General features: G+C 69.3%; 109 protein-coding genes and 1 tRNA gene. 48 read left to right on the plus strand and 62 right to left on the minus strand.

Annotated features, from left to right (window positions below):
• Nucleotides 1-666: 666 nt before the first annotated feature.
• Entirely contained in the window at nucleotides 667-1476 is an 810-nt protein-coding gene (locus tag ACX80U_RS10505; protein ID WP_459268353.1) for a GAF and ANTAR domain-containing protein, read from the minus strand.
• A 359-nt stretch (nucleotides 1477-1835) separates the two neighbouring features.
• Entirely contained in the window at nucleotides 1836-2672 is an 837-nt protein-coding gene (locus tag ACX80U_RS10510) for an alpha/beta fold hydrolase (RefSeq protein ID WP_459268354.1), read from the minus strand.
• 449 nt (nucleotides 2673-3121) lie between these two features.
• On the opposite strand from ACX80U_RS10510, the gene ACX80U_RS10515 reads away from it, so the two are divergent.
• The gene (locus tag ACX80U_RS10515) at nucleotides 3122-4255 is read left to right on the plus strand and encodes a glutathione-independent formaldehyde dehydrogenase (protein ID WP_459268355.1); all 1134 of its coding nucleotides are present in this window, start codon (nucleotides 3122-3124) and stop codon (nucleotides 4253-4255) included.
• A 775-nt stretch (nucleotides 4256-5030) separates the two neighbouring features.
• Here ACX80U_RS10515 and ACX80U_RS10520 read toward each other — a convergent pair.
• The 3 genes from ACX80U_RS10520 to ACX80U_RS10530 form a co-directional block, all read right to left on the minus strand.
• Nucleotides 5031-5342 carry a DUF3040 domain-containing protein gene (locus tag ACX80U_RS10520; protein WP_459268356.1) on the minus strand — a complete coding sequence of 104 codons (312 nt, stop codon included), beginning with the start codon at nucleotides 5340-5342 and terminating at the stop codon, nucleotides 5031-5033.
• Nucleotides 5343-5630: 288 nt separating this feature from the next.
• Complete coding sequence (locus tag ACX80U_RS10525; RefSeq protein WP_459268357.1) at nucleotides 5631-6407, minus strand: hypothetical protein; 777 nt, start codon at nucleotides 6405-6407, stop codon at nucleotides 5631-5633.
• A gap of 155 nt (nucleotides 6408-6562) precedes the next feature.
• Nucleotides 6563-6985, minus strand: a complete 423-nt coding sequence (locus ACX80U_RS10530; RefSeq protein WP_459268358.1) for a DNA/RNA non-specific endonuclease — start codon at nucleotides 6983-6985, stop codon at nucleotides 6563-6565.
• Between the two features lie 307 nt (nucleotides 6986-7292).
• Here ACX80U_RS10530 and ACX80U_RS10535 point away from each other — a divergent pair, with 307 nt between their 5' ends.
• Together ACX80U_RS10535 and ACX80U_RS10540 are read left to right on the plus strand one after the other, a co-directional pair.
• Nucleotides 7293-7643, plus strand: a complete 351-nt coding sequence (locus ACX80U_RS10535; protein ID WP_459268359.1) for a histone-like nucleoid-structuring protein Lsr2 — start codon at nucleotides 7293-7295, stop codon at nucleotides 7641-7643.
• Between the two features lie 42 nt (nucleotides 7644-7685).
• Nucleotides 7686-8315 carry a hypothetical protein gene (locus tag ACX80U_RS10540; protein WP_459268360.1) on the plus strand — a complete coding sequence of 210 codons (630 nt, stop codon included), beginning with the start codon at nucleotides 7686-7688 and terminating at the stop codon, nucleotides 8313-8315.
• 81 nt (nucleotides 8316-8396) lie between these two features.
• Here the strand turns inward: ACX80U_RS10540 and ACX80U_RS10545 are convergent, their stop codons facing one another.
• Nucleotides 8397-8978: a dihydrofolate reductase family protein gene (locus ACX80U_RS10545; protein WP_459268361.1), complete on the minus strand. Its 582-nt coding sequence runs from the start codon at nucleotides 8976-8978 to the stop codon at nucleotides 8397-8399.
• Nucleotides 8979-9775: 797 nt separating this feature from the next.
• Here ACX80U_RS10545 and ACX80U_RS10550 point away from each other — a divergent pair.
• A complete protein-coding gene (locus ACX80U_RS10550; RefSeq protein ID WP_459268362.1) occupies nucleotides 9776-10864 on the plus strand; it encodes a hypothetical protein in 1089 nt (362 codons plus the stop codon).
• A gap of 247 nt (nucleotides 10865-11111) precedes the next feature.
• Entirely contained in the window at nucleotides 11112-11876 is a 765-nt protein-coding gene (locus ACX80U_RS10555) for a GAF and ANTAR domain-containing protein (protein ID WP_459268363.1), read from the plus strand.
• A 478-nt stretch (nucleotides 11877-12354) separates the two neighbouring features.
• On the opposite strand, the gene ACX80U_RS10560 is transcribed toward ACX80U_RS10555, so the two are convergent.
• Complete coding sequence (locus tag ACX80U_RS10560) at nucleotides 12355-13389, minus strand: LacI family DNA-binding transcriptional regulator (RefSeq protein WP_459268364.1); 1035 nt, start codon at nucleotides 13387-13389, stop codon at nucleotides 12355-12357.
• Nucleotides 13390-13484: 95 nt separating this feature from the next.
• Between ACX80U_RS10560 and ACX80U_RS10565 the strand changes: the two genes are divergently transcribed.
• The 9 genes from ACX80U_RS10565 to ACX80U_RS10605 all read left to right on the plus strand — a co-directional run bounded on the left by ACX80U_RS10565 (nucleotide 13485) and on the right by ACX80U_RS10605 (nucleotide 25329).
• On the plus strand, nucleotides 13485-14423 hold the full coding sequence (locus ACX80U_RS10565; RefSeq protein WP_459268365.1) for a carbohydrate ABC transporter permease: 939 nt from the start codon (nucleotides 13485-13487) through the stop codon (nucleotides 14421-14423).
• Nucleotides 14424-14494: 71 nt separating this feature from the next.
• Nucleotides 14495-15364, plus strand: coding sequence for a carbohydrate ABC transporter permease (locus tag ACX80U_RS10570; protein WP_459268452.1), 870 nt, complete (start codon nucleotides 14495-14497; stop codon nucleotides 15362-15364).
• 50 nt (nucleotides 15365-15414) lie between these two features.
• A complete protein-coding gene (locus ACX80U_RS10575; RefSeq protein WP_459268366.1) occupies nucleotides 15415-16764 on the plus strand; it encodes an ABC transporter substrate-binding protein in 1350 nt (449 codons plus the stop codon).
• A gap of 171 nt (nucleotides 16765-16935) precedes the next feature.
• Complete coding sequence (locus ACX80U_RS10580; RefSeq protein ID WP_459268367.1) at nucleotides 16936-18975, plus strand: beta-galactosidase; 2040 nt, start codon at nucleotides 16936-16938, stop codon at nucleotides 18973-18975.
• Between the two features lie 41 nt (nucleotides 18976-19016).
• Entirely contained in the window at nucleotides 19017-22202 is a 3186-nt protein-coding gene (locus ACX80U_RS10585) for an Ig-like domain-containing protein (RefSeq protein WP_459268368.1), read from the plus strand.
• 292 nt (nucleotides 22203-22494) lie between these two features.
• A complete protein-coding gene (locus ACX80U_RS10590) occupies nucleotides 22495-22953 on the plus strand; it encodes a DUF4383 domain-containing protein (RefSeq protein WP_459268369.1) in 459 nt (152 codons plus the stop codon).
• 110 nt (nucleotides 22954-23063) lie between these two features.
• Nucleotides 23064-23954, plus strand: a complete 891-nt coding sequence (locus tag ACX80U_RS10595) for a diacylglycerol/lipid kinase family protein (protein ID WP_459268370.1) — start codon at nucleotides 23064-23066, stop codon at nucleotides 23952-23954.
• 189 nt (nucleotides 23955-24143) lie between these two features.
• A complete protein-coding gene (locus tag ACX80U_RS10600) occupies nucleotides 24144-24983 on the plus strand; it encodes a sigma-70 family RNA polymerase sigma factor (RefSeq protein WP_459268371.1) in 840 nt (279 codons plus the stop codon).
• Nucleotides 24984-25092: 109 nt separating this feature from the next.
• Nucleotides 25093-25329, plus strand: a complete 237-nt coding sequence (locus tag ACX80U_RS10605) for a hypothetical protein (protein WP_133080152.1) — start codon at nucleotides 25093-25095, stop codon at nucleotides 25327-25329.
• A gap of 110 nt (nucleotides 25330-25439) precedes the next feature.
• On the opposite strand, the gene ACX80U_RS10610 is transcribed toward ACX80U_RS10605, so the two are convergent.
• From ACX80U_RS10610 to ACX80U_RS10625, 4 genes are read right to left on the minus strand one after another with little or no spacing between them, the layout of a single operon-like run.
• Nucleotides 25440-26534 carry a heme-dependent oxidative N-demethylase family protein gene (locus ACX80U_RS10610; RefSeq protein WP_459268372.1) on the minus strand — a complete coding sequence of 365 codons (1095 nt, stop codon included), beginning with the start codon at nucleotides 26532-26534 and terminating at the stop codon, nucleotides 25440-25442.
• 10 nt (nucleotides 26535-26544) lie between these two features.
• Nucleotides 26545-27516, minus strand: coding sequence for a PDR/VanB family oxidoreductase (locus ACX80U_RS10615; RefSeq protein WP_459268373.1), 972 nt, complete (start codon nucleotides 27514-27516; stop codon nucleotides 26545-26547).
• A complete protein-coding gene (locus tag ACX80U_RS10620) occupies nucleotides 27513-28118 on the minus strand; it encodes a dimethylamine monooxygenase subunit DmmA family protein (RefSeq protein ID WP_459268374.1) in 606 nt (201 codons plus the stop codon). The genes ACX80U_RS10615 and ACX80U_RS10620 overlap by 4 nt, the downstream gene beginning before the upstream one ends.
• Before the next feature lie 7 nt (nucleotides 28119-28125).
• Nucleotides 28126-29670, minus strand: coding sequence for an amino acid permease (locus tag ACX80U_RS10625; RefSeq protein ID WP_133080148.1), 1545 nt, complete (start codon nucleotides 29668-29670; stop codon nucleotides 28126-28128).
• Between the two features lie 245 nt (nucleotides 29671-29915).
• Here ACX80U_RS10625 and ACX80U_RS10630 point away from each other — a divergent pair, with 245 nt between their 5' ends.
• The 8 genes from ACX80U_RS10630 to ACX80U_RS10665 all read left to right on the plus strand — a co-directional run bounded on the left by ACX80U_RS10630 (nucleotide 29916) and on the right by ACX80U_RS10665 (nucleotide 37288).
• The gene (locus tag ACX80U_RS10630) at nucleotides 29916-30677 is read left to right on the plus strand and encodes a FadR/GntR family transcriptional regulator (RefSeq protein WP_133080147.1); all 762 of its coding nucleotides are present in this window, start codon (nucleotides 29916-29918) and stop codon (nucleotides 30675-30677) included.
• Nucleotides 30674-31456 carry a cache domain-containing protein gene (locus tag ACX80U_RS10635; RefSeq protein WP_459268375.1) on the plus strand — a complete coding sequence of 261 codons (783 nt, stop codon included), beginning with the start codon at nucleotides 30674-30676 and terminating at the stop codon, nucleotides 31454-31456. The genes ACX80U_RS10630 and ACX80U_RS10635 overlap by 4 nt, the downstream gene beginning before the upstream one ends.
• On the plus strand, nucleotides 31453-32337 hold the full coding sequence (locus tag ACX80U_RS10640) for an NAD-dependent epimerase/dehydratase family protein (protein ID WP_459268376.1): 885 nt from the start codon (nucleotides 31453-31455) through the stop codon (nucleotides 32335-32337). Before ACX80U_RS10635 ends, ACX80U_RS10640 begins: the two co-directional genes overlap by 4 nt.
• Before the next feature lie 179 nt (nucleotides 32338-32516).
• Nucleotides 32517-32741, plus strand: coding sequence for a hypothetical protein (locus ACX80U_RS10645; protein WP_133080144.1), 225 nt, complete (start codon nucleotides 32517-32519; stop codon nucleotides 32739-32741).
• 98 nt (nucleotides 32742-32839) lie between these two features.
• The gene (locus tag ACX80U_RS10650; RefSeq protein WP_459268377.1) at nucleotides 32840-33676 is read left to right on the plus strand and encodes an ABC transporter ATP-binding protein; all 837 of its coding nucleotides are present in this window, start codon (nucleotides 32840-32842) and stop codon (nucleotides 33674-33676) included.
• 42 nt (nucleotides 33677-33718) lie between these two features.
• The gene (locus ACX80U_RS10655; RefSeq protein WP_133080143.1) at nucleotides 33719-34717 is read left to right on the plus strand and encodes an ABC transporter substrate-binding protein; all 999 of its coding nucleotides are present in this window, start codon (nucleotides 33719-33721) and stop codon (nucleotides 34715-34717) included.
• A 4-nt stretch (nucleotides 34718-34721) separates the two neighbouring features.
• Complete coding sequence (locus ACX80U_RS10660) at nucleotides 34722-36815, plus strand: iron ABC transporter permease (protein ID WP_459268378.1); 2094 nt, start codon at nucleotides 34722-34724, stop codon at nucleotides 36813-36815.
• A gap of 74 nt (nucleotides 36816-36889) precedes the next feature.
• Nucleotides 36890-37288, plus strand: coding sequence for a VOC family protein (locus ACX80U_RS10665; protein ID WP_459268379.1), 399 nt, complete (start codon nucleotides 36890-36892; stop codon nucleotides 37286-37288).
• A gap of 2 nt (nucleotides 37289-37290) precedes the next feature.
• Here ACX80U_RS10665 and ACX80U_RS10670 read toward each other — a convergent pair whose 3' ends face one another.
• Nucleotides 37291-38124: a YsnF/AvaK domain-containing protein gene (locus ACX80U_RS10670; RefSeq protein WP_459268380.1), complete on the minus strand. Its 834-nt coding sequence runs from the start codon at nucleotides 38122-38124 to the stop codon at nucleotides 37291-37293.
• Between the two features lie 140 nt (nucleotides 38125-38264).
• On the opposite strand from ACX80U_RS10670, the gene ACX80U_RS10675 reads away from it, so the two are divergent.
• Nucleotides 38265-39458, plus strand: coding sequence for a low temperature requirement protein A (locus ACX80U_RS10675; protein WP_459268381.1), 1194 nt, complete (start codon nucleotides 38265-38267; stop codon nucleotides 39456-39458).
• A gap of 33 nt (nucleotides 39459-39491) precedes the next feature.
• Here the strand turns inward: ACX80U_RS10675 and ACX80U_RS10680 are convergent, their stop codons facing one another.
• Complete coding sequence (locus ACX80U_RS10680) at nucleotides 39492-39659, minus strand: hypothetical protein (protein ID WP_459268382.1); 168 nt, start codon at nucleotides 39657-39659, stop codon at nucleotides 39492-39494.
• A gap of 81 nt (nucleotides 39660-39740) precedes the next feature.
• On the opposite strand from ACX80U_RS10680, the gene ACX80U_RS10685 reads away from it, so the two are divergent.
• A complete protein-coding gene (locus ACX80U_RS10685) occupies nucleotides 39741-40760 on the plus strand; it encodes a GlxA family transcriptional regulator (protein WP_459268383.1) in 1020 nt (339 codons plus the stop codon).
• Here the strand turns inward: ACX80U_RS10685 and ACX80U_RS10690 are convergent.
• The 3 genes from ACX80U_RS10690 to ACX80U_RS10700 all read right to left on the minus strand — a co-directional run bounded on the left by ACX80U_RS10690 (nucleotide 40750) and on the right by ACX80U_RS10700 (nucleotide 42758).
• Nucleotides 40750-41676, minus strand: a complete 927-nt coding sequence (locus tag ACX80U_RS10690; protein WP_459268384.1) for an AEC family transporter — start codon at nucleotides 41674-41676, stop codon at nucleotides 40750-40752. The genes ACX80U_RS10685 and ACX80U_RS10690 overlap by 11 nt on opposite strands.
• Nucleotides 41677-41707: 31 nt before the next feature.
• The gene (locus ACX80U_RS10695) at nucleotides 41708-42346 is read right to left on the minus strand and encodes an alpha/beta hydrolase (RefSeq protein ID WP_459268385.1); all 639 of its coding nucleotides are present in this window, start codon (nucleotides 42344-42346) and stop codon (nucleotides 41708-41710) included.
• A 106-nt stretch (nucleotides 42347-42452) separates the two neighbouring features.
• A complete protein-coding gene (locus ACX80U_RS10700) occupies nucleotides 42453-42758 on the minus strand; it encodes a DUF4193 domain-containing protein (protein ID WP_087072246.1) in 306 nt (101 codons plus the stop codon).
• Nucleotides 42759-43036: 278 nt separating this feature from the next.
• On the opposite strand from ACX80U_RS10700, the gene ACX80U_RS10705 reads away from it, so the two are divergent.
• Together ACX80U_RS10705 and ACX80U_RS10710 are read left to right on the plus strand one after the other, a co-directional pair.
• The gene (locus ACX80U_RS10705) at nucleotides 43037-43831 is read left to right on the plus strand and encodes an SDR family NAD(P)-dependent oxidoreductase (RefSeq protein ID WP_459268453.1); all 795 of its coding nucleotides are present in this window, start codon (nucleotides 43037-43039) and stop codon (nucleotides 43829-43831) included.
• Nucleotides 43828-44691 carry a DNA-3-methyladenine glycosylase family protein gene (locus ACX80U_RS10710; protein WP_459268386.1) on the plus strand — a complete coding sequence of 288 codons (864 nt, stop codon included), beginning with the start codon at nucleotides 43828-43830 and terminating at the stop codon, nucleotides 44689-44691. The genes ACX80U_RS10705 and ACX80U_RS10710 overlap by 4 nt, the downstream gene beginning before the upstream one ends.
• On the opposite strand, the gene ACX80U_RS10715 is transcribed toward ACX80U_RS10710, so the two are convergent.
• Nucleotides 44688-45887, minus strand: a complete 1200-nt coding sequence (locus ACX80U_RS10715) for a PucR family transcriptional regulator (RefSeq protein WP_459268387.1) — start codon at nucleotides 45885-45887, stop codon at nucleotides 44688-44690. The two genes, ACX80U_RS10710 and ACX80U_RS10715, sit on opposite strands and share 4 nt — an antisense overlap.
• 98 nt (nucleotides 45888-45985) lie before the next feature.
• On the opposite strand from ACX80U_RS10715, the gene ACX80U_RS10720 reads away from it, so the two are divergent.
• Nucleotides 45986-47098, plus strand: coding sequence for a ferredoxin reductase (locus ACX80U_RS10720; RefSeq protein ID WP_459268388.1), 1113 nt, complete (start codon nucleotides 45986-45988; stop codon nucleotides 47096-47098).
• A 21-nt stretch (nucleotides 47099-47119) separates the two neighbouring features.
• A complete protein-coding gene (locus ACX80U_RS10725) occupies nucleotides 47120-48265 on the plus strand; it encodes a fatty acid desaturase family protein (protein WP_459268389.1) in 1146 nt (381 codons plus the stop codon).
• Nucleotides 48266-48370: 105 nt separating this feature from the next.
• Here the strand turns inward: ACX80U_RS10725 and ACX80U_RS10730 are convergent, their stop codons facing one another.
• A complete protein-coding gene (locus ACX80U_RS10730) occupies nucleotides 48371-48868 on the minus strand; it encodes an SRPBCC family protein (protein ID WP_459268390.1) in 498 nt (165 codons plus the stop codon).
• Nucleotides 48869-48880: 12 nt separating this feature from the next.
• A complete protein-coding gene (locus ACX80U_RS10735; protein WP_459268391.1) occupies nucleotides 48881-49228 on the minus strand; it encodes an ArsR/SmtB family transcription factor in 348 nt (115 codons plus the stop codon).
• Between the two features lie 181 nt (nucleotides 49229-49409).
• Between ACX80U_RS10735 and pta the strand changes: the two genes are divergently transcribed.
• From pta to ACX80U_RS10750, 3 genes are all read left to right on the plus strand, one after another.
• Nucleotides 49410-51491 carry a phosphate acetyltransferase gene (gene pta / locus ACX80U_RS10740; RefSeq protein WP_208739158.1) on the plus strand — a complete coding sequence of 694 codons (2082 nt, stop codon included), beginning with the start codon at nucleotides 49410-49412 and terminating at the stop codon, nucleotides 51489-51491.
• Between the two features lie 61 nt (nucleotides 51492-51552).
• A complete protein-coding gene (locus ACX80U_RS10745; protein ID WP_459268392.1) occupies nucleotides 51553-52668 on the plus strand; it encodes an acetate/propionate family kinase in 1116 nt (371 codons plus the stop codon).
• Between the two features lie 155 nt (nucleotides 52669-52823).
• Entirely contained in the window at nucleotides 52824-53162 is a 339-nt protein-coding gene (locus ACX80U_RS10750) for a YnfA family protein (protein WP_133080128.1), read from the plus strand.
• A 141-nt stretch (nucleotides 53163-53303) separates the two neighbouring features.
• On the opposite strand, the gene ACX80U_RS10755 is transcribed toward ACX80U_RS10750, so the two are convergent.
• Nucleotides 53304-53615 (minus strand): AzlD domain-containing protein, encoded by a 312-nt coding sequence (locus ACX80U_RS10755; RefSeq protein WP_459268393.1) that lies wholly within the window; start codon nucleotides 53613-53615, stop codon nucleotides 53304-53306.
• Nucleotides 53612-54397, minus strand: a complete 786-nt coding sequence (locus ACX80U_RS10760; protein WP_459268394.1) for an AzlC family ABC transporter permease — start codon at nucleotides 54395-54397, stop codon at nucleotides 53612-53614. Before ACX80U_RS10760 ends, ACX80U_RS10755 begins: the two co-directional genes overlap by 4 nt.
• Before the next feature lie 98 nt (nucleotides 54398-54495).
• Here ACX80U_RS10760 and ACX80U_RS10765 point away from each other — a divergent pair, with 98 nt between their 5' ends.
• Nucleotides 54496-55686 carry a zinc-dependent alcohol dehydrogenase gene (locus ACX80U_RS10765; protein WP_459268395.1) on the plus strand — a complete coding sequence of 397 codons (1191 nt, stop codon included), beginning with the start codon at nucleotides 54496-54498 and terminating at the stop codon, nucleotides 55684-55686.
• Nucleotides 55687-55723: 37 nt separating this feature from the next.
• On the opposite strand, the gene ACX80U_RS10770 is transcribed toward ACX80U_RS10765, so the two are convergent.
• On the minus strand, nucleotides 55724-57556 hold the full coding sequence (locus ACX80U_RS10770; RefSeq protein ID WP_459268454.1) for a glycoside hydrolase family 15 protein: 1833 nt from the start codon (nucleotides 57554-57556) through the stop codon (nucleotides 55724-55726).
• A gap of 18 nt (nucleotides 57557-57574) precedes the next feature.
• Nucleotides 57575-58441 (minus strand): glycerophosphodiester phosphodiesterase, encoded by an 867-nt coding sequence (locus ACX80U_RS10775; RefSeq protein ID WP_459268396.1) that lies wholly within the window; start codon nucleotides 58439-58441, stop codon nucleotides 57575-57577.
• Between the two features lie 130 nt (nucleotides 58442-58571).
• Between ACX80U_RS10775 and ACX80U_RS10780 the strand changes: the two genes are divergently transcribed.
• Nucleotides 58572-59819 carry a DUF445 domain-containing protein gene (locus ACX80U_RS10780; protein ID WP_459268455.1) on the plus strand — a complete coding sequence of 416 codons (1248 nt, stop codon included), beginning with the start codon at nucleotides 58572-58574 and terminating at the stop codon, nucleotides 59817-59819.
• A 47-nt stretch (nucleotides 59820-59866) separates the two neighbouring features.
• On the opposite strand, the gene ACX80U_RS10785 is transcribed toward ACX80U_RS10780, so the two are convergent.
• A complete protein-coding gene (locus ACX80U_RS10785) occupies nucleotides 59867-60652 on the minus strand; it encodes a hypothetical protein (protein ID WP_459268397.1) in 786 nt (261 codons plus the stop codon).
• Nucleotides 60653-60857: 205 nt separating this feature from the next.
• The gene (locus tag ACX80U_RS10790; RefSeq protein WP_208739152.1) at nucleotides 60858-61127 is read right to left on the minus strand and encodes a GlsB/YeaQ/YmgE family stress response membrane protein; all 270 of its coding nucleotides are present in this window, start codon (nucleotides 61125-61127) and stop codon (nucleotides 60858-60860) included.
• Nucleotides 61128-61470: 343 nt separating this feature from the next.
• On the opposite strand from ACX80U_RS10790, the gene ACX80U_RS10795 reads away from it, so the two are divergent.
• The 5 genes from ACX80U_RS10795 to ACX80U_RS10815 all read left to right on the plus strand — a co-directional run bounded on the left by ACX80U_RS10795 (nucleotide 61471) and on the right by ACX80U_RS10815 (nucleotide 66145).
• Nucleotides 61471-61725 carry a DUF6458 family protein gene (locus ACX80U_RS10795; RefSeq protein ID WP_133080119.1) on the plus strand — a complete coding sequence of 85 codons (255 nt, stop codon included), beginning with the start codon at nucleotides 61471-61473 and terminating at the stop codon, nucleotides 61723-61725.
• A 187-nt stretch (nucleotides 61726-61912) separates the two neighbouring features.
• Nucleotides 61913-62680, plus strand: a complete 768-nt coding sequence (locus ACX80U_RS10800) for a DeoR/GlpR family DNA-binding transcription regulator (protein ID WP_459268398.1) — start codon at nucleotides 61913-61915, stop codon at nucleotides 62678-62680.
• Nucleotides 62677-63699 (plus strand): hexose kinase, encoded by a 1023-nt coding sequence (locus ACX80U_RS10805; RefSeq protein ID WP_133080117.1) that lies wholly within the window; start codon nucleotides 62677-62679, stop codon nucleotides 63697-63699. Before ACX80U_RS10800 ends, ACX80U_RS10805 begins: the two co-directional genes overlap by 4 nt.
• On the plus strand, nucleotides 63699-65813 hold the full coding sequence (locus tag ACX80U_RS10810; RefSeq protein WP_459268399.1) for a PTS fructose transporter subunit IIABC: 2115 nt from the start codon (nucleotides 63699-63701) through the stop codon (nucleotides 65811-65813). The genes ACX80U_RS10805 and ACX80U_RS10810 overlap by 1 nt, the downstream gene beginning before the upstream one ends.
• Nucleotides 65814-65866: 53 nt before the next feature.
• Nucleotides 65867-66145 carry an HPr family phosphocarrier protein gene (locus ACX80U_RS10815; protein WP_055765843.1) on the plus strand — a complete coding sequence of 93 codons (279 nt, stop codon included), beginning with the start codon at nucleotides 65867-65869 and terminating at the stop codon, nucleotides 66143-66145.
• A 276-nt stretch (nucleotides 66146-66421) separates the two neighbouring features.
• Here the strand turns inward: ACX80U_RS10815 and ACX80U_RS10820 are convergent, their stop codons facing one another.
• The 5 genes from ACX80U_RS10820 to ACX80U_RS10840 form a co-directional block, all read right to left on the minus strand.
• Entirely contained in the window at nucleotides 66422-67141 is a 720-nt protein-coding gene (locus ACX80U_RS10820; RefSeq protein WP_459268400.1) for a hypothetical protein, read from the minus strand.
• Nucleotides 67138-67893, minus strand: coding sequence for a hypothetical protein (locus tag ACX80U_RS10825; RefSeq protein WP_459268401.1), 756 nt, complete (start codon nucleotides 67891-67893; stop codon nucleotides 67138-67140). The genes ACX80U_RS10820 and ACX80U_RS10825 overlap by 4 nt, the downstream gene beginning before the upstream one ends.
• A 126-nt stretch (nucleotides 67894-68019) precedes the next feature.
• Entirely contained in the window at nucleotides 68020-68259 is a 240-nt protein-coding gene (locus ACX80U_RS10830; RefSeq protein ID WP_208740432.1) for a hypothetical protein, read from the minus strand.
• Between the two features lie 256 nt (nucleotides 68260-68515).
• On the minus strand, nucleotides 68516-69778 hold the full coding sequence (locus tag ACX80U_RS10835; RefSeq protein WP_459268456.1) for an endonuclease/exonuclease/phosphatase family protein: 1263 nt from the start codon (nucleotides 69776-69778) through the stop codon (nucleotides 68516-68518).
• A gap of 127 nt (nucleotides 69779-69905) precedes the next feature.
• Nucleotides 69906-70532, minus strand: coding sequence for a hypothetical protein (locus tag ACX80U_RS10840; RefSeq protein WP_459268402.1), 627 nt, complete (start codon nucleotides 70530-70532; stop codon nucleotides 69906-69908).
• Nucleotides 70533-70734: 202 nt separating this feature from the next.
• On the opposite strand from ACX80U_RS10840, the gene ACX80U_RS10845 reads away from it, so the two are divergent.
• A complete protein-coding gene (locus ACX80U_RS10845; RefSeq protein WP_133080111.1) occupies nucleotides 70735-71490 on the plus strand; it encodes a ZIP family metal transporter in 756 nt (251 codons plus the stop codon).
• Between the two features lie 52 nt (nucleotides 71491-71542).
• Here ACX80U_RS10845 and ACX80U_RS10850 read toward each other — a convergent pair.
• A tRNA-Lys gene (locus ACX80U_RS10850) sits at nucleotides 71543-71616 on the minus strand.
• A gap of 144 nt (nucleotides 71617-71760) precedes the next feature.
• Here ACX80U_RS10850 and ACX80U_RS10855 point away from each other — a divergent pair.
• From ACX80U_RS10855 to ACX80U_RS10865, 3 genes are all read left to right on the plus strand, one after another.
• Entirely contained in the window at nucleotides 71761-72408 is a 648-nt protein-coding gene (locus ACX80U_RS10855; protein ID WP_133080110.1) for a hypothetical protein, read from the plus strand.
• 214 nt (nucleotides 72409-72622) lie between these two features.
• A complete protein-coding gene (locus ACX80U_RS10860) occupies nucleotides 72623-73240 on the plus strand; it encodes a DUF47 domain-containing protein (RefSeq protein ID WP_133080109.1) in 618 nt (205 codons plus the stop codon).
• Nucleotides 73241-74251 (plus strand): inorganic phosphate transporter, encoded by a 1011-nt coding sequence (locus tag ACX80U_RS10865; protein ID WP_459268403.1) that lies wholly within the window; start codon nucleotides 73241-73243, stop codon nucleotides 74249-74251.
• A 171-nt stretch (nucleotides 74252-74422) separates the two neighbouring features.
• Here the strand turns inward: ACX80U_RS10865 and pstB are convergent, their stop codons facing one another.
• The 4 genes from pstB to pstS all read right to left on the minus strand — a co-directional run bounded on the left by pstB (nucleotide 74423) and on the right by pstS (nucleotide 78533).
• Nucleotides 74423-75202, minus strand: coding sequence for a phosphate ABC transporter ATP-binding protein PstB (gene pstB, locus ACX80U_RS10870; protein ID WP_459268404.1), 780 nt, complete (start codon nucleotides 75200-75202; stop codon nucleotides 74423-74425).
• A 30-nt stretch (nucleotides 75203-75232) separates the two neighbouring features.
• On the minus strand, nucleotides 75233-76339 hold the full coding sequence (gene pstA / locus ACX80U_RS10875) for a phosphate ABC transporter permease PstA (protein WP_459268405.1): 1107 nt from the start codon (nucleotides 76337-76339) through the stop codon (nucleotides 75233-75235).
• Nucleotides 76340-77272, minus strand: coding sequence for a phosphate ABC transporter permease subunit PstC (gene pstC, locus ACX80U_RS10880; protein ID WP_133080105.1), 933 nt, complete (start codon nucleotides 77270-77272; stop codon nucleotides 76340-76342).
• Between the two features lie 142 nt (nucleotides 77273-77414).
• A complete protein-coding gene (gene pstS / locus ACX80U_RS10885) occupies nucleotides 77415-78533 on the minus strand; it encodes a phosphate ABC transporter substrate-binding protein PstS (protein WP_133080104.1) in 1119 nt (372 codons plus the stop codon).
• A gap of 223 nt (nucleotides 78534-78756) precedes the next feature.
• On the opposite strand from pstS, the gene ACX80U_RS10890 reads away from it, so the two are divergent.
• The 3 genes from ACX80U_RS10890 (at nucleotide 78757) to disA (ending at nucleotide 82667) form a co-directional block, all read left to right on the plus strand.
• Complete coding sequence (locus ACX80U_RS10890; protein ID WP_459268406.1) at nucleotides 78757-79884, plus strand: FUSC family protein; 1128 nt, start codon at nucleotides 78757-78759, stop codon at nucleotides 79882-79884.
• A gap of 72 nt (nucleotides 79885-79956) precedes the next feature.
• Nucleotides 79957-81342, plus strand: coding sequence for a DNA repair protein RadA (radA, locus tag ACX80U_RS10895; RefSeq protein ID WP_133080102.1), 1386 nt, complete (start codon nucleotides 79957-79959; stop codon nucleotides 81340-81342).
• Between the two features lie 248 nt (nucleotides 81343-81590).
• On the plus strand, nucleotides 81591-82667 hold the full coding sequence (gene disA, locus ACX80U_RS10900) for a DNA integrity scanning diadenylate cyclase DisA (protein WP_133080101.1): 1077 nt from the start codon (nucleotides 81591-81593) through the stop codon (nucleotides 82665-82667).
• Nucleotides 82668-82728: 61 nt separating this feature from the next.
• Here disA and ACX80U_RS10905 read toward each other — a convergent pair whose 3' ends face one another.
• Nucleotides 82729-83478: a hypothetical protein gene (locus ACX80U_RS10905; RefSeq protein WP_459268407.1), complete on the minus strand. Its 750-nt coding sequence runs from the start codon at nucleotides 83476-83478 to the stop codon at nucleotides 82729-82731.
• A gap of 86 nt (nucleotides 83479-83564) precedes the next feature.
• Here ACX80U_RS10905 and ACX80U_RS10910 point away from each other — a divergent pair, with 86 nt between their 5' ends.
• Nucleotides 83565-84584, plus strand: coding sequence for an HhH-GPD family protein (locus tag ACX80U_RS10910; RefSeq protein ID WP_459268408.1), 1020 nt, complete (start codon nucleotides 83565-83567; stop codon nucleotides 84582-84584).
• Between the two features lie 83 nt (nucleotides 84585-84667).
• On the opposite strand, the gene dhaM is transcribed toward ACX80U_RS10910, so the two are convergent.
• From dhaM to dacB, 24 genes are all read right to left on the minus strand, one after another.
• Nucleotides 84668-85411, minus strand: coding sequence for a dihydroxyacetone kinase phosphoryl donor subunit DhaM (gene dhaM, locus ACX80U_RS10915; protein ID WP_459268409.1), 744 nt, complete (start codon nucleotides 85409-85411; stop codon nucleotides 84668-84670).
• Nucleotides 85408-86058, minus strand: a complete 651-nt coding sequence (dhaL, locus tag ACX80U_RS10920) for a dihydroxyacetone kinase subunit DhaL (protein ID WP_459268410.1) — start codon at nucleotides 86056-86058, stop codon at nucleotides 85408-85410. The genes dhaM and dhaL overlap by 4 nt, the downstream gene beginning before the upstream one ends.
• Nucleotides 86059-86060: 2 nt before the next feature.
• Nucleotides 86061-87062, minus strand: a complete 1002-nt coding sequence (gene dhaK, locus ACX80U_RS10925) for a dihydroxyacetone kinase subunit DhaK (protein ID WP_459268411.1) — start codon at nucleotides 87060-87062, stop codon at nucleotides 86061-86063.
• A 229-nt stretch (nucleotides 87063-87291) separates the two neighbouring features.
• Nucleotides 87292-87468 (minus strand): CsbD family protein, encoded by a 177-nt coding sequence (locus ACX80U_RS10930; protein ID WP_133080462.1) that lies wholly within the window; start codon nucleotides 87466-87468, stop codon nucleotides 87292-87294.
• A gap of 123 nt (nucleotides 87469-87591) precedes the next feature.
• Nucleotides 87592-88101: an amino-acid N-acetyltransferase gene (locus tag ACX80U_RS10935; protein WP_133080096.1), complete on the minus strand. Its 510-nt coding sequence runs from the start codon at nucleotides 88099-88101 to the stop codon at nucleotides 87592-87594.
• Nucleotides 88102-88137: 36 nt separating this feature from the next.
• On the minus strand, nucleotides 88138-90162 hold the full coding sequence (locus tag ACX80U_RS10940) for a S9 family peptidase (protein ID WP_459268412.1): 2025 nt from the start codon (nucleotides 90160-90162) through the stop codon (nucleotides 88138-88140).
• Between the two features lie 161 nt (nucleotides 90163-90323).
• Nucleotides 90324-92831 (minus strand): AAA family ATPase, encoded by a 2508-nt coding sequence (locus tag ACX80U_RS10945; RefSeq protein WP_133080094.1) that lies wholly within the window; start codon nucleotides 92829-92831, stop codon nucleotides 90324-90326.
• A gap of 123 nt (nucleotides 92832-92954) precedes the next feature.
• Nucleotides 92955-93284: a histone-like nucleoid-structuring protein Lsr2 gene (locus ACX80U_RS10950; protein ID WP_459268413.1), complete on the minus strand. Its 330-nt coding sequence runs from the start codon at nucleotides 93282-93284 to the stop codon at nucleotides 92955-92957.
• 87 nt (nucleotides 93285-93371) lie between these two features.
• Nucleotides 93372-93527, minus strand: a complete 156-nt coding sequence (locus ACX80U_RS10955; protein ID WP_459268414.1) for a hypothetical protein — start codon at nucleotides 93525-93527, stop codon at nucleotides 93372-93374.
• A gap of 44 nt (nucleotides 93528-93571) precedes the next feature.
• A complete protein-coding gene (lysS, locus tag ACX80U_RS10960; protein WP_459268415.1) occupies nucleotides 93572-95074 on the minus strand; it encodes a lysine--tRNA ligase in 1503 nt (500 codons plus the stop codon).
• Between the two features lie 48 nt (nucleotides 95075-95122).
• Nucleotides 95123-96049 carry a pantoate--beta-alanine ligase gene (panC, locus tag ACX80U_RS10965; protein ID WP_459268416.1) on the minus strand — a complete coding sequence of 309 codons (927 nt, stop codon included), beginning with the start codon at nucleotides 96047-96049 and terminating at the stop codon, nucleotides 95123-95125.
• An 80-nt stretch (nucleotides 96050-96129) separates the two neighbouring features.
• Entirely contained in the window at nucleotides 96130-97080 is a 951-nt protein-coding gene (locus ACX80U_RS10970; RefSeq protein ID WP_459268417.1) for a Rossmann-like and DUF2520 domain-containing protein, read from the minus strand.
• A complete protein-coding gene (locus tag ACX80U_RS10975) occupies nucleotides 97070-98800 on the minus strand; it encodes a PH domain-containing protein (protein WP_459268418.1) in 1731 nt (576 codons plus the stop codon). The genes ACX80U_RS10970 and ACX80U_RS10975 overlap by 11 nt, the downstream gene beginning before the upstream one ends.
• On the minus strand, nucleotides 98797-99312 hold the full coding sequence (locus tag ACX80U_RS10980) for a PH domain-containing protein (RefSeq protein ID WP_459268419.1): 516 nt from the start codon (nucleotides 99310-99312) through the stop codon (nucleotides 98797-98799). Before ACX80U_RS10980 ends, ACX80U_RS10975 begins: the two co-directional genes overlap by 4 nt.
• Nucleotides 99305-99790, minus strand: a complete 486-nt coding sequence (locus tag ACX80U_RS10985) for a DUF3180 domain-containing protein (protein ID WP_133080089.1) — start codon at nucleotides 99788-99790, stop codon at nucleotides 99305-99307. Before ACX80U_RS10985 ends, ACX80U_RS10980 begins: the two co-directional genes overlap by 8 nt.
• A gap of 6 nt (nucleotides 99791-99796) precedes the next feature.
• Nucleotides 99797-100288 carry a 2-amino-4-hydroxy-6-hydroxymethyldihydropteridine diphosphokinase gene (gene folK / locus ACX80U_RS10990; RefSeq protein WP_133080088.1) on the minus strand — a complete coding sequence of 164 codons (492 nt, stop codon included), beginning with the start codon at nucleotides 100286-100288 and terminating at the stop codon, nucleotides 99797-99799.
• The gene (folB, locus tag ACX80U_RS10995; protein WP_459268420.1) at nucleotides 100285-100692 is read right to left on the minus strand and encodes a dihydroneopterin aldolase; all 408 of its coding nucleotides are present in this window, start codon (nucleotides 100690-100692) and stop codon (nucleotides 100285-100287) included. The genes folK and folB overlap by 4 nt, the downstream gene beginning before the upstream one ends.
• On the minus strand, nucleotides 100689-101597 hold the full coding sequence (gene folP, locus ACX80U_RS11000) for a dihydropteroate synthase (protein ID WP_208740353.1): 909 nt from the start codon (nucleotides 101595-101597) through the stop codon (nucleotides 100689-100691). Before folP ends, folB begins: the two co-directional genes overlap by 4 nt.
• 6 nt (nucleotides 101598-101603) lie before the next feature.
• A complete protein-coding gene (folE, locus tag ACX80U_RS11005; RefSeq protein ID WP_133080086.1) occupies nucleotides 101604-102221 on the minus strand; it encodes a GTP cyclohydrolase I FolE in 618 nt (205 codons plus the stop codon).
• A 69-nt stretch (nucleotides 102222-102290) separates the two neighbouring features.
• Complete coding sequence (ftsH, locus tag ACX80U_RS11010; protein WP_133080085.1) at nucleotides 102291-104348, minus strand: ATP-dependent zinc metalloprotease FtsH; 2058 nt, start codon at nucleotides 104346-104348, stop codon at nucleotides 102291-102293.
• A gap of 179 nt (nucleotides 104349-104527) precedes the next feature.
• Nucleotides 104528-105079, minus strand: a complete 552-nt coding sequence (gene hpt / locus ACX80U_RS11015) for a hypoxanthine phosphoribosyltransferase (protein WP_104116634.1) — start codon at nucleotides 105077-105079, stop codon at nucleotides 104528-104530.
• 3 nt (nucleotides 105080-105082) lie between these two features.
• A complete protein-coding gene (gene tilS / locus ACX80U_RS11020; protein ID WP_459268421.1) occupies nucleotides 105083-106216 on the minus strand; it encodes a tRNA lysidine(34) synthetase TilS in 1134 nt (377 codons plus the stop codon).
• Nucleotides 106209-107348, minus strand: coding sequence for a zinc-dependent metalloprotease (locus ACX80U_RS11025; protein WP_459268422.1), 1140 nt, complete (start codon nucleotides 107346-107348; stop codon nucleotides 106209-106211). Before ACX80U_RS11025 ends, tilS begins: the two co-directional genes overlap by 8 nt.
• A 67-nt stretch (nucleotides 107349-107415) precedes the next feature.
• Nucleotides 107416-108849 (minus strand): D-alanyl-D-alanine carboxypeptidase/D-alanyl-D-alanine endopeptidase, encoded by a 1434-nt coding sequence (gene dacB, locus ACX80U_RS11030; protein WP_459268423.1) that lies wholly within the window; start codon nucleotides 108847-108849, stop codon nucleotides 107416-107418.
• 173 nt (nucleotides 108850-109022) lie between these two features.
• On the opposite strand from dacB, the gene ACX80U_RS11035 reads away from it, so the two are divergent.
• Both ACX80U_RS11035 and ACX80U_RS11040 read left to right on the plus strand, forming a co-directional pair.
• Nucleotides 109023-109589, plus strand: coding sequence for an inorganic diphosphatase (locus ACX80U_RS11035; RefSeq protein ID WP_133080081.1), 567 nt, complete (start codon nucleotides 109023-109025; stop codon nucleotides 109587-109589).
• A gap of 141 nt (nucleotides 109590-109730) precedes the next feature.
• Nucleotides 109731-110360, plus strand: coding sequence for a hypothetical protein (locus tag ACX80U_RS11040; protein WP_459268424.1), 630 nt, complete (start codon nucleotides 109731-109733; stop codon nucleotides 110358-110360).
• A 35-nt stretch (nucleotides 110361-110395) separates the two neighbouring features.
• On the opposite strand, the gene ACX80U_RS11045 is transcribed toward ACX80U_RS11040, so the two are convergent.
• Together ACX80U_RS11045 and serS are read right to left on the minus strand one after the other, a co-directional pair.
• Entirely contained in the window at nucleotides 110396-111232 is an 837-nt protein-coding gene (locus ACX80U_RS11045) for an HAD family hydrolase (RefSeq protein WP_459268425.1), read from the minus strand.
• 44 nt (nucleotides 111233-111276) lie between these two features.
• Complete coding sequence (serS, locus tag ACX80U_RS11050) at nucleotides 111277-112557, minus strand: serine--tRNA ligase (protein ID WP_133080078.1); 1281 nt, start codon at nucleotides 112555-112557, stop codon at nucleotides 111277-111279.
• Nucleotides 112558-112583 lie beyond the last annotated feature (26 nt).

Below are 112583 nucleotides of genomic sequence, written 5' to 3' on the forward strand. Positions count from 1 at the left end.
TCGCGAACCTCAACCATCAACCCGAGGCGACAGTGAGATGAGGCCGAACCAGGGACTGCGGTAACGCACACAACCAATTATCAGCCTGCTTAGTTTTCCAAGGATAGTGCACCGTTCCGGCCGAACGAAACAACGACCTCGTGTGTCCCGCTGACGCTCTCGTCCTGTCGGGGATGAGATGAGTTGCGGCCGGTGATCGTAGCCATTGAGCAATGGGGGACGCTCGTTGATCCTCAGCCCTCGTCGCGGCTTTGGCGCATGCCCGAGCCAAACGAATCACTATGAGCCGCATCCGGCAGACGATGGCCACCCCGGGGGACACCGGCGCAGGATCATGCCGTTTTCGCCGCGATTGCCGCGAGTGCCGCCCTGCATCAATGCACGCCGACCTGCACCCGTTGCATCAACGCCTGCCTCGCGGGAGAGGGTTTGTCGCACATGACTGCCTGCATCCACAGGGGTTAGGACTGCGCAGACCCGTGCCGTCGTCTGGTGGACATTTCACCCGCCGCACCGACCCGACCGACACCCTGATCCTTCAGCTCCTGCTGACATGCCGCACTGCCGGATCTACGCTGACACCCGCAAGAGCGCCGAACTGGCTCTGCAGCACGTCCCTCAACCATCCAACACCACCCCCAGAGGGCCACCAGAGTCACAGTCCTGTCAGGTGAGAGGTGGGGTGAGAATGTCGGAATTCCCGGGGGCGGGGTTACCCACCCCATCAATGATGGTCTGAGCGAGGGCGCGGAGTTTGATGTTGCGGCTGCTTGAAGCTTTCCGGAGGATCGCGAAGGCTTCCTCCTGACTGCAGTTGTTTTGCGACATGATCACGCCGATTGCGGTATCGATGATGTGGCGTCTTTCCATAGCAGCCCGCAGATCAGCGCCGGTATCGGTCAGCTCAGCAATCCGTACGGCAATCCGCATGGACTTCGAGGCCTCCTCGGCGAAGCGGCGCGCGAGGTTTCGATCACGCGGCGCGAAGGCGTCCGTGGTCGTGGAGTAGAGGTTCAGTGCGCCGGCTGATTCTCCTGGGAGCAGGATCGGGGAGGCGAGCACGGAGCGGACACCGAAGTCTTCCATAGCCTTTCGGTACCCGGACGACGAGGGAAGGGCGTCGACGTCCTCGATGTACACCTCACGTTCCTCACGTGCCGCTGCCAGGCAGGGACCGTCGTCAAACCCGTACTGAGATTCGTCCATCCGCTGCGCGAGGTCGTTACTGCTCGAGACCGTCGCTGCCCTGCGCGGTCGAAGGAGTGTGATCCCACAGAACATCTCCCCACCATAGGAGCCGATGACCTCGACGGCGGTACAGGTGAGGAAGTCCAGGTACTCGACAATGTCACTGCTGTCTGCGACCAGGTAATGCAACCGGGCATGCAGCTCACTGTCACTGCTGGACAGATCCAAACGGCTGGCCCCCTCGCCGGCATGGGGTGGATGATCTGAAGACGAGGAATTTTGCGCCATCGTGAGCCTCACCATGTCACGGACCCGGCACCGGATGACAGGATGAATTCTTTCCGTGTCGCCCCGCCCTATGCGTGTCCTCGTTTCGTCTGCTGGATGCCGACGGATCACTCGACGCTACACCCCGTACAACCCCCTGCGGCGGGGTTCGGCATGCCAATACGGTCAGCCATAGCTGGCGCTGACCTGCTATGCCCCGGCCACGGCCCCTCCCACCGCCCGGAATCCCGTTCTATCAGACCGGTACTGGCCGGCAGTGCCGCACGAAGCAGCTTGGGACGCCAGAGGATGGGAGGGAGGGCTGCCCGGGAGGGCCCGACTCCTTCCTGCACCCCGGACACAGGAAGGAGTCCAGGGCCTTACTTGGCGAGGAAGGTGATGAGGGCCCGGTTCCATTCATCCGGGTGGCTGACGTTGCACCCGTGCGGGCCGCCGGCAATGACGTGCAGGTCGCTACCAAGCAAGGTAGCGTGGGTGCGCTGCCCGGAGCCCTCGAAGGGGACGGTCGCGTCGGCGTCGCCGTGCAGGACCAGAGCCGGGACCGTGACTTTGAGCAGGTCATCGCGGAAGTCCGTGGTCCCGAATGCTTCCATGCACGCCAGGGCCGCTTTCTTGTCGGCCTGCCGGCACAGCTCAAGGGCTTCCTGCCGCTGGGCTTCGGTGACCTTCAGCTCACCGTTGGCGGAGAAGAAATCGGTGGTGAACCCGTCGTAGAACGACTCCTCATCCTTCGTCAGATCCTTGGTCATGCCAGCGGCTGCATCCTTGGTGAGAGGCCCGTCGGGGTTGTCCTCGCCCTGCATCATGAACGGCGGGACCGCGGAGGCGAACACGACGCTACGAATGCGCTCCGGGCTGTACTTGGAGAAGTAGCGGGCCACTTCTCCCCCGCCCATGGAGAACCCGACCAGGGTCGCGTCCCGCAGGTCGAGCTCCTCGAGCAGGGCCTGAAGATCCTCGGTCAGTGTGTCGTACGTGTACCCGGTCATCGGCTTGTCACTGCGACCGAAACCGCGCCGGTCATAAGTGATCACCCGGTACCCGGCAGCCCGCAGCGCAGGCACCTGATTCTTGAACGCCTCCCCGGACAGGGGCCACCCGTGGATCAGGACCACGGGGCGACCGGTTCCACCAGTGTCATCGACGTGAAGGTTGGTGTTCCTGAACAGGCCGTGGTGAGCGACGATCTCCGTCATAGGGGTTTCTCCTTCTGATGCTTGTGCTGTCGGTGACGCGCCGTGAGCGCGTCTTTCACCCTAGATATTCGTCAGCAGGCTGTCTTTCGGATGGGTGCAGGTTGCGATACCGCAGGACGTGTGATGGTCCGCTGGGCAGGCGGAGCTGATGGTAGGACCTGGATGCGCCGGAGCTGAAGGGCGTTCTGTCAGGGTTGGTCGAACCATGCCGGAGCGTCAAGCAGCGCCGGGCAGCTGGTGCCCCTTGACCTCTCTGCGAGGTGTCGCGTTGACTCATCAGTAGGCTTAGTATTTGGTCAAGAAGCGGCTGGATGCTGAGCAGGGCCGCCGCGACGCACTGCCTCCCTGAGATTGAAGGTAGTGCGGCGCGCCGGTCAAGCGGCCCGGCAGCCTGGGCCCGCCCGGATCCTTGAGTGATCGGGCCGATCTCCAGTAGAGGGAGTTTTCCTATGAAGGCAGTAGTTTTCAAAGCACCGTACGAGCTGTCCGTCGAGACCGTCGACGACCCGACCATCCAGGGCCCTCTGGATGCGATCATCCGGATCACGACAGCGAACATCTGCGGATCCGACCTACACCCCTATGAGGGTCGCAGCGAGCTCGACGCCGGCATGGTCCTCGGGCACGAGAACATGGGCGTCGTGGAAGCCATCGGCGCAGGCGTCGACCGGATCAGCGTTGGCGACCGCGTGTCGGTCCCCTTCAACCTCGCCTGCGGTACCTGCCGGAACTGCAACAACGGATACACCTCCGCGTGCTTGCGCGCGAACCCGTCCGGGCAGCCCGGCGCCGGGTACGGGTACCCCATGATGGGCCCGTACTGGGGCGGCCAGGCCGAACTGCTCCGTGTGCCGTGGGCTGACTTCAACCTCCTGAAACTGCCGGAGGGAACGGAGAACGAGAACGACTTCACGATGCTCTCGGATATCTTCCCCACCGGATACCACGCCACCGAAATGGCGATGGTCACCCCGGGGAAGTCCGTAGCCGTGTTCGGGGCAGGACCGGTCGGACTGATGGCCGCGCACAGCGCGTTCCTGCGAGGAGCATCCCAGGTCTTCGTCGTCGACAAGGAACCGGACCGCCTTGCCCTGGCCGAGCAGATCGGCGCGACCGCCATCAACTTCGCCGACACCGACCCCGTGGATGCGATCATGGACGGCACCGACGGCTTCGGCGCCGACTGTGGTGTTGAAGCTGTCGGGTTCCAGGCCCACGACCACCACGGCGAGGAGCGCCCCGAAATGGTTCTGGATAATCTCGTGAAAGTCGTCCGGGCCACCGGGCACATCGGCGTCGTCGGTGTCTATGTGCCAGAGGACCCGAAAGCCGCGAACGAGGACGCCCGGCAGGGGCGGATCGGCTTCAACTACGGGGAAGCGTTCACCAAGGGCATCAGCATCGCCGGCGGCCAGTGCCCGGTGAAGAAGTACAACCGGGAACTCCGCGACCTCATCATTCGCGGACGGGCGAATCCGTCCTGGATCGTCTCCCACGAACTCTCCCTCGACGACGCCGTGGACGCCTACTCACGGTTCGACAAGCGCGAGGACGGCTGGACCAAAGTCCTCCTCCACCCGTGACACATCCACCTGCACCTGAACCTCAGAGGAGAGGACGATTATGAATAGCATTCCCTCGAGCGGCGGTGACGCTTCTGATTCTGGTGCGGGTCCAGGCGGATCGGCGGGCTGGGCTTTTTCCGATGAGGAGGCAGCTCGTGACGCAGGGCTGATTCCGCCCGATCCGTCCACCCATGCGGCAACTTCCGGATCCAATGCGGACGAGATCGTCACCCGGTCCTCGGACGAACCCGCCGATGATCCCGATGCCCCCGCCAACCGCGGATACGGCGGCCCGGGTAGTAACGCCAGGCAGGACCACAGGTCCAAGGACACAAACGGCGAGCAGGATGTTGAGGTCGATCGTCGGAACGAGAATCCGGGCGCGGCTGTCGAGGAATCCGGGGATCAAACGGTGGACCTGAACCAGTACCCGGCTCAGCCCGGAGTTGGTCGCGCGTCCGACGGCGCCGACAGCACCGGATACCAGAACGACGCCGACCCACCACGGACCTAGTGCTCGAAAAACTCAGGGTCGCACTCCCTGTCCCCCATCAGCGCCCTAACAGGTGCTGATGGGGGTGGTTCTTTGTATGTGAAGGGCCCGATGTAAGTCTGCTCAGCTGCCACCGAGACCGTAGCGCAGATGATGCGGGGCGGGGCGTCGTGGTCGTCGCTTTCCATCGCGCAGGCGTTGCACGCTGGTCCTGCGCCGGGGTGCTCTCACCCTGGGGCGGATGGCCATTATCTGCCGAAAACAGCTCACCGGCCCGCCCTCTCAGAGCAGGATCTGGCGTCAGGGTGTCGTCGGTTGTTCGTCGTCGGGATTCCCCGGCCTGTGGAGGCGGTCCACTGCGACGCAGATGATGATCAAGCTGCCAACCGCCATCGGAAGCAGTTGTGCCAGGGCCCCGATGATCAGAAGCCACACACCTACGGTGAGAACGGTGATCAGGATCAGGGTGCGACCGACCGCCGCCGGCAGGAAGTCTTCCGTCAGCTGTTCAACCATCGTGGTGTCCAAGTCGGTATGGGTATAGGGAAGGTCGTCGGCGAGGACCCGCTCGATCTCCTCCCAGGCCTGACGTTCATGCTTGGACAAAGACATGACGATTCCTTCTGACGGTGTATGTGTCAACACCTACTCCACCGGACCCGTCGACCAGATACATCAAGCGATTCGATGAAAATTCGATGAACAGCGGGGTGGACTGCAGAAGCGCCCACCCGAACCGCGATCGGCCTGATGGTGCAAGCCCGCATGGATGAACGTGATCGGTCGCGGAGCATCGCCGACCACGTTCAGAAGCGCCACACACCCCGTAGAGGGTGTGCGGCGCTTCTGTGGACGCACGCGCATGTGCGCCGTGAAACTGTGCCGTGAAGCCGGGACTGATTAGCCCTTGGTTGCGCTGCGGCGGACCATGTAGGTGCCGCCGGCCGCTGCGGCCAGGACGAGGCCACCACCGAGGGCGATCATGCCGGCGTTGGTGCTGCCCGATTCCTGGGCGACACCGGTGTCGGCTCCACCCTGGGGCATGGCGCCCATCTGGGTGGCGGTCAGCGTGCCACACAGTGCCGGCGAGGTGGCGCCGAGCGGGAGGTCGGGGTTCAGGTCGCTCGGGGAGGAGAAGACCTCGGTCGAGACGCCTGCGGTCGCGGGATCGAGGCCGTGGACGACGACGACAGCCGTGCCGGACTCCAGCGATGCCTTAGTGGCGGCGTCGAGGGTGATCTCGCGCTGGACACTGTAGGTGCCGCCCTGGCCGCCGAGCTCGAGGTTCAGGCCCTCGGCAGGGGTCGTGGCACCGCTGGTGGTCAGCGTGGTCTGGATGCCTCCGTACCCGCCGGCGCCTTCGGTGACGCTGATGATGCCGTCAGCGTTGGTGTCGTTGGCCGGGGTCGGGCAGACACCCTGGGCGCCGCCGTGGATGTGCTGGACGTGCGGGTACGGTCCGTCCATGAAGGTCTCGGCGAGACCGGAGACCTGCAGGTTGACCATGGCCTTATCGCCGGTGACGTCGACGGTGATCGTGCCGGTGCCCGTGGTGCCGTTGAGCTGGCCCAAGGTCGAGGAGTAGGACGCGTCCGCTGCCATGGCGGATCCGCCGGACAGAGCCAGGGCGCCGAGGGCGAGGGTGGGAACTGCGAGCAGTCGCATGGTGTTCTTCATCAGGTGAGTCCTTTGCTGTGCGAGTGAGCACACCTTCCTCAGTGTGCTCACTGTGGTTCGGACCACATTCAAATCCGGACTGGAACCCTTCGAAAAATAATCGTACCGAAGCTCGCAAGCATGTGTTCCGCGGGTTACCGTCAGCGAAGAAGGTCTCATCGCAACCCCCGGGGAAGGGTTTGCATCATCGCGGTGGCGGCTTCGGCGCGGGTGTCCCCCCATACAGCTGATGCCCGGCGGACGAGGTGTCCGCGGTCGATGTCGTTGCGCGCGTAGACCCGCTCCCCCGTCTGCTGGTCCTCAGGTAGCCGCGGATCCAACCGCCACTCAATTCCCGACCGGTCGAGGTCCATGAGCTTCGCTCCGTTGATCCCGAGCGCTGTGACAGCGGCTAGGCGTTTGTCCGGTCGCATCAGCACCGAGAAGTGCGTATACGGGAGCAGGACCGTCTCGACCTCGGCCAGTGCCGGCACGGGCACCGGAACGCCGAGGAACTGCTCGTCGAACCCCTCACGATCAGCGAGACTCGCAGCCGTGGCAGCGGGCGCGATTTCAGGTGTGGGCAGGGTGGCATCCATCCGGTGAAGCTACCAGCGGCAAGTGACACCACGATGAACAGATTTCCCTACATCTCCATCAGACCGGCCGCGACGATGACAGGCCCCCAGCCAGCAGAAAGACCGCCATTGCAGCCCACACTGTAGCCAGCCTGAACCACGAGCCGGCCGCGTCACCAACGCAAAAGCCGGGTACAACTGAGCGCTGTCACGCTGTCACTCAATAGCGAGAAGGACGAGAAGGCTGAAAATGTGCATACTTCCATTCGGTTCGAGTGAATAGGAGGGGAATCATTTATTAGTAGCGAGTATTTTCAGGAGTAGAACAATGGCGCAGCGCATACAGGTGAACCTTGTGGACGACCTAAATGGGGAGGAAGCCCAGGAAACCGTCCGATTCGGTATCGATGGCACCGACTACGAGATCGACCTCACCACGGAGAACGCGGAGAAGCTCCGGTCAGCCCTGTCCGAGTACGTCGAGAAGGGCCGGAAAGCGAAAACGGGCCGCCGCGGACAGAGCGGCCAGGGCGGGCAAAGTTCCCCCTCGGCGCCGAGCAAGTCCAAGCGGGAAGAAACCCAGAAGATCCGCCAGTGGGCCCAGGACAACGGACACAACCCCAGCTCCCGCGGACGCATCACCCAAGCTATCGTCGACGCCTACAACCAAGCCCACTAGAACTCGACCTAACGGTCACTCGGCTGGCAGGAGGGCGGGGCAGTGGCGGAACTCAACACCCGAACAGCGGGAGCGGACGCGCGGTGGGCGAAAGCCGGACGGTATGCGCAGGGCTTCGCCGACAACGGGATAGGCGAAGCACTGCGGATCTACTACACCCGCTACTTCCCCGCCGGCGTCGTCCTGTACATCGGCGCCCTCGCCCTGGTCGGCACTCTCCTCTCCGGCGACAACCCCATAGAGTGGGGTTTCATTGTGCAGGTAGGCGCACTCCTCTTCGCACTGTTCGCAGCGATCGCTGGGTTCACCTACAACGCTAAGCGGATCAAGCCCCGCGCCGAACTCGGCAAAAACCTGTCCATCACCATCGGGCTCGAAGTCGATGAACAGATGTACGTGAAGCGGGTCATCAGCGGCAAGGAGCCACCACCCCAGGATCCGGTCCGCCTCATAGTGGCCCGCTCAGTAGCTGTTCAAGTTCGGAAGACCAACGCAACCAATCTGTTGGTCGTACCCATGTACTCCTACTGCCTGGGAAGCATCCCCGGGGCGTTGTTCTTCTTCTGGATCATCATCGTCGCCGTCTTCCTCCTCGCAGCGGTCCTTCTCTTCCGAGACTTCCGACGCGCAGGGCGGTTCCTCGCTGCCACCGCACCTCCGAACATGACCTAACTCCCGATCAGCATGACAACCGAGTGACCCCGAACAGTATCGTGCTCACTCGGGAGCCAAGCGGCTAAGAAAAGATGACCATCAGGGCGTAGCAAGGTACCGGATTTTTACGAGCTCCGAGCCGGCCAGAATGCTCGCGTCGACCAAATGAAGGCCTGCCCTGGGCCCGAAGTAGAGCTTGTTTCCCTCTCCGAGGAGTGCAGCACCGACCAGCACGATAAGTTCATCCACGAGCCCCAGCTCGAGCAAAGGACTCCACGTCGTTGCACTGCCGAACATCACCAAATCACCACCGCCGCGCTTCTTTAGACTGATGAGTTCCGTAGGAGCTGCGGACCGCGGGATGATGCGGGTGGTGTGCGCCCATGGCGCGTCCCGATCCTCCACCATCGAGTCGCTGATAACGAGCTTGGGTAGCGTCATGACCAAGTGCGCGATGTCATGCTCACGCTCGTTCGCGGACGAGTCTGCTGCGACCGCCGACCAGAAGTCCCAATTCTCCGTAAACCACGTACTGCCGTACACGAGGGTGCCGGCAGTGCGCAGCAGCCCGAGATTATGGGTATTGAACGCATCCTCGAAAGGCATCACACTCAGGTCACCATCGCGGCCCTGAAAATAACCGTCCACTGAGGTGAGGACCGAAACCACGAGCCCGCTCATGCGGTGAGCGTACAACTCCCCCGCCAGCACCGAAAGACAGTTCGTCTGGAACTTAGGTCATCCATCTGAGGGCGGGTAAAGCCCGAAGGGTAGAGCTCAAAGCCGTCCACCTGTCGGTGAACCGCACCTGCACTCACTGCACTTCGATTGTGGCAAGCGCACCTATCCACGTCCCGACAGAGGCAGCACCCGCAGCTCGTCAACGGCGTCGCGAATGAGTGGTGCACAATCGGTGGTGGTTTCTGCCCACCCTCTGCACGTGATGGGTCCGGAGTGTTAGGGAGTCTTTAGTCCTTGAGGGGGGGCGTCTTCGAGGAGGGTTCTCAGTCCGAGGTTGCCGATGTTCAGGACCTCGAATTCCAGAGCAGCGCCGGTCGTGGTGTCGGTGAGCTCCACAACGCGAGCAGTACCACTATGGCTGCGCGTGACAGCGAGAACGTCACGGTCGATGTGTGCGACGAGGTCAAGGTCCTCCCACCCGCCGACGAGCCCGGTCTTAGAACGTCCCAAAACGTACAGACGCGTGGGTGAGAGCGCGAGCACGATCGACGGGTAGGTGCCCTGCTCGGCGCTGTTCGCCCGCCGGCCGAGGAATCCTCTCCAGTAACCGGTATTGCGACTACTGCTGGCGGAACTCGCCCGCGACACGACGACAGTGCCAGCGGTGCACCACGGTCGATCACCTCAACATTGACGGGCTGTGTAAACGGTGCCGGGCTACCGACGCCATCAACGCACTCTTCCATCTCGCGCTCGAGCACGAGTCGGCCCGCCGATCATCACATCAGGCAGCATTGGTGAGCCTTCGCCGTCATCTGCTGGCAGCTGACCCGCAGTACGTCCTACGGCTCATCCGAAGCAAAGCTGCCTGGACCGTCCTCGAGACCGCGTTAGCATCACCGGGCACCCTCACCCATGAGGTGCTCGACGAGCTGGGAACACCGCGCGCGGTCTCGCAGGTACGCTCCCTGCTCGTTGAACACGCGATCCTTCCCAAACGCGATGAATACGCCCACAGGCTTCGGACGTGGACCGCCACGCAGATCATTTCCCTGCCGCATTCCTCCGATCAGCTCGCCCTGCGGCAGTTCGTGCGCTGGCGTCAGCAACGCCGCACCCGACCGGGACCCCTGACAAACATCACCGCGGCCAATGACAAGCGCGAACTGCGCCTGATCCTTGACCTCATCAGCCACCTCAACGCCTCCAACCAGACCGTGTCTACCGCGGATCAGGAGCTCCTCGACCAGTGGGTGCTCCGAGCACCGAGTGAAGCATTCCGGGTCCGCCGCTTCCTGCGCTGGAGTGCCAGATCCGGCACCAGCGGGCCCCTGATACCACCGCGCTTCGGCGGTGCCACCGGCTTCAACCTCGGCGGAAGCATCGGAGCGAACAACGAGCAAGCCCTCCAACGCGCCCTCAGCGACGACACCCTGAACCCCAGGACGCGCCTAGCGATCATCCTGACCATCGTCTACGGGATCCGTGTTCACCGCATTGCCGCACTTCGCTTGGAAGACCTCAGCGTCAACAAAGGAACCGCCGGCGTGCACCTCGGAACCGTGCGGCTCGAGCTACCAGCAGCCACTACCCCGTGGATCAGAGCGCTCCTGGCCGGAGTACCAACAAAACGTCGCTTCGGCGGCTCGATTCACCACACCACCTGGATATATCCCGGCTACCAACACGGCGAGCACCAGCTACCCTCCAGTCTCGCGGCGCACCTGCGAACCTATGGCGTTTCCCCCGTCACCGCCCACCAGGCAGCCACCGCGGGCATCATCACCCAGATCCCACCCGCAGTTGCAGCGCGCATCCTCGGCGTCAGTCTCACCACCGCCGCCGGCTGGCAACGACTTACGAGCAGCCAGCCCACCTACCGCTGACCAACGCCTGTTGAACCAGCCGCACTCAAAATCACCTGATCTGAACCAGAACCCTGACAAGACGGAGCGGCACTGACCAGGGAAGGGCAGAACCTCACTAATCCACCACCCCCGGTTTGCCGGCCTCCGCGTAGACTGGGTGGACTGTTCAGCAGAGGGCAGTACAGGAAAGAGTTCTTTCTGATGGTGCCCACGCAGGCCAGGTCCGCATCCTTTGGCGGAGCCCGTGACCCCCAAGGGACCCACGATGAACGATCCGTTCACCCCACCCACAGCAACCACCCCACAAAACACCGACACCACAGGTGCTAGTGATGACGCCCTGCGCCACCGGCTGCACGCCTCCGTCGCCGCGAGCACGGACCTCCTGGCGTACCTCGACTCCCTCACCAGCACCGCCGTCGACGTCCTGAGCTCACACGAGCAGGAAGTGTTCTGCGGAGTCACCCTCATCCAAGCGAACAAAGCGACCACTGTCGCCAGCAGCAGCGACCGGGCACGCCGCATGGACGAAGTCCAATACGCGTTCGGCGACGGACCCTGCCTCACCGCCGCGCAGGAAGAACGCGAAATCTACGTTAGCGACATCGAGGACCTCCCCCAATCCTCGAAGTACCGCGCGGCCATGGAAGACCACGGTGTCCACTCCGTCCTGGCCACACCGATCCTTCTCCCCGCAACCTCCTATAGTGCCTTGAACCTGTACTCGACAGAACCGCAGGCTTTCAGCGACGCCGCACGCGGCCTGGCCCGCACCTTCGCCACCCACGCGTCGACCCCGCTGAAACTCGCGCTCACCGTCGCGGACCTCGCCGAGACCGGAACCGACCTTCAGTCCGCTATGGAAAGCCGCCGCACGATCGACACCGCGGTGGGAGTCCTCATGGCCCAGAACACCTGCTCCCGGGACCAAGCCATCACCATCCTCCGGCAGACAGCCATCACGCGGGGCCTCAAACTCCGCGACCTCGCCCACTCCATCGTCACCAACACCACCAACGTCCCCGACTAACACCCCTCCTGAACCACACCACACGCGGCCTTCACCACGGCAGACCCCCAGAACCACGAAGAATTCGGCACCCTCGAATCCCGCACCATACCGATCGACCACGAAGAGTTCGCTGCGGGAGAACTGCTGGTCTTTTCATGCGCAGGATCAACCGCCGTGCTGGTTCGCTCTCGTGTTCTCAATCCCTGGAACTGCAGGCCGTGCCGGCGTGCTACCGCCCATCCCTCAGCTTCACTGCTCTCTCATACCAACGACTTCGCAGTACCGCCGAAAGGTGTCATATGCGCTGTTATCGGCACGAGCTTCGCGCCCACCAGCACCATCACGACTTGGTCCTGGCGGAACCGAACGCCTGTATGTCGCCGCAACTACGCGGATCCTGAACGCGACTGAGTCTGAAGGGTCATCCACCTGTGGGAGGGCGGCGTCCGAACGGTAGAGCCCAAGCCGTCCATTTCGGCGATGCCCGGGGTAGCAACTAGATAGCCAGCGCCGCGGTGCTCTCCCGCACCACCAGCCGCGTCGGAACGAGTTCCCGCCCCGGCTCCGTCGAGTTCTCCCGCATCTGCTTCAGCACCTTGTCCACGCAGCGCCGGCCCACCTCCGCGAAATCCTGGTGCACCGTTGTCAGGGGCGGGCTGAAGGACGTGCTGTCCGGGATGTCATCGAAGCCCACGATCGAGACGTCCTGCGGCACCCGGATGCCCTTCTCGTGGAACGCCCGCAGCACCCCCAGCGCCATCTGGTCGTTGCCCACGAACACCGCCGTGCACTCGGAGGCTGCCAGGGTGAGTCCGGCGAGGTAGCCCGAATCCGCCGACCAGTCCCCCCGCAGCAGCGGCGGCTCGGCGCAGCCCCGAGCGGCCAGAGTGGTACGCCACGCATTGACCCGCCGCTCGGAGGCGAAGGACGCCGACGGGCCGGCAACATGCCACACCGTCGCATGCCCCAGGTCCAGCAGGTGCTCCACGGCTTTCTGGGCGCCATCGGCCTGGTCCGTGTCGATCACGCTGTAGCCGTCGCTCGCATCGGAGTCCACCACCACGGCGTGGACGCCGGGCGGCAGGGACACCGTGGCGGCGTCGAGCAGGTGGACCTCCATGATCACGATGATCGCGTCCACCGCCAGCTCGTTCAGCCGCGAGAACGCCCCCCGCACGCCGGCCTGCGTCGGCGCCGAGACGGGGATCAGCGTGATGGCGTAGTCCTCCTCCGCGGCACGGGCGGCGATGGCCTCGAGCGTGCGGACGTTCCCGGTGGTGGACAAGGTGAAGAGGATGACGCCGAGCGTCCGGAAACTCCCCCGCTTCAGGGCCCGCGCGGCACTGTTGGGCCGGTAGCCCAGCTCGTCCATCGCGGCGATGACCTGCTGCCGCGTCGACTCGATGACGCCGGGGCTGCCGTTGGACACCCTCGAGACCGTCTGCGCCGAGACGCCGGCCAGGCGGGCGACGTCGGACATCGAGACGCGCCGGTCCTCACGGACGAGGTGTTGACGCGATGGAGTGGACATGTGACCATCGTAACAACAATGTTTACGTAAACATCCTGCTCCAAGCCCTGCTATGTTTACGCAAACATCACCGACAGAGTCAGAAGGATCCACCCATGACGACGGCGTCTCCCCCACCGGCCGTGTTCGGCACGCAGCCGAAGCCCGCCAAGCGAGCGCAGAAGCGCCCCCAGAAGCGCTCCTGGTCCGGCTGGCTGTTCATCGGCCCGTTCATGGCGGTCTTCGCGCTCGTGTTCCTGGCACCGATCGCGTACTCGATCTTCCTCAGCTTCTTCCGCAACCAGCTCGTCGGCGGCAACGGCTTCGTGGGCCTCGCGAACTACAGCCAGGCCCTGCAGGACCCCCAGTTCTGGTCCTCGCTCCTCCGCGTGACCCTGTTCCTCGCGGTCCAGGTACCGGTGATGCTGCTGATCGCCCTGCTGGTGGCCCTGGCCCTGGACAGCGGCAGGCTCTACGGGAAGTCCTTCTTTCGCATCTCGATCTTCCTGCCGTACGCGGTGCCCGCCGTTGTCGCCAGCCTCATGTGGGGCTTCATGTACGGCACGCGGTTCGGCCTGGTGGGCAACATCAACAGCGCCCTCGGCATCAGCCTGCCGAATCCGCTCTCCCCGGAACTGATCCTCGCCTCGATCGGCAACATCGTCACGTGGGAGTTCATCGGCTACAACATGCTGATCTTCTACTCCGCCCTCCGCGTGATCCCGAAGTCCCTCTACGAGGCCGCGGAGATCGACGGCGCCAGCCAGTTCCGCCTCGTCACCGCCATCAAGCTCCCGGCCATCCGCGGAGCCCTCGTAGTGGCCGGCATCTTCTCCGTGATCGGCAGCTTCCAGCTCTTCAACGAGCCCGCCATCCTGCAGAGCCTCGCGCCGAACTCCATCTCCACGTTCTTCACCCCGAACCTGTACGCCTACTCGCTGAGCTTCTCCGGCCAGCAGTACAACTACTCCGCCACCGTGGCCATCATCATGGGTGTCATCACCATGGTCATCGCCTACGCCGTGCAGCTGCGCGGCATGCGGAAGGAAAGCTGACCATGAGCGTCGCCGTCGAACCCACCCGCACGGACAAGCAGAGGACCAGGCAGAAGCCCGGCTACGTGCGTATGAAGAGCACGCGCCGCGGCGTCGACAACCCTAAGCGCAGCGTCCTGCTGACCGTCCTCACCGGGATCGTCCTGGTCTACAGCCTCATCCCGCTGGTCTGGCTGTTCATCAACTCCTCCAAGACCCAGGCCGATCTCTTCACCTCGTTCGGCCTCTGGTTCTCGGGCGACTTCGCCCTCTTCGGCAACATCGGTGACACCCTCGCCTACGACGACGGCATCTTCGGCCGCTGGTTCCTCAACACGGTGCTGTACGTGGTGCTGGGCGCCGGCGGGGCCACGTTCCTGGCCGTCCTCGGCGGGTACGCCCTCGCGAAGTTCAGCTTCCCGGGCAAGAAGGCCGTGTTCGCCGTCGTCATCGGCGCCGTGGCCGTCCCCGGCACCGCCCTGGCGGTCCCCACGTTCCTGATGTTCAGCGAGATGGGCCTCACCAACACCCCGTGGTCGGTGATCATCCCGTCGCTCATCTCGCCCTTCGGCCTCTACCTGATGTGGACGTTCGCCTCCGAGGCCATCCCCACCGAGCTGCTGGAATCGGCCCGTATGGACGGCGCCGGCGAGTTCCGCACGTTCTTCCAGATCTGCCTGCCGCTGCTGGGCCCGGGCATCGTCACGGTGCTGCTGTTCACCATGGTGGCCACGTGGAACAACTACTTCCTGCCGCTGATCATGCTCAAGGACCCCGACTGGTACCCGTTGACCTTGGGCCTGAACGCCTGGAACGCGCAGGCCTCGACGGCCGGCGGCGAGGCCATCTTCAACCTCGTCATCACCGGCTCACTCCTCACCATCCTCCCGCTGATCGCGGCGTTCCTGCTGCTGCAGCGCTACTGGCAGTCCGGCCTCAGCGCCGGCGCCGTCAAAGAGTAAGACCCTTCCCGAAAACCCCTTTTGTGAACGATGAAGTGAAAAGGAACCCCATGAAGAGCAAAATCTCCCCGGCGGTGCTGCGCGGTTCGGCACTGGCCCTCGCGGCAGCCCTCGCCCTCACTGCCTGTGGTGGCGGCGGGAACGACGCCGGCGGCGCAGCACCCGCAGAGGTCAGCGCCGACGACGTCCAGGCGGCCCTCGACAAGGGCGGCGACCTCACCGTCTGGGCGTGGGAGCCCACGCTGGAGAAGGTCGTCGAGGACTTCGAGGCCGAGCACCCGAACGTGAACATCGACCTCGTGAACGCCGGCACCGGCAACGACCAGTACACGGCGCTGCAGAACGCGATCGCCGCCGGTTCGGGCGTGCCCGACGTCGCGCAGGTCGAGTACTACGCGCTCCCCCAGTTCGCCCTCGCCGAGTCCGTCCAGGACCTCAGCGGCTACGGCGCCGGCGACCTGCAGGACACCTTCAGCCCCGGCCCGTGGAGCTCCGTCCAGGCGAACGAGGGCATCTACGGCCTCCCCATGGACTCCGGCCCCATGGCCCTGTTCTACAACACCGAGGTCTTCGAGAAGTACGGCGTCGAGGTCCCCACCACGTGGGAGGAGTACGTCGAGGCGGCCCGCACGCTCCACGAGGCGGACCCGAACGTGTACATCGCCAATGACACGGGCGACGCCGGCTTCGCCACCAGCCTCATCTGGCAGGCCGGCGGCCAGCCGTACACAGTGGACGGCACCGACGTGAAGGTGAACTTCTCCGACGAGGGTTCCACCAAGTTCGCCGAGACCTGGCAGCAGCTCCTCGACGAGGACCTCCTGGCCCCCATCAGCTCCTGGAGCGACGAGTGGTACCAGGGCCTCGGCACCGGCACCATCGCCACCCTGGCCACCGGCGCCTGGATGCCCGGCAACTTCACCTCCGGCGTCCCCGCGGCCGCCGGCAAGTGGCGTGCGGCACCGCTCCCCCAATGGGAAGAGGGCGGCACCGCGAGCGCCGAGAACGGCGGCAGCTCACTCACCATCCCGGCCGCCAGCGAGCAGGGCGCCCTCGCGTACGCCTTCCTCGACTACGCCAACGTGGGCGACGGCGTCCAGACCCGCATCGACGGCGGCGCGTTCCCCGCGACGTCGGCCGCGCTCGAGTCCGAGGAGTTCCTGAACTCGGAGTTCGAGTACTTCGGCGGCCAGAAGGCCAACGAGATCTTCGCCGAGTCCGCGCAGAACGTCTCCGAGGGCTGGTCCTACCTGCCCTTCCAGGTCTACGCGAACAGCATCTTCAACGACACCGTGGGCCAGGCCTACGTCTCGGACACCCCCCTCAAGGACGGGCTGAAGAGCTGGCAGGACGCGAGCATCAAGTACGGCACCGAGCAGGGCTTCACCGTCTCGGAGTAGTACCACCGAACCCGGACCGGGCGGGAGCTCGCGCGCACCCGCCCGGTCCGTTCCACTTCACCGCTGTATCCCGCCGTCGTCGCTTCCGCCCCTGTCCCAGGAGCGCCCGATGACGGCGGGAGGCGCAACCGCGCCCGAACGCCTCGAGAATCACCGTCAAGGAGCACTACCGTGTCGACACCCACTCCCCACCGCTGGCTGCGCTGGCCGTCCGAGCCCGACCGGGCACGCATGGCCTTCGGCGCCGACTACAACCCCGAGCAGTGGCCGCGCGAGACGTGGGACGAGGACGTGCGCCTCATGCGCGAGGCCGGCGTGAACGTGGTGTCGCTCGCGATCTTCTCCTGGGCGCGCCTGCAGCCCGAGCGGGACACCTGGAACTTCGCGTGGCTCGACGAGGTCATCGACCTCCTGCACGCCAACGGCATCGCCGTCGACCTCGCCACCGCCACCGCCTCCCCGCCGCCGTGGCTCGCCACCGAGCACCCCGAGATCCTCCCCGTCACGCAGGACGGCGGCACCCTCTGGCCCGGCGCGCGCCAGCACTGGCGCCCCACCAGCCCCGTCTTCCGTGAGCACGCGCTGAAGCTCGTCACAGCGATGGCCGAACGGTACAAGGACCACCCCGCGGTCTGCGCCTGGCACATCTCCAACGAGCTCGGCTGCCACAACATCTACGACTACTCCGACGACGCCGCCCGCGCCTTCCGCACCTGGCTGACCGACCGCTACGGCAGCATCGACGCGCTGAACGACGCCTGGGGCACCGACTTCTGGTCCCAGCGCTACACGCGCTTCGAGCAGATCCTGCCCCCGCGCCAGGCCGCCTCGCACCCCAACCCCACGCAGCAGCTCGACTTCAAGCGCTTCTCCTCGGACGCCCTCAAGCAGTACCTGCGCGAGGAGCGCGACATCCTGCGCAGCATCACCCCGGACATCCCCATCACCACCAACTTCATGGTCATGGGTGAGACCAAGGGCATGGACTACGCCGACTGGGCCGCCGAGCTGGACTTCGTCGCCAACGACCACTACTTCGTCCCCTGCCCGCAGGCCGTCGACGAGCTCTCCTTCTCCGCGAACCTCACCGGCAACATCGCGGGCGGCAGGCCCTGGTTCCTCATGGAGCACTCCACGAGCGCCGTGAACTGGCAGCCCGTCAACACCCCGAAGAAGTCAGGTGCCCTGCGCCGCGACTCCCTCACGCACGTGGCCCACGGCGCGGACGCCGTCTGCTACTTCCAGTGGCGGCAGTCCAAGGCCGGCGCCGAGAAGTTCCACTCCGCGATGGTCCCCCACGCCGGCGAGGACAGCCCGATCTTCCGCGACGTCGTCGCCCTCGGCCGCGAACTCGGCGAACTGTCCCCCGTCGTCGGCTCCCGCCGCAGCACTGCCCCCGCCGCCATCCTCTTCGACTGGGACTCCTGGTGGGCCTCCGAGCAGGACTCCCACCCGTCCGACCGCCTGCGCTACAAGCAGGAGGCGCTCGACTGGTACTCCGCGTTCCTCGCCCTCGGCATCCGCGCCGACGTCGTCCCCACCGCGACCGACCTCGCCGGCTACGGCCTCGTCGTCGCGCCCATCCTGCACACCGTCCCGGCCGCGCTGAAGGCGCGCCTCGAGGAGTACGTGGGCAACGGCGGGCACCTCGTGGCGAGCTACTTCAGCGGCATCACCGACGAGAACGACCACATCTGGCTCGGCGGCTACCCGGGAGCCCTCGCGGACCTGCTCGGCGTGCGCATCGACGAATTCGGCCCCCTGCTCGACGGCGACGAGGTCTCCCTGGACAACGGCACCACCGCGACGCTCTGGGCCGACCGCGTCCTGCCGCGCGCCGATGGCGTCGAGGTCCTCACCCGCTACACGACCGGCGAGCACGCCGGGGATGCGGCTGTCACGCGCAACACCGTCGGCTCCGGCAGCGCCGCCTACGTGGGCGCGCGCCTCGGTGCCGCGGGCCTCGAGCCCGTCCTCGCGGACCTCGCCGCCCGCGCCGGGATCACGAGCGAGCTGCCCGCCGAGCTGCGCGGCGCCGTCGAGCAGGTGCTGCGCACCGGTGACGACGCCGACTACGTCTTCCTCATCAACCGCACCGACGAGCCGGTGGACATCACCGGCGTCGACGGCGACATCCTCACGGGCGAGGAGTCCAAGCTGGCTCCCCGCTCCGTCGCCGTCCTCACGAGGAAGGTCTCGCGCACCACCTAGGACCACCGCAGTATCCACCCTTGCTGGAAGGAACCCGTTCAATGACGAATCGATCCAGGCGCGCCACTCAGGCCGCAGCCACGGGGGTGGCCGCCGTCCTGGCAGCCGCCTCCCTGATCGGGGGTGCGGCGCAGGCCGCACCCCCGGCCCCGCCCGCACCGCCTGCCGTTTCGGAGGGTGCGCTCACCCTCACGCCCGACCCCTCCTACCAGGGGGAGGAGTTCGAGGGCTGGGGCACCAGCCTCGTATGGTTCGCGAACGCGACCGGCGACTACCCCGACGAGATCCGGAACCGCCTCGCGGAGCTGGTGTTCGGGCCCGAGGGCCTGAACCTCAACATCGCCCGGTACAACATCGGCGGCGGCAACGCTCCCGACGTCAAGGACTACCTGCGCCCGGGCGGCGCCGTCGAGGGCTGGTGGAACGCACCCGAGGGCACCACGCGTGAGGACACCGACTGGTTCGACCCCGAGGACCCCGCTGACTGGAACCTCGAGGCGGATGCCACGCAGCGCTGGTGGATCGACCGCATCAAACAGGACATCACCCACTGGGAGGCGTTCAGCAACTCGCCGCCCTGGTTCCAGACCGTCAGCGGCTACGTCTCCGGCGGCTTCGACGCCAACAAGGACCAGCTGAGGACCGAGAGCATCGACGACTTCAACTCCTACCTGGTCCGCGTGGTCGAGGAGCTCGAGGACGCCCACGGCATCACCGTGGACACGCTCGACCCGTTCAACGAGCCGAACACCAACTACTGGAGCACCCGCCTCGACGCGAGCGGACAGCCGGTCGGCGGACGCCAGGAGGGCGCGCACATCGGCCCGCAGCTCCAGCAGCAGGTCCTGAAGAACCTCGCCCCGAAGCTCGACGCCGCCAGCACCGACGCGACGATCTCCGCGATGGACGAGACCAACCCCGGCATCTTCGCCACCAACTGGAACAGCTACCCCGCAGACGTCCGCGACCTTGTGGACCAGCTCAACGTGCACACCTACGGCACCGGCCAGCGCACCACCGTGAGGGACATCGCCAAGGGCGAGGACAAGCCCCTGTGGATGAGCGAGGTCGAGGGCTCCTGGGGCAACGGCCAGAGCTTCACCAGCATGGAGCCGGGCCTGGGCATGGCCAAGCGCATCACCGACGACCTCCGCGAGCTCGAGCCCAGTGCCTGGGTGTTCTGGCAGCCCGTCGAGGACTACGACAATATGAAGCCCGGCGGCGAGAGCGCTGCCGGCGCCAACTGGGGCAGCATCCAGATGCCCTTCGACTGCACCGACGCGGACACGCTCGAGAGCTGCCCCATCTACACGAACACCAAGTTCGACACCGTGCGGAACTACACGCATTACATCCAGCCCGGTGACCGCCTGGTGCAGGTGAACGACGACGACACCACCGCCGCCATCACCGGGACCGGCGCCGCCGTGGTCCACATCAACGAGTCCACCGAGGCCAAGCCCGTGGTCCTTGACTTCTCGAAGTTCGGGTCCGTCGCACCCGGCGCCACCGTGACCCCCGTGGTCAGTGACGTCAACGGCGCGCTCGTCGAGGGCGCACCGGTCGCGATCGAGGGCGGCTCCGCCGTCGTCACCGCGCCCGCCGAGTCCGTCACCACCTTCGTGGTCGACGGCGTCTCCGGCGTCGCGGAGGACGCGGCCGCCCTCCAGGACGGCCACGTGTACCGGCTGCAGGGCGTGCAGAGCGGCAGGTCGATCGAACCGACCGGCGGCACCGCCGTCATCAGCGCGAGCGACCCCGCGGACGCGAACCAGCTGTTCCGCTTCACGAGCCTCGGCGAGGACAACAGCAACCGCGAGCGCTACTCGATCACCACGCTCGACGGCGCCTCGCAGCTCGCCGATGAGGGCGGCGCCGCCGTCGTCGCTCCCGCAGGGACGAACCCGCGCGCCGCATGGATCGCCTCCACCACCGGCGACGGCACCTACACGTTCGTGAACGCCGCGACCGGCCTGCTGCTCGAAGTGGGCGGCGGGAAGACCACCGAGGGCGCACCCGTGACCCTCTATCTCGCGAACTCCGGCGCCAACCAGCGCTGGACGCTGATCGACGAGACCGTGCTCTCCGTGCAGGACACCACGGTGTTCACCGTCCCCGGCACGGCACCCGTGCTGCCGGAGACCGTCACGCCGGTGTACCGCGACGGCGCACGCGGAGCGATCCCCGTCGAGTGGAAGATCCCGAACGACAACCGCTGGAGGAAGCCCGGCACCGTGAAGGTCAAGGGCACCGCGACCGACGTCACCGGCACGCAGTTCCCCGTGGAACTCACCGTCACCGTGGACACCCTCGTCTCGACGGAACCGGCCCGCGCCAAGGCCGTGGTGAACGGACTGCCCGAACTGCCCGCCACCGTGACCGCCGTCGGCAGCCAGGGCGGCACCGCAGAGCGTGCGGTCACGTGGAACACCCCGGTCGGCTACCCCGCACCCGGCGTCTACGAGCTCACCGGCACGGCCGACGCCGGCAACGGCGGCACGCTCCCGGCGACCGTCCGCATCCAGGTCACCGCGGGCACGCTGGACAACGTGGCCGACGACGGCGGCACCACCGCGAGCGCCACGTTCACCGAGCCGGGCTACGGCACGGCAGGCGTGTTCAACGGCGACACCCGCGACAAGGCGTGGTCCAACTGGCGCTCCGGCACCAAGAACACCGCCGACACCCTGACCGTGACGCTGCCCGAGGCACAGACCCTCGGGGGCGTCGTCGTGCACTTCTTCCGCGACGGGTCCTCGGACAGCTACGCGCAGACCCTGCAGCTGCAGGTCCAGGGCGCCAATGGTGCGTGGACCGACGCCGGCGGCCCGGTCAGCGTCCCGGCCGGCTCGCCCGCCCCTGCCGTGACCCTGCCGCTGGACGGCGTTACGGCGTCGAGCGTCCGCGTGGTGATGACGGCCCGCTCGCAGACCCACATGGTGGTCAGCGAGATCGAGGTCCTCGGGGCCGTTCCCGCGGAGTCGTCGGATGCGAACCTCGCCTCCATCAGCGTGGGCGGCACCCCGGTGGCCGGCTTCGATCCCGCGGTCACCGGCTACTCGGTGCCGTCGCGGGGCAAGGTCCCGTCCGTGTCCGCCGTCCCGGCAGACCCGTACGCGACGGTGTCCGTGACGCAGCCCTCGGGCGCCGGCCAGACCGCCGTGGTCACGGTGACGAGCGAGGACGGGTCGGCGACGAACACCTACCGGGTGGATCTGACGACGTAGTCCTTCCTGAACCTGAACGACCTGACCGACCGACGGGGCGTCCGCAGCAGCGGGCGCCCCGTCGTCGTTCCGCCCGCTCCCGGGACCGTCCGGCAGGCTGCCCGGAGATCCAGTTCACGCCGCCGGAGATACCAAGTAGGCTTACTGTGCCGGGATCGACCAGCGACGGCGTCCCTCCAGGACGGGACGCGCCGTCGTTCCGGCAGGTCTCACCGTCCACGACCCTCCGCCGCGCCACCCGGAACAACCGCACAGCGCAGCGGCACCACTCGCACCACCTGGGAGAACAATCATGACCACTGCAGACACGCCCCGCGCGGGCACCCGCACCAACGTCCAGAAAGCAGCACTCGCCGTCGGAGCGGTGTTCCTGCTCGTCGGACTCCTCGGGTTCATCCCGGGCATCACCAGCCAGTACGACCAGCTCAGCTTCGCCGGCCACGAGTCCGGGGCCCTGCTCCTCGGCCTGTTCCAGGTGTCGGTCCTGCACAACATCGTCCACCTGCTGTTCGGCGTGGCCGGGATCGCGATGGCCCGCACCATCAGCGGCGCCCGCTCCTACCTGCTGTACGGCGGCATCATCTACCTCGTGCTGTGGATCTACGGCCTGGTCATCGACCAGAACTCCGCCGGCAACTTCGTACCCCTCAATGGTGCGGACAACTGGCTCCACTTCTTCCTCGGGGTCGGCATGATCGCCCTGGCCCTGCTGCTCACCCGCAACACCAAGCGGACCACCGCACGCGCCTGATCCCTCCCGCCTGCATCCCGCAGGACAGGAGCGGCGTCAGCGGGCCCCGGACTCGCGCAGTCCGGGGCCCCTAGCGTCCCATCCCACTCCCGATCCCGAAAGGCAGAACCATGGAGTCGCCGCGCAGGTTCGACACGATCACCATCATCTTCAATCCGAACAGCACCGGAGACGCCCCCGCGCTCGCCGAAGAGCTGTCCGGCGAACTCGTGCCGGCGCTGCCGGAGACGAAGGTCGTCCTGCAGCCCACGGAGCACGCCGGGCACGCGATCGACCTCGCGCGGGACGCGGCGTCGGCCGGCAACGCCCTGATCGTGTCGGTCAGCGGGGACGGCGGTTACAACGAGGTGGTCAACGGAGTGATGTCCAGCGGCAGCGACGACGCCGTCTGCGCGGTCCTGGCCGCCGGCAACGCGAACGACCACAGCCGCGTCACCGGGCGGAAGCCACTGGCGGAAGCCATCATCGAGGGCCAGGTGCGCACGATCGACGTGCTGCGCATCAGCATCGGCTCATCGGACACCGACGCGATGTACGCCCACTCCTACATCGGATTCGGGCTGACCCCCGTCGTGGCGATCGACCTGGAGAAGGGCAGCAAGGGCGCCATCAAGGAGATGTTCTCCGTGGCACGCACCTTCCGCAAGTTCAGGCCCTTCGAGATCCGTCAGAGCGACGGCGAGCGCCGCCCCTTCGACAGCCTGGTGTTCGCGAACATCTCCCAGATGGCCAAGTACGCGACTTTGAGCGAGGCCGGAGACCAGCCCACCGACGGGAAGTTCGAGGTCATCACCTTCCCGCACATGGCCAAGTGGCGGATCCTGCTCACCGCCCTGCGGGCGACGACGCAGGGGCTGGGCGACCAGCCGAGCTTCAGCCGGTACCGGTTCTCGACCCTCAAGCCCCTGCCCTACCAGCTCGACGGCGAGGTGAAGTCCGTCGACGCCGCCACGGACGTCACCATCGAGAGCGTCCCCCGGGCCCTGTCCATCCTCGGCTGACAGGTCGCCGAGGGGCGCTCTACGATCGGCTCAGCGAGGAGCCGGTCCCAGGGAAGCGGGACCGCCGACGGGCTTCGGATCGGGCTCCTTCAGTTCGATGAAGAAGGCGTGCGTCTCCGTCGTCCCGGTGTTCTCGCCGCAGTGGCCAGGCTCGTGCGTCCGCCCGCAGCACCGCCTAGGGTGGACCGCATGGACCTGACCGCGCAGTTCGAGGCGGAGCGCCCGCGCCTCGTGCGGATCGCCGCCGGCCTCCTCGATGACCGGGCCGAGGGCGAGGACATGGTGCAGCAGGCGTGGCTCCGGTTCCACGGCACCGACACCGTGATCGACAGCGTGCCGGCATGGCTGACGGTCGTGACCACGCGCCTGTGCCTGGACCGCCTGCGCTCCAAGGTCCCCGAGCCGGTGGATACGGTGCCCGAGCCGGGCTCCGTGCTCGCCCCGGATCCGGCCGAGCAGGCGGTGCGGGCGGCCTCCGTCGGCGTCGCCCTGCGGATGGTCCTCGAACGCCTGTCTCCCGCGGAACGGGTGGCGTTCATCCTCCACGACACCTTCGGCGTCGACTTCCGCACCATCGCGACCGTCCTCTCGGTGTCGTCGGAGGCCGCACGCAAGCTGGCGTCGAGGGCCCGCTCGAAGATCTCGGACCTCGCCCCGGCGGAGACACCGGCCGACTGGGAGGTCGTCGACGCGTTCCTCGCCGCTTCCCGGGGCGGCAGCTTCGCCCGCCTGGTACACCTCCTCGCGCCCGACGTCGTCGTGAGCGCCGACGCCGAGGCGATCGCCGCCGGCACCCCCGTGCGGCTGGAGGGCCGCGAGCGCGTGGCCGCGATGTTCGACGGAGCGGCGAAGGCCGCCTTCCCCGTCTTCGTCCAGGACCGCCCCGGCGCCGCCTGGTACCACCTCGGCACGCCGCGGGTCGCGTTCGACTTCACGGTGGCGGACGGCGTGGTCCGGAGCATCACGTTCCGCGCCGACCGGGGCGTCCTGGCCGCGCTGATCCGCCGGGCCGCCGCCGACCGGAGATGATCCGCTCCCGCGCGTCGGCGCCGGGCGGTCACATTCGTGCCGCCCCATCCGTCATCAGTACGAGGCCCTCCCGGCCCGCCTCCCATCCACCGCACCAGAAGGAATCACCATGAAGACCATGACCTGCCAGCAGCTCGGCGGCCCCTGCGATCTCGCGCTCCACGGCGAGACGGCGGACGACGTCATCCAGGCCCAGGACCAGCACCTCAAGGACGCGGTCAAGGCCGGCGACACGCAGCACCAGGCGGCCCGCGACGCGATGAAGGGCCGCTGGAGGAACCCGATCAAGGGCCTGGGCTGGTACAACGACACGAAGAAGGCCTTCGCGGCGCTCCCCGAGGCCTGAACCGTCGGGGCACCACGGCGCTCGCACCGGACGTCCGCACGGAGCGGGAAATGACGACGGGGTGCCCGCATCAGCGGGCACCCCGTCGTCCATGGGAAGGAGGAGTCGCCTCAGCTGTCGCCGGGCTGGATGCCGCCCTCGATCCAGGGGTAGCCCGTGGCGAGGGGAGCACCGTCGTCGTGCCGGGAGAGCCACTCGACGGCGGCCGCGTGGTAGCGGTGGAAGCCCTTGTAGTCGACGAGTTCGGGGTCCAGGGAGGCGAGCGCCCGGTGCATCCGCTTCGCCCAGTCCGGAGCGTGCTCCACCAGTTCGGCCAGGCTGACGAGGTACGTACGGACCGGGAACACGATGGCGTTGGACCGGGGCAGGCGGTGCAGGGGCTGCAGTTCGATCCGCAGGTACACCATCTCCCCGGCGTTCTCGGGCGTGACCTTCGCCCGGTCCGGCGCCCAGTCCGGGAGCGTCTCCACCGAGGTCTCGAGGCGCGGGTTGACGGTCAGGGACCAGTTGACGCGTCGGACGGGGTGCCCGGGCTTCATCCGGAGCAGGAACTTCAGGGCCCGGTCCAGGATGCCCATCTTGTCCAGCTTGGGCACGGGGCCGTGGAACTCGGCGAAGCTCATGCCCATGTTGAACTGCAGGGAGTAGTCGGCCCGCTGCGTGGTCATGCCGGCGCCGATGACGAGTGTGTTGTCCTTCTCCTCGAGGACCACGAACTCGCCCTGCGCCTGCCGGGTCGCGTACTCCATGGGGTCCATGGGCAGCGTGGCAGGATCACCGAAGGTGAACGAGTCGTCGATCCCGAGGAGCCGGTTCTGCCACCGCCACTCGTTGCCGCTCTTGGTGAGCGTAAAGTGCTCCGGGAAGTCCTTGGCGTACGAGTCGAAGATGAGCTCCAGCAGATCCCACTGCGCCTCCATCATGTGCGGCAGCGCGATGTAGTGGACGCCCGGCATGTCCCGCAGCATCTGGTCGCGGTGGGCGCACTCGGACACGTAGTGCTCGTCGATGTCGAAGGCGGACCGCAGGGCGCCCGTACCTGCCGGGACGTGCGGCTCCAGGTTCATCGAGTACGCGTACTCGTCGTCGGGGAACGGGAAGGGGAGGTTGCGGACCGCCTCGCGGGAGTTCCGGAACCGGTACTCACCCTCGGGGGTGTAGGTCTCGTCCGCGGTGAAGCCGGCTGTGCTGGGAATCGCTGTCACGGAGTGCTCCTTAGGCATTGATGACGAGTTTGGTGCAGGTAGCCCGCGAGACGCAGGGCATGATGAGCTTGTTGGTGCAACGGTCCGATTCGGAGAGCCAGTCGTCCCTGTGGTCGATGGTTCCCTCGACCTCCAGGACCTCGGTCTCGCATTCGCCGCAGGCGCCGCCCCGGCAGAGGTAGGGCAGCCTGTGTCCGGCCTCCTCGACCGCCTCCAGCAGCGATTGCTCGGGGGACACGTCGATCACCGCTCCGGACCGGGCCAGCGTGACGGAGAAGGGGTCGCCGGTGGATCCGAGGTCCTCGAACCGCTCGAAGTGGATGTTCGAGTCGGTCCAGCCGTGGGCGTGGGCCGCCCCGATGACGTCGTCGACCATGCGGGAGGGCCCGCAGACGTAGGCGTGGGTGCCGAGCGGACGGCCGGCGAGGATCTCGGACGCGTTCAGCCGCGACCCCTCACCCGCGCCGTACAGCCGGACCCTGTCTCCGTAGAGTTCCTGCAATTCATGGCCGAAGGCGGCGTGCTCCGGGCCGCGCACGGCCAGATGGAGTTCGAACGAGCCGCCCTTGACGCTCAGCTCGTCGAGCTGCGAGTAGATCGGGGTGACCCCGACGCCACCGGCGATGAAGACGTGGTGCCGGGCGTGCTTGGAGAGGGGGAAGAGGTTGGCCGGGGTGGTGACGGACAGGATGTCGCCCTCGCGGACGTCCCGGTGCATGGCGATCGAACCGCGCCTGCCCTCCTCGACGCGACGGACAGCGATCTGGTACCGGCTCGTGTCGTAGGGCGAACTCATGAGCGAGTAGGCGTTGCGGCGGGTCTCGCCGTCGAACTCGATGAGCACCCTGACGTGGCTGCCGCCCGAGAAGGCCGGGAGCCACGATCCGTCCGGCGCCGAGAAGGTGTACCGGTTGATCTCCGGGGTCACCGCTTCGATGCGGTCGACCTTCAGCCGCAGGGCTCCGTGCTGTGCCTCGCTCATGTGTCCAACTCCTCGTCGTCCGGCAGCTCGCCGGGTACTTCACCGTCTGCTTTCACTCCCTGGAATGCGGCGAGTCTCCGGGAGTAGTGGTCCCGGACCACCAGGTGGCGCTCGCAGCCGGGGCACCGGAACACCCGCCGGGACACGTTCTCGGAATAGTGGCCGCAGTGCGCGCACCACACCCGCCGCACGAACGAGCCGGCGTGCTCACGCAGCACCTCGTCCTTGTTCATGCCGTACGAGGTGGCGACCTGCATGGACGTGCCGATGAACCCCTCCGAACCGGACAGGTACAGCCGGGTCCCCATGCCCGCCGCCGCGAGGAAGGCATCCAGGCCCCGCACGGCTTCCGCGTTGCTCGGGAACACCCGGAGTTCCCGCACCGGGAACGCCTCGAGCTCCGCCAGGTGGTTCTTGCCCGTGAACGACTCGGTCGAGTACAGGACGGTGGTCGCCGCCAGCTGTGCCGGATCCATCTCCCCGAGCAGGCGGACCAGCGGTCCCCCGCCGCTGCCCTGGGCGGCGGCGACGTGGTTCGAGCCCGTCGCCATCGGCGTCAGCTCGTCGTAGACGGGGCGGCTCTTGATGCCGGTGATCAGCATGGTCCGGTCACCCCCGGTCCTTCGGCGCGGTCGCCGGGACGGTGACGCGGTCGGCGGACGGTGCTGTGGGCACGGCATCGGCTGCCGGGGCGTCGCCCTTGAGGTACGGCTTCTTCCACGCCATGTAGAGGAGGCCGAGCACGACGACGGTGACGGCGGAGATCAGGACCACGTAGTTGGCGAACCAGCCGTCCTCGGGTGTGCGGGGCCAGGCCATGTTCACCATGCCGAGCACGCCCCAGACGAGGGCCGCGATGTTCACGGGGATGCCCCAGGCACCGAGCTGGAAGGCACCGTTCGGCTTCCAGCCGAGGAGTCGCGCCCGGAGCGAGGCGAGGACCACCATCTGGAACCCCATGTACATGCCCATCGCTGCGAACGAGATGATCACGGTCAGGGCGTCACTGGAGACCTTCGATCCGATGACGATGACGGCGGGTACCAGTCCGGCGAGGAGCAGTGCGTACGGGGGGACATGGCGGGTCTCGCTGAAGGTGCTCAGCAGCTTGCTGGCCGGGAGGATGCCGTCGCGGGCCATCGAGTAGGCCAGGCGCGAGGTGGCGGCCTGCAGGCTCAGCACGCAGGAGAGGAAGGAGACCAGGACGACGGCGAGGACGACCTTGAAGCCGATCGGTCCGAAGGCGGAGAGGAGGATGTTGCCGACGGGGTCCGTGTCGGCGCCGGAGATCACGGCGGCGAAGTCGGGGACGGCGAGGATCAGGGACAGGCAGACGAACATCGCGGCGAAGCCGCCGATGTAGATGGTCATCCTCATGGCCTTGGGGATGGTGCGGCCGGGGTTGGGGACTTCCTCCGCCACGTCGCCGCAGGCTTCGAAGCCGTAGTACTGGAAGATGCCGATGAGGCCCGCGGCAGCGAACGCCACGAAGTAGTTGCTGCCCTCCCCCGCGCCGAAGGACTGGAACAGGACGCCGAGGTCGTGGTGGCGGGCCGTCAGCAGCAGCCAGCTCCCCACGGCCAGTGCGCCGCCGAGTTCGGCCAGGAGGCCGATCATCGCCACGGTGTTCAGGACCCTGGTTCCGCCGAGGTTCAGGACCGTGGCCAGAGCGATGACCACGAGGCCGCAGATGATGACGGAGTCGACGGTGTTGGCCATGCCCACGAGGGTGCTGAGGAAGGGCCCCGCCCCGTAGGCGACGCTGGCGATGGTGGTCAGGAGCGCCACCAGGTAGACCCAGCCGTTCATCCAGCCCCACTTGCGGCCCCACAGCCTCCGGGACCAGGGGTAGACCCCGCCGGCCACCGGGTACGCCGCGACGACCTCCCCGAAGACCGTGGCGACGAGGAGCTGTCCGATGCCGACGATCACGAGGGACCAGAACATCGGCGGCCCGGCAACGCCCAGCGACGCCGCGAACAGGGAGTACACGGCGACGACCGGCGACAGGTAGGTGAACCCCAGCGAGACGTTCCCCCAGAACGTCATCTCCCGCTTGAACTGCCTCTCGTAGGAGTAGCCGAGGCTGGCGAGGTGCTCGGCGTCCTGGTCCGCGATCGACCCGCTGGGCGGTTCCGTACTTTCTACACGCATCGGATTCCTTCTCTTCGGGCCCCTGGCGCTCGTGTGAGCTGGACCACGTCGCAAAAACTATAGTTTCAAATGTTTTCAACCGCAATGACCGTTCCTTCACGTTTATTTGGCGGCTCTATCCGGCAGGAGCTTGGGAACCACGATGACATAACCTATGTTTCCGTCGGATTTCACGCGTCCATCGGTCGTTCCGATCCGCGCCCGGCTACAGTTAGTGCTGTCCTTCCACTGCTTGGAGTCCCTTCTTGGCCCCCACCACCGCTTTCCAGGCCCACGTCTACCGGTCTCTGCCGGAGACCGAGCGCTCCGGGGCCATCGTGGACAGGATCTCCAAGGCGATCTCCCTGGGCCTGCTGAAGGTCGGCGAGCGGCTCCCCCCGGAGACGGCCCTGTCGGAGATGTTCGGCGTGGCACCGTCCACCCTCCGGGAAGCACTGTCCGACCTCCGGCAGCAGGGCATCGTCGCCACCCGGCGGGGACGCAGCGGTGGGACGTTCATCCTTCGGCAGCCCTTCACCTCGGAGGAGGCGATGAGGTCATGGTTCCAGGAGACCTCCATCGCCGAGATCCGCGATGTCGGCGACGAGCATGCGGCGATCGCGGCCGCCACGGTGAGGCTCGCCTGCGAACGGGCCGAACCCCACGAGGTGGGCAGGCTCCTGGAACTCGCCCGGGGCCTCGCCCTGTCGGACACACCGGAAGCGCGTGCACGTGCCGACAGCCGGTTCCACATCGAGCTGGCGGTCCTGGCCCAGTCCCCGCGGCTCACGAACGCGGAGATCCGGTTGCAGGCCGAGATCGTCCAGGCCCTGTGGGCGCCCCTGCCGTCGACCCGCGATCCGGAGCGGGTCGCGGCCGAGCACCTCGCACTGGCCCGCGCCATCGCGGACGACGCCTCCGAGCACGCCCAGCGACTGGTGCTGGAGCACATCCGGCACGACATCCATCATCTGGTGGACACCAAACTGTCCCTCGGGTACCCCACGAGCCGGCAGGAGCGCCCATGACCGCCCAAGCCCCTGCCCGGACGGCAGCAGCAGAGATCGCCGCGTGGATGAACGCGCTCGGCGTCGACGTCCATGCCTTCGCCGCACGGACGGCGGCGCTGTGGACCGACCGGACACGGCCCTTCGGCCTGACACCGGGCGACGTCGCACACCTCGAGGGGCTGGCCGGAGAGTTCCTGGCGGCCCACCCCTTCGTCGTCGGAGCGGGAGTGATCTTCTCCGCGGAAGCCATCCAGGGCAACGACGGCGGCCTCGAATGGTGGATCCGACGCCAGGACACCGTCGAGAAACTGGAGTTCGACCTGACGCCGGGCGGAGAACGGTTCTACGACTACCAGAACATGCCCTTCTTCGCCTCGGCCAGCCGCACCGGGGAACAGACCTCGTGGGGCCCCTACGTCGACTACCTCGGGCTGGACGAATACATCCTCACCCACTCGGCGCCCATCCAGCTGGGCGGGACGTTCGCGGGAGTGGCCGGCTGCGACATCAGGATCCGGACCCTCGAGGAGATCTTCATGCCCGTCCTCCGAGCCATCCCCGGGGACGCCGCGCTGATCAATGCGAGCGGCCGGGTGGTCGTCGGGAACTCGGGTGCGTACCTGGTGGGCGAGAGGATCCGCTCCACGCCGGCCGGCAGCGAGATGACCCCGGTCGAGGTGCCGCATCTCGGCTTCTCACTGCTGAGCCGCCGCCAGGGCGTCCCGCCTGACCGGGCGCAGGACCGGACGTCCGCTACATTGGCTGACAGCGACCTACCCCAAGGAGAACACTCATGAAGGTCCTCATCACCGGCGCCCACGGAAAAGTGGGCCGAGCCGTGACGCAGGCGATGATCGCCGCCGGCCACGAGGTCAGGACCACCGACCTGACGCGCCCCGGGTACGAACGGAAGCCCGAGGGCACACCGAAGTACACGATGGCGGACCTCACCGACGCCGGCCAGGCCTACGCCGTCGTGCACGGGGCGGAGGCCGTGGTGCACGTCGCCGCGATCCCCGAGCCGACCGGCCACCCGCCGCACGTCGTCTTCCAGACCAACCTCATGGCCACCTTCAACGTGCTCGAGGCGGCCATCCGGTTCGGCGTGAAGCGGTTCGTCTACATCTCGAGCGAGACCGTGCCCGGATTCTTCTTCCCGGAGCGGGACTTCCTGCCGGACTATGCTCCCGTCGACGAGGAGCACCCGATCCACCCGCAGGACCCGTACGCCCTCTCCAAGCACTTCGGCGAGCAGCTGATGGACGCGGCCGTCGCACGGTCGGACATCCGCTGCATCTCCATCCGGCCCTGCTGGGTGCAGTACGAGGGCAACTACGAGACCAACCTCGGCCCCCAGGTCCGTGACGCCTCGGTGCTGAGCCCGAACCTGTGGAGCTACATCGACGCCTACGACCTCGCGGACGCCATCGTGCTCGCGACCGGGTCCGACCTGCCCGGCCACGAGGTCTTCTACATCGCGTCGCCGGACAACGTCGGCGGGCACGACTTCGCCGGGTCGCTCGCGAAGTACTACGGCGACGCCATCGAGCTGCGCGAGCTGGACCGTAAGGACGCCTCGGGCATCTCCAGTGCGAAGGCGCAGAGGATGCTCGGCTGGGTTCCGAAGCGGTCCTGGCGCGACTACCTCGACACGGACGGGAAGACGCTCGCCACCTAGGGCGCCGGCACCGCGCGCCGGAGCCGCCTCCCGGTGATGCGTCGCATGCGACGCCGTCAGCAACTTGCCGTCCGCACACACCGGTGCCTGCCCGCAAGTGCTTCCAGCTCGTGTGCTGCGATTTCCCAGGCTCGTGCACGAGGGTGAGACTGAAGTGCAACGACGCGACGGGAGACATCATGAGTGCGGACCATTTGGAACGGGTTGTCGCAGCAGTGCGATCCAGCAGTCCCGCCACCGGCGCGCATCCCGTCGTGGATCCGTTCCCGCCGGCTGAACTCCAGGTCGCCGTCGCCTCGGCGGTCAGCAGCGGGGAGTCACTGGCCGTCGTCGCCGCCGTGGCCGACCTGCCGGCGCTCGCTGTCCTGGACGCCGTCGACGCGCTCCAGCCGGGCAGCACCTGACGCCGCTATGACCCGACGGGACGGCAGCAGCCGAATTAGCACACGCCCATGTGACGTTATTTCTTGCACTCCTGGTTAGGAGAACCTAACCTGAGGTCGTGCCCCTCGATGACCGCCCCGCCACGCCACTGCTCTCCGTCTCGGAGCTGGCCATCTCCTACGGGAGCCGGCGCGTCGTCGAGGCCGTCTCCTTCGACCTGGAGCCCGGCACGGTCACCGCACTCATCGGCCCCAACGGCAGCGGCAAGTCCACCCTCCTGCGCACCATCGCACGGCTGCACGCACCCGACGCCGGGGCGGTGACCCTCGAGGACGGCGCCGACCTCCTCGCACTCTCCCCCAGGGCGTTCGCGCGCACCATCACCCTGCTCGCCCAGAGCCGCCCCGTCCCCGGTGGCCTCACCGTCCGGGAGGTCGTCACGTTCGGCCGCCACCCGCACCGCAGCCGCTGGACCGGGCAGGACCCCCGGGGCACCGCGGCCGTCGAGAAAGCCCTCGCCCTCACCCGCACCGCCGAACTCGCCGACCGCCCCGTGGCCGCGCTCTCCGGCGGTCAGATCCAGCGCGTCTGGCTGGCGAGCTGCCTCGCCCAGGACACCGGGGTGCTGCTCCTCGACGAACCCACCACCTACCTCGACCTGCGCTACCAGGTGGAGATCCTCGATGTGGTCCGCGACCTGGCGACCGACCACGGCGTGACCGTCGGCGTCGTCCTCCACGACCTCGACCAGGCCGCAGCCATCGCGGACCACGTGGTGCTGCTCGAGAACGGTGCCGTGATGGCGCAGGGCACCCCCGTGGACGTCCTCACCGCCGAGAACCTGTCCCGTGCCTACGGCGTCCGTGTGGACGTCACCGTCCGCGACGGCGCGGTGCACACGCGCGCCGTCGGACGGCACAACACACCGAGCGCCTCCGCCCTCTCCGCTTCCTGATCCCCCACGGCGCAGCCCGCGCCACCGAGAGAAATGAAACCGATGACACAACCGAAGATCCTCGCTGCCCTCGCAGCGGTGGCCCTGCTCTCCCTGACCGCCTGCGGCACCACCGAGGAGGCCGCCGGCAGCGCCCCCTCCGAGGACGCGGCGGCGGGGGAGGCCATCACGGTCACCGACGCCCGCGGCAAGGAGATCACCCTCGACGGCCCGGCCGAGCGGGTGGTCGCAACGGAGTGGAATGCCATGGAGAACCTCGTGGCCCTCGGCGTCATGCCGGTCGGCGCCGCTGACGTCGAGGGCTACGCCCAGTGGGTCAGCGCCGAGGCGCTGGACGACACCGTGACCGACGTCGGAGTGCGTGGCGAGCCCAGCATCGACACCCTCGTGTCCCTCACGCCCGACGTCGTCATCGTGACCGACCAGCTCGTCGAGGGCGCGATCGAACAGATCGAGAAGACCGTCCCCGTCGTCGTGATCCCCGGCGGCGACGCCGCCGACAACATCGGCCAGATGTTCGAGAACCTCGACCTCATCGCCACGGTCACCGGTACCGAGGACCAGGCCGCCGAGCTGAAGTCCTCGTTCGAGGCCAAGGTCGCCGAGGGCAAGGCCGCCATCGAGGACGCCGGCGCCGCAGGCACCCCCGTCGCCTTCTCCGACGCCTACACCGATGCCGGCAGCGTCTCGATCCGCCCCTTCACCGAGAGCTCGCTCGTGGGCAGCGTGTTCGGGCAGCTCGGACTGGCCGGCGCCTGGACCCTCGAGGGGGATCCCGCCTACGGACTCGCGCAGACCGACGTCGAAGGCCTCACCGCGCTGCCCGAGGACACCGACTTCTGGTACATCGCCAACGACGCCTTCGGCGACCCCTACCAGGACGAGCTCGCGGACAACGCGGTGTGGAAGTCCCTGCCGTTCGTCGAGGCCGGGAACGTGACGCGCTTCCCCGACGCCCTGTGGACCTTCGGCGGCCCCAGCTCCATGGAGCAGTTCGTGGACGCGGCGGTCGAGGCCGCCACCGCCCAGGCCGCGGAGTAGCCCCGTGCCGCCGGCGATCCTGACCAGGCCCGCTCCGCTTCCGGACCGGGCCGACGCTCCGCGTCCCGGAGTGCGCCTGGTCCTCGCCGGCGGCCTCCTCGCGGCAGCCACCGTGGTCCTCGCCCTCGTGCACCTCACGCAGGGCACCTCGAGCGTCGGCGCCGCAGACATCCTCGGTCTGCTCACGGGGCACGACGACGACACCACCGGTGCCGTCGTCGCCGCGAGCCGCATCCCCCGCCTGGCTGCGGGTCTGCTCGTCGGGGCGGCCCTCGGCGCGGCGGGAGCCGTCCTGCAGTCCGTCTCGCGCAATGCCCTCGCCTCCCCCGACACCCTGGCGGTGAACGCCGGGGCGCACCTGGCGATCGTCTCGGTCGCCGCCCTCGGCCTGCAGGTGCCGCTGCTCGGGTCCGTGGGCGTCGCGTTCCTCGGGGGCCTCGGTGCGGCCGCCCTGGTCCTGGCGCTCTCCGGCGCCGGGCAGTCCTCCAGCGTCCGCCTGGTCCTGGCCGGTTCCGCCATCGCCCTCGCATTCCATGCCCTGACCAGCACCCTCCTGCTGCTTTTCTCGCAGGAGACGCGCGGTCTCTTCGCCTGGGGCGCCGGATCACTCGGCCAGAGTGGCCTCGAGAAGTTCACGCTGCTCGCCCCGCTCGCAGGGGCCGCCCTCCTCGTCCTGCTCCTGAAGTCCCGATCCCTGGACCTGCTGACCCTCGGCGACGACCAGGCCCGCGTGCTGGGCATCAACGTGCGCGGCACGCAGGTCCTCGCGGTTATCCTCGCCGTCCTCCTCTCGGCAGCGGCCGTGACCGTCGCCGGGCCCATCGGATTCGTGGGACTCGCGGCCCCCGCCGTCGTACGGCTCGCCGCCCCGCACGTCCCCGGCCTCCACCGGCACATCGTGCTGATCCCAGCCGCCGCGGTCCTCGGTGTCTTCCTCGTCCTCGGGGCCGACGTGCTGCTGCGCGCGGCCGTGGGTCCCGAGAGCGCCGTCGAGGTACCCACGGGCGTCGTCACGACGATCTTCGGGGCCCTCTTCCTCGTCGCCCTCGCCCATCGGATGCGCTCCGACGGCCCCACGCGTGAGGCCCGCTCCGTCTCGCTGCGCACCATCGGGACGGCACGCAGCAAGGCCGTCCTCGTGGTCCTCGCGGTCCTGTTCGTCGCCGTCGCCGTCGCCGGCCTGCTGCTGGGCGACGCAAAACTGCTCCTCGGCGACATCGTGAACTGGGGAACCGGCCGGGCCGGCCCGGTGGTGTCCAGCGTGATGGACAGCAGGGCGCCCCGCGTCGGTGCCGCCCTGCTCGCCGGCGCGTCCCTGGCACTCGCCGGCACCGCCATCCAGGCCGTGACCCGGAATCCGCTCGCGGAACCCGCCATCATCGGCGTCTCCGGCGGCGCGGGCGTAGGAGCCGTCCTCGTCATCACGTTCGTGCCGCTGGCCGGATTCTGGACCGTCGGAGCGGCCGCGGGCGCCGGTGCCGCCGTCGTCTCGCTGATCGTGTTCGGGCTGTCCTTCCGCGGCGGCATGCAGGCGGACCGGCTGGTCCTCATCGGCATCGGCGTCTCCGCGGCGGCCACCGCCGTCATCACGCTGCTGATCGTCCTCACCGATCCGTGGAACGAGTCGAAGGCGCTGACCTGGCTGTCGGGGTCCACCTACGGCCGGTCGCTGCAGCACCTCGTCCCCCTGGTCGTGGCCCTGCTGATCGGCCTGCCCGTCATCGCTGCCCACCACCGCACACAGGACCTGCTGGCGCTCGACGAGGACACGCCGCGTTTGCTCGGCCTGAGGGTGCCGCGGGCCCGGGTGATCCTGCTGGCAGCGGCGGTGCTGCTCACGGCGTCGTCCGTGGCGGGGATCGGCGTGATCGGCTTCGTGGGCCTCGTCGCGCCGCATGCCGCGCGCGCCCTCGTGGGCGCCTCCCACCGGCTGATCATCCCGACGGCGATGCTCCTCGGGGCGGTCCTCGTGTGCCTCGGGGACCTCATCGGACGCACAGCGATCGCCCCCGCGCAGCTGCCGGCGGGTCTCCTCACCGCGCTGCTGGGGGCACCGTATTTCGTCCACCTGCTGTTCCGGAGCCGTTCCGGCCGGTAGGAACCGCATCCGATGCGGACGCTCCCTGTCCGGAAGTCCGTGCCGTCCGATCCCCCACGGAGCAGAATCGGCGCATGACACTGCGCTGGTACTCCACCGTCCTCGAATCGACCGACCACTGCGCCCTCGCACGCTGGTGGGCGGAAGCCCTCGGGTGGGAGGTACTGATCGAGACCGACGACGAAGCCGTGCTCGTACCGCCGTGGGCCCGCGAGCTCGGTGCGACGCTATCGTTCGAGCAGGTGCCGCCGGGCCTCGTGTTCGTACCGGTGACGCACGAGAAGCAGGGGAAGAACCGGCTTCACCTCGACTTCGCGCCGCACACCGGCCAGGACCGCGCCGCCGAGATCGAGCGGTTGCTCGCCCTCGGGGCGCGGCGCACCGACGTCGGGCAGGGTCCGGAGGTGAGCTGGGAGGTCCTCGCCGACCCCGACGGCAACGAGTTCTGCATCCTGTCGTCGCGGGAGTACTGAGGCTAGAGCTCGATGCGCTCCGTCTCGATGACCTCCTTGCGCACCTCGCCGCCGACGGTCTCGTCGTGCGTGCGCACCTCGCGGCGGACCCGGACTCGTTCGATCGGGACGACGTCCATCTCGACGCGCGGCTTCTCCTCGTAGAGGACCACCTCGGTGGTGTCACCGTTGAAGGCGGTCTCGACGGCCGAATAGAGGCGCTCGCGCTCGGCGTCGGTGAAGGAGCCCTCGCCGTCGTCGTAGAACGGCTTCCCGTCCCGGACGGGCACGCGCTCGACGACGAGTTCCTCGCGCCGGATCTGCACGGTCATGGTGACGTCCTCGGTGACCACGCGCTTGACGATGCGCACGCGCTCCGTCTCGCGGATCTCCGTACCAACGCGGAGCTGCTCCTCCGAGCGCGTCATGGCGTAGTCACCCTCGGTCCGGGAGGACCGCAGCGGCGCCGGGGTGGCGTCGGTAGCCCGGTCCGTCGTGACGCCGGTAGCCCGGTCCGTCGCGACGTCGTCGTCCTTCGCGGGCATCAGCCCGTAGTACCGGAGCAGATTCTGCTCCTCCTCGGGGCTGAGGTGGCCGTCCTGCGACATTTTCGGGGAGTCGTAGACCGTCGCGTGCGGATAGGGCAGACGGATGTCCCGGCCGGCGCGGGTGGCTCCCTGCAGCGGGGCGAAGGACTCGGGGTTGCCCATGGTGTGCGTGGCGATGGTGACCCAGCTGGGCTCTCCCGTGACGTCGTCGACATAGAGCTGACCCATGGGGCCGAGCACCGCTCCGTCCTCGCTCAGCACGTTGGCGCCCGCGTTCATGGATTCCTTCATCTGTTCAAGCGTGATCATGACGGCCCTTTCGAGGAGGTTTGCTCTCCTCACCGTAGGTCGCAGGCGGAGCGATAGCAAGCATGCTTACTACCGACGTGCCCGATGGAGCGGCGCGCCGGCCGCTCCGGAATCGGCCGATACGGTTCTATCCTTTCCCCATGCCACTCCTGCCGAGGTCCTTCCGCGCGGCGCGCGTCTCCGACGAATCGCACCGCGTCACCACCTTCGAGCTCTTCTTCGACCTCGTCTTCGTGTTCGCCTTCACGCAGGTCACCGGCTTCATGGCGCACGAGCACTCCTTCCCCGGCATCCTCCAGGGCATGATCATCCTCGGCATGCTGTGGTGGTCCTGGGTCTGCTACTCGTGGCTCGCGAACCAGACGCACGTGGACGAGGGCATCATGCGCCTCGGCCTGTCCGCCGTCATGGTGGCCATGTTCATCGCGGCCCTCGCCATCCCTGAGGCCTTCACCGACCTCGAGGGCGGCCTCAGCGGACCGCTCGTCCTGGCCCTGTCCTACGTCGTCGTGCGCGTCCTGCACCTGGTGCTGTACGCGTACGCGGCGATGGAGGACAAGCCGCTCCAGCGCCAGGTCGCCAGGACGTCGGTCGCGATGGCGTCGGGATCCACGCTCATCGTCACGGGCGCACTGATCGGCGGGCCGTCCCAGACGTGGTTCTGGCTCGCGGGGCTGGCCCTCGACGTCGCCCTGACCTATCTCACCACCGCGCGCGGCGACTGGCGGGTGCACTCCGCGGCGCACTGGACGGAACGCTACGGCCTCGTGGTGATCCTCGCCCTCGGCGAATCCATCGTGGCCATCGGCGTGGGGGCCTCCGCGGAACCCGTCAGCGTGCCCATCCTGCTCGGGGCCCTCGCCGGCGTCGGCCTGTCCATCTGCCTGTGGTGGCTCCACTTCGACGTCACCGCCATCGCGGCCGAACACCGCTTCGCGGCACTGCGCGGCGGTGCACGCGCCTCTGCCGCCGTCGATGCCTACACCTACCTGCACCTGCCGCTCGTCGCGGGCATCGTGCTGTCCGCGCTCGGCGTCGAGGACGTCCTCGCGCACGTCGAGGAGACGGAGGGCTTCGGCGCCCTCGGCGCGTTCGCCCTCTTCGGCGGCACGGCCCTCTACCTGCTGGGCAGCGCCTCCTTCTGGCGGCGCGTGGGCGGCGGCTGGAAGAAGTGGCGGCTCGGCGGCTCGGCGGCGCTGCTCCTGCTCCTCCCGGTCGCCGCGCAGCTCGCCCCCCTCACAGCGCTGGCACTCGCTGCCGGAGTGGCCGCCGTGCTCGTCGCGGTGGAGAGTTCCCTGTACGCCGAGACGCGCCATCGGGTCCGCGCGCGGTAGGAGCCCGGCGGGCCCGGACCCGCTGTCCGCGGCCTAGGCGTCATGCCGGAGCGAGTAGGCGGAGCTGGGCAGAGTACCGACGCTCCAGTCCGCGTGCGAGGACGGCGTGGCCGAGGGTGCGTCGGCGCCGACCAGTCGGAGGAGGTGCCGCACCAGCAGGACGACAAGGGCGATGGCGAGGAGAATCAGGAGGAGAGTCATGCCTCGATCCTGATCCTGTCGCAGCCGGAAAAAGAGTGGCAGGAAGGACCTCTAGCGCTCAAAAGCTGCCATACTGCTGGCATGCTCACCACGGTCGCCGTGATCGTCCTGCCGGACCTGTCCCTCTTCGAGTTCGGGGTGGTCTGCGAGGTGTTCGGCATCGACCGGTCCGACCTCGGCGTCGGCCTCCCCGCCTTCGACTTCCGCGTCTGCACACCGGCACCCGGGATGGTGCGGACGACGTCCGGCGTCGCCCTCCGCGTCGATTCCGACCTCACGGGGGTGGACGACGCCGACCTCGTCATCATGGCGCCGTTCCCGTCCCGGAACCCGGTGCCCGACGCCGTCCTCGACGCCCTCCGCGCCGCCCACCGCCGCGGCGCCCGCATCTTCTCCGTGTGCTCGGGCGCCTTCGCCCTCGCCGAGGCGGGCCTGCTGGACGGCCGCTGCGCAACGACGCACTGGCGCTACACCAGCAGCCTCGCCGAGGCCTATCCGCGCACGCGCGTCGACGAGAACGTCCTCTACGTGGAGGACGGCACCATCCTCACGAGCGCCGGCACCGCGGCGGGCATCGACGCGAGCCTGCACCTCGTCCGGCAGGAGTTCGGGCCGAAGGCGGCGACGGCGATCGCCCGCGGCATGGTGGTCCCGCCGCACCGCGAGGGGGGCCAGGCCCAGTTCATCGAACGGCCCATCCCCACCGAGTGCGGGGCCTCGATGGAGGAACTCCTCCTCTGGCTCGCGGACCACCTGGACCAGGACATCTCCGTGGGGGCGCTGGCGCAGCGCCTGCACATGAGCGAACGCACGTTCGCGCGCCGCTTCCGGGCGGAGACCGGGACCACGCCCGTCGCGTGGCTCACGGGCCAGCGGCTCCTGCGCGCGCAGTCCCTGCTCGAGAGCACCCGCCTGACCGTCGACGCCGTCGCCCGCGCGTCGGGGTTCGGTCAGGCCGTCCTGCTGCGGCACCACTTCCAGAAGGCCCTCGGGGTGAGTCCGGCGGCCTACCGCAGGACGTTCCGGGGGTCCGACAGGGACTGCGACCTCGACCTGCACGAGCTCGAGGAGCAGTTCGGCGGGCGTGCCCTCAGCCGGTGAGCACCCGGATGACCAGGAACACCACGGGCAGGTAGAGCACCCCGGCCACCGTCTGCAGCGTGATGGTGGAGGCCATCAGGCGTGCGTCACCGCCCAGGGCCCGCGCCATGACGTAGGCGGAGGACGCCGTGGGCAGGGAGAGGAAGAGGATCACCGTCGCCGCGGGCTGACCGGTGAGCCCGAGCAGCAGGCACCCGGCGATCCCGAGCCCCGGCAGCACCGTGAACTTCACCACGGTGGCGAGCGCCACGGCCCCGATGTTCCGTCCCATGCTCCGGAGTTCGAGCGCCGCTCCCACGCACAGGAGTCCCAGCGGCAGCGACGCACTGCCCAGGGTCCGCAGGAAGCCGCCGACCCCCGGCGGGAGGCCGACGCCGGTGGCGTTCAGCAGGATCCCGATGCCGCAGCCGAGGATCAGCGGGTTGGTGGCGATGCTCCTGACCGTGCCGCCCACCGTCAGCCGCTCCGCCCCGTAGCGCGCGAAGGCGAGTGTGCAGAGGACGTTGACGAGCGGGACGAGGACGGTGTTCGCGATGGCGGCGAGCGCGACGCCGTCGGACCCGAACAGGGCGAGGGCGATCGAGAGACCGAGGTAGTTGTTGAAACGGATGCTGCCCTGCAGCACGGAGGTGAAGGCCGGGCCGTCGAGGTCCAGCCGGCGCTGGGCGACGACGAGCCCCAGAGCCGTCAGGACCACCGGCCCGGCGAGGACCGGCGCCATCAGGGCGATCGGCAGGCCCGCGAGGTCCGCGGTCGCCGTGCCGCTGATGAACAGTGCCGGCAGCAGGATGAAGTAGCACAGGCGCTCCGCCGGAGGCCAGAACGCCGGCGCCAGGAAGGCGCGCGAGCGGAGCGCGTAGCCGAGGGCGATCAGGCCGATCACCGGGCCGAGCGCCACGACGGTCTGCGCGATCACCGGGTCGCGCCCGCCGGCAGGGGCCGGGCCGTCACCAGCCCCGGGCCAGGAGCCAGTCGGCCGCCAGCCGGCTCCACTGCTCCGTGGCACCGCGACCCTCGGCCAGCCCGAGGCCGTGTTCCCCCTCCGTGAACACGTGCAGGGCGTGGGGGACGGCGTGGGCGGCGAGCGCCTGGGCCAGCAGGTAGGCGTGCTGCACGGGGACGGCCTCGTCCTCGGCGGTGTGCCAGACGAAGAAGGGCGGGGCGTGGGGCGTGACGAGGCGGTCGAGGGACGTGGCCCGCCGCACCTCGACCCCCGCATCGGGCCCGAGCAGTTCGTCCTGGGAGCCCCTGTGCGTGGCGAGCTCCATGGACACCACCGGGTAGCCGAGCACGGCGGCATCGACGCGCTCGTCGGCTCCGGCGGGTGTGAGGGCGGCATGTCCCGCGAGGTGCCCGCCGGCGGAAAACCCGAGGACCGCCAACCGCTCGACGCCCGCCGCCCGCAGGCGCCGGATCTCGGCGCGGACGGCGTCGAGCGGCCCGGGATGGCGGGTCCCGACGGGATAGTCGAAGACGCCTGCGGACAGGCCGAAGGAGCGGAGCCGCTCGGCGACGACCTCGCCCTCGTTGTCGGACAGCATGGTGTAGCCGCCTCCGGGCAGGACCAGGACGTGCGTGGGATTCATGCCACCACCGTACTGTGGCCGGACGGCCGGGCCGGTACGGGACCCGCAGCAACGGAGAAAGCCCCCGGCCGGGTGGCCGGGGGCTTTCGTACGTCCGGAGGTGCTGTCAGCCCTCGCACTCCGTGCAGAACTTGTCGCCGTTCTTCTCGCGCGCAAGCTGGCTGCGGTGGTGCACCAGGAAGCAGGACATGCAGGTGAATTCGTCCTCCTGCTGCGGGATGACCTGGATGAGGAGTTCCTCGTGCGAGAGGTCGGCCCCGGGGAGGTCGATGCCTTCGGCGGTCTCGCCGTCTTCGACATCGATCAACGCCGTCTGCGTGGTCGCGCTGCGCTGTGCCTGGATCGCCTCGAGGGACTCGTTGGCGGGCTGGTCTTCCGGGCGAACGCGTGGTTCGTCGTAATCGGTTGCCATGGGGGTAGATCTCCTTCTGTGGGCGGGAAGTACGCCCAGATGCCACTCTCAACCTCGGAGGAGGCGGAAGTATTCCATATACCGGGTGCAATATACCTGCTGCGACTGGTACTTTTCTCCATCCGTCGACGGCACGTCGAATCGGATCCCGATGTGACGCGGCGGCCCGGACGTGATATGTGGACGGGACGTGGCGGAGGCTGCCGGGACGCCCACCCGCCCAGCCGTCGTAGGGTGGGACCGACCCCGTCCCGAACGCCCCAGGAGCTTCCATGGCATTGGCCCTCGACCTCAGCGGAAAGACCGCCCTCGTCACCGGATCCACGCAGGGGATCGGCCTGGCGATCGCCACCACCCTGGCCGCCGCCGGCGCCCGGGTGGGCGTCAACGGCCGCAGCGACCGCAGTGTCGCCCGCGCCATCGAGGGGATCCGCAGGGACGTGCCCGAGGCGGACCTCGTCGCCGTCGCCGCGGACGTCACCACGGACGACGGCGTCGCGACGACGCTCGGCGTCCTCCCCGCCGTGGACGTCCTGATCAACAACCTCGGCATCTTCGGCGCCCGGCCGGCGCTGGAGATCGACGACGCCGAGTGGCGCCGCTACTTCGAGGTCAACGTGCTCACCGCCGTCCGCCTCACGCGGTCCTACCTGCCCGGGATGACGGCGGCGGGCTGGGGTCGCATCCAGTACATCGCCAGCGATTCCGCCGTCGCCATCCCCGCGGAGATGATCCACTACGGCGTCTCGAAGACGGCCCTGCTGGGCGTCTCGCGCGGCTTCGCGAAGGAGGCGAGCGGGACGGGCGTCACGGTGAACTCGGTCATCGCGGGCCCCACGCACACCGGCGGAGTCGAGGACTTCGTGTACCAGCTCGTGGACAGGGACCTCGGGTGGGAGGACGCCCAGCGGCAGTTCATGAGGGACCACCGTCCGCAGTCGCTGCTGGAGCGCCTCATCGAGCCGCAGGAGATCGCCAACCTGGTCACCTACCTCGCGTCGCCGCTCGCCTCGGCCACCACGGGCGCCGCGGTCCGCGTGGACGGCGGCTACGTGGACGCCATCCTCCCGTGAGCCGCACCGCGGTCCTCACCCCGAACGGCGCCCTCGACGCCGGACCGATGGCCGCGATCCTCGCCAACCACGCCATCCCCGGCTGCGAGGTCACGGACCGGGCGGGCCGGTCGCACACCCGGTTGCTCGCCACGCGGGGCGGCCCGTGCCGCGTGACGGTCACCGTGCGGCCCGACGACGTCGAACTCATCGCGGACACGGACGACGACGTCGAGTTCACACATCTCGTGCGCGCCACCCGCAGGTGGCTGGACCTCGACACGGACACGGACGCCGTCGTCCGGGCCCTCGGCGGCGATCCGCTGATCGGCCCGCTCGTGCGCAGGCGCCCCGGTCTGCGGGCGGTCGGTTATCCGGAGACGTTCGAGGCGGCGGTCATGACGGTCCTCGGGCAGCAGGTGTCCGTCGCCGCGGGTGCGACCTTCGGTGGGAGGCTCGCGGCGGCCTACGGCACGGCGTCGTCCACGGAGCTCACGCTCTTCCCATCCCCGGAGGCGATCGCCGCGGCACCTCCCGAGGAGCTGCGGGCCGCCGTCGGAGTGACCCGCACGCGGGCCGCGACCGTGCAGAACGTGGCACGCGCCGTCGCCGACGGCCTGTCCCTCGATCCCGACGGCGACCACGCCGCCCTGCGCAGGGAGCTGCTCGCCATCCCGGGCATCGGCCCCTGGTCCGCCGACTACCTCGCCGTGCGCGTCCTCCGCGACCCGGACGCCTTCACGCCGGGCGACCTCGTGGCACGGCGCGCGATGGGCAACTCCGACATCCGGGACGCCGGACGCCGCTCCGAGGCATGGCGTCCCTACCGCGCCTACGCCCTGTTCCACCTCTGGACGTCCGCCACCTACGGCGGGGACTAGGCGGGCACCTTCCGGTCGCTGCGCAGCGCGATCTCCAGTTCGAAGCGCGCCTTCGGGTCCCTGAGGTCCTCGCCGAACAGCTCGCGCAGCTGCAGCACGCGGTAGCCGACGGTCTGGGCATGGATCCCGAGCTCGTCGGCGATCGGGGCGCGCTGCCCCCAGTGCCGCAGCCAGGCCAGCAGCGTCTCCTCCAGCTTCTCCCGCTGGTTGGCGGGCAGTCCGGCCAGTGGCGCGAGCCGCCGCCGGGCCAGTTCGCCGACCGCCGATGGCTCCGCCGCGAGCACCACCTCGGTCAGGTGCTCGTCGGCCCAGACCGGTGGTTCGTCCTCGCCCTCACGTGGCGGCAGCATGGATGCGGCGAGGACCGCGAGGCGCAGAGATTCCGCGACCTGCCGGATCCCGCCCGCCGGCCCGACGGCCGCGCTCCTGCCCGCCAGCACGCGCTCGAGATCGGCGCGGCTGGCCGGCCCCCGCTCGGGGACCAGGGCGACGGCGTCGGTCTCCCGTTCGATGACGATCGCCCCCGGACCGAGACGCTGGCGCAGTCCCTGCGCGCGCTCGAGGGGCAGGGTGACGACGGCGAGCTGCGCGGGCACCGCCCAGTCGGCGAGCGACGCCGCCTGCCGCAGCGCCGTCTCGTCCGCCTGCCCCAGCAGCAGCAGTTCCAGCAGTTCGGCACGACGGCGATCGACAGCGCCCGCGCGTTCGGACTGCTCGAAGGCGTAGGCCTCGGCACTCACGGCGGAGAGCTCGTCGATGTACGCCATGATCGATTCGCCGAGGTCGACGACGACGGCGGACCCCAGGCCCTCCTCCATGGAGCGGCGCGACATCTCCCGGAACGTCACGCGCGCCCCCATCCGGTACGCGCCCAGCAACGAATCCATACTGCGTCCCTGCCGGAATTCGCCGCGGCCGAGGCCCGCCACCAGCTGGCGGCTCTGGTCGGACAGGGCGGGCAGCCTCGTGCCGGGCAACTCGAGGAACCGCTCCAGGGCGACCGCCACACCCAGGCGCAGACCGCGTCCGAAGCCGCCCTCGATCGGCCGGGCGTAGGCCGGGACCAGCTGGGGCACCGCCTGGATGATGGCCTCCACCAGATCGGGCGTCAGGGGACGCAGCCGGTCGCTGACACCGGGGGGAAGAGCCAGCCACGGCGGCTCGGGTGGAGCGACCGATACCTCGTCAGAACCCACGTGGACGACCCCCATCTATTGCGGAACGATAAACCTTCTCCCTCAACTGTATGCCCCGGGTGAAGATTTTTAGCGGGAGAGGCTATATCGTTGGTGAGATGATCCGGCTCAAGAAGCTGGCGCGTGCAGCATCCGCGCTGACCACCCCCCTCACACCGGAAGACTTCCTTGCGTTGTTCAACCCGGTGTACTCGTCCCGCCAGCTCCGCGGTGTCGTCACCCGCGTGGTGCGCGAGACCGAGGATTCCGCCACGATCCACTTCCGCCCCGGCAACGGCTGGCATGCCCACCAGGCCGGCCAGTGGGCGCGCATCGGCGTGGAACTCGACGGTGTCCGCCAGTGGCGCTCCTACTCGCTGAGCAATGCTGCCGGACACGATCCCGCGATCACGGTGAAGGATGCCGGCTCGGTGTCCCACGTGCTGGTCCGCGACACCAAACCGGGTGACGTCCTGTTCCTCGCTCCGCCCCAGGGCGACTTCGTCCTGCCCGAGCACCCCCGGTCCCTGCTCATGCTCACGGCGGGCAGCGGCATCACACCGGTGATGTCCATGATCCGCACGCTGATCCCGCGCCGGCCGGACGCCGACGTCGTGCTCATCGACTCCAACAGCACACCGGAGAAGAGCGTGTTCCGCGAGGAGCTGGACGAACTGGCGGACCAGTTCCCCAACCTCACCGTCCGGCACTGGTTCACGAGCGCCCGCGGAAGGCTCGAATTCACGGCCAGGACCATCGCCGAGCTCTGCCCGGACTGGCGCTCACGTGCCGCCTACGCCTGTGGCCCCGAAGGCTTCCTGAACGACGCGGAGGACCTGTGGCAGCGCGAAGCCGCGCTCGAACAGGCCCGGTCGGTACCGAGCGTCACGGCGGGCGTCGGAGCGGAGGCCACCGGCACCGCCACCCTGACCATCGAGCGCTTCAGCACCGACCTCACGTCGGGTGCGGGGCACGACGGCGGGCTCGTCACCTTCGAGCAGTCCGACCGCGAGGTCCAGGCCGACGGCGACACCCCGCTGCTCGACATCGGCGAGGACGCCGGCATCCTCATGCCGAGCGGTTGCCGCATGGGCATCTGCCACAGCTGCCTCATCCCGCTGCGGTCCGGACAGGTCCGGGACCTCCGCACCGGCGAACTGCACAACGCCCCCGGCCAGCTCATCCAGACCTGCGTCTCGGCAGCCGCCGGGCCCGTGAACCTCGACCTTTAGTCCCCCACCAGAGGAGTCCCCATGACCACCACGCTCACCCGCCCCGGCGCCCTTGCCGCCTCGGGCCACCCCCTGGTCCGCCCCGACGCCGCCAAGCACCTCTCCGACGAGCAGGTCGAGGCCCTCGGGCGCGAGCTCGACGCCGTGCGCGACGAGATCCTCGCCAAGCGCGGCGCGACCGACGCCGCCTACATCCGCCGCGTCATCAAGGTGCAGCGGAGCCTGGAGTTCGCGGGCCGCGGCGCCCTCCTGTTCAGCAAGTACAAGCCCGCCTGGTTCGCGGGCACGGCGATGCTGAGCATCGCCAAGATCCTCGAGAACATGGAGATCGGCCACAACGTGCTGCACGGCCAGTGGGACTGGATGCGCGATCCCGACATCCACTCGACCACCTGGGAGTGGGACTTCGTCACCCCGGCCCGATCCTGGCAGCACACCCACAACGACCTGCACCACCGGTGGACCAACGTCATCGGCAAGGACCGGGACATCGGATACAACCTCCTCCGCATGGACCCCGACCAGCCGTGGCGCCCCTTCAACCTCGGCAATCCCCTCTACAACGCCGTCCTGGCCCCGGTCTTCGAGTGGGGCATCGCCCTCTACGACCTGGAGATCCCCGAGTACAAGGAAGGCCTGAAGTCCAGGGAGGCCATGAACCGCGACCTCAAGGCCGTGGGCGTCAAGGTCCTCAAGCAGTTCTCCAAGGACTACGCCGCCACTCCCGCCGTCGCCATGCTGACCGGCTCCGGCAAGCAGGCCCTCTACGGAACGCTCGCCGCCAACGCCATCCGCAACTTCTGGGCCCACGCGATCATCTTCTGCGGCCACTTCCCCGACGGTACGGACACCTTCACGGAGGAGGAGGTCGACGGCGAGACGCGCGGCGACTGGTACGTCCGCCAGATGATCGGTTCGGCGAACATCTCCGGCTCCAAGTTCATGCACCTCATGTCGGGCAACCTGTCCCACCAGATCGAGCACCACTGCTTCCCCGACCTGCCGTCCAACCGGTACGCCGAGGTCGCGGTCAAGGTCCGCGAGATCTGCACCCGCTACGGCCTGCCCTACACCACCGGTCCCCTGCCCAAGCAGGTCGGTTCCACCTGGGCGAAGATCTTCCGGCTCGCCCTGCCCAACCGGAAGCCGAAGACCGCCACGGCCTAGGGCCGGACAGCGCCGTCGCCCCCGCATGGGGAGCGGCGGCGCTCTCCGCGCCTTCCGTGCCCGCTGAGCGTCCCGGGCGTCCGGGTGTCGCCACCCGGACGACCGTCAGACCGGGACGTCCTCCGCGAGGAGCGCGTCCACCTGCCCGAGTGCCTCGCGAAGGCCCTCCTCCATGCCCATCTCGACCATCTGGGTGAGCTGCTCGACGGACCCGAACGCCGTGGTCATGGTCATGCGCGTGCGTCCGCCGAGATCCTCCAGCGTGACGGTGGCCGTCGTCTCACCCATGTCCGGCACGGGGTCGCCGTTCTCGTCCGCGAACCCGTCCACGAAGGTGATCAGGCGGGGAGGCTCGAGGGCCGTGATCCGCCACCACCCCCGCGCCTTCTCGCCGTCGGGCCCGGTCATGAAATAGGCGGCACGCCCGCCTTCCTCGAACTCGTAGGTGTCGAAGGTGGCCGGCCACGTGGGCGGTCCCCACCAGCGTTGCAGCTGCGTCGGATCGGCCCAGATCCGCCAGACGCGTTCGACGCCGGCGTCGAACTCGGCGACGAGGCGGAAGGTGAGCGCCTCGGTGTCCTTCTCGGTGCTGATGACGGTCATGATGCTGCCTTCCTAGTGCTCATCCTCGGCATCCTCGGCGAGGATGTCCGTGATCCGGTCGACGCGTCGCCGCCAGATCCTCTCGTAGTCGTCGAGCAGGCGCCGTGCGTTCTGCACGCCGTCCATCTCTCCCCGCACGATTTGCTCCCGTCCGCGTTTCTCCTTGGTGACGAGGGAGGCCCGCTCGAGGACGGCCACGTGTTTCTGCACTGCCGCGAAACTCATGTCGTACAGCTCGGCCAGGCCGGATACCGAATACTCGGCGACCAGGACGCGCGCCACGATGTCCCGCCGTGTCGCGTCGGCGAGCGCCTGGAACAGGCGGTCCACCTCGTCCTCGCTGATGCTTCCTACAACCATGTGGTTGTACGTTACGCCCGGTCTCCCTGCAGGTCAAGGGTCGGCGGGATCCCTGCGCGGGAACGTGCCCCGACACCTGCCACCCGTCGCGGTCGCCCCCGACGTGTAGCGGCGGGAGGCGGACCCCGCCGACGTGACACCCGTTATGGCGGGTGTCCGGGGACCCTGCAAGACTGGGCCCATGACCCGCGGAATATATGTGAGCGCCATGACCAACGGCTCCGGCAAGTCCCTGATCTCCCTGGGCCTGGCCGACATGCTGCACCGGCACGCCGACCGCGTCGGGTTCTTCCGGCCCATCGTGGAGGGCGGCGACCCCGCCGCGGATCCGATGGTGCGGCTCATGCAGAGGGCCTTCGACCTCCCGGACAGCCGTGCCCGCGGCGGCCTCACCCGGGCGGAGGCCCGCGCCCTGCTGGTCACGGGAGACCGCGCCGAGATCGATGCCCGCTGCGTCGCCATCTACAGCGAGATCGCCGCGGAGTGCGACGTCGTGATCGTCGAGGGCACGGACCTCTCCGGCAACGACGCGGCCGTCGAGTTCGACCTCAACGCGCGCCTGGCCAACAACCTCGGGGCCATGGTGCTCGCCGTCGTCAGCGCCAAGGGCATGTCCGTCGAGGAGGCGGCCGACGCCGTCGACGTCGCCCGCCGCGAACTCGACGCGGCCAAGGTGTCGCTCCTCGCGATGATGGTCAACCGCGCCGCCGACGACGCCGTCACCGCCATCAGCGAGCAGGTGCGCCCCGGCCGCTCGGGCCGCCCCGTCTACGTCATCCCGGAACTCGCCGAGATCTCCCAGCCCACGGTCTCCGAGGTCTCCGCGGAGCTGGGCGCCCGGCAGATCGCCGGCAACTCGAACCTCGAGCGTGACGTCACGAGCATCCGGGTGGCCGCCATGAACGTCGGCAACTTCCTGCACCTCCTCCGGGACGGCGCCCTCGTGATCGTGCCCGGCGACCGCGCGGACGTGCTCGTGGCCACCCTGGCGTCGTCGTTCTCCCCCGAGTTCCCGGTGCCCTCCGCGCTGTTCCTGACCGGCGGGCTCGCGCCTGATCCCAACATCCTCGCCCTCCTCGCGCAGGCACCGTTCCCCGTCTTCGCGCTCGACGACGACACCTACACCGCCGCGCGGCGCGTCAGCGAGGTCCGTGGCGAGATCGCCAGCGGACTGCGCCGCAAGGCGGCTGCCGCGCTCGGCGCCTGGGCGCGGCAGGTGGACGAGAGCGAACTGCTGGAGCGGCTCGAACTCCCCAGGCCCGTCAGCATGACGCCGCTGCGCTTCCTGCACGAGCTCATCCAGCGCGCTCGGTCCGAGCGGAGACACATCGTGCTCCCCGAGGGCGAGGACGTGCGCGTGCTCAAGGCCGCCGAGATCCTCCGGCGCCGCGACGTCTGCGACCTCACGATCCTCGGCCCGGAGGCCCGCATCCGCGAACTGGCGTCGGGCCAGGGCATCGACCTGACGGGCCTCACGCTGGTCGACCCTTCCACCTCACCGCTGCGCGAGGAATTCGCCACCGAGTACGCCCGGCTCCGCGCCCACAAGAACGTCTCCGTCGACCAGGCCCGCGAACGCATGCTCGAAGGGGCATACTTCGGGACGATGATGGTCCAGCTGGGGAGGGTGGACGGCATGGTGTCCGGCGCCGCGCACACGACGGCGAACACCATCCGGCCGGCCCTCGAATTCGTGAAGACGAAGGACGGCGTGAAGATCGTCTCCTCCGTGTTCCTCATGCTGCTGCAGGACCGCGTGCTCGTGTACGGCGACTGCGCGGTGAACCCGGACCCCAACGAGGAGCAGCTCGCGGACATCGCGGTCGCCTCGGCCGAGACGGCAGCCCAGTTCGGGGTCGAGCCCCGCGTCGCGATGCTCTCCTACTCGACGGGCGAGTCCGGCAGCGGCGGCGCCGTGGACGAGGTGCGGCGCGCCACCGAACTCGTGCGGCAGCAGCGGCCCGACCTCGCCGTGGAGGGCCCCATCCAGTACGACGCCGCCGTCGACGCCTCCGTCGCCGCCTCGAAGCTGCCCGGATCCACCGTCGCCGGGCAGGCGACGGTCTTCATCTTCCCGGACCTCAACACCGGCAACAACACCTACAAGGCGGTGCAGCAGTCCGCGGGCGCTGTCGCCGTCGGGCCCGTACTCCAGGGCCTGCGCAAACCCGTCAACGACCTCTCCCGCGGCTGCACCGTGGAGGACATCGTGAACACGGTCGCCATCACCGCCGTGCAGGCCCAGCAGCCCGCAGCCCCCTGATCCCCCGCCTCCCGACCTCCCGCCTCCCGCCTCCCGCCTCCCGCCTCCCAGACAGGACCCCATGATCATCCTCGTCATCAATTCCGGCTCGTCCTCGCTCAAGTACCAGGTGCGCGAGGGCGACGACGTCCTCGCGGAAGGCCTCGTGGAGCGCATCGGCGAGGCCGAGGTACCCGACCACGCGGCCGCCCTCGACCGTGTGGACGGCGAGGTGGCGGCAGCGCTCGGCGATCGCGGGATCGACGCCGTCGGACACCGCGTGGTGCACGGCGGCGAGCGCTTCAGTGAGCCGGTCCTCATCGACAACGAGATCACGCGAGCCATCGAGCGCCTCAACCCGCTGGCCCCCCTGCACAATCCCGCAGCCGTCACCGGCATCCGCGCCATCACCGAGAAGTGGCCGGACATGCCGCAGGTGGCCGTCTTCGACACGGCGTTCCACCGCACCCTGCCCGAGCACGCCTGGCGCTACGCCGTCCCCGACGAGCTGTACCGGCGGTTCGGCATCCGCCGCTACGGCTTCCACGGGACCTCGCACGCGTACGTCGCGCGTGGCGCGGCGGAACTCCTCGGCACGGACGCCTTCACCGGCGTGATCGCCCACCTCGGCAACGGCGCCTCCGTCACGGCCGTGCGCGACGGCGAGAGCATCGACACGTCCATGGGCTTCACGCCCCTCGAGGGACTGGTGATGGGGACACGTTCCGGCGACATCGACCCGTCCATCCTGCTGTTCCTCCTGCGGGAGGGGTACACCGAGCAGGATCTCGACACCCTCCTGAACCGCAACAGCGGCCTGAAGGGGCTGGCGGGCACCAACGACATGCGGTCGGTGGCGGACGCCGCGGACGCGGGCGAGCATCGGGCGCAGCTCGCGATCGAGGTGGCCTCCTACCGCCTCGCGAAGTACGTCGGCGGCTACCACGTGGCGGTCGGCGGCGCCCAGGCACTCGTCTTCACCGCGGGTATCGGCGAGAACGCCGGAGCGTTCCGCAGCGCCGTCGTCTCCAAGCTCGGTGCCCTCGGCCTCGAGCTCGACGAGGCCAGGAACGAAAAGCGCAGCAGGGAGGCCCGCGTCATCAGCACGGCGTCGTCGGCCTTCCCCGTCCTCGTGGTGCCGACGGACGAGGAGGCGGCGATCGCGGAGGCGACAGCCGCCGTCGTCAACGGGTCCTAGCGTTCCCCTCCTGGCGCTGACCCGTCGGACATCCACCCGTCGTCAGCGGGTCCTAGCGTTCCCCTCCTGCCGCTGACCCGCCGGACATCCACCCGTCGTCGTCGGGTGCATCCTGCCGACGGGCGCCTGCAACGGGGCTCCGGCACACTGGGACCATGACGATCCTGCGCATGACCCTCCTGTTCGTGCTGGCCGCGGCGGCCGAGATCGGCGGTGCGTGGCTCATCTGGCAGGCCGTCCGCGAGGGCAGGCCGCTGTGGTGGGCGGGCCTCGGGGTCATGGCACTCGGCGCGTACGGGTTCGTGGCGACGCTGCAGCCGGACCCGAACTTCGGGCGGATCCTCGCGGCCTACGGCGGCGTCTTCGTGGCGGGATCACTGGCGTGGGGCGTGCTCGTCGACGGATTCCGGCCCGACCGCTGGGACCTCCTCGGTTCGGCGGTCTGCCTGGTCGGTGTCGCGCTGATCATGTTCGCGCCGCGCACGGCCGCCTGATCCGGGCATCGGGCGGACGACGAGGCCGCGCGCTGCCGCGTCGCTCCCACTGAACCGGTTCGATCAGTGGGCATGTTCGACCATGCCCACTGGACGGAGCTCTTCAGTGGGCGGACGACGACCGGGTCGGCGGTCCGGGCCCTACGCCGCCCCCAGCAGCCGTGCGAGACCGGCGGCGAGCGCCCCGACCGCCACCACCACGAGGAACGGCGCGCGCAGCCAGAGCGCGAGCGCAGCGGCGGCCAGCGCCGCGATCCGCGCATCGACCACGAGTACCTGTCCCGAAGCGAAGGTGTTCACGGCCGTCAGGGCGGCGAGCAGGCCGATCGTCAGTGACCCCGCGACCCGCAGCATCCGCGGATTGTCGAGCAGCTTCGCCGGCACGAGGAACCCCACGAACTTCGTGGCGATCGAGATCGCGCACGCCAGCAGGATCCACCCCCAAAGGCTCATGCGCCGGCTCCGCGGCCACCGGAGTGCTTCGCCGGGTGGGTTCCCGACCCCGGGCCCGGCGCGTCGCCGTCCGACCCGGAGGGGTAGGGCTCGACGTCGGGCTCGAGGCCCTCTGTCGCCGGTCCGAGACCCGCGAGTCCCAGGACCGCAGCCATGACCGCGGCGATCAGGATCGGTACACCGGGTGGGACGAACGGGACGGCGAGGAGCGTCACCACCGCACAGACGACGGCGATCGCCGCCGGCTCGCGGGCCCGGATCCGGGGCCAGAGCAGGCCGAGGAACGCGGCGACCGCCGCGCCGTCGAGCCCCCACCGGGCAGGATCACCCATGGCACTGCCTGCGAGCGCACCTCCGAGCGTGAACAGGTTCCACAGCACGAAGACGCCGATGCCCGCGGCCCAGAAGCCGCGGCGCTGCTCGGCCGGGTCGGTCTGGCTCGTTGCCGTGGCCACCGACTCGTCGATGGTGACGTGCGCCGCCGCCAGTTTCCGCCAGCGCGAGGGACGCAGCAGCACGTTGACCTGCATCCCGTACACCCCGTTCCGGATCCCGAGCAGGGCCGCCGCGGACATCGCCGAGATCCCGCTCCCCCCGCCGGCGATCACGCCGATGAAGGCGAACTGGGAGCCGCCGCTGAACAGCAGCAGGCTCAGCGCCATGGTCTGCAGGAGGTCGAGGCCGGCAGCCACGGACAACGCGCCGAACGAGAGCCCGTAGAGCCCGGTCGCGATGGCCACGGACAGGGCGACGCGCACCGCGGGAGATTGGAAGAGCACCACGCGTCAAGGCTAGGCGAGGTGCTGCCCGGCTTCCCATTCGTGTCGAAGGGGTGAATAGTAGGAAAGGAAAGCCTACTTACTAACCGGAGGAGCGCCACATGAAGGCAGTGACATGGCAGGGCAAGCGCAACGTCAGCGTGGAGAACGTACCCGACCCCACGATCCAGGAGCCCACGGACGCGATCATCAGGATCACCTCGACGGCGATCTGCGGCTCGGACCTCCACCTCTACGAGGTCCTCGGCCCGTACATGCACAAGGGGGACGTCCTCGGGCACGAGCCCATGGGCATCGTCGAGGAAGTCGGCGCGGGCGTGACCAACCTCAAGGTCGGTGACCGCGTGGTGGTGCCGTTCAACATCTCCTGCGGCTACTGCTTCATGTGCAAGCGCGGCCTGCAGTCGCAGTGCGAGACGACCCAGGTCCACTCGGCAGGATCCGGCGCGGCCCTGTTCGGCTTCTCGGAGCTCTACGGCTCGGTGCCCGGCGGGCAGGCGGAGTACCTCCGGGTGCCCTTCGCCGACTACGGCCCGGTCAAGGTGGGCTCGGAGCTGCCCGACGAGCGCTACCTCTATCTCTCGGACATCCTGCCGACGGCCTGGCAGGGCGTGCAGTACGCCGATGTGCCGAAGGACGGCGTCCTCGCGGTCTACGGCCTCGGGCCGGTCGGCCAGTTCGCGGCCCGTATCGGCAAGTACCTCGGCCACCGTGTCATCGCCGTCGAACCCGTCGCAGAGCGCCGCGACATGGCCAAGCGCCACGGTATCGAGACCATCGACTTCACGAAGAACACCGCGGAGGAGCTGCGCAGCATGACGAACGGCCGCGGCCCGGACGCCGTCGTCGACGCCGTCGGCATGGAGGCCCACGGCTCGCCCGTCGGTGCCTTCGCCCAGAACGCGGTCGGCATCCTGCCCGACAAGCTCGCGCAGAAGGTCATGGAGACCGGCGGCAGCGACCGCGTGACCGTCCTCCACTCGGCGATCGACGCGGTCCGCCGGGGCGGGACCATCTCCCTCAGCGGCGTCTACGGCGGCGCCGCCACCCCCATGCCGATGCTCAACATGTTCGACAAGCAGCTCCAGTTCCGGATGGGCCAGTGCAACGTGCGCCGCTGGACGGACGAGCTCCTGCCGATCGTCGAGGAGCCCTCGGATCCGCTGGGCGTCACCGACCTGATGACGCACCAGGTCTCGATCGACGAGGCACCGGAGGCCTATCGGAACTTCCAGAAGAAGACCGACGGCACCATCAAGGTGGTCCTGAAGCCGCAGGGCGTCACAGTCTGATCCCAGGACGACGACGATTCGCGGTCGATGGTCCGGGCTACTCCCGGGCCATCGACTCGTGGGACCCGGCCTCGCCGCCGGCCATCTGCAGGGCGTCGGCCGCCCGTACGAGGGCGAGGTGCGAGAACGCCTGCGGGAAGTTGCCGGCCATGCGGCCCGACTCGGCGTCGTACTCCTCGGACAGCAGGCCGAGCTCGTTCGAGTAGCCGACCAGCTGGTCCATGAGCCGCTTCGCCTCGCCCAGGCGGCCGCTGTGCGCGTACTGCTCGACGAGCCAGAAGGAGCAGGCGAGGAACGGGTGCTCCCCCGGTTCGAGGCCGTCGTCGGAGTTGTGCGTCCGGTAGCGCAGCAGCAGGCCCTGCCCGTTCAACAGGTCCTGCTCGATGCGCGCCACGGTACCGAGCATGGCCGGATCGTCGAACTCGACGAACCCCACCTGCGGCAACTGCAGCAGCGAGGCGTCCACCTCCGTGCCGCCGTACACCTGCGTGAAGGAGTTCAGGTCGGCACGGAAGCCCCGCTCCATGATCTCCGCGCGCAGTCCGTCCCGGATCTCCGTCCACCGGTCCTGCGGCCCGCTCAGCCCGTGGTCGCGCACGGCGCGCACGGCGCAGTCGAACGCCGCCCACATCATCACGCGTGAATGCGTGAAGTACTGCTGATCGCCGCGCATCTCCCAGATGCCGTGGTCGCGGTCGTGGAGGTGCTTCTCGGCGAAGCCCAGGAGTGCGCGCTGCAACGGCCACGAGAAGCTGTCCTCCGTGGTGCCGTGCCCGCGCAGTTTCTCCAGCGCCACCATGACCTCGCCGACCACGTCGGCCTGGTACTGCTTCACCGCGCCGTTCCCCACGCGCACGGGAGCCGAGTCGGCGTAGCCCGGCAGGTGGTCGAGTTCGCGTTCCGGCAGGTACCGTTCACCGGCCAGCCCGTACATGATCTGCAGGTCCTCGGGGTCCCCCGCCACGGCCCTCAGCAGCCAGTTGCGCCAGCCCAGGGCCTCCTCCGCGTAGCCGTGCGTCATCATGGCCTCGAGCGTGAGCGCCGCATCGCGGAGCCAGCAGAAGCGGTAGTCCCAGTTGCGGGAGCCGCCGAACTGCTCGGGCAGCGACGTCGTCGGAGCGGCGACGATGCCGCCGGTGTCCTCGTGCGTGAGCGCGCGCAGCACGAGGAGCGAGCGCTGCACGGCGTCGGCGTACTCGCCGTCGTTCACGTAGCTCGCCCCCCAGGCACGCCAGTAGCTGATGGTGCTGTCCAGGGCGTCGTCGACATCGCGGGCGGGCGGCTTCTCGCGGTGGGAGGGGTACCAGACGAGTTCGAGGTCGACGACGTCGCCCTCGGCCACGTCGAACGTGCCCTCGTGGCGATGGTCCGAGGCCCGGAGCCGGGGTCCCCGCAGCAGCAGCGCGTCGGGCCCGGCGATGGCCAGGAGCACCGGGACGCCGTCGTCCGTCCCCTGGCTGACCCACGGGACGATATCGCCGTAGCCGAAGCGGATCTCCAGTTCCTGGCGGACCGTCACCGTCCCGCGGAGGCCCTGGACCCGCCGCACGACGTTGGCCCGGCGGTCCGTGACCGGCATGAAATCGGTGACCAGCACCTCACCCTCGGGGGTCCTCCAGTGGGTCTGGAGGACGAAGGTCGAGGAGATGTAGCTGCGCTCCACCACCTCCGCCCCCGCGGACGAGGGTGCCACGAGCCAGCGGCCGTGCTCCGGGGTGCCGAGCATCGCGGCGAACACCGATTCGGAGTCGAACCGGGGCAGGCAGAGCCAGTCCACGCTGCCGTCGCGGGAGATGAGCGCACCGGTGTGGAGGTCGGAGACGAGTGCGTAATCCTCGATCGGTGATTGCATCCCCCCACTCAACCACAGCGTCCCGGGGTGGGGTGGTTACTCGTCGTCGCTCCGGAAGGCGGAGCGTATCCGCGCCGGGTAGTCGGTGGTCATCTCCTGCACGCCCAGCTCGGCGAGGAAGAGGGCATCCTCGATCTTGTTGACCGTCCATGCCCTCACGATCACGCCCTCCTGGATCCAGCGGCGCACCCGCTCCGTGTGGGCCCGGATGTATTTCATGCCCGGGCCCGCCATCCCGACCTCCTGGTGGTCGATCAGCGCCTCGCCCTCCTTCAGCGCCCTGTGCAGCAGGTTGATCAGGGCCCCCTCGGCGATCGAACCGAAACGCAGCGCCTCGCGGACCTCCTTCGGCCGGATGTCGGAGACGAGCTGGCACAGCAGGTGGTGGGGCACCGACTCCGCCAGCTGCCGCATGGAGTCGGGGTTGAAGCTCATGAAGCTGACCTCGATGCTGCCGAGCATCGAGGATTCCGGGTCCCAGCCCTCGTCCATGAGGAACGCGATCAGGGCCTCCTCCAGCCGCAGTCCGAACGGACTCGGATGCTTCAGCTCGACGGCGAGCCGGATCGGGCGGCCCGCACGGCGGAGCAGGAGCAGCAGGTCCGCGAAGGAGAGGAACTGGTCGGTCTCGCCGCCGAACTCCGCAGGGACGCTCGCCCCCTTCCAGGAGAAGGCATCGAGCCGGCGCAGTTCCTCGAGGGTCAGGTCGGCGACGTCGCCCGAGCCGCTCGTGGTGCGATCCAGTGTCGTGTCGTGGATGCACACCAGTTGTCCGTCCCGGCTCAGGTGCACGTCGCACTCCACGCCGTCCGCGCCGTCCGCGAGGGCCTGCAGGTAGGCGGCGCGTGTGTGCTCCGCGTAGGTGCCGCTACTGCCGCGGTGGGCGAAGATCACAGGAGGCACGGACCGTCCCTTCGAGTCGTCGATGGTGTCCCTAACACGGTACGTGACCACCGGATCGGCGCACCACGGATGCAGGGACCGCGGTGCCCGCCGGGACGGCCTCGATAGACTCGGGAGCGTGAATGCTCAGATGACCGGCACCGATACGGAGCGGGCGGCCGCCCTCCGACGCATGAAGCTCCTGGCGACCGGGTTGCTGGCGGTCATGGCCGTCATCTTCGTGGTGGCTTTCGCCCTGCAGGACGCCTATCCCTGGCTGCAGTACGTGCGGGCGGCGGCCGAGGGTGGGATGGTGGGCGCCCTGGCCGACTGGTTCGCCGTCACGGCCCTGTTCAAGCATCCGATGGGGCTGAAGATCCCCCATACCGCGATCATCCCGCGGAAGAAGGACCAGATCGGCGAATCGCTCGGCCAGTTCGTCGAGGAGAACTTCCTGTCCGAGGACGTGGTGCGTGCCAAGCTCGATTCCGCCCGGATCGCCCAGAAGGCCGGCGCCTGGCTGGAGAAGCCCGAGAGCGCCGACCGCGTGGCCGTCGAGGGCGCGGCCCTCATCCGGGGGATGTTCACCGTCCTGAACGACGACGCCGTCCAGGGCGTGATCGAGTCCATGGTCCGCAGTCATCTGCTCGAGCCACCGTGGGGGCCGCCCATCGGGAGCATCGCGGAACGCATCTTCGCCGAGGGGCACCACCACCGCCTCGTGGACCTGCTCGTGGACCGCGCCGGTGACTGGGTGGACGCGAACTACGCGGTGGTCACGCGGGTGGTCGCGCAGCGTTCGCCGACCTGGGTCCCGCGCCTGGTCGACGGCGTCGTCGGTGACCGCGTGCACGCGGAACTGTCGAAGTTCATCCGGGCGGTGCAGGACGACCAGCAGCACGATGTCCGCCTCGCGATCGACAAGTACCTCCGGGACCTCGCGCAGGATCTGCAGCACAAACCCGAGACCATCGCGAAGGCCGAGGAGATCAAGGGACAGCTGCTCGACGACCCCCGTGTCCGCGACCTGACGGCCCGCACCTGGGCCACCATCAAGAACGCGCTCCTCGAGGCCGTGAACGACCCGGACAGCGAGCTGACGTCCAACTTCAAGGCGGCGGTCCGCGACTTCGGCTCGCGCCTGGCGAACGACGCCGAGCTGGCAGGGAAGGTGAACCGCTGGATCGCGGACGGCGCCTCGTACGCCGTGCGCACCTACCGCAGCGAGATCGCCGGCGTCATCTCGGAGACGGTGGGGCGCTGGGACGCGGAGGAGACGTCACGGAAGATCGAACTGCAGGTCGGGAAGGACCTGCAGTTCATCCGCATCAACGGTACGGTGGTCGGTTCGCTGGCGGGCCTGCTCATCTTCACCATCGCCCACGCGATCTTCGGGTAGGCCCGGCCCCGTACCCTACCCGGGCGCACCGGTACCGGACGCCGCGGTCAGGCCTGCTTCTGGTCGCTTCCCTGCGGGGGCAACTGCAGCACGTCGGCCAGCTCGCCCGGGATGGTCTGCGGCAGCGGACCGAAGGCCTCGCGGGTGGTGCGGATGACGGCCTTGCCCATGAGGTGGTTGCCGGTCCCGCCGATCACGGCCCCTGCGCCGAAGGGCAGGGCTCGTCCGAGCATGAATCCGCCCTGCTTGGCGAGGAACTTCTTGAGGAAGCGCCGCCTGATGGACCCGGTGACCGTCCTGACGAGCGAGGAGGGTGCGGATTTGTTCACCAGCTGCCCCCAGTACTGGGGGGCACCCTGTCCCGCGGACGCACCGAGGATGGAGCGCATCAGCGCCGTGCCCTCCTCGCCCATCAGGATCGCCATGACCATGGCGCGCGAACGCTCAGGATCGTCGGTCTTGACCCCGTGCAGTTCCGCGATGGACTCGGCATAGAGTGCTGTGGCCTCGAGGAAGCCGACGGTCGCGGCCGCCGAGAGTCCGAGGGAGGCCAGGGTCCCGACGGCGGGAACCGCCGCCGTCGCTCCCACAGCAGCGCCCGCGGCCGTCGTCGCCCGCAGGTAGTCGCGCTCGAGCAGGCGGGCCAGTTCCGCGGGGGACGCCTCCGGGTTGCGACGGCGGAGCCGGTCCAGGTTGGAGAGGATCAGCGGCCGCTGGACGTCCAGGGCGCGTTCGATCCCGCGCAGGATCGCAGGCTTCGGGTTGCCGTCCTTGTCGAACAGCGTCCCGTTGGCAGCCTTGACGGCTGGGTTCTCCTTGTTCCGGCCAAACATGATGGTCCTTCCGCGGCTGGGTGGATGCGAATCGAGTGTAGATGGGCGCGTGGCACTGCCGGTGGACTTTCTGCTCCTGGCGTCGCCCCGCCCGGCAGTGACCCGCCGACAGGTCGGTCGGGCTCGGACAGGCGAAGGGCGCCACCGCTTCGCGGTGACGCCCTTCTCGCAGCCGCTCCCCCACGGTGCAGCTACGTGGTGCGTGCTAGACGCGCGAGCCCTTGCGTCCGGTGATGAGACCGTAGATGAAGAGGACGATCAGCGCGCCCAGGACGGCGAACAGGATGGACGGCAGGGAGAACGTGCTGCCCATGTTGATGCCGAGGATGCTGCCGCCGATGAAGCCGCCCAGGAAGGCGCCGATGACGCCGAGGATCATGGTGACGATGATGCCGCCGCCCTGCTTGCCGGGCATGATCAGCTTGGCGAGCGCGCCGGCGATGAGGCCGAGGATAAGGAATGCGATGAAACTCATGTGGTGCTCCTTGAGTGATGAGCCACCCGTCCGGGGACGAGTTGCTGTCGGATATTCCGGTGCATCGAAGTGCAACTAACTGCAACTGTACTTCATCAGCATGCTTAGGGTGCAATCCTAGCACCACGCTAATCCCGCTTATCAAGGCTTTCGGATGAATCTTTCCCGAACCGTTGCATGACTCGACGGGACGTCCGACCGGGGCGCCGAACCGGGTTTTACGGCGGATCGACCGTATGATAGGTGTGAGCGGGCCGCCTCGGGAGTATGCGGCAGAGTCAGTGAAACCGCTGGGGAATTCTCTCGAAACTGCCAACAAAGACATACCGGAGGAGTTTTTCTAATGCGAATCGGTTCATCTATTTTTCTTATTGCACTGGGTGCAATTCTTGCTTTCGCCATCCGCGTGCAGGTCAGCGTCGTGGACCTGGCACTCGTCGGCTACATCCTGATGGCGGTCGGCGTGATCGGGCTCATCGCCTCGCTCGTCCTGGCCGCTCCGCGCCGGCAGGCGCGCGTCTCGGAGTCGCGGTCCGTCGTGGATCCGAACACCGGCGAGACCATCACGCGCAGGGAGTCCCGCGACACCGGGCTCTGACAGCCCGTCGGCACCACCAGGGACAGAAGGGCCGGACGTTCACGTCCGGCCCTTCTTCATCTGTGTTCCCGTTTGATTACCACCGAAAAGGTCTTGACCCGGTGAGCGAAGCAAAGATATAGTCACTCAAACAAAGATCGAACCACATCTCGAGGTCCTGACCTCGGCCGGAGACAACGAGGTCCTCATGTTCGCGGAAGAGCGCTATCGCCAGATCAGCAAACTCGTCTCCGCAGACGGCCGCGTCACGGTCGCCGGCCTCTCCTCACGCTTCGGCATCACCAAGGAGACGGTCCGCAGGGACCTCGCCCTCCTCGAGAACGACGGCGTCCTGCGCCGGGTCCATGGAGGGGCCATCGCCGGCAGCGGGGCGACCACCAATGAATCGAGCCTGTCGAGCCGGGCCGCGCAGCACTCCCCCGAGAAGAAGCGCATCGCCGAGGCCGCGCTCGCCATGGCTCCCGCGACGGGAGCCGTCGTGCTCGACGCCGGCAGCACCACCGGTGCCCTGGCAGAACTGCTCGTCGACGAGGCGCGGCCCGGACTGGCGGTCGTCACCCATTCCGTCCCGATCGCCGCACTCGTCTCCAGCGCGGGCCTGAGCGTCGAACTCGTCGGCGGACGCGTACGAGCCCTGACCAGCGCAGCCGTGGGGAGCAGCACGGTCGCGCACTTCGCCCGCCTGCGGTCCGACGTCGCCTTCATCGGGGCGAACGGCATCACGGCCGGCTTCGGCCTCAGCACGCCCGACGTCGACGAAGCGGCGGTGAAGACCTCGATCGTGCGCTCGGCACGCCGCGTGGTGCTCCTGGCCGATTCGTCGAAGTTCAGCGAGGAATCCCTCATCAGCTTCGCCTACCTGGAGGATATCGATGCACTCATCACCGACCGCGCACCCCGGGGAACCCTTGCGGATGCACTCGCCGATTCCGATGTGGAGGTGATCGTCGCGTGATCCTGACCCTCACCGCGAATCCCAGCATCGACCGCACCGTGGAACTCGGCGCGCCCCTGACCCGCGGAGCCGTCCAACGCGCCACCCATGTGGTGCAGGAGGCAGGCGGCAAGGGTGTGAACGTCAGCCGCGCCCTGGCCATGTCCGGCGTCAGCACGCTGGCCGTCCTTCCGGGCGACGACGACGACGCGGTCCTGGCGGGCCTGCGCGGCGTCTCCGTCCCCTTCCGCAATCTGCCGATCGGCGCGGGCCTCCGCACCAACACGGCGATCACCGAACCCGATGGTACGACGACGAAGATCAACGAGCCCGGCCCCGAGCTCTCCGCCGCACAGATCGAGGAACTGCTCGCGGTCGTCGTGGCCGAGAGCAGCGGAGCCGACTGGCTGGTCCTCGCCGGCTCCCTGCCGCCGGGCGTACCGCCGACCTTCTACACGCGGATCACCGCCGCGGTCCGGGAGGCGTACGGACCGTCGGCGCCCCGGGTCGCGATCGACTCGTCGGGCGAACCCCTGATCGAGGCCGCCGCCGGGGTACCGGCGCCGGACCTGCTCAAACCCAACGCCGAGGAGCTCAGCGAGCTGACGGGCATCGGCACGGGTGACCAGCTGGAGCTGGACCATGAATTGGCCGCGAAGGCCTGCGCGGTGCTCATCACCGCGGGGGTGGGAGCGGTACTGGCGACCCTTGGTTCCAAGGGTGCCCTGCTCGTGACGAACGCGGGGGCCTGGCACGCCGTGCACCCGCCGGTCACGGCGCGTTCCACGGTCGGCGCGGGAGATTCCGCCCTGGCCGGTTACCTGCTGGCGCACAGCGCAGGCGAACTCCCGGAGAACTGCCTGCGCCAGGCCGTTGCCCACGGATCGGCGGCCGCATCCCTACCGGGCTCCACCGTTCCATCGCTCGACCAGACAACGCCGGCCGCAGTCGCGGTCACTCCACTCATGGTCACGCTGCCCGTGATCGAACCAAGCGCCGTCGGATCCAACGCTGGACCGACAGCACAGGAGGAATTCTGATGTCCGAACTCATCACGCCGGAGCTTGTGACTCTGGACAAGGACCTGGGGACACAACGCTCCTCGGTGATCCGGTATCTCGCGGAGCAGGTCGCCGCACAGGGGCGGTCCACGGAAGTGGACGGCCTGTACGCCGACGCCCTCGCCCGGGAGGAGAAGACCTCGACCGGGGTCCCGGGCGGCATCGCCATCCCGCACTGCCGTTCCACGGCGGTCTCGGAGGCGACGCTCGCCATGGCGCGCCTGGCGCCGGCGGTGGACTTCGGCGCCAAGGACGGCCCCGCGGACCTCGTCTTCTTCATCGCCGCGCCGGACGGCGCGGACCAGGAGCACCTCAAACTCCTGTCCAAGCTGGCACGCTCGCTCATCAAGAAGGACTTCACCGCCTCCCTCCGTGCCGCAGAGACGCCCGCCGACGTCGTCGCGCTGGTCAACGGAGCCCTCGGCATCGGGGACGCGGCGACCGTCGGTGCCGGCGCCCATGCGGCAGGCGCCGCCGGTCCGGGCGGACCGTCGGCCGGGGACAGTGCCCGCACGAACGAGGCGGCAGCCACCCTGGGCACCACGCCTGCCGGGGTGGACGCCACCGGTCCCGCCGTCGACGCCGGCCGCTCGACCGACACCAAGGTCCGCCGGCTGGTCGCGGTGACCGCCTGCCCCACGGGGATCGCGCACACCTACATGGCCGCCGACTCCCTCGTCGCCGCGGCCAAGGAGCGTGGCATCGACCTCCAGGTCGAGACGCAGGGCTCCTCGGGCGCCACCCCCCTGGATCCGTCGGTCATCGCGGCGGCCGACGCCGTCATCTTCGCCGTCGACGTCGATGTCCGGGACAAGCAGCGGTTCGCCGGCCTCCCGGTCATCAGTGCACCCGTCAAGCGGGGCATCGACGAACCGGGCGAGATGGTCGAGGAAGCCCTGGCTGCCGCCGGGAATCCGAACGCCCGCAGGGTCGCCGGCACCGCCGGCGGTGACGACCAGACCGACGACGAGGGCGGCCGGGACAGCATCGGCAGCACCCTCAAGCGCGCACTGCTCACCGGCGTCAGCTACATGATCCCCTTCGTCGCCGGCGGCGGCCTGCTGATCGCCCTGGGTTTCCTGCTCGGCGGTTACCTCATCACCGAGACGGCCGACGCCGTGGTCCTCGAGAACAGCCTCGCGAACCTCCCGGCCGGCGGGCTCGCCGAATACCTCGGTGCGGTGGCGTTCAAGATCGGACAGCTGTCCCTCGGGTTCCTGGTGCCCGCCCTCGCCGGCTACATCGCCTACGCCCTCGCCGACCGTCCCGGCATCGCGCCCGGGTTCGTCGCCGGTGCCGTCGCCGGTTTCATGGATGCGGGTTTCCTCGGCGGTATCGTCGGCGGCCTGCTCGCCGGCTACGTCGCCCTGATGATCGGGCGCCTCTCCGTGCCCCGCTGGCTGCGGAGCCTCATGCCCGTGGTCATCATCCCGCTCCTGGCGTCGATCGTGGCCTCGGGCCTGATGTTCCTCGTGCTCGGCGGACCCATCGCTGCGATCACGGTAGGCCTGAACAACTGGCTCTCCGGCCTCACCGGGACCGCGGCGGTCGGCCTCGGCGTCATCCTCGGGCTCATGATGGCCGTGGACCTCGGCGGCCCCGTCAACAAGGTGGCCTACTCCTTCGCGGTCGCCGGCCTGAGCGCCGGCTCCATCGACAACCAGGCACCGTGGCAGATCATGGCCGCGGTGATGGCGGCCGGCATGGTGCCACCCCTGGCCATGGCGCTCGCCACGATCATCGACCGCCGTCGCTTCACCCTCGCGGAACGCGAGAACGGCAAGGCTGCCTGGCTGCTGGGCGCCGCGTTCATCTCGGAGGGCGCCATCCCGTTCGCTGCAGCGGACCCGCTGCGTGTCATCCCCGCGTCCCTGCTCGGATCGGCCGTCACCGGGGCGATCGTGATGGGCACCGGAGTCACCTCGCAGGCCCCGCACGGCGGCATCTTCGTCTTCTTCGCCATCGGGAACGTCGTGATGTTCATCCTCGCCGTCCTCGTCGGCACGGTCGTCTCGGCCCTCGCCGTGATCGCCCTCAAGCGCTACGCCTCGAGCAAGAAGAACACCCCCGTCGCCGAGCCGGTTGCGGCCTGACCCCGGGTCCGGTTGGCTGTACGGGGAACCCATCCACGAAAAAGGAGCACATCATGGCAGAACGCAAGGCAACCGTGGCGAGTCGTGTGGGATTGCACGCCCGCCCGGCCTCCATCTTCGCGGAGGCCGCGGGCGAACTCCCGCTCGAGGTCACCATCGCCATGGACGGTGAGCCGGCCGAGGAGGCGATGGACGCCTCCAGCATCCTCTCGCTCATGAGCCTCGGCGCATCGCACGGCGACGTGATCGTGCTGCGTGCCGAGGGCGACGGCGCCGAGGACGCACTCGAGAGCCTGGCCCGGATCATCGAGACGGACCACGACGCCGAGTAGGACGAAGCAGGACGCACGACCACGAAGGGCACCATCCGCCGTCGATACATGGCGGATGGTGCCCTTCCGGCGTCCCCAGCTTGCCCGACCGGTAGGTGGGTCCACCCGTTCTAATGGACGCACCTACCTGCCGGATAACGATCCGCTGACCCCCCACGGACAGCGGCAGTTACATAATCATTATTTTTACACACGATCATGAAAACGTGAATGGGGCAAGGACACAATCGGATCACTTTCCTGCATGGTGAGCACGGAAAGTCGGGTGCCCTCGCCTCAGGCGAGCTTGTTCGCCCGCTGGTTGCGCCGTCGATTGAGGGTGTGGCTCAGCCACACGAGGAACAGTCCCACGACGTTCGCCATGATCGCCGAGAACGGCAGGACGATGTCCCAGGCCCCCAGATCGAGCGGGGTCAGCCTCAGCAGCACGAAGACCACCACCAGCGAGAAGCCGCAGGCCAGGAACGCACAGGCGACCCGGTGGGCGGTCCGCGCTCGGCGGTCCGCCACCGATGCGACCGCCGGGATGACCAGGCACCCCGCCACGTAGCCGGGATAGAGCCGTCCCACCGCCGCGTACTGCTGGACCGTGTCCTGGTCCCCGAAGGCGTGCAGCCCCGTGGAGGTGCCCGGAAGTTCACTGGCGACGAAGAAGTACAGGGTGGCGGCGACGGTCAGGCCGAGGATCGCCAGCCCGAACGGGCCCACGACCAGGCGCCGGGCGAGGGACGATCCGAACGCCGCCGCCGTGCGGACGCCGAGGAGCACGAAGACCGCGTAGAGGGTCAGCCGCAGCAGGAGGTTCGCGATGTTCACCCCGCCCAGGACGCCGTCCACGGCTTCGTAGATGGGAACGATCGAGAGTCCGACGGCGACCGTGAGCAGCACGAGCGCCGTGAACACGGTCCGGCCCTGGCCGTTCCGCACTCCCGGGACGCGGACGGCGGCCCCCAGGGCGCAGATGCAGAGGGCGATCCACTGGATGGTCGCGGTCATCCCAGGTTCTCCCACATCGCGCGGTCCTTGCCGTCGTCGAGCTCTGCCCGCCGGATCTGCTTGCCCAGCACGTCGAGGCGGTCGCGTGCCAGGAAGACCAGGTCGAGGTCGGGCATCGCGCACAGCGCGCGGGCACGGCCGTCCTCGGGCCAGCCGCCCTCCTCGGGTGTGAGCAGCCCTGTCACCACCAGACCGCTCGCCAGCGACACGTTCGCTATCCGCGCCGCCTGGACGGCGATCTCGGGGGCGAGCCGGCCCGCGGTGAGCTGGGCGGAGAGATTCTGGCGGGCGACGCCGGTGCTCGCCGCCAGCTGCTGGCGGAGGTCACCCGGATCCACCGCCTCGACCCAGGCGCGGACTGAGTTGCGGTGCGGCAACGGCGCGAGGCTCAGTTCGAGGTCCGTCGCCGTGCAGCCCCTGTCCTCGCTGCGCGCGATGAGCAGTCGGAGGATGTCGATGTGGCTGACCTGGCTGACGAGTTCGGCGTCGGTGGGCTGCCGGATGCCGCCGGGCAGATCCTCGTAACCCTCGAAAACGGCCAGCGCCTGTACGGGCGGCACCCCGTACCCGCGGGCGATCGCGACGACGGTCGTCACCGACACCTTCCCCCGGACGAGCTGCTGGGCGAGCGTGGAGCGCTTGATGCCGGCGACCCGGCACACGTCCGACACGTTGTCGTGCGGAGCGATCTGGGAACGCCACAGCTGGAACGCCTTGGCTGTGACGGCCATCATCACCTTTCGATTGGACATTTCGGTCTGGAGTCGAAGTATACTGAGATCGCTGGCTCCGATTTCTGCGATTCCCCCATACGCAGAACTCGGAGCCAGCTCCACTTTAACGACCCGGACATCGCCGGGTCAGCGGATCAGGGGTGCCTACCAGCGCACCTTCTTCTCCTTCTTCCCCTGCTTGCTGCTCTCATGGGCCGCCTTCACATGGCCCGCGCCGGAGGACGCCGTCGGATTCGCGGCGTGGTTCTTCCTCGCCAGCGCGAGGCGGGCACGCGGGTCGTCCTGCAGCTTGCCGGAGGAGCCCTTGGCACCGGCGGTCCCGCCGGTGCCGGCCGCCGGTGCTTCGTCCGTTCGGGATCGATCGTTCTGGGGCGTGCTGGTCATGGTGTTCCTTTCTGGGTTCCTGCGCCCGCGGAACAGTCGGAACGGGACGGCACGGCGCACGCAGCGGCGTACGCGGGATGTGCTGATGGTTCGGACAGGTCCAGTGGGCGCCCTTGGAGTGGTATCATCGACAAGTGGCGCTGAACTCGGCAGGAGCCGGTTCGGTTACTGGAAAATAAGTGTCCTCATGCCATCGACGGTACACCCGGCCGCGGCGCCCGGACAAGGGTCGCACGCGTCCGGCCGCCACCGTGTGCTAGCTCCGCCGTGCGCCGCTCACGACGACGTCGGCGTAGACCAGCCGGTGGTCGCTCGTGGGGAAGGGGAAGATCCCCGTCAGCTCCGAGCCGGGCATGCCCGCCCGCGGCCAGAACACCCCAGACGCCGAGACCCGCAGGTTCCGCGACGGCAGGACGTAGTCGGCCCGGATGTTGCCGGCATTGCGGTCCTCGAAGTCCGCCGTGTCGTACCGGGGGTCGCCGCGGTGGTCGGCGTTCGCGCCGCCCTGGAGCGCCGCCGCCTCGATGGCGCCCTCCGAGGACGGGAGCGGGTCCTGCACCAGCTTGTTCCCGAGGAGCTGGTCGATCGAACCGGTCCGCGAGTCGCCGTCGAGCGGGTCGCTGTTCTGGTCGCCCAGGACGACGAAGCGTTCTCCGCGCTTGAGCCCGCCGGGAGCCCCGTCGTCGTCGTAGATGTAGGCGGCTCCGGGGCCGGCCGTCACGTAGTCGGACCAGAACCGGATCTCGTCGCTGTTGCGCCGGCCGTTGCGGTCCTCCTCCCCGTCGAAGACAGGGGGCGTCGGATGGCTGGCCAGCACATGCACCGTCCTGCCGCCGACGCTCACCGGGACGTCCCAGTGCGACTTGCTGGACAGGGGGAGGACGGCGAGTTCATCCGCGGAGTACCAGTCGCCGGGGGCATCGGTGGCCGGGTTGTCGGGGAGCAGGGCTCCGGGCATGTCCTTCCAGAGGAAGTCCTGGAACGTCCGCACCGCCCCGGTCTGGATGGGGTACTTCGAGTAGATCACCATGCCGTACTGGCCCTCGAACCCCCCGAAGCCGAGGGCGTCATCCGGTCCGCCGACCGTGCCGTCGTCATTCAGGTCGTAACCGCTGGGTATGCCCGTGTTGGATGGCGCCGTGTACACGTAGGGGTAGTCCACGGCAGCCTTGCCGTTCTGGCCCACGCGGAGGTAGTTCCGGTCGAAGAGGTCGGCGGCCCTGTTGCCCGGCACGTAGTCGAACTCGTTGATGAGGACCACGTCCGGCCTGTTGGTCTGCACCACCTCGGCGATGGCGCGCGCCTGGGTATCGCCCGGCGTGCTCAGGTCCCGGACGAGTCCGCCGGGCGTCGAACGGTTGAGGCTGGCGTTGTAGGTGGCGAAGCGGACGCCCTGCCCTGCACCCTGGCCGGCGTCCGGGACCACGCTCCGGGTGTCGTCTGCAGGACCCGCGAGGGCGGCAGGGGCGACGGTGACGAGCAGGGAAACGGCCAGCAGGCCTGCTGAGAACCGCGACAGGACTCGCACGTCTCCCCTTCCTCGGTGGTGGGGCCGTGCCGTCGGACGGACGGCAGCCCCGGTGGTTCCTTCTGGAACTCAAGCCTAGTGGCGCAGTGCCCTCCGCGACCGGCCCGGATGTAACGATTCAAAACCGACCTGCGGCCTCCCGGTGGCGTGCCGGGCGTCGTGCACCCTGCGCACCCAGTTCCCGTTCGGCGGCGTCGAAGGTGTGCTCCAGCCGCGCCACGGCTTCCGCGTAGCGCTGCAGGTCCCTGCCGTCCCCCCGGCCCCCCGGCTCCGGTCTCCCTTCGTCGCCGGCCGTTCGCAGGGCGCGGACGACAGGCCGCGCGGCGGGGTGTCCGGGATCGTGCATCGCGGGGTACCGGATCGCCTTCGCGGGGTCGACGTCGTAGTCGGCCCACTGCCGGACGACCGCGTCGTGGCGCCGGCGCAACTCACCCCAGGCGGCCGAGTGCGCCGACTCCCGTGCGGTCCGGGTGCGCTGCGCGTGCCGGCGCCAGACCCAGGCGGCGGCCGCAGTGCACGCGCCGACACCGGTCAGCACGGCCAGCACGGCACCCGCGCCGCTCATCGTCCCCGCCGCGACACCGCTGCCCGCGATCACGACGATGCCACCGAAGGCTGTCCAGAAGGAGTCGTCCGCTCCCGTGTCGCGGCGGGAGGCCGCATCGATCCGCCAGCCGGTCAGGGCGGCGGCGACCGCCATGACGGCGCAGGCGGCCAGGCTTCCGGTGATGGCAGCGACGTCCAAGGGATTCCTCCTGCTCTCGTGCAGCGGGCCCGCGCCGGTCACCTGACCCGTCGTCGGGTTGCTCCTCCTACCAGTGCAGACGAGCGACGCCGATGAGTCAATGCCCTCTTCCGTCCGGGCCTTCCGTGCGCCGGTCCGCGCCCTGTGTCAGGCTGGGCCAGGTTTTTCGTCGTCGTGCCGTGTGCACCGGAAGGAGGCACCCGTGCCGCTGTGGCTGCAGGCCTTCACATGGGGTGCTGTCGCCGGTGGGGCCCTGCTCGTGGGGTCGGCCATCGCCTGGCGGTGGAACGTGCCGCCGCGGGTCGTGTCCTTCGTCATGGCCTTCGGCGCGGGAGTGCTGATCTCGGCCCTCGCCTTCGAACTCGTCGGCGAGGCGCAGGAGACGGGCGGGTTGGTACCCACGGCCCTCGGCTTCCTCGTGGGAGCAGTGGTGTACGTCGGAGCGAATGCCCTCCTGGCCCGGCAGGGCGCCCAGCACCGCAAGCGTTCGGGCGGCCAGCAGCCCTCCGAGAGCGAGGACGCCGGCAGCGGCAACGCCATCGCGCTCGGGGCGCTGCTCGACGGCATCCCGGAATCGGTGGTCCTCGGGCTCGGACTCGTGGCGGGCGGCGCCGTGAACCCGGCCGTGCTGGTCGCGATCTTCATCTCGAACGTCCCCGAGGGGCTCTCGAGCACCGCCGGGATGAAGAACGCGGGGCGCGGTCCCCGCTATGTCTTCGGGCTGTGGGGCGGCATCGCGCTGGCCTCGGGACTCTCGGCCCTCGCCGGGTACTCGCTGCTGGCGGGAGCCTCGGGCGTGACGGTCGCCTTCATCACGGCCATCGCCGCCGGGGCGATCCTCGCGATGGTGGCCGACACCATGATCCCCGAGGCGTTCGAGCGGCAGCACATGCTCACGGGCCTGATCGCAGCGCTCGGCTTCCTCACGGCGTTCGTGGTCCACGAGCTCGCCGGATAGACGACGGAAGGACCCCGGGATGCGTTCCCGGGGTCCTTCCGTCGTGCACAGGTGGGCCCTGTGGGGCTCGAACCCACGACCCACGGATTAAAAGTCCGTTGCTCTAGCCAACTGAGCTAAGGGCCCGCCACACCTGCCCGCCCGACGGATCCGAGGATGCCGCCGTGCAGGCGCGATGACCCGCTAACTTTATCGCAATCGATCCTGCCCCGGGGACCGCGCGGCAGCCCTGCCTTCCGGCCCGAATTTCCGCAGGAGTATCCTCGTTCCATGGACGGCGAATACACCAACAACAGCCCGCGGCCCCACAAGCCGAAGCCATTCGCTCCCGCGGACTTCGAGGTTTTCGCGGGTGGGGTCGATCCCTCGCGCGTGTCCGAGGCGGCGCACATGGCCGCTCATGCGCTGGTGCACCACGGGCGCGACGCCGAGGATCCCGACGTGACGCGCCGCCTCGTCGAGCTCGCCGACCAGCAGGGCCTCGAGGCCATCGCGGAGATGTGGGCGGAAAGCCCCGCCCGGTCCCTGCCGGGAGCGCTCTGGCGCCTGTACGCGCTCCGCGCAGCCACGCAGCAGAACCCCGAGCGCATCGCCGCCTACTTCGCCTCGGGCAAGGAGGTGGCCCAGGTCTCCAAGGTCGTCGCCGGCGTCGCCGAGCCGCCCGGTGCCACGGAGATGACCACCATGGCGAACACCATCCTCTCCGGGGCGTTCGAGGGCGAGTTCGACGTCGCGCTCGAGCGGTTCGCCGCGTTCTGCCGCGTCGTCGCCCTCGGTCAGGCGAACCACGCGGACGACGCCGAGCTGGCCAACGGCCCCCACGCGTCGAAGCTGACGCGCAACTCTCACCAGCTCATCAAGACCGCGGAGGATCTCGAGCACGCGGCGGCATCCTGGCGGCGCGGAGAGCTCGACTGAACCTCCTGCCGCCGGCGATGTTGACAGCGGCTCCGGGGAGGGCAAGACTTAACACGGCGTCGGACCGTGGAACCCCCGGGCTTCAACACTCAGCCGCTTCGAGCGGCCTTCCGCCGAGAGGCGCTCCCGGTTCGGCGCCACTACTTTGCCCTTCAGTACCCGGTACGGCTTCGGCCGGACCGCTGACTCCTTCATATCCTCCGAGGAAGACTCCGTGAAACTACGCCTCTTCCCCGAGGAGAACGCTGGCCTCGAACTCCTCTCCCGCATGGCCCGGCAGCTCGTGCTCGGCGTCGGGACGATGTCCGCCATCCTCGGCGCCCCCACCTCGGAGTACGACCGCCTGTCGGAGGAGCTGCACCAGCACGAATCGGCATCGACCGATCTGCACTTCGCCCTCCTGACGTCCATGCGGACGTCCTTCATCAATCCGCTCCCCCGCGAGGACCTCTACGCGCTGTCCCGGCTCCTCAACGAGGCCATCGAGAAACTCGACGGCGCCGGGGAACTCATCGCCCTGTACAAGCTGAGCAAGCTGAGCCAGCGGGCCGCCGACCAGCTCGAGGTCATCAACCGGCAGGCCGAACTCACCGCCGTCGCCATGCAGCGCCTGAATTCCATGGAGGACCTCGAGGAGTACTGGATCGAGATCCTCCGGCTGGCCCGGCGCGCCGAGCGCACGCACCGCAGCTGGTGCGCCGAACTCCTGAACGACCACAAGCCCCTCGTCTATGCGCGGCACCGCGACGTGGCGAACCAGCTCGTCGACGTCACCAAGGACATCCGGAGGGTCGCCACCCAGGTGGGCACCATCCTCGTCAAGGAATCGTAGGTGGAACCCCTCCTCCTCGGTGTGGTGGTCGCCGCCGCAGGCGGCTTCGCCTTCCTCAACGGCTTCCACGACGTCTCGAACTCCGTGGCGACCGCCGTGCGGACCCGGGCGCTCACCCCGACCGTCGCCGTCCTGCTCGCCGCCTTCTTCAATCTGGTGGGCGCGCTGCTCAGCACCTCCCTCGCGCTCTTCTTCACGGATGCGGGCATCGGTCTCCCGCCGGGCCCGACGGGCCTCGGCATCCTCGTCGCCGCCCTGCTCGCGGCCGGCAGCTGGGGCGTGTTCACCTGGTACCGGGGCAAGCCGTCGTCGTCGACCCACGCGTTGCTCGGCGGCATCATCGGCGCGGGTGCGGCGTCGCAGCTGGTGAGGGGCCCGGCGATGAGCGGGGCCGGTGAGACACTGTTGCTGCAGATCGTCCTGCCCCTCGTCCTGTCGCCGGTCGTCGCCTACCTCCTGGCGTACGCCGCGGTGTTCCCGGCGACCTGGCTGCTGCGGCACGGGTCCCCCGCGAAGGTGAACCGCGGCAACCGCATGGCGCAGTCGGTGCTGGCAGGGGCCTTCGCGCTCGGGCACGGGCTGCAGGACGGCCAGCGGACCATGGCCGTCATCCTGCTGGCACTCGTGGGCTCGGGGTACGCGAGCGGATCCGACATGCCCCTGTGGGTCCAGCTCTTCGCCGCCGTGCTGCTGGCATGCGGCTCCCTGTTCGGCGGCTGGCGCATCACGCACACCCTCGGCAACCGGCTGGTCCACATCGACCCGCTGCGCGGCATGACGGCACAGGGCGTCAGCTCGGCGATGCTGTTCATCGGCGCCATCTCGCTGCACTTCCCGCTCTCGAGCACGCACACGATGACATCCGCGATCGTCGGAGCCGGCGCCAACCAGCGCTTCGCGTCCGTCCAGCGGCCCCGCGTGGTGCGCATCCTCGCGGTCTGGCTCGGGACCGCACCGGTCACCGCGCTGCTGGGAGCCGTCTTCTTCCTGGCGCTCAGCCCGCTGCTGTAATCGGCGCGGCCCGCGCCGTGCGGGAGGCCGCGTTCCCTGCCGGGCCCCCCGCCGATGCGCCGGAGACAGGGGCACCGCGCCTGGACTCCCTGCACAGGGAGGGGGAACGACGACGGCGGCCCCGTGGGAGCCGCCGTCGTCGCCGTCGATCGCCCGCCCGGGCGGTTCCCGCTATCCGAAGCGACCGGAGACGTAGTCCTCCGTCGCCTTGATCGAGGGCTTGTTGAAGATCGTGGTGGTGTCGTCGTACTCGATGAGCTTGCCCGGCTTGCCGGTGCCGGCGATGTTGAAGAACGCCGTCTTGTCCGACACACGCGCTGCCTGCTGCATGTTGTGCGTCACGATCACCACGGTGTAGTCGGCCTTGAGCTCGTTGATCAGGTCCTCGATGGCCAGCGTGGAGATGGGATCCAGCGCCGAGCAGGGCTCGTCCATCAGGATCACCTGGGGGGACACCGCGATGGCGCGGGCGATGCACAGGCGCTGCTGCTGGCCGCCGGACAGGCCGGATCCGGGCCGGCCCAGGCGGTCCTTGACCTCGTTCCACAGGTTGGCGCCGCTGAGCGACTTCTCCACGAGGTCGTCGGCATCCGACTTGCTCATGCGCTTGTTGTTGAGCTTCACGCCGGCCAGCACGTTGTCGCGGATGGACATGGTGGGGAACGGGTTGGGCCGCTGGAAGACCATGCCGATCTGCCCGCGCACGGTGACCGGGTCCACGGCGGTGTCGTACAGGTTGTCGCCGTCGAGCAGCACCTCGCCCTCGACCCGCGCGCCGGGGATGACCTCGTGCATGCGGTTCAGGGTACGGAGGAAGGTGGACTTGCCGCAGCCGGAGGGACCGATGAACGCCGTGACGGAACGGGCTTCGATGTTGATGTTGACGTCCTCCACCGCAAGGAACTTGCTGTAGTAGACGTTGAGGTCCTTGACGTCGATTCGCTTGGACATTGCTTCCTTCGGGTGAGGTACCGCTGGCGCTTAGCGGCTGGTCTTGGGGGCGAACATGCGGGCGACGAACCGGGCGACCAGGTTCAGGAGCATCACCATGAGGATCAGCAGGAGCGCTGCGGCCCAGGCGCGCTGTGTACTCGGATCGGGCGCCGTCGGGGAGGTCGGCGTGAGAATCTGGTAGTAGATGAAGGTGGGGAGCGTGCTCATCCAGCCGCTGAAGACGTTCCAGTTGATGGAGCTGGCGAATCCCGCCGTTACAAGGATAGGGGCGGTCTCCCCGATCACGCGGGCGATCGAGAGGGTTACGCCGGAGGCGATACCGGAGATCGCCGTCGGGATCACCACGTTGGTGATGGTGCGCCACTTGCGCACGCCGAGGGCGTAGGACGCCTCGCGGAGTTCGTTCGGGACGATCTTCAGCATCTCCTCGGTGGACCGGACCACCACGGGGATCATGAGGACGGACAGGGCGACGGCCGCGACGAACCCCGTACGGGTACCCGGTCCGAACAGGAGCGCGAACAGCGCGGCGGCGAACAGGCCGGCCACGATCGAGGGGATGCCGGTCATCACGTCCACGAAGAAGGTGATCGCCTTGGTGAGGTTCTTGCCGGCACCGTACTCGACCAGGTAGACGGCGGTGAGCAGGCCGATGGGCACGGAGATGAGCGTCGCCCAGAGCGTGATCTGCAGCGTGCCGAGGACGGCGTGGTAGGCGCCGCCCAGCACGGGCGTACCGTTCTCCACGGCCTGGTTGTCCACGGCCCCGGTGACGCCGTTCATGGACGTGAACAGGAAGTTGTAGCTGAGGCCCGGGACGCCGCGCTCGAGGACGGTCCAGAGGACCGAGACGAGGGGCAGCAGCGCGATCAGGAAGGCCCCGCACACGAGGAAGGTGACGAGCCGGTCCTTCGCCTTGCGCTCGCCCTCCGCGACGGCCGTGACGAGGGTGGCGGCGAGGACGAAGACGATCGCCGAGATGACCGCCCAGCCGACGACGCTGAACCCGATCAGGGAGGAGAGCGCCGCACCGAGGATGACGGCGGCCGCGAGGACCACCCACACGGCGTAGGAGGGGAGGTGCCCGCGCGTGAGCTGGGACTGGCGACGCTGCAGGGTCTGGTTCGCTGCCATTTAGTTAGCTCCCGAGAATTCTTTGTGCCGGGTGATGATGAAGCGGGCGATCATGTTGACGATCAGCGTGATGACGAAGAGCACGAGGCCCGCCGCGATCAGCTCGTTGAGGCGCAGGCCGAAGGCCTCCGGGAAGTTCAGGGCGATCTCGGCCGCGATCGTCTGGTTGCCCGTCTTCACGAGGCTCGCGACGAGCGCGCCGGGTGAGAGGACCAGGGCCACCGCCATGGTCTCGCCGAGGGCGCGGCCGAGGCCGAGCATGGTGGCGCTGATGATGCCGGGGCGTGCGAACGGCAGGACCGCCATGCGCACCATCTCCCAGCGTGTGGCGCCCATCGCGAGCGCCGCCTCCTCGTGGAGGTTGGGTGTCTGCAGGAAGATCTCCCGGCTGAGCGACGTGATGATGGGGATGACCATGACCGCGAGGACGATCCCGGCGGTGAGCATGGTCTTGCCGGTCTGGCTGGCCGGTCCGGCGAAGATCGGGATCCAGCCGAGGTTCTCGGCGAGCCACGTGTAACCCTTGGCGAGCTGCGGGGCGAGGACGATGTACCCCCAGGCGCCGTAGATCACCGATGGGATGGCCGCGAGCAGGTCGATGACGTACCCGAAGGCCCGTGCGAGGCGGCGCGGCGCGTAGTGCGAGATGAAGAGGGCGACCGCGATACCGATGGGTGTCGCGATGACCAGCGCGATGACCGCGGCGATGACGGTGCCGATGACGATCGGCAGGATGTACGCGGCGAAGCCGTTGCCGCCGGTGATCTCGGTGGGGTCGGCAGTGAAGGTCGGTGCTGCCTGCACCAGCAGGAACACGGCGACGCTGAAGAGCACTGCCAGGATCAGGACGCCGGCCGTGAGGGAGATTCCCGAGAAGATCCGGTCGCCTGCGCGGCCTCGATCCGTCGTCGCTTTCAGCGTATTGGTTGACACGTCTCTGCCTTCCAGGGCGGTCGATTTCGTTTGCAGTGACGGCCCGGTGATGGGCCGACGGGGCGTCACTGCTGATGCCAGCCGTGAACGGCGGACGGTCCCGCCCGGTCTTTATTAGACCAGACGGGACCGGGATGCCTCGCTAGGAGGCGACCTTGATCGATTCGATCGAAGCCTTGGCCTTCTCGCTGAGCGACGCGGACAGCGGGGCGTTGCCGGCGGAGGCCTCGGCCTCCGCCTGGCCTTCCTCGCTGATGACGTAGGAGCCGAACGCCTTCACGAGGTCGACGGTCTCCTGGCTGTCGTAGGAGGTGCAGTACACGTGGTAGCTGACCAGGACGACGGGGTAGGCGCCGGACTCGGTGGTGTCGCGCTCGAGCTCGAGGGACATGTCGGTCTCGGGGCGGCCCTCGACCGGGGTGGCGACCTCGACGGCCTTGGCGGCCGCGTCGGAGCTGAGTTCCGTGTACTCCTCGCCGACCTTGACCTTGGCCTTGCCGAGGTCTCCCACGGCGGAGGCGTCGGCGTAAGTGATGGCGCCGTCGGTGGAGGTGACCGTCTGGACGACACCCGAGGTGCCCTTGGCGTTCTCGGACTGCAGTTCTGCGGGCCAGGCGCCGCTGACCTCGTAGGTCCAGTCCTCGGGCGCCGCTGCGGCGAGGTAGTCGACGAAGTTCTCGGTGGTGCCGGACTCGTCCGAGCGGTGCACGACGGTGATGGGGGTGTCGGGGAGCTCGACGCCCTCGTTCTGGGCCGCGATCGCGGGATCGTTCCAGGTGGTGATCTTCTTGCCGAAGATCTGCGCGATGGTGGGTGCATCAAGGTTCAGCTCGGTGACGCCCTCGAGGTTGAAGGCGATGGCGATCGGCGAGATGTAGGCCGGGATGTTGATGGCGCCGTCAGGGCCGCAGACCTCCATGGCCTGGGTCATCTCTTCGTCCTTGAGGTAGGCGTCCGAGCCGGCGAACTGCGCGCCGCCGCTCAGGAAGGCCTTGCGGCCCGCACCGGATCCGTCCGGGGAGTACTGCACCATGGCGCCCTGGTTGGCGGACTCGAAACCGGCCTTCCAGGCCTCCATCGCAGAGTTCTGCGACGAGGCGCCGATGCCGGTGAGGGTTCCGGACACCGCGGTGCCGGCGGCGGAGGACGCGGGTCCCTCAGCAGCGGGCTCGCCGGTGGCGTTGTCGGAACCACAAGCGGTCAGCGCCAGCGCGGCTACGGAGATAACTGCCGCAGCGCGGCCAAAGCGAAGAGCCTTCACGAAATTTTGCCCCTTCCAGGGAAGTATTCATCGGTGCACGAGAGGCACTCGGTAGAGATGTACGCGTTCTTGTACATCCTCGAAGCTAGGCAGTGCAGGTAACGAGACTGACCAAGCGACATGAACGGAAGGTGAACAGCGTAGGGCCATTGACCTGCGTGGCCGGTTCGTACCGGTGAATGAGACGAACGTCTCGCTTCGATGCACCTCCTAGACTGGGGGCATGCCGCCGCGCCAGGGAGTCTCCGCCGCCCTCGGCTTCCTGCGTAAACGCTCCCGCACGGGACTCAAGCGCAGTTCCGGGTCGGTGGTGGCCGCCGTGCAGATGACGGTGTGCGCGGTCGGGGCCTACGCCTTCGCGGAAGAGGTCCTCGGGCACAACGGTCCGCTGTTCGCTGCGACCTCGTCGATGATCTCCTTGGGTTTCTCGCGCGATCCGCGCATCCGCAGGGTGCTCGAGGTGGCGATCGGCTGCACGCTCGGCATCTCGGTGGGCGACCTCCTGCTGACCTTCTTCGGCACCGGGCTCTGGCAGGCCGCGGTCGTCCTGTTCATCTCGATCCTGCTGGCCCGCTTCCTGGACAGCGGCACCATCTTCACCACCCAGCTCGGGCTGCAGTCCCTGCTCGTCGTGCTGCTCCCGGCGCCGCAGGGGGGACCGTTCACCCGCAGTGTCGACGCCATCGTGGGCGGCCTCTTCGCGCTGGTGATCACCATGCTGCTGCCACGTGATCCCCGCCGCGAGCCGAAGACGAACGTCCGCGGCCTCCTGGGTGAGCTGTCCGGGGTGATCCGCGAGAGCGCCTCCGCACTCCGCACGAGCGATTCGACCCTGGCGTGGCATGCGCTGGTCCGGGCCCGGAGCTGCCAGGCCCAGCTCGACAGCCTGACCGGCAGCATGAAGGCGGCGCAGGAGGTCGCCCGCATCTCCCCCGCCTACCGGCGGCACCGCGATGAGCTCGGGTCCCTGCGGAGCGCCGTGGAGTCGATCGACCTCGCCATCCGCAACAGCCGTGTCTTCTCCCGCCGGCTGACCTCCGCGATCAACCATGCCGCCCTGACCGACGAGGCCATCGAGGCCCTCGGCCAGTCACTGGAGGACACGGCGGACGCCGTCGACGTCCTGTCCCGCGCGCTGTCCGCCCGGGACTCCGCCGAGCGGCGCCTCAACCTGCGGCAGGCTCGCAACGACCTGGCGGCCGTCGCCACCGACCTCCACCCCGCCACGCTCAACATCAGCCGGCTCGAGGGCGAGGGCCTCGTGCTCCTCCTCCGCCCGCTCGTCGTGGATCTGCTCGAGGCGACGGGCCTCTCGCACGAGGACGCCGCCGACTACCTGCCCCGGCTCTGACGGGACGGGCGGGTACGGGCGGAGAGACGGCGCCGGGCCGGCTCTGTCGGTGCCCGCCGGTAGCCTGAAGCAATGGCCACCAAGACCTCCCCTGCCACCCGCGCGAGCCGCAGCAACGCACCCAACTACCGCTGCGCGGAGTGCGGCTGGACGACGGCCAAGTGGGTGGGCCGGTGTGGTGAGTGCCAGGCCTGGGGAACCGTGGAGGAGACCGGCCAGGTGGCAGCCCGGACCACCGCGGCCACGGCCGTGACGACACCGGCGCGGCGCATCGCCGAGGTCGATGCCACCCTGTCCGGGTTTCAGCCGACGAAGATCGACGAGCTGGACCGCGTGCTCGGCGGCGGGCTGGTGCCGGGCGCCGTGATCCTGCTCGCCGGGGAGCCCGGCGTCGGGAAGTCCACCCTGCTGCTCGACGTCGCGGCGCGCGTGGCACGGCTCGGCAAGGATGTCCTCTATGTCACGGGCGAGGAGTCCGCAGCCCAGGTGAAGCTCCGCGCCGACCGCATCGACGCTGTCGCCGATTCCCTCTACCTCAGCGCGGAGACGGATCTCGGCCAGGCCCTCGGCCAGGTGGAGACGCTCGATCCCGCCCTGCTGATCGTCGACTCCGTCCAGACGCTCAGCAGCGCGGCGGTGGACGGGAGCGCCGGCGGCGTCACCCAGGTCCGGGAGGTCGCGGCATCACTCATCGGGGCCGCGAAGGCGCGCGGGATGACCACGCTCCTCGTCGGGCACGTCACCAAGGACGGTTCCATCGCCGGTCCGAGGCTGCTCGAACACCTCGTGGACGTCGTCTGCCAGTTCGAGGGCGAGCGCCACTCCCGGCTGCGTCTCCTGCGCGCGGTCAAGAACCGGTACGGCCCCACGGACGAGGTGGGCTGCTTCGACCTGACGGACGGCGGGATCGAGGGACTCGCAGACCCCAGCGGGCTCTTCGTCTCGCGGACCAAGGACCCGGTGTCCGGGACATGCATCACCGTCACCCTCGAGGGCAGACGCCCCCTGCTGGCGGAGGTCCAGGCACTGCTGGCGGAATCGGCCAACTCCCAGCCGCGGCGGGCAACGAGCGGCCTGGACAGCTCGCGCGTCGCCATGCTCCTGGCCGTGCTGCAGAGTCGCGCATCGGTCAGCCTCTCCAAGGACGACAGCTACGTCGCGACGGTCGGCGGTGTCCGCCTGTCCGAGCCCGCGACGGATCTCGCCGTCGCGCTCGCCATCGCATCCGCGAAGACCGACCACCCACTGCCCGCCCGGCTCATCGCGTTCGGCGAGGTGGGACTGGCCGGGGAGGTGCGCCCGGTGCCCGGGATCGGCCGGCGCATCCAGGAGGCGGAGCGGCTCGGATTCACGCACGCGATCGTCCCGGCGTCGCCCGGCGGGACGGGACCTGTGCCGAAGGGCTTCTCCGTCCGGGAGGTGTCGACGCTCGCCGAGGCCCTGGCCCTCCTGTTCTAGGCAGCGAGGCCCAAGTCGCAGCGTCCGGACGGGACGCCGGGTCCGCCGTCGACGCGATCCGGGAGGACGGCCGGATGGAGTGTTACCGATCTGCGACGACGGCCGGTACGGAGGATTTCCCGCGCGCCAGTAGTATTATCATCGGCTGCGCGGCTAGACCCGCGGCCGTTGACTGCCGTCCGAGGCTCGACGGCGGCCGCCCGACTGCGCCGGGCCTTCAACAGCGCGGGCGGTGAAAGGATAGGCCCATGGTTCGTAGTCCGGAGGACTCGCTCAAAGCCACCCTCGCCAGAGTAGCCCCGGGAACCCAGTTGCGGGACGGTCTTGAGCGAATCCTGAGGGGACGCACGGGTGCGTTGATCGTGCTCGGCTTCGACCGCACGGTGGATTCGATCTGCTCGGGCGGCTTCGACATCGGCATCGAGTTCTCACCGACCCGCCTGCGCGAACTGGCGAAGATGGATGGTGCCATCGTGTGTGACAAGGACGCGAGCCGGATCCTGCGGGCTGCGGTGCAGCTCGTGCCGGACCACACCATCGAGACGCAGGAATCCGGCACCCGGCACCGGACCGCCGAGCGCGTGGCGAAGCAGACGGGCCTGCCCGTGATCAGCGTCAGCCAGTCCATGCAGATCATCGCCCTCTACATCGACGGGCTCCGTCACGTGCTGGAGGGTTCCGAACCGGTCCTCGCACGCGCCAACCAGGCCCTCGCCACGCTCGAGCGCTACCGTGCTCGCCTGGACCAGGTCACGAACTCGCTCTCGGCCCTCGAGATCGAGGCCATGGTGACCGTGCGGGACGTCGCCGTGACGCTGCAGCGCCAGGAGATGGTCCGCAGGATCTCGGAGGAGATCTCCCAGTACGTGCTGGAACTCGGGGTCGACGGCCGCCTGCTGTCCCTGCAGGTGGAGGAACTCACGACCGGCCTCGGACCCGGCAGCGAGATGGTGCTGCGCGACTACATGGACCTCGGCTCCAGCACGGCTCCGCTCGACGAGCGCGTGGCCACCCTGCAGGGCTTCAGCTCCACGGATCTCATCGACCTCGGCACGATCGCCAGCGTGCTCGGCTTCAATCCGTCGGTCGACTCCCTCGAGGCCGTCATCCAGCCGAAGGGCTTCCGGCTGCTGTCGGGCATCAAGGCCGTTCCGCCGGCCGTCGCCAACCGCCTGGTGGAGCACTTCGACGGACTGCAGAACCTCATGGCCGCGAACATCGAGGACCTCATGGCGGTGGACGGCATCGGTGAGCAGCGGGCGCGCACCGTCCGTGAGGGCCTCTCGCGGATCGCCGAGACGAGCCTCCTCGACCGCTTCATGTGACGGCGGGAGTGCGGTCGGGCAGTGCGCAGGACACGCGCCCGTCCGCAGCGCCGCGGAGGACCTACTGCAGCGTGAACTCGGCCGGATCGCTGCTCCTCGCCCCGAGCCTCGTGGTCAGGGAGTAGCCTCCGGCCGCGGGCTCCTCGTCGACAGCGGTGCATCCCGGGACACTGCGGTTGCGCGACCACTCGAAGGTGGCGCGCTCCTCACCGCCCGGCGCGATGGTGCGCTGGAGGTCCTGGGAGGACTGCTGGCAGTCGATCGAGGAGAACACGCGCTCGTCCGCGCGGGTCAGGACGAACTCCATCTGCGACGTGCCGACGTTCACCGTGCAGGGTTCCGTCCCCTCGTTGCGGACAACCAGGGACAGCACCGGGTCCTCGTCCGGGCCGTAGGCCTGCTCGTCGGTCTCCGCCGCGACCGTCACGTCGGCTGCGCAGCCGGCCGCAGCGGCGCCTGCAGAGGGGCGGGCGGTCGTCGCACGCGGCGTGGGAGCAGGTGAGGTGCGCGACGCCGTCGGGGTCGGGGCCGCACTCGACGGGGGGCTCGACGGGGTGGGGCCCGACGGCGGGGTCGCGGTCGGTGTCGGGGACGGAACGGCCGACGCCGTGGCGGGCGCGGGCGTCCCGCCGGCCGCGTCGGCGCCGCGGCCCAGCACGCCGGCCAGGGCGATCGCCCCGACGGCGAGCGCCGCGACCACCAGGAATACCAGGAGGACCACCGCCAGCCGCCGACGGCGGTACATGGCGGGGCTGGGTCCCCGCCTGCCGCCTGTTCGCCTGCCCGTGCCGTGACCGCCCGTAGATGCCATCCATCAAGGCTAGGGACGGCCGCTCGCATTCTTCCCGGCACCACGCCGGTGGCTAGAGTATTCACGACGAGAATCCAGGAGCATCCATGAACCCCGGCAACGGAACACCCCCCGGTCCCGGCAGCCCGCGGAACCCGGCGGGACGGGCCGCCGCCGCACCCCCGGACCTCCACCTGCGGGTGACGGACTGGTTCCGGGAGAATGCCCGGGACCTGCCCTGGCGGGATCCCGGGTGCTCGCCCTGGGGCATCCTCGTCAGCGAGGTCATGCTGCAGCAGACACCGGTCGTCCGCGTACTCCCCGTGTGGCGGGATTGGCTGGAGCGCTGGCCGACGCCGGCGCATCTCGCCGCCGAGCCATCGGGGGCGGCTGTACGCCACTGGGGCCGCCTCGGCTACCCGCGCCGGGCACTGCGCCTCCACGCCGCGGCCACGGCGATCGTCGCCGGGCACGCCGGCGAGGTACCCGCCACGTACGACGAGCTCCTCTCCCTGCCCGGCGTCGGCACCTACACCGCCGCCGCCGTGGCCGCCTTCGCCTTCGGCCGCCGCGAGACCGTCGTCGACACGAACATCCGCCGCGTGCACGCGCGCCTCGTCGGCGGGACCGCCCTCCCCGCTCCGGCGCTGACGGCGGCGGAGACGAGGCGGGCAGTGGCCCTCCTGCCCGACGACGAGGCTCTGTCCGTGCAGTGGAACGCCGCAGTGATGGAACTGGGGGCCGTGGTCTGCACCGCGCGTGCACCGCTCTGCGACGCCTGCCCGGTCATCGACGCCTGCGCCTGGATCGCCGCCGGGCGTCCCGCTCCCGAGTACGTGCCCAAGGGCCAGTCATGGGCGGGCACCGACCGGCAGGTCCGCGGCGCCATCGTCGCCGTGCTGCGGCACGCCGACAGCCCCGTGGCACGCCCGATCCTGCTGCGGGCTCCCGTCGACCTCGGCATCGGGGTGCCCGTCGACGTCCCCCACCTCGCCGGACACGCGGGCCCACTCGCCGCCCTGCACGGCCTGCAGGCGCCGACCGAGCAGCTCGAGCGCGCCCTCGCCGGGCTGCTGGCGGACGGCCTCGCCGAGGAGACCGAGGCGGGCCTGCGGCTGCCCGGCTAGGGGACTGTTCGCAGGAGGTGACCCGGCCAGGAGGCTCCGGGACTGCGCAGCCCGACCGGTCGGGCGGAGGCCGCCTGATCGGATCAGGCCGGTTCGCCGAACCCCGACTCGACCGCCTGGCCGACGAGATCCACGGCCGCCTGCGCGTCGGGGCCGCTGGCCTCGACGGTGACCGTCCGGCCCTGCCCGAGACCGAGGCTCATCAGGAGCATCACCGACTTGCCGTCGACGCCGTTGACGGTCACCTCGGCGTCGAGGTCGGCGAGCCCTGCGGCGAGGGTGGCGGCAGGGCGGGCATGCAGTCCCATCTGGTTCGGCAGGACCCAGGAGCCGCTCACCGTCGCTCCGACGGACGGCGACCCGTCCTCCCCGGCACCTCGACCGGGTGACGCGGCGCCATGGCTCACGAAGGGCTCGAACTCCTCGGGCCGGACGGAGACGACGGCGCTCTCTGCTGCCCGGACGACGTCGTCGAGGGAGGATCCCCCCTGCGCCTGCACGGCAGCGGCGACGGCCCCTTCGACGAGGGCGGCCTGGGCGAGACGCACCGTGTCCCGGACCTCGGGGTCGAGGAACTCGAGCACCATCTCGGCCGTCATGACGGCCGAGCCGAGGTCGGTCAGGACCACCACGCCGTCACCCTCCGACGCGCGCCCGATCGCGGCCTGCACGCGGTCGAAGCTCGTGCCGATGCGCGCCGGCCCGGTGCCGTCCTCCGCACCGCCCGCAGCCACGAGGACGACGTCGGGTGCCATCTGCGCTGCGAGCTCGACGACCCCCTCGGCGATCTTCTCGCTGTGCGAGACGATGACCAGGCCGACGCTCATGCGACCTCTCCTCCGGCGGCCTCCGAGGCGGCCTGCAGGATCAGCGCGGTGGACACCGCCCCGGGATCCTGGTGTCCCGCACTGCGTTCGCCGAGGTAGCTCGCCCTGCCCTTGCGGGCGATCAGCGGTTCGGTGGCCACGGCTCCCGCGTGGGCGGCGTTGGCGGCCGCCGCGAGCACCTCGGGTGGGGTGGCTCCCGCACTGGCCGCGGTCTCCGCCGATTCGGTGGCGGGTGTCCAGGCGTCGACCATCGTCTTGTCGCCCACCTCGGCCTTGCCGCGGGCGACGATGCCGTCACGGGCCGCCCTGATCATCGCGGCCGTGGCTGCGGCGTCCACCTCGCCGGCGTCACCGAGGGAGGTCGCCGCACGGAGGAAGGCCGTGCCGTACAACGGTCCGGCGGCACCGCCCACCGTGGACATCAGGGTCATGGCGACCTGCTTGAGGACGGCCGCGGGCGTGCCCGGGGCGTCCCCGGCGTCGAGCTTCGCGACGACCGCGCTGAAGCCCCGATCCAGGTTCTCTCCGTGGTCCGCGTCGCCGATCACCCGGTCGAGGTCGATCAGCAGGGCGCGGTTCTCGGCGACCAAGCGGGCCGTCTCCCGGATCCAGCGGACGGCCCAGGCGGTGTCGAGGGGCTGCACCATCCTCAGGCCCCCCAGCGCAGCGCGGCGGTGTGGACCGGGGAGTCCCACAGCTCGAGCATCTCGTCGTCGACGCGCAGGATGGTCAGGGACGCCCCCTGCATCTCGAGGGCGGTGATGTAGTTGCCCACGAGGGATCGCTCGATCGTGACACCGAGTCCGTCGAGCAGCTGCGCGACTTTCCGGAAGACGATGTAGAGCTCGCTCGCGGGCGTCCCACCCATCCCGTTGACCATCACGAGGGTCCTGTCCCCCGAGGCCAGCCGGAGATCGGCGACGATGGGGTCGAGCAGCCGCTGCGTGATCCCGTCGGCGTCCTCCATGGCGATCCGATGCCGTCCGGGCTCCCCGTGGATACCGATGCCGATCTCGATCTCGTCCTCCGCCAGGTCGAAGCTGGGCACCCCGGCGTGCGGGACGGTGCATGCGGCGAGGGCGACGCCCATCGAGCGGACGCCGTCGACCACGCGCTGCGCCACGTCGGCGACGCCGTCCAGGTCGTCGCCGCGTTCGGCCGCGGCACCGGCGATCCGCTCGACGAAGACGGTCCCACCGACGCCGCGCCGGCCCGCCGTGTACAGGGAGTCCTCGACGGCGACGTCGTCGTCCACGAGCACCGACCGCACCGTGACGCCGTCCGCCTCCGCCATCTCCGCCGCCGTCTCGAAGTTGAGGACGTCGCCCGTGTAGTTCTTGACGATGTGCAGGACGCCGGCACCGCCGTCGACCGCGGACGTCGCGGGGATGATCTGGTCCGGCGTCGGTGAGGTGAAGACCGCTCCCGGCACCGCGGCGTCGAGCATCCCGCGTCCCACGAAACCGGCGTGGAGTGGTTCGTGTCCGCTGCCGCCCCCGGAGACGATGCCCACCTTGCCCTGGACGGGTGCGTCCCTGCGGGTGATGAAAAGGGGGTCCGGGTGGACGGTCACGAGGTCGGCATGTGCGATGCCGAATCCTTCGACCGACTCGTCGACCACGGCCCTGGGGTCATTGATGAGCTTCTTCACGACGGCTGCTCCTTGACTGCGAACGGACACTCTGACAGCCTGCAGCCCGCATTCCATGGACCACCCCGGCCAGTGGCCACGTTACCGTCCGTTCCTGCCGCTGCCTATAGGCGACAGGGCTCGGAGCAGCCGTCCCTTCGGGGCTTCAACGCCTGAGGGAGGGGCCCGTGTCCGGGCGCCCTCCCTCAGGTGGTCCGGCCTGCGGGGTCACCGGCAGGCCTGTGCTGTATCAGTCGCGCTTGAACGCGTCCTTCACGTTCTCGCCGGCGTCCTTGAGGTTCGAGCTGGCCTGGTCCTTGTGGCCCTCGGCCTCCAGGTTCTCGTTGCCGGTGGCCTTGCCCAGGCCTTCCTTGATCTTGCCGCCCAGGCCTTCGCCCTTGTTCCCGATCTTGTCATCCAGTCCCATGATGCGGACCTCCTTCGACTCGGTGTTCAGCCACCGGTTCCGGTGGCGTGCCAGCATCTCCGGAGAGATACTAAGTCGTCTTACCTTATCCCCCTCCGGCAGCGAAAAGCGAGCCGCCCCGGTTCAGAGCTGCCTGATCATGCGCGTATTGCCGAGCGTGTTGGGCTTCACCCGCGCCAGGTCGAGGAACTCCGCGACACCCTCGTCGTGGGACCGCAGGAGTTCCGAGTAGATCTGCGGATCGACGGCCGACTGGTCGGCCATGACCTCGAAGCCGTGGCGCCGGAAGAACTCCACCTCGAAGGTCAGGCAGAACACCCGGCTCACCCCGAAGGCACGTGCCTCCTCGAGCAGTCCCTCGACGAGCGCATGCCCGACACCGCGGCCGCGGGCGGCAGGGGAGGTCGCCAGGGTGCGGACCTCCGCGAGGTCCTCCCACATGATGTGCAGCGCCCCGCAGCCGAGCACCTCCCCGCCGTCGGACTCCGCGATGCGGAACTCGGGCAGGCCCTCGTAGTACGCCACCGTCTCCTTGGCCATCAGGATGCGCTCCTCGGCGAGCGGCTCGACCAGCGACTTGATGGCCGGGACGTCGGAGGTGCGGGCGGGGCGGATGGTGAAGGGGAGGGTCATTCGACCCACTCTACAAAGCGCCGCCCGCCCCCGCCCCTACAGACCCAGCTCGGCGGGCAGCTCCCGCTCCTCGCCGAGGACGTGCCGCGCCAGGAAGGCCTCGACGACGCCGTACCAGATGCGGGCGTGCTGGGGCTTGAGGATCCAGTGGTTCTCGTCCGGGAAGTACAGGAAGCGGTGGGGTGTCCGGCCCTCGGCGTCGGCGGGCAGCTGCGACTTCGACAGCAGCTCGTACCAGAGCCGCAAGCCCTCGCCGATCGGCACGCGGTAGTCCTTGTCGCCGTGGATGACGAGCATGGGGGTGTTGATCTTCTCCACATGGTGGTGCGGGGAGTTCTCCTCCCTGGCCTCGGGGGTCATCTCCCGCTCCCAGTAGAAGGCGGCGTCCGTGGTGGGGCCGAACTGGTCCAGCGACCACAGGCTCGCGTGGGTCACGATGGCCGCGAAGCGGTCGGTGTGCCCGGCGACCCAGTTCGCCATGTAGCCGCCGAAGCTGCCGCCCATGGCCGCCACGCGGGTCCCGTCGATGTCCTTCCGGGCCACCAGGTCGTCCGTCGCCGCCATGAGGTCGGTATAGGGCGCGTCGCCCCACCGTCCCCAGCCGCGGTCCACCATGTGCTGCCCGTACCCCGTGGACAGCGCCGGGTCCGGCAGGAGGACCGCGTACCCGCGTGCCGCCATGATCCACGGCGACCAGCGCCACGTCCACGCATTCCACGAACCGATCGGCCCGCCGTGGATCCACAGCAGTGCGGGCGCGGGAGACTCCTCGGTGGCCCCCTCGGGGAGCACCAGCCACGACTTCACCGGCTGCCCGTCCTCCCCGACGGATTCGATGCGCTCGAGCCTGCCGGGCAGGGCGGGCCGGTCCGCCGGGTTCAGGAGGCGCTCGGTGGCGCCGGAGGCGAGGTCGATCCGCACGGCCTCCGCGGGGAAGAGGTACGAGCTGCGCAGGGCGTAGGCGGTGGCGCCGTCCGGGGAGACCTGTACGTCGGAGTATGCCGCCGCGTCCTCCGTCACCCGCCGCACCATCCCCGTGGCTACCTCGATCACGAACACCGGCGCCGCGCCGTCGTCATCCGCCGTCACGACGAGGGCCGAGCCGTCGGGCAGCCACGCGGCAGGGGACGGCCAGCGATCCCAGTCGGCGGCCAGTGGCGTCGGCTCCCCGCCCTCGAGGGGGAGCAGCAGCAGGGTGGTGGAGGGCGCGAGGTCCACGGCGGTGCGCCGATCCTTCAGGACGGCGAGGTGGCGGCCGTCGGGGCTGACGGGGCCGGGCGAGTAGTCGCTGTCGCGGTCGTCGAGCAGGACGGTGAGTTCCCGCGTGGCCAGGTCGACGCGGGCGAGCACCGTGCGCTGGGAGCCGCGTTCCTCGGGCACGGTGAGGGCCGTGAAGAGCACCGATCCATCGGGGCTGAGCACGGGGTGGGCGTCCCGGAGACCTCCGCGCACGGACGGGGCGAGGTCCTCGAGCGACCGCGCCCCGTCGTCGTCGAGTCCCTGCAGCCCGAAGTACCGTGGTTCGTCCGGGCCGAGGTCGGCGTCCCAGTAGCGCACCGGGTAGCCGTCGTGCAGGATGGCGGCGACTCCTGCCTCCCTGCGCACCGTGCGGCGCTCGGCGTCGTCCTCCTCGTTCGCGGAACCGGCCAGCGCGTTCGCGGTGACGACGACGACGTCGGCCGCGTCGGCCGTGGCCACCCCTGCGACGCCGCCGTCACGGGTCAGGAGCAGGGACGCCTCACCGCCCGCGGCCGGCAGACGCCACAGCGCCGCACGCTTCTCACCGTCCGCGTCCTCCGGGTCGGGGCGTGCCGAGGTGAAGAGCAGGTCGCCGCTGGAGAGGAACACGGCGCCGGACTCCCCTGCCGCGCCCTGCGTGAGGCGCCGCGCGGGCTGCTCGCCCGCAGGGTCCACCTCCCACAACGCGGTCCTGTAGGCGGTCTTCTTGGGGTCGAGAGTCGCGACGGACGTCACGAGGCGCGTGCCTGCCCGGTCGAGGACGAGGCCGCTCAGGCGCGGCAGGGCGACGAAGTCGTCGAGCGATGAGAAAGGGGTGGTCATGCGTCATCTCTACCACCGCGTGTGGCCGCGGTCACAGCCGTTCACTCAGGGAGGAATTCCGTTGCTGAAGGCACCCATCGCACGGCGGAACCCAGAACGGCGGAACCCGCCCTGGTGACCAGGGCGGGTTCCGTAATGCCGTGCCGTGCGTGCTGCCGGTACTACTCGGGGACGGTGGCCTCGAGAGCGGCCGGCGCATCCTCCAGCTCCTTGGGAGCACCGTGTCCGACGAAGGTGAAGCGCGCATCCACGCCCTCGCCCTCGACGTCGACGTCGACGCGCTCTCCCGACTTCAGCTCGCCGAAGAGGATCTTCTCCGACAGCTGGTCCTCGATCTCGCGCTGGATGGTGCGGCGCAGCGGCCGGGCACCCATCGCGGGATCGTAGCCGCGGGTCGCAAGGAGCACCTTGGCCGCGGGGGTGAGCTCGATCGTCATGCCCTTGTCCGCCATGCGGCGGCTCAGGCGCTCGAGGAACAGGTCCACGATCTGGACGATCTCGTCCTGGGTGAGCTGCGGGAACACCACGGTGTCGTCGACGCGGTTCAGGAACTCCGGGCGGAAGTGCTGCTTGAGCTCCTCCTGCACCTTCGCCTTCATCCGGTTGTAGCTCGTCTGGGTGTCGGAGCCGGACTGGAAGCCCGTCATGACGCCCTTCGAGATGTCGCGGGTACCGAGGTTGGTGGTCATGATGATCACCGTGTTCTTGAAGTCCACCATGCGGCCCTGGCTGTCCGTCAGGCGGCCGTCCTCGAGGATCTGCAGGAGCGAGTTGAAGAGATCGGCGTGCGCCTTCTCCACCTCGTCGAACAGAACCACGGAGAACGGCTTGCGGCGGACCTTCTCGGTCAGCTGGCCGCCCTCCTCGTAGCCCACGTAGCCCGGAGGGGCACCGAAGAGCCGCGAGACCGTGTGCTTCTCGGAGTACTCGGACATGTCGAGGGTGATCAGGGCATCCTCTTCGCCGAACAGGAACTCCGCGAGTGCCTTGGCGAGCTCCGTCTTGCCGACACCCGTGGGGCCGGCGAAGATGAAGGAGCCGCCCGGACGCTTCGGATCCTTGAGGCCGGCGCGCGTGCGGCGGATGGCCTGCGAGATCGCCTTGATGGCCTCGTTCTGTCCGATGACCCGCTTGTGGAGTTCGGCCTCCATGTTCAGCAGTCGCGAGGACTCGGCCTCGGTCAGCTTGAACACGGGGATACCGGTGGAGTTCGCGAGCACCTCGGCGATGAGTTCCTCATCCACCTCGGCGATGTCGTCCAGTCCGCCGGACTTCCAGCGGCGCTCCTTGTCGCTGCGCTCGTCGTGGAGCTTCTGCTCCTTGTCGCGCAGCGCGGCAGCACCCTCGAAGTCCTGGGAGTCGATGGCCGACTCCTTCTCGCGCTTGACGTCCGCGATGCGCTCGTCGATCTCCTTGAGCTCCGGCGGCGCGGTCATCCGGCGGATGCGCAGGCGCGCCCCCGCCTCGTCGATGAGGTCGATCGCCTTGTCCGGCAGGAAGCGGTCCGAGATGTAGCGCTCGGCCAGCGTCGCCGCGCTGGACAGGGCGCCGTCGGTGATGGACACGCGGTGGTGCGCCTCGTAGCGGTCGCGCAGTCCCTTGAGGATCTCGATCGCGTGGGCCACGGAGGGCTCTGCGACCTGGATCGGCTGGAAACGGCGCTCGAGCGCGGCGTCCTTCTCGATGTGCTTGCGGTACTCGTCCAGCGTGGTGGCACCGATGGTCTGGAGTTCACCACGGGCGAGCATCGGCTTCAGGATCGACGCGGCATCGATGGCGCCCTCGGCCGCACCTGCGCCGACGAGGGTGTGGATCTCGTCGATGAACAGGATGATGTCGCCGCGGGTGCGGATCTCCTTGAGGACCTTCTTCAGCCGCTCCTCGAAGTCGCCACGGTACCGCGAGCCGGCCACGAGGGACCCGAGGTCCAGCGTGTACAGCTGCTTGTCCTTGATGGTCTCCGGGACGTCGCCGCGGACGATCGCCTGGGCGAGGCCCTCGACGACGGCGGTCTTGCCGACGCCGGGCTCACCGATCAGGACGGGGTTGTTCTTGGTGCGTCGGGAGAGCACCTGCATGACGCGCTCCATCTCGGACTCGCGCCCGATGACGGGGTCGAGCTTCGATTCGCGCGCCGCCTGCGTCAGGTTGCGGCCGAACTGGTCCAGCACCACCGAGCCGGCAGGGGTTCCCTCCTGCTGCGGACCGCCGGCGGCAGCCGGCTCCTTGCCCTGGTAGCCGGACAGCAGCTGGATGACCTGCTGGCGGACACGGTTGAGGTCTGCGCCGAGCTTCACGAGGACCTGCGCGGCGACGCCCTCACCCTCGCGGATGAGACCGAGCAGGATGTGCTCGGTACCGATGTAGTTGTGGCCGAGCTGGAGTGCTTCCCGCAGGGAGAGCTCCAGTACCTTCTTGGCCCGGGGGGTGAAGGGGATGTGACCGGACGGGGCCTGCTGGCCCTGCCCGATGATCTCCTGAACCTGCTCCCTCACGGCACCCAGCGAGATGCTGAGCGACTCCAGGGCCTTGGCGGCGACACCCTCGCCCTCGTGGATCAGGCCAAGCAGGATGTGCTCGGTGCCGATGTAGTTGTGGTTGAGCATGCGGGCCTCTTCCTGGGCCAACACGACAACTCGACGGGCACGATCTGTAAATCTCTCAAACATGAGACACACACTCCTAGCTAACGCGTAATTCGATGCTACGGGTACGGCATGAGCTTTGGGTGCGTGTTCGCCACAGGCGAGATAACGCCGGAGGGCTTCCCCTCCGGCGCCACGTGGTGGTGGTCAGCGCTGGGCGGCGCGGTAGGCCTCGACGATCTCGCTGTTGACGCGGCCACGGGAGGAGACGTTGTAGCCGTTCTCCTTGGCCCATTCGCGGATCTGGGCGGCTTCCTGGTTGCGAGAGGCGGCCGGGGCGCTCGAGCGCTGCTGCTTCGGGGAGTTGCTGCGACGGGCTGCCCCGACGTACTCGGCGAGGGTCGAGCGGAGTTCCGAGGCATGCGTCTCCGAGAGGTCGATCTCGTACTGCACGCCGTCGAGGCCGAAGCGCACGGTTTCGTCGGCTTCCCCGCCGTCGATGTCATCGATGAGAATGATCTTTACCTTCTGCGCCACAATGCTCTCCTTATTAAGTTCCTCGATATCAATGCCCCATGAATTAGTATGCGGCATTGATGAATCGAGGTCAAAAGAAGAGCATTCCTAACTCGGATCGATTTCCCGGCCGTCATTCTTTTCCCGCGCGGCCTCGCGGTTCCTCGCGTCCTCGGCGTCCTGCATTTCCTCGGCACGTGCCAGCGCCTCGCGTTCCGCGCGGTCGGCATTGAATATGGCCTTGATCACGAAGTAGAAAAGCACTGCCAAGCAGGCTGACGGCAGGAGGACCGCTACATATTCCACCGCTACTGCCCCGCCTCGGGCTTGAGAATCGGGAAGAGGATGGACTCGCGAATTCCGACGTTCGTGAAAAGCATCACGAGCCGGTCGATTCCGAGACCGATGCCGCCCATCGGCGGGGCCCCGTACTCGAGGGCCCGCAGGAAGTCCTCGTCCAGCTGCATGGCCTCGTCGTCGCCGGCCGCGGCCTGTCGGGACTGCTCGGTGAGCCGCTCGCGCTGGATCACCGGGTCGATGAGTTCGGAGAAGGCCGTGCCGCGCTCCATCCCGCCGATGATGAGGTCCCACGCCTCGATCAGCCGTGGGTCCTCCCGGTGGGGCCGGGCGAGCGGCTGCGCCGACGGCGGGTAGTCGTAGACGAAGGTCGGCTGGATGAGGGTCGGCTCCACGATCTCGGAGAAGAGCTCGAGCACCACCTTCTCCGCGCCCCAGGCCGGGTCCAGCGAGACCTCGTGGCGTTCGGCGATCGACCGCAGCTCCTCGAGTCCGGTGTCCGGCGTGACCTCCTGGCCCACCGCGGCGGACAGACCGGGATAGACGCCGAGCCAGGCCCACTCGCCGTCGAGGTCGATCGTGCCCTTCGCGGTCTCGATGGTGCGTGATCCCAGCAGGTCGGCGCAGGCGAGGATCATCTCCTTCATGCGGTCCGCCATGACGAACTGGTCGGCGTAGGCCTCGTAGCACTCGAGCATCGTGAACTCCGGGCTGTGCGTGGAGTCCACGCCCTCGTTGCGGAAGATCCGGCCGATCTCGTAGACGCGGTCGATCCCGCCGACGACGGCGCGCTTCAGGTACAGCTCCAGGGCGATGCGGAGCGTCATCTTCTGGTCGAAGGCGTTGAGGTGGGTCTCGAACGGCCGGGCCGTCGCTCCGCCGTGGACGAGCTGGAGGATGGGTGTCTCGACCTCGATGTAGTCGTGGCGGTTGAGCGTCTCGCGGAGTGTGCGCGTGATCGCGGCGCGGGTGCGGACCATCTGCCGGGCCTCCTCGCGGACCATCAGGTCCACGTAGCGCTGCCGCACGCGCGTCTCCTCGTTGACCCCGGCGTGCAGGGTGGGCAGCGGGCGGAGCGCCTTCGACGCCATGGCCCAGGAGTCCGCCATCACGGAGAGCTCGCCGCGCCGCGAGCTGATGACCTCGCCGCGCACCTGGACATGGTCGCCGAGGTCGACGAGCGCCTTCCAGTCGGCGAGGCGGTCGGGGCCGATCTCCGCGAGGCTCAGCATGACCTGGAGCCGGGTGCCGTCCCCCTCCTGCAGCGTGGCGAAGCACAGCTTGCCCGAGTTGCGGATAAAGACGACGCGTCCGACGACGGCGACCTGCCGGCCGCTCGACTCTCCCGTGGGGAGCTCGCCGAACTGCTCCCGCACCTCGCCGAGCGAGTGCGTCCGCTCCGGCCTGACCGGGTAGGCCTCGGTACCGGCGTCGAGCAGGGCCGCCCGCTTCTGCAGCCGGAAGCGCATCTGCTCGTTGAGGTCTTCCGCGGGGAGGATTTCGTCGTGAGTCACGGAAGACAAGTTTACGGCTCCGCGCCGGGCGCCGGGTGCCGGTGTGCCTCAGCCCACGACCGGCAGGAAGGTGTTGTCGATCAGGCGCACGGCACCGACCCTGGCCGCGACGACGGCGAGCGCCTGGTGCGACCGGCCATCGTCCCCGACGACGGCGAACGACGACGGGTCCACGACCTCGAGGTAGTCGAGTTCCACCAGTTCCTCGGACGCTATCTCGGCGCGCGCACGGTCGAGGTCGGGCGGTGCGCCCCGGCCGGCGGCGTCGCGCAGCCCGCGGAGCACGCGTGAGAGCACCAGCGCCGCGTCCCGCTCGGCGGGACCGAGGAAACGGTTCCGGCTCGAGAGCGCCAGCCCGTCGGCGTCGCGGACGATCGGCACGCCCTCGATGCGCACCGGCACGTTGAGATCGAGCACCATCCGGCGGATGAGGGCGAGCTGCTGCGCGTCCTTCTCGCCGAAGTACGCCCGGTACTCCGCCGTGGTGCCGGGCAGCCCGAGGTTCAGCAGCTTCGCGACCACCGTCAGCATGCCGTCGAAGTGGCCGGGCCTCGATGCCCCCTCGAGCACCTCGCCCATCCGGCCCGCGCTGACCCGGACCGAGGGTTCCCCGCCCGGGTACATGTCCTCGACGGACGGGGCGAAGACGACGTCGACCCCGCACCCGCCCAGGAGCCGGAGGTCCTCGTCGAGCGTGCGCGGATAGCGGTCGAGGTCCGCCGGGTCGCCGAACTGCAGGGGATTGACGAAGACGGACGCCACGACGACGTCGACGGCTTCCCGCGCCGTCCGTGCGAGTGCGGCGTGCCCGGCATGCAGGCCGCCCATGGTGGGGACGAGGCCGAGCGACGGCGGGCCGTCGGCTCCGCCGCGGGCGGCCGCCCGGTCCAGGAGCGCCGAGGTGGCGGTCCGGAGCTCGGCCGGGGTGGAGACGAGGAGCGGGGTGGCCGGGCGGGTGGTGCCGGTCGGGGTCACGGGAGGTCCTTCGGGGAAGTGGGAGCGGTGCCGCTGCACGGCGAGGGCGGATCAGGCGGGTGGGGAAGGATCGGGGCAGGTCAGGACGGCGGACCGGAGGGGCCGTCCTGCGGCGGGCGGGGAGGCCCGCTCCCGCCGGGGACGTCCGCGAGCGCGGCGAGGATCGCCTCGCCCTGCGCCGGCGTGAGGATGCCCCGCTCGAGAGCGCGCAGTGCGGTCGCACGGGCCATACCGAGATAGGCCTGGCGGGTGTCGGGGGCGTCGTGCGCCTCGAGGGCGGCACGGTGCGCACGGACGGTCCCGGCGTCACCGCGTGCCACCGGTCCGGTCAGGGCACCCTCGCCCGAGGACAGGGCGTTCTCGAGGGAGGCCTTCATGAGCGGGCCCAGCATGCGGTCGGGATGCTGGACGCCGAGGTCGGCGAGGAGCTGGGCGGACTGCGCGGCGATCGTCACCAGGTGGTTCGAGGCGTGGGCGAGGGCCGCGTGGTACAGCGCCCGGGACTCCTCCTCGATGACGACCGGCTCCGCTCCCATCTCCACGACGAGTGCCTGCGCGATGGGCACCACGGCGGACGGGGCGGTGATGCCGAACATGCTGTCCGGCAGGCGCCCGAGGTCCAGGCTCATCCCGGTGAAGGTCATGGCGGGGTGGATGGCCAGGGGGATGGCACCGGCCGCACGTGCGGGGCCCAGCACGGCGGTCCCGTAACGGCCGGAGGTGTGGACCACGAGCTGCCCGGCCTGCCAGACCCCGAGCTGGGCGAGCCCTTCGACCAGCGTGGGCAGGGCGTCGTCGGGCACCGTCAGCAGCACGAGTTCCGCACGCTCGATGATATCGGGGACCTCGAGGACCGGGACCCCGGGCAGCAGGTTCTCGGCGCGTTCACGGCTCGCCTCGGAGACGGCGGCCACTCCGACGACGGCGTGGCCCGCCGATCGCAGGGCCGCACCGAGGACGGCTCCGACCCTCCCCGCGCCCACGACGCCGACACCGAGCCGTCCCGGCCGGCGGGATGCGTCAGCGGCCATCAGCGGGCTCCTCCGTCCCGCCGGGCGCGGGCGCGTAGAGCGGCACCTCGGGCATCACGTCCCGGACGCCGGGGGCGGGCCGCGCATCGTCCTGCGGCGTCCCGGCGGCGTCGTGCCGGGTCTGCCCGGTGTCCGCCGTGGCGGCCGTGTCCTCCGCCCCGGTGTCCGCCGTGGCGGCCGTGTCCCCCGCGTCCCCCGTGTCCCCCGTGGCCCCCGTGGCGGCTGCCGCGGGGAGCGCGCCGGGGACGGGCTTCATCCACTGCTCGGGGCCGCTGCGGCGCCGGGCCTCGGCGGCGCGGGCGGCCTGTCCGTGGAAGAGCTCCCAGGCCGTGGCCGAGTCCGCGAGGAGGACCCGCGGATTGACCGGGCCGGGCGTCGTCTGGAACTGCAGGTTCGAAACGCGGAAGCGCCGCTCCACGGGGCCCTGCTCGATCGACAGCGACTGGGTCCGCTCGTGCGGGACGACGACGAGCTGGCGCCACAGCACGCCGGAGCGCATGAGCAGTGCCGTCCGCGTTCCGACGAAGCCGGTGCGCCGCCAGGCGAGGGGTGCCAGCCACCGGGCCCGGCGCGGAGTGGTCGCGAAGCCCTCGGCGCCGTCCCGGCCGGCCATGCCGGCGGTGAACACCTCGACCGGACGCGGCGTCCCGGGATCGGGCAGCACGAGGGCGAGGATCTGCAGCACCTCGTCGCGGGTACCGACGGGGAGGAGCGTCGCACGTGCCTGTCCCTCGCTGGAGACCGACGCCCCGTAACCGGCGACGTTCACGGTGACGCGGTACCAGCCCTTCAACCGCCAGAGCGGTGACTGCTGGATGCTCAGCGCCTGCACGCGTCCCGGCGGTACCGTCTGCGAGCGCGTGTCGAGCAGTCCGTAGCGCATGCGGATGCCGTCCGGGGAGGTCGCTGCCCGGAAGTTGTAGCCGGTGTTGAGGGCCGACCAGTAGGCGCCCACGACGCCGATGAGGATGGGGATGAAGGACGTCGCGATGATCGGCGTCTCCAGGACCACCCCGAGCGTGGTGACGACGGCGGCCGCCACGACCAGCGCCACGGTGGTCCCCGAGAGGACGGCTGCGCCGACGACCCGCGCCGGCGGGATCGCGACCACCTCCCGCTCGGGCGCCTCCACGGCCTCCTCCGGATGCTCCGGGTCCGGGTCCACGCCTGCCGCGCGCGCGAGGATCGTGGCGCGCAGCCTGCGGGCGTCGGCCAGCTTCAGGAACGCGAGCCGGACCGCGGACTCCCCCGCGTCGGCCACCTCGAACTTGAGCTCGGCGAGCCCGAAGATCCTGGCGAGGAAGGGCTGCACGATGTCGATGGCCTGCACCCGGTCGAGGCGCGCCTGCCGCTGCTGCCGGAACACGACGCCGGAGTGGACGCGCACGTGCTCGGCCGTGACCTGATAGCGCGTGAAGTACCACGAGACGAGGAAGGCAGCCGCGACGACCACCACGACGCCGAGCACGATCCCGCCGGCCACCAAGAGGCCGATGCCCTCGGGCAGGGGACCCCGCTCCCGCGATCCGCCGCTGAACAGGCCCTCGAACCAGTCCCTGCCCACGAAGTAGAGGATGGCGACGAGCGCGATCCAGCCGCGCACCAGCGGGGAGATGAAGTGGACCCGGTGCCACGTGTCGGCAGGCGGAGCGGTGGCCTCCGGTCCGTCCGGGGCGGGAGCCGCCGGGAGGCCGCCGGAGGAGCCGGGCGGGGCCGTCACAGCCCGGCCAGCCTGGCTTCTCCCCGCGCGGACAGCTGCTCGCGCAGCCTCGTGCCCTCCTCGGAGGGCAGGCCGGGGATCAGGGCGTTCGTGGCGGGGGACGCGGTGTGGAGCTTGAGCGTGCAGATCCCGAACGCGCGCTCGAGCGGCCCGACGGCGACGTCGACGTACTGCATGCGGCCGTAGGGGACCACCATGGTGCGCTGGAAGAAGACGCCCTGGCGGACCAGGAGGTCGTCGTCGCGCTCGGCATAGCCGATCGAGGCGACCTGGCGCGGCAGCAGCACGCCCCGCCACACGGCGACGACCAGCACGACGGCGGGGAGCCCCCAGGCGATCACGGGCGGCGGGAACGAGTCCCAGAGGCCCGTGAGGCGGAGGACGAGCGGGACACTCGCGAGGACGAGCCAGACCACCGACCCGATGAGCCAGCCGAGCAGCCGGACGCGCAGGTACTTCGGTGACACCCTGGACCACTCGAGCCCGGACGGGTCGATCGGTTCCCTACGCATATTCCCCCTCGATGGAGCCCGGAGCGCCCGTGCCGTCGTCGTCGGGCGGAAGCCTGCAGAAGCTCTCGACGACCAATCCCACCACAATCATCAGGATCCCGCCCACCATGAGTGCCACGGACCCCCACAGGGGTGCCGTGGTGGAGCGGACCGCCAGGAGGGCCACCTGGTCCACGAGGATCCCCGCGTGCCAGCCGAGGCTGAGCGCCCCCGCGTACGCACAGGCCTGTGCGAGGACGAGGGTGCGGGTGGCGAGGATCGGATCGAGGGGCCGATCGCGGTTGCCGTTGCGCCACCGCAGCACGCGGCGCCCGAAGACCAGGGTGATCCCGAGGATCACCGCCGTGGTGACGAGGGACGTCAGCGGCAGGGTCGGGGTGCCGTAGCCGTTGCGGGTCGCGAGCCAGTTGGCCAACCAGCCGGCGAGTCCGGCCAGCACGCCCACCAGGGCCAGCCAGCGGAACCGAAGGGTGCTCACAGCGTCCTAGACTCCCTCGAAGGGCACCAGGCCCGCAAGATCGGCGGCCTCCGCGGCGAGCCCGGCGACGGGCCGGCCGCCCAGTTCCGCCCCGGGGTCCATCCAGGCCCAGGGCTGCAGGACGAACGCACGGGACGCGGCGCGGGGGTGCGGGATCGTCAGCGCGTCGTCGTCGGAGGTCCACGCCCCGTACGTGATGATGTCGACGTCGAGCGTGCGCGGCCCCCAGCGCACCGTGCGTTTGCGGTGGTGGACGTCCTCGACGGACTGGCAGTGCGCGAGGAGCTCGTACGGTCCGAGGTCCGTCTCCACCTCGATCACCATGTTGAGGTAGTCGGGCTGCTCCGGGCCTCCCACCGGTTTCGTCCGCACCACGGGCGAGACGGCGCGGAGGCGCACGTGCTCGGAATCCACGAGGTCGGCGACGGCGCGCACCAGGGTGTCGCTGCTGGCTCCGAGGTTGCTGCCCAGTGCGAGGACCGACCGGACCGTGCTCATGCCCGGCTCCGGCGCAGCGTCACGGCGACGTCACCGAACGGCACCTCGATGGGTGCCTTCGGCTTGTGGACGGTCACGTCGACGGCGGCGACGGGGAACGCGGCCAGGACCGCCGAGGCGATCGTCTCTGCGAGGGCCTCGATGAGGTCGAAGGGCTTCCCGCCGATGATGCCGTGCACCAGTTCGGCGAGTTCCCCGTAGTGCGCCGTCCTGGCGAGGTCGTCGCTGGTCCCCGCGGGCTGCAGGTCGAGGTGGAGCACGACATCCACCGCGAAGGGCTGGCCGTCCCGGCGCTCGTGGTCGAAGACGCCGTGGTACCCCTTGGCGGTGATGCCGGTGAGCACCACCGTGTCCAGGTGCCCGGAGGGTGAACCGGGCCTGCCCGGCACGGGAACGCCGTTCACCGTCGGGTGCCGGCGGCGGCGACCTTGACGGCGTCGAGCGTCGCGGCAGGATCATGGACGCGGACGCCCCAGGCGCCGGCGGCGGCGGCCAGGGTCGCGACCGCGAGTGAGGCGGAGTCGCGTTCTCCGGGCGCCGCGGCCCTGCCCGCCGAGGTCAGGAGGGTGCCGAGGAACCGCTTGCGGGAGGCGCCGACGAGCACGCGGTGTCCCAGCCCGGTGAAGGCGTCGAGGTTCCGCAGGATCGCCCAGTTGTGCTCGTCGGTCTTCGCGAAGCCGAGTCCCGGATCGAGGATGATCTGCTCGGCGGCGACGCCGGCGGCCATGAACCGGTCGCGCAGTCCGACCAGTTCCGCGGTCACCTCCGCGACGACGTCGCCGTAGGTCGCGAGGCCGTCCATCGTCGCGGCCGTGCCCCTCCGATGGGTCAGGACGTAGGGCACGCCGCGCTCGGCGACGAGTGCCGGCATGGCGGGATCGAAGCCGGCGCCCGAGATGTCGTTGACGATCGCGGCACCCGCATCCAGTGCCTGCCGCGCGGTCTCCGCGTGCATGGTGTCGATGCTGATCAGGGCTCCGGCCTTCACGAGGGCCTTCACCACCGGGAGCACGCGGGCCAGCTCCTCCTCGACCGGCACCTGGCGGGCGTTCGGGCGGGTCGACTCCCCACCGACGTCGATGATGTCCGCACCCGCGTAGTGCATGCGGAGGCCGTGGCCGATCGCGTCGTCGGTGGTGGCGTACCTGCCGCCGTCGCTGAAGGAGTCCGGAGTGACGTTCAGGATCCCCAGGACGACGGCGCGGTCCGCCGGCAGGTCCCCGACGGCCTTTGCCACCCGGACCGGCCGGAGGACGGGCAGCGGCGAGGTCGCCGGCCCCGTCCCGGGCGCTGCAGCGAGAGAATCCATGGGGTCCTACCTTCCGAGTATGAGGCTCATCGCCTCGGCACGCGTCGCCGTCTCACGGATCTGGCCGCGCACGGCTGACGTGACGGTCTTTGCTCCGGGTTTCCGCACCCCGCGCATCGACATGCACATGTGTTCGCATTCGATGACGACGATCGCGCCCTTAGGCTTCAGGTGCTCCATCATCGCATCGACGATCTGCGTGGTCAGCCGTTCCTGGACCTGGGGGCGCCGGGCGTAGACCTCCACGAGGCGCGCGAGCTTGCTGAGGCCGGTGACGCGGCCCTCCTCCGACGGGATGTAGCCGAGGTGGGCCGTCCCGTGGAACGGCACCAGGTGGTGCTCGCAGGTGGAGTAGAACGGGATGTCCTTCACCAGCACGAGTTCCTGGTGGTTCAGGTCGAACGAGGTGGACAGCACCTCGCTGGCATCCTGGTGCAGCCCCGCGAACATCTCCGCATACGCCTTCGCCACCCGCTTGGGCGTCTCGAGCAGGCCGTCCCGATCCGGGTCCTCGCCGATCGCCGCCAGGATCTCCCGGACCGCCCGCTGGATGCGGACCTGGTCCACGGGGGAACCGGTGGCTTCCAGCGCGGCCTCCACCACCTCGTCGTCGAAATCAGTCACAGCTCTTCCACCCCTTCCTCGGACACTGCTCGCCACCGGCCCCCTGGCCGGTGGCGTACTCCTGCGGGACTAGCCGTCCCGGCTGTCCCCGGGGCGGTCGCCCGACTCGGGCGACGGGAGGTCCGAGCCCCGGACGTCGAAATCACCGGGGATGTCCGCCTCGGCGATCTGGTCCTGCGGCGCCACGGATTCCGGGGTGGGCCGGCCGCTCTCCAGTGCTTCCGCGCGTTCCTTCGGGGACGTGACCGGCGGCAGCGAGTGCACGGGGCGCGTCTGCTTGGACAGCCACACCTCGCGCAGGTCGCGCTTGCGCACGTTGTGGAAGACCTCGGCGATCTCCGCCTGGTTGAGCGTCTCGCGCTCGAGCAGCTCGAGCGCCAGCTGGTCCAGGACGTCGCGGTTCTCGGTGAGGATCTGGTACGCCTCGTCGTGCGCGTTGTCGATCAGGCGGCGGACCTCCTCGTCGACCACCAGGGCGATCTGGTCGGAGTAGTCGCGGTCGCTGCCCATGTCGCGGCCGAGGAAGGGCTCGCCGGCTCCCTGGCCGAGCTTCACGGCGCCGATGCGCTCGCTCATGCCGTACTGGGTGACCATCTTGCGAGCGGTCCCCGTGGCCTTCTCGATGTCGTTGGAGGCACCCGTGGACGGGTCGTGGAAAACGATCTCCTCGGCCACCCTGCCGCCCATGGCGTAGGCGAGCTGGTCGAGCAGTTCGTTCCTGGTCACCGAGTACTTGTCGTCGCTCGGCATGACCATCGTGTATCCGAGGGCGCGTCCGCGCGGCAGGATGGTCACCTTGGTCACGGGGTCGGTGTTGCGGAGCGCCGCCGCCACCAGGGCGTGGCCGCCCTCGTGGTACGCCGTGATCTTCCGTTCGAGTTCCTTCATCACGCGGCTGCGCTTCTGGGGACCGGCGATCACGCGGTCGATGGCCTCGTCGAGTGCGCGGTCGTCGATCAGCTGGGCGTTCGAACGGGCCGTCAGGAGTGCCGCCTCGTTGAGGACGTTCGCGAGGTCCGCGCCGGTGAAGCCTGGCGTCTTCTTCGCCACGGCCTTCAGGTCCACGTTGGACGCCATGGGCTTGCCCTTGGCGTGCACCGAGAGGATGTGCTCGCGGCCCTTCATGTCGGGGGCCTCGACGCCGATCTGGCGGTCGAAGCGTCCCGGGCGCAGGAGCGCGGGATCGAGGACGTCGGGACGGTTGGTCGCGGCGATCAGGATGACGTTGGTGGTCGCGTCGAAGCCGTCCATCTCGACGAGGAGCTGGTTCAGGGTCTGCTCGCGCTCGTCGTTGCCACCACCGACGCCCGCACCGCGGTGGCGGCCGACGGCGTCGATCTCGTCCACGAAGATGATGGCGGGCGAGTTGTTCTTCGCCTGCTCGAACAGGTCGCGGACGCGGGACGCGCCGACGCCGACGAACATCTCGACGAAGTCGGATCCGGAGATGGAGTAGAAGGGGACGCCGGCCTCACCGGCGACGGCGCGTGCGAGGAGGGTCTTGCCGGTCCCGGGAGGGCCGTACAGCAGGACGCCCTTGGGGATCTTGGCGCCGAGGGCCTGGAACTTGGCGGGCTCCTGCAGGAACTCCTTGATCTCGAGCAATTCCTCGACCGCCTCGTCGGCACCCGCGACGTCGTTGAACGTCACCTGGGGCATGTCCTTGGAGATGAGCTTGGCCTTGGACTTGCCGAACTGCATGACCTTGGAGCCGCCGCCCTGCATGCGGCTGAGCAGGAACCAGAAGATGACGCCGAGGATCAGGATGGGGAAGATCAGGCCGGCGAGGCTGAGCAGCCAGTTGCTCTCGGCGGGCTGGTCGGTGAAGCCGTCGGTGTCCGAGGTGTTGATGGCATCGACGACGCTCTCCGCGCGGGCGGTGCTGTAGTAGAACTGGACGCTCTCGCCCTTGCCCTCGTAGTCCTCACGGAGGGTGAGGTCCACGCGCTGCTCGCCGTCGTAGATCTTGGCCTGCGACACCTTGTCATCTTCGAGGAGCTGGAGCCCGACGTTGGTGTCGACGCGGGAACTGCCCGTGCCGAAGAGGCTCGGGAGGACCAGGAGGAGCGCAACGACCGCGAGGATGATCCAGAAGAAGGGCCCCTTGAAGATGTTCTTGAATTTCATACGTCTCAGGGCAGCAAGCCCTGTCCCTCCTGCTGATGCAAGTAAAAGTGTGCGGGCGCACTGCTGCGTGGGTGCCCGTGGAGCACCTCAACATATACACCGTCCGAGATTCACCACGCGCGGATTGTGGCAATAGTTCCCTCTTGGCGTACTCCCCGCATGGGGCGAGGGGGAATCCCCTATTCGTAGACGTGCGGCGCGAGGGTGCCGATGAAATCGAGGTTGCGGTACTTCTCGGCGAAATCGAGGCCGTAGCCGACGACGAATTCGTTGGGGATGTCGTAGCCCACGTATTTGACGTCGATATCGACCTTCGCGGCGTCGGGCTTGCGCAGCAGGGTGCAGATCTCGACCGATGCCGGTCCGCGGGACAGGAGGTTGGCCTTGAGCCAGGACAGCGTCAGACCGGAATCGATGATGTCCTCGGCGATCAGGACGTGCTTGCCCATGAGGTCGGTCTCGAGGTCCTTGAGGATCCGGACCACGCCGGAGGACTGCGTTCCCGAGCCGTAGGACGAGACCGCCATCCAGTCCATGGTGATGTGGGAGTGGAGTGCGCGTGCGAGGTCCGCCATGACCATCACCGCACCCTTCAGGACACCCACGAGGAGGATGTCCCGGCCCTGGTAGTCGGCATCGATCTGCTGGGCCAGCTCGTTGATCCGCTGCTGGATCTCTTCCCTGGTGTAGAGGACGTGCTTGAGATCTGACTGGACGTCGTTGGAATCCACCGATTACTCCTGGGTTGGACGGCGCGACTGCTTCACGCCGGGGCCATTGCTTCTAAGGACAAGATTGCCATAGCTCGGCTCTCCCCGGAGAACCGCCCGCCCCCGCACCTGGCGGTGGACGCTCACCTTCCCGCCCAGTTGCACCGGACCGGCGGACCCCTTCCTGTCGAGCAGGGACTCGGCGGCGCGGAGGCGTTCGAAGCTCGGCTGGAAGGCCCCCAGTTCGAGCGCGGCGAGGGCGAGGACCCGCTGCCTCAGGGCTGCGGGCAGGTCCCTCAGCCCTTTCTCGGACAGCAGGATGCCGCCGTCGTCGAGCCGCCGGAGCTGCTGGTAGGCCTCGGCGCTCAGGCGTTCGAGGTGGTCCGCGTCCTGCCCGAGGATCCGTGCGGTCCGGGACAGCGCCTGGGCGATGCCCGGGCCGAGCTGCTCCTCGAGGAACGGCAGCACGTCGACGCGGACGCGTGAGCGGGCGTAGGCCGGGTCGAGGTTCGTCGGGTCGTGCCAGGGGTCGAGCCCGTAGAAGTCGCAGATGGCCTCGGTGTCCGAGCGGCGCAGTTCGAGGAACGGGCGGACGTAGAGGCCGCGGCGTGCGGGCATCCCTGCGAGCGAGCGTGTGCCGGAACCGCGCGCCAGCCCGAGGAGCACCTGTTCCGCCTGGTCGTCGAGGGTGTGCCCGAGCAGCACGGCGGCGGCTCCGAGCCGCGCGGCGGCGTCGTCGAGTGCCGCATACCGGGTGGTCCTGGCCGCCGCCTCGGGTCCCATGCCCTCGCGTTCGACGGCGACGCGCCGCACCTCGACGGGGTCGAGGCCGAGTTCGCGCGCGGCGCCGGCGGCGGCCGCGGCCGTCCGCGCACTGCCGGCCTGCAGTCCGTGGTCGACGACGACGGCCCCGACGCGACAGCGGCCCGTGTGCGCGAAGTGCGCCGCGACGGCCGCCAGGGCCAGTGAATCCGGTCCGCCGCTGCAGGCGACGAGCACCAGCGGCAGGTCCCGGGCGGCACTGCCGCCAGGGGCACCCGACGATGCGGGCTCGGCACGGTCCTGCCGCACCGGATCCGCCAGGAGTCCCTGCAGGCTCGCCTCGAGCAGGTTGCGTGCGGCCCCGACGGCGGGAAGCAGCCGGGGGCGCCTAGCCATGACGGCGAAGGCTCATCCTGTCGATCCACTCGTCGGCGGCGTGGATCTCCCGCTCGGTGGGCAGGTGCGAGGCGGACTCCCAGACCGCGTTGAAGCCCTCCATGCCCGTCTGGCTGACGACGCGGCGCACGAACCTCGAGCCGTCGCTGTACTGGCGCATCTTCGCGTCCAGTCCCAGGAGCTGCCGGATGACCTTCTCGAGCGGCCCGCGGGACTTCCCCCGGGCGTTGAAACGGCGACGGATGGTCTTGACCGACGGCACGATGCTCCCGTCCACACCGTCCATCACCACGTTCGCGTGGCCCTCGAGCAGGCTCATGACGGCGGTGAGGTGGGACAGGCGCGCCTTGTCGTCCGGGTCCTGCAGGATCGACAGCACGCCGACCTCCTGGGACGGCAGGGCGTCCACGGCCGGACCCTCCCCGCGGGCACGCGCCCTGCCCGCGGCGATGTTCCTCACGGCCGCACCGAGGCGCTCCGAGACAGTGTCCGCCTTACCCATCAGCCCGGACGTCAGCTGGCCGATGTGGCTCGTCATGTGGTCCTTGAGCCAGGGGGCCGCGGCGAACTGGACGCGGTGCGTCTGCTCGTGGAGGCACACCCACAGCCGGAAGTCGGACGGGTCCACGTTCAGTTCCCGCTCCACCGAGATGATGTTGGGCGCCACGAGCATCAGCCGCCCGCCCTGCCCGTTGCGCGACGGCACGAACGGATCGTACTGGCCCAGGACCTTGCTCGAGAGGAACGCCAGGATGGCACCGAGCTGTGCCCCCGTGACCGTTCCGCCGAGGGCGAGGGACGCCGACCTCAGGACCTCGGGACGGGATGCCGCGAGCTGGTCCAGGGCAGGTTCCATGAGCGTGCGGAAGCTCTGGGAATTGGCCCTCGACCACGTCGCGCGGTCGACGACGAGCAGCTCGGAGTCCCGCAGGTCCCGCGCGGCGTCGAGCCGGGAGATGGCGTGGACGTGGCCGACGGACGCATCGGCCAGCTCCCGCATGTTCTGGACGGCGCGGGCGATGTCCGCGGGCGCCATGGTGGGTCCGGCAGGGGCCAGCGATGCCGCGGTGGAGGCCGCGACGTCCCAGTTGACCAGCTGCGGACGGGGTGCTGCGGGCTCGTTCCTGGACATGCGCCTATTCGATCACATCCTGCCGACGGCGGCTCCCAGAGAACGGGCAGGATCAGCCCGTAGGGGCTCAGCGGCAGCCGCATCCCGCGAGCAGTCCGGCCGCGCGGTCCGCCGCGGCGCGCGCCTCCGCCGTGGTGCCGTCGAGTCCGGAGGCGAGGAAGGAGAAGACGAGCAGGCGGCCGTCGGCGGTGACGACGTGCCCCGTGAGCCCGGTGACGGCATTGAGCGTCCCCGTCTTCGCACGGACGGTCCCCGCACCCGCACCCGCCCCGTCCTCGGCGGTGAACCGTGTCGCCAGCGTCCCGGTCAGGCCGGCGATGGGGAGCGATCGCGCGACGGCGGCGAGGCCGGGCTCCTGCGACGTGGTGGTGCCGCGGACCAGCTGGGCGAGGTGGGCCGGGGACACGGCGTTGCGGACGGACAGTCCTGCTGCGTCGCCGACGCTGAGCCCCTCCTGGGGCACGCCGAGGCGGACGGCCGCGGCGGTGATCGCCTCGGTGGCTCCCCCGAAGGATGCCGGCCGTCCGCTCTCGAGCGCGGCGATCCGCGCCAGGGCTTCGGCGAGGTAGTTGTCGGAGATCTCGAGCATGTGGCGCATCTGCTCCTCCAGCGGCGCGGAGGCGACGGCGGCGACGGTCTCGGCGTCCTCGGGAGCCACTTGGCGTCGGACATCGGGGCCCACCGCGATCCCGCGGTCCCCGGCTGCCGCCACGAGCGCGGCGGTGAACGCATGGGCGGCGTCGAGCGCGGCGTCCTGGGATCGCGGCCCGCCGGTCCTGCCTTCCTCGAGCCATGCCGAGTTGACGGCGAGCGCGTGGACCGGCGCGACCTCCCCCGCCTGGACGTCGCCGTCCGCCCAGGTCGGGTTGAGGGTGGCACCGGCGAAGAGGGAGTCGTCGAGGTAGACGCTGTAGGGGCCGGAGCCGTCGGGCAGGGCGTCGGCCGCGTCGGCGGCGAGGGTGGCGAGGCCTGCCCGCCCGATCACGGCGTCGGGGTCGGAGGGGCCGGAGCCGAGGAGGACGTCACCCCCGCCGCGCAGGTAGAGCGCTCCGGGCGCGGCCCTCGAGGTGAGGACCGTCGTCTCCAGCACCTGGTCCGGCCGGCCGAAGGTCATGGCCGCGACGGCGGTGAGGAGCTTGATGTTCGACGCCGGGGGCTGCGGGCGGTCGGCGTCCCTCGCGTAGAGCACGGCACCGTCCGCGGAGTCGATGACGGTGCCCGCGAAGCTCCCGGGCCCGGGGATCGCCAGGGCGGCGTCCAGCTGTGGGCCGAGGACCGCGGGGTCCGGTGCGGGCGCCGCCGGGGAGAGGGGGGTCACGACGTCGGGCAGGGGGACCGCCGTCGGCGGCACCTGCGGGGAGGGCGTCACGGGAGGTGCCGAAGGGGCGGGATTTACGGCCGCGAGGACCCGGGGCGTCAGGTACACGGCCAGGGGTACGGCGATCCCCGCCATCACCAGGACCAGGAGGAGACCGGTCAGCAGGCGGAGCGGGCGCTTCATGGTGTCCTTTCGCAAGGTCCGGCGGGGCAGCGCCGCAACCACGAGGAAATGCTCTGGTACCGGCGGCCGACCGATATGTTAGGGCTGACGAATGAAACACTAGACCGGCCGGGCGGCCCTCCAGCGGAGGGCGCGGCCGCCGGCTGCCACCGCACCTAGCCCCAGGAGTTGCCATGAAGCTCGACGTCACCATCGAGATCCCGAAGGGATCGCGCGTCAAGTACGAGATCGACCACGACACCCACCGGCTGCGCCTCGACCGCGTCCTGTTCACGGCCATGCAGTACCCCACGCACTACGGCTACTTCGAGAACACGCTCGGCGAGGACGGCGATCCGCTGGACGCGCTCGTCCTGCTGCAGGACTTCGACCTCATCCCGGGCGTGCTCGTCGAGTCGCGCCCGATCGGCGTCTTCAACATGACGGACGACGGCGGCGGGGACGCGAAGGTGCTGTGCGTACCCGTGGATCCCCGCTTCGACCACATCAAGGACCTGTCCGACGTCTCGGACTTCCTGCTCGACGAGATCAAGCACTTCTTCACGAAGTACAAGGACCTCGAGCCGGGCAAGTGGGTCGAGGCCGCCGACTGGGCCGGGCGCGAGGAGGCCGAGGCCGAGGTCGAGGCGTCGCTGAAGCGCTTCCAGGAGATCGGCGAGGGCAGCGCGCAGGACGAGCCCCAGGGCCGCTCCGTCGATGTGGAGGCGAAGAACGCCACGGAGACCCCCGAGGGCCGCTAGGACGTCCCCTGCAGGAGCTCCCGCCGGGGACGGCGGGAGCTCCTGCGTTTCCGGCCCCTCCTCCGCCCGCTGCCGGGCCCTGAGCCGCCCCGATCAACCGGAAGGCGTTGATTTCGGCGGTAGGTCCCCCATACTGGGGCCATGCACTACGTCCTGACCATCAACCAGCGTGACTCGCGTGAGGCCGGGGACCTGGTCGGCGACCTCCTCAGGGTCCTGCGCCGGCTCCCCACCGTGATCCCGTTCCAGCGCTCCGTCGGCGACGAGGTGCAGGGCGTCGTGGATGCGGCGTCCACGGCGGTCGACGCCGCGCTGCAGGCCATCCGCTACCGGCGCTGGCACGTGGGTATCGGCGTCGGCGGCCTCACGCCCCCGGTCCCCGAGCGGCTCGTCGACGCGCAGGGCTACGGCCTCGTGTACGCGCGCCGCGCGGTGGACCGCGCCCGGAAGACCGGCGAGCGGATCCCCCTCGCGGTGGAGGGGCCCGACGGCGGTATCGCGGCCGAGGCCGAGGCGGTCCTGCGACTGCTCGGGCAGATCGTGTACACGCGTACGGACGCGGAGTGGGCCGTCCTGGACCTCATGACGCCGGGTGCCCGCGGGCAGCAGAAGTACGTCGCGCAGGAACTCGGCATCACCACGCAGGCCGTGAGCCGCGCCGTCGTCCGCTCGCACTGGATGGAGGAGTGGGCCACGCGGCCCGCGGCAGCCCGCCTGCTGGACCTCACGCACGGACCGGCATCACTGCCCGAGGCGGCCCTGGAGTACTGACGGGGTCGGACGGAGTCGGACGGAGTCAGACGGAGTCAGACGATCGAGCGCAGGACCTTCGCGGCGCCGTCGTCGTACACGCTGCCGGTGACCTCCGAAGCCACCGCACGGACCTCCTCGGGTGCCTGCCCCATCGCGACCCCACGGCCGGCCCACTCGAGCATCTCGACGTCGTTCCGGCCGTCGCCGACGGCGACCGTGAGGCTGCGGTCGGTCCCGAGGCGCCGCCGGAGGGCCTCCAGGGCGCTGGCCTTCGTGACGCCCGAGGCGGCGATGTCCAGCCAGGCGGTCCAGCCCACGGAGTAGGTCACCCCGTGCAGCCCGATCGACGCGACGGCGTTCCCGAACTCGTCGGCCGAACTATCGGTGCTGAACACCACGACACGCACGGCCCGGCTCTCGAGCATCTCCTCGAAGCCGACGCTCTGCGCCTCGGAACCGAAGCTCGCGTCCTGGAAGCTCTCCGTGGACAGGAAGCGGCCGCGGTCGTCCTCGAGCGCGTACTTGGCGGAGGGGAGCCGCTCGCGGAGCGCGGTGAGGGCGGGTCTCGGATCGAAGGTGACGCGTTCGAGGACCTCGAATCCCTCCGGCAGCGCCGCGTCGATCCTCAGTGTGACCCCGCCGTTGGAGCAGACCGCGTAACCGCGCGTGATACCGAGGAGCCGGATCACGGGGAGGGTGGCCCCGAGGGACCGGCCCGTGGCGATGATGACGTCGTGCCCGGCTTCGATGACGGCCCGCGCGGCGTCCCGCACCTCTTCGGTCATCGACCCCTCGTGATCCACGAGGGTGCCGTCGACGTCGAGGGCGACGAGGTGGTGCTTCCTGTTCTCCTGCCGGTCATCGATGCCGGCATCGCTCAAAGTACTCATGGTTCAGTGAACCAGACCTCACTGAAGCCCCGGTAGGACGGCGCTCACAGTACCGGAAGTGTTTCCAGACCGTTAAGATAAGGCCGCAGCGCCGCCGGTACGGTGACGGAACCGTCCGGGTTCTGGTGGTGCTCGAGGATCGCCACGATCCAGCGGGTGGTCGCCAGCGTCCCGTTCAGGGTGGCGACGGCGCGCGTCCCCTTCTGGCCCTCCCCGTCCTGGCGCTCGCGGATGTTCAGCCGGCGGGCCTGGAAGGTCGTGCAGTTCGACGTCGACGTCAGCTCGCGGTAGTCCCCCTGGGTGGGGACCCACGCCTCGCAGTCGAACTTCCGTGCGGCGGACATCCCGAGGTCACCGGCCGCCGTGTCGATGACGCGGTACGGCAGTTCCACCTTCGCGAGCATCTCCTCCTCCCAGGCGAGCATGCGCTCGTGCTCCGCAGCGGCGTCCTCGACGGTCGTGTAGGTGAACATCTCGACCTTGTTGAACTGGTGCACGCGGATGATGCCGCGCGTGTCCTTGCCGTGGGACCCCGCCTCGCGGCGGTAGCAGGAGGACCAGCCGGCGTACCGGACCGGACCCGCACCGAGGTCGAGGATCTCGTCCGAGTGGTACCCGGCCAGCGCCACCTCGGAGGTGCCCACGAGGTACAGGTCGTCCGCCTCGAGCCGGTAGATCTCGGCGTCGTGGGCGATGTCGAAGCCGGTGCCCTGCATGGTCTCGGGCCGCACCAGGGTAGGGGTGATCATCGGGATGAAGCCGGCGCGGATCGCCTGGTCGAGGGCCATCTGCAGCAGGGCGAGCTCGAGGCGGGCACCGACGCCCTTCAGGAAGTAGAAGCGCGAACCGGACACCTTGGCGCCGCGCTCCATGTCGATGGCGCCGATCAGCTCGCCGATCTCGAGGTGGTCGCGGGGCTCGAAACCCTCGGCCGCGAAGTCCCGCGGGGTGCCGACCTTCTTCACCACGACGTAGTCGTCCTCGCCGCCCTCGGGGACGCCGTCCTGCACGAGGTTCGGCAGCTTGCGCAGGAGCGCCTCCTGCTCGGCCTTGGCCTCCTCGGAGCGTGCCGCGGCGGCCTTGACGGACGCCGCGAGTTCCTTGACCTCGGCCAGGAGTGCCTGCTTCTCCTCGCCCTTGGCCTGGGCCACCCGCTTGCCGAAGGCGTTCTGCTCGGCGCGCAGCGTCTCGTAGGCCGTCACGGACTCCCGCCGCGTCGTGTCCGCCGCGAGGACGGCGTCGACGAGGGACTCATCCGCCCTGCGGGCGCGCTGCGATGCTCGGAACTGCTCGGGATTCAGGCGGAGGTCGTTGACGTCGATCACCCGTCAAGACTACCCAAACCCGGCGG

Source organism: Arthrobacter sp. TmT3-37 (genome assembly GCF_054510835.1).

What these genes read in the sequence shown, in the direction of transcription:
- ACX80U_RS10505 (WP_459268353.1), bottom strand. Translation starts at nt 1,476, where the DNA reads ATGGCGCAAAATTCCTCGTCTTCAGATCATCCACCCCATGCCGGCGAG.
- ACX80U_RS10510 (WP_459268354.1), bottom strand. Translation starts at nt 2,672, where the DNA reads ATGACGGAGATCGTCGCTCACCACGGCCTGTTCAGGAACACCAACCTT.
- ACX80U_RS10515 (WP_459268355.1), top strand. Translation starts at nt 3,122, where the DNA reads ATGAAGGCAGTAGTTTTCAAAGCACCGTACGAGCTGTCCGTCGAGACC.
- ACX80U_RS10520 (WP_459268356.1), bottom strand. Translation starts at nt 5,342, where the DNA reads ATGTCTTTGTCCAAGCATGAACGTCAGGCCTGGGAGGAGATCGAGCGG.
- ACX80U_RS10525 (WP_459268357.1), bottom strand. Translation starts at nt 6,407, where the DNA reads ATGAAGAACACCATGCGACTGCTCGCAGTTCCCACCCTCGCCCTCGGC.
- ACX80U_RS10530 (WP_459268358.1), bottom strand. Translation starts at nt 6,985, where the DNA reads ATGGATGCCACCCTGCCCACACCTGAAATCGCGCCCGCTGCCACGGCT.
- ACX80U_RS10535 (WP_459268359.1), top strand. Translation starts at nt 7,293, where the DNA reads ATGGCGCAGCGCATACAGGTGAACCTTGTGGACGACCTAAATGGGGAG.
- ACX80U_RS10545 (WP_459268361.1), bottom strand. Translation starts at nt 8,978, where the DNA reads ATGAGCGGGCTCGTGGTTTCGGTCCTCACCTCAGTGGACGGTTATTTT.
- ACX80U_RS10555 (WP_459268363.1), top strand. Translation starts at nt 11,112, where the DNA reads ATGAACGATCCGTTCACCCCACCCACAGCAACCACCCCACAAAACACC.
- ACX80U_RS10560 (WP_459268364.1), bottom strand. Translation starts at nt 13,389, where the DNA reads ATGTCCACTCCATCGCGTCAACACCTCGTCCGTGAGGACCGGCGCGTC.
- ACX80U_RS10565 (WP_459268365.1), top strand. Translation starts at nt 13,485, where the DNA reads ATGACGACGGCGTCTCCCCCACCGGCCGTGTTCGGCACGCAGCCGAAG.
- ACX80U_RS10570 (WP_459268452.1), top strand. Translation starts at nt 14,495, where the DNA reads ATGAAGAGCACGCGCCGCGGCGTCGACAACCCTAAGCGCAGCGTCCTG.
- ACX80U_RS10575 (WP_459268366.1), top strand. Translation starts at nt 15,415, where the DNA reads ATGAAGAGCAAAATCTCCCCGGCGGTGCTGCGCGGTTCGGCACTGGCC.
- ACX80U_RS10585 (WP_459268368.1), top strand. Translation starts at nt 19,017, where the DNA reads ATGACGAATCGATCCAGGCGCGCCACTCAGGCCGCAGCCACGGGGGTG.
- ACX80U_RS10590 (WP_459268369.1), top strand. Translation starts at nt 22,495, where the DNA reads ATGACCACTGCAGACACGCCCCGCGCGGGCACCCGCACCAACGTCCAG.
- ACX80U_RS10595 (WP_459268370.1), top strand. Translation starts at nt 23,064, where the DNA reads ATGGAGTCGCCGCGCAGGTTCGACACGATCACCATCATCTTCAATCCG.
- ACX80U_RS10600 (WP_459268371.1), top strand. Translation starts at nt 24,144, where the DNA reads ATGGACCTGACCGCGCAGTTCGAGGCGGAGCGCCCGCGCCTCGTGCGG.
- ACX80U_RS10605 (WP_133080152.1), top strand. Translation starts at nt 25,093, where the DNA reads ATGAAGACCATGACCTGCCAGCAGCTCGGCGGCCCCTGCGATCTCGCG.
- ACX80U_RS10615 (WP_459268373.1), bottom strand. Translation starts at nt 27,516, where the DNA reads ATGAGCGAGGCACAGCACGGAGCCCTGCGGCTGAAGGTCGACCGCATC.
- ACX80U_RS10620 (WP_459268374.1), bottom strand. Translation starts at nt 28,118, where the DNA reads ATGCTGATCACCGGCATCAAGAGCCGCCCCGTCTACGACGAGCTGACG.
- ACX80U_RS10625 (WP_133080148.1), bottom strand. Translation starts at nt 29,670, where the DNA reads ATGCGTGTAGAAAGTACGGAACCGCCCAGCGGGTCGATCGCGGACCAG.
- ACX80U_RS10635 (WP_459268375.1), top strand. Translation starts at nt 30,674, where the DNA reads ATGACCGCCCAAGCCCCTGCCCGGACGGCAGCAGCAGAGATCGCCGCG.
- ACX80U_RS10640 (WP_459268376.1), top strand. Translation starts at nt 31,453, where the DNA reads ATGAAGGTCCTCATCACCGGCGCCCACGGAAAAGTGGGCCGAGCCGTG.
- ACX80U_RS10645 (WP_133080144.1), top strand. Translation starts at nt 32,517, where the DNA reads ATGAGTGCGGACCATTTGGAACGGGTTGTCGCAGCAGTGCGATCCAGC.
- ACX80U_RS10655 (WP_133080143.1), top strand. Translation starts at nt 33,719, where the DNA reads ATGACACAACCGAAGATCCTCGCTGCCCTCGCAGCGGTGGCCCTGCTC.
- ACX80U_RS10665 (WP_459268379.1), top strand. Translation starts at nt 36,890, where the DNA reads ATGACACTGCGCTGGTACTCCACCGTCCTCGAATCGACCGACCACTGC.
- ACX80U_RS10670 (WP_459268380.1), bottom strand. Translation starts at nt 38,124, where the DNA reads ATGATCACGCTTGAACAGATGAAGGAATCCATGAACGCGGGCGCCAAC.
- ACX80U_RS10675 (WP_459268381.1), top strand. Translation starts at nt 38,265, where the DNA reads ATGCCACTCCTGCCGAGGTCCTTCCGCGCGGCGCGCGTCTCCGACGAA.
- ACX80U_RS10680 (WP_459268382.1), bottom strand. Translation starts at nt 39,659, where the DNA reads ATGACTCTCCTCCTGATTCTCCTCGCCATCGCCCTTGTCGTCCTGCTG.
- ACX80U_RS10685 (WP_459268383.1), top strand. Translation starts at nt 39,741, where the DNA reads ATGCTCACCACGGTCGCCGTGATCGTCCTGCCGGACCTGTCCCTCTTC.
- ACX80U_RS10695 (WP_459268385.1), bottom strand. Translation starts at nt 42,346, where the DNA reads ATGAATCCCACGCACGTCCTGGTCCTGCCCGGAGGCGGCTACACCATG.
- ACX80U_RS10700 (WP_087072246.1), bottom strand. Translation starts at nt 42,758, where the DNA reads ATGGCAACCGATTACGACGAACCACGCGTTCGCCCGGAAGACCAGCCC.
- ACX80U_RS10720 (WP_459268388.1), top strand. Translation starts at nt 45,986, where the DNA reads ATGATCCGGCTCAAGAAGCTGGCGCGTGCAGCATCCGCGCTGACCACC.
- ACX80U_RS10725 (WP_459268389.1), top strand. Translation starts at nt 47,120, where the DNA reads ATGACCACCACGCTCACCCGCCCCGGCGCCCTTGCCGCCTCGGGCCAC.
- ACX80U_RS10730 (WP_459268390.1), bottom strand. Translation starts at nt 48,868, where the DNA reads ATGACCGTCATCAGCACCGAGAAGGACACCGAGGCGCTCACCTTCCGC.
- ACX80U_RS10735 (WP_459268391.1), bottom strand. Translation starts at nt 49,228, where the DNA reads ATGGTTGTAGGAAGCATCAGCGAGGACGAGGTGGACCGCCTGTTCCAG.
- pta (WP_208739158.1), top strand. Translation starts at nt 49,410, where the DNA reads ATGACCCGCGGAATATATGTGAGCGCCATGACCAACGGCTCCGGCAAG.
- ACX80U_RS10745 (WP_459268392.1), top strand. Translation starts at nt 51,553, where the DNA reads ATGATCATCCTCGTCATCAATTCCGGCTCGTCCTCGCTCAAGTACCAG.
- ACX80U_RS10750 (WP_133080128.1), top strand. Translation starts at nt 52,824, where the DNA reads ATGACGATCCTGCGCATGACCCTCCTGTTCGTGCTGGCCGCGGCGGCC.
- ACX80U_RS10755 (WP_459268393.1), bottom strand. Translation starts at nt 53,615, where the DNA reads ATGAGCCTTTGGGGGTGGATCCTGCTGGCGTGCGCGATCTCGATCGCC.
- ACX80U_RS10765 (WP_459268395.1), top strand. Translation starts at nt 54,496, where the DNA reads ATGAAGGCAGTGACATGGCAGGGCAAGCGCAACGTCAGCGTGGAGAAC.
- ACX80U_RS10780 (WP_459268455.1), top strand. Translation starts at nt 58,572, where the DNA reads ATGACCGGCACCGATACGGAGCGGGCGGCCGCCCTCCGACGCATGAAG.
- ACX80U_RS10785 (WP_459268397.1), bottom strand. Translation starts at nt 60,652, where the DNA reads ATGTTTGGCCGGAACAAGGAGAACCCAGCCGTCAAGGCTGCCAACGGG.
- ACX80U_RS10790 (WP_208739152.1), bottom strand. Translation starts at nt 61,127, where the DNA reads ATGAGTTTCATCGCATTCCTTATCCTCGGCCTCATCGCCGGCGCGCTC.
- ACX80U_RS10795 (WP_133080119.1), top strand. Translation starts at nt 61,471, where the DNA reads ATGCGAATCGGTTCATCTATTTTTCTTATTGCACTGGGTGCAATTCTT.
- ACX80U_RS10800 (WP_459268398.1), top strand. Translation starts at nt 61,913, where the DNA reads ATGTTCGCGGAAGAGCGCTATCGCCAGATCAGCAAACTCGTCTCCGCA.
- ACX80U_RS10810 (WP_459268399.1), top strand. Translation starts at nt 63,699, where the DNA reads ATGTCCGAACTCATCACGCCGGAGCTTGTGACTCTGGACAAGGACCTG.
- ACX80U_RS10815 (WP_055765843.1), top strand. Translation starts at nt 65,867, where the DNA reads ATGGCAGAACGCAAGGCAACCGTGGCGAGTCGTGTGGGATTGCACGCC.
- ACX80U_RS10820 (WP_459268400.1), bottom strand. Translation starts at nt 67,141, where the DNA reads ATGACCGCGACCATCCAGTGGATCGCCCTCTGCATCTGCGCCCTGGGG.
- ACX80U_RS10825 (WP_459268401.1), bottom strand. Translation starts at nt 67,893, where the DNA reads ATGTCCAATCGAAAGGTGATGATGGCCGTCACAGCCAAGGCGTTCCAG.
- ACX80U_RS10830 (WP_208740432.1), bottom strand. Translation starts at nt 68,259, where the DNA reads ATGACCAGCACGCCCCAGAACGATCGATCCCGAACGGACGAAGCACCG.
- ACX80U_RS10855 (WP_133080110.1), top strand. Translation starts at nt 71,761, where the DNA reads ATGGACGGCGAATACACCAACAACAGCCCGCGGCCCCACAAGCCGAAG.
- pstB (WP_459268404.1), bottom strand. Translation starts at nt 75,202, where the DNA reads ATGTCCAAGCGAATCGACGTCAAGGACCTCAACGTCTACTACAGCAAG.
- pstA (WP_459268405.1), bottom strand. Translation starts at nt 76,339, where the DNA reads ATGGCAGCGAACCAGACCCTGCAGCGTCGCCAGTCCCAGCTCACGCGC.
- ACX80U_RS10890 (WP_459268406.1), top strand. Translation starts at nt 78,757, where the DNA reads ATGCCGCCGCGCCAGGGAGTCTCCGCCGCCCTCGGCTTCCTGCGTAAA.
- radA (WP_133080102.1), top strand. Translation starts at nt 79,957, where the DNA reads ATGGCCACCAAGACCTCCCCTGCCACCCGCGCGAGCCGCAGCAACGCA.
- disA (WP_133080101.1), top strand. Translation starts at nt 81,591, where the DNA reads ATGGTTCGTAGTCCGGAGGACTCGCTCAAAGCCACCCTCGCCAGAGTA.
- ACX80U_RS10905 (WP_459268407.1), bottom strand. Translation starts at nt 83,478, where the DNA reads ATGGCATCTACGGGCGGTCACGGCACGGGCAGGCGAACAGGCGGCAGG.
- ACX80U_RS10910 (WP_459268408.1), top strand. Translation starts at nt 83,565, where the DNA reads ATGAACCCCGGCAACGGAACACCCCCCGGTCCCGGCAGCCCGCGGAAC.
- dhaM (WP_459268409.1), bottom strand. Translation starts at nt 85,411, where the DNA reads ATGAGCGTCGGCCTGGTCATCGTCTCGCACAGCGAGAAGATCGCCGAG.
- dhaL (WP_459268410.1), bottom strand. Translation starts at nt 86,058, where the DNA reads ATGGTGCAGCCCCTCGACACCGCCTGGGCCGTCCGCTGGATCCGGGAG.
- ACX80U_RS10930 (WP_133080462.1), bottom strand. Translation starts at nt 87,468, where the DNA reads ATGGGACTGGATGACAAGATCGGGAACAAGGGCGAAGGCCTGGGCGGC.
- ACX80U_RS10935 (WP_133080096.1), bottom strand. Translation starts at nt 88,101, where the DNA reads ATGACCCTCCCCTTCACCATCCGCCCCGCCCGCACCTCCGACGTCCCG.
- ACX80U_RS10940 (WP_459268412.1), bottom strand. Translation starts at nt 90,162, where the DNA reads ATGACCACCCCTTTCTCATCGCTCGACGACTTCGTCGCCCTGCCGCGC.
- ACX80U_RS10945 (WP_133080094.1), bottom strand. Translation starts at nt 92,831, where the DNA reads ATGTTTGAGAGATTTACAGATCGTGCCCGTCGAGTTGTCGTGTTGGCC.
- ACX80U_RS10970 (WP_459268417.1), bottom strand. Translation starts at nt 97,080, where the DNA reads ATGGCCGCTGACGCATCCCGCCGGCCGGGACGGCTCGGTGTCGGCGTC.
- ACX80U_RS10980 (WP_459268419.1), bottom strand. Translation starts at nt 99,312, where the DNA reads ATGCGTAGGGAACCGATCGACCCGTCCGGGCTCGAGTGGTCCAGGGTG.
- folK (WP_133080088.1), bottom strand. Translation starts at nt 100,288, where the DNA reads ATGAGCACGGTCCGGTCGGTCCTCGCACTGGGCAGCAACCTCGGAGCC.
- folP (WP_208740353.1), bottom strand. Translation starts at nt 101,597, where the DNA reads ATGGATTCTCTCGCTGCAGCGCCCGGGACGGGGCCGGCGACCTCGCCG.
- ftsH (WP_133080085.1), bottom strand. Translation starts at nt 104,348, where the DNA reads ATGAAATTCAAGAACATCTTCAAGGGGCCCTTCTTCTGGATCATCCTC.
- tilS (WP_459268421.1), bottom strand. Translation starts at nt 106,216, where the DNA reads ATGGCTAGGCGCCCCCGGCTGCTTCCCGCCGTCGGGGCCGCACGCAAC.
- ACX80U_RS11025 (WP_459268422.1), bottom strand. Translation starts at nt 107,348, where the DNA reads ATGTCCAGGAACGAGCCCGCAGCACCCCGTCCGCAGCTGGTCAACTGG.
- dacB (WP_459268423.1), bottom strand. Translation starts at nt 108,849, where the DNA reads ATGAAGCGCCCGCTCCGCCTGCTGACCGGTCTCCTCCTGGTCCTGGTG.
- ACX80U_RS11035 (WP_133080081.1), top strand. Translation starts at nt 109,023, where the DNA reads ATGAAGCTCGACGTCACCATCGAGATCCCGAAGGGATCGCGCGTCAAG.
- ACX80U_RS11040 (WP_459268424.1), top strand. Translation starts at nt 109,731, where the DNA reads ATGCACTACGTCCTGACCATCAACCAGCGTGACTCGCGTGAGGCCGGG.
- ACX80U_RS11045 (WP_459268425.1), bottom strand. Translation starts at nt 111,232, where the DNA reads ATGAGTACTTTGAGCGATGCCGGCATCGATGACCGGCAGGAGAACAGG.